The organism is Streptomyces caniscabiei (genome assembly GCF_014930365.1).
In the GTDB taxonomy this organism is placed as follows: domain Bacteria; phylum Actinomycetota; class Actinomycetes; order Streptomycetales; family Streptomycetaceae; genus Streptomyces; species Streptomyces caniscabiei.
This window is the reverse complement of the sequence record NZ_JABXWI010000010.1, coordinates 114,708-230,050: the sequence shown is the minus strand read 5'-3', so window position 1 is coordinate 230,050 and position 115,343 is coordinate 114,708. Positions and strand designations below refer to the sequence as shown.

97 protein-coding genes, 5 tRNA genes and 4 pseudogenes (2 of these 106 cut by a window edge) are annotated in these 115,343 nt (G+C 71.2%); 30 read left to right on the top strand and 76 right to left on the bottom strand.

Features of this window, described 5'->3' with window-relative positions; all coding sequences use genetic code 11:
- From HW837_RS27310 to proS, 17 genes and pseudogenes are all read right to left on the bottom strand, one after another.
- Positions 1-183, bottom strand: partial view of a helix-turn-helix domain-containing protein gene (locus tag HW837_RS27310; RefSeq protein WP_193382542.1) — the 5' portion only. Its footprint begins 51 nt before the window's first position; the window shows 183 of its 234 coding nt (coding positions 1-183); its start codon is at positions 181-183; its stop codon lies off the left edge, out of view.
- Positions 184-434: 251 nt separating this feature from the next.
- Positions 435-2,039, bottom strand: coding sequence for a recombinase family protein (locus HW837_RS49675; protein ID WP_193383461.1), 1,605 nt, complete (start codon positions 2,037-2,039; stop codon positions 435-437).
- Positions 2,040-2,079: 40 nt separating this feature from the next.
- Positions 2,080-2,331, bottom strand: a pseudogene (locus HW837_RS27300) (magnesium chelatase domain-containing protein); the annotation flags it as partial.
- The gene (locus HW837_RS27295; protein ID WP_045561453.1) at positions 2,331-2,726 is read right to left on the bottom strand and encodes a YraN family protein; all 396 of its coding nucleotides are present in this window, start codon (positions 2,724-2,726) and stop codon (positions 2,331-2,333) included. The pseudogene HW837_RS27300 and the gene HW837_RS27295, both read right to left, overlap by 1 nt.
- A 130-nt stretch (positions 2,727-2,856) precedes the next feature.
- Positions 2,857-3,165 carry a DUF2469 domain-containing protein gene (locus HW837_RS27290; RefSeq protein WP_005311352.1) on the bottom strand — a complete coding sequence of 103 codons (309 nt, stop codon included), beginning with the start codon at positions 3,163-3,165 and terminating at the stop codon, positions 2,857-2,859.
- Positions 3,166-3,221: 56 nt separating this feature from the next.
- Positions 3,222-3,773, bottom strand: coding sequence for an NUDIX hydrolase (locus tag HW837_RS27285; protein ID WP_093790213.1), 552 nt, complete (start codon positions 3,771-3,773; stop codon positions 3,222-3,224).
- On the bottom strand, positions 3,763-4,512 hold the full coding sequence (gene lepB, locus HW837_RS27280; RefSeq protein WP_045561455.1) for a signal peptidase I: 750 nt from the start codon (positions 4,510-4,512) through the stop codon (positions 3,763-3,765). The genes HW837_RS27285 and lepB (HW837_RS27280) overlap by 11 nt, the downstream gene beginning before the upstream one ends.
- An 80-nt stretch (positions 4,513-4,592) precedes the next feature.
- The gene (lepB, locus tag HW837_RS27275; protein ID WP_078853804.1) at positions 4,593-5,501 is read right to left on the bottom strand and encodes a signal peptidase I; all 909 of its coding nucleotides are present in this window, start codon (positions 5,499-5,501) and stop codon (positions 4,593-4,595) included.
- The gene (lepB, locus tag HW837_RS27270; RefSeq protein WP_045561520.1) at positions 5,467-6,606 is read right to left on the bottom strand and encodes a signal peptidase I; all 1,140 of its coding nucleotides are present in this window, start codon (positions 6,604-6,606) and stop codon (positions 5,467-5,469) included. Before lepB (HW837_RS27270) ends, lepB (HW837_RS27275) begins: the two co-directional genes overlap by 35 nt.
- A complete protein-coding gene (gene lepB / locus HW837_RS27265; protein WP_045561457.1) occupies positions 6,599-7,330 on the bottom strand; it encodes a signal peptidase I in 732 nt (243 codons plus the stop codon). Before lepB (HW837_RS27265) ends, lepB (HW837_RS27270) begins: the two co-directional genes overlap by 8 nt.
- A 57-nt stretch (positions 7,331-7,387) precedes the next feature.
- Positions 7,388-7,738: a 50S ribosomal protein L19 gene (gene rplS / locus HW837_RS27260; protein ID WP_033526928.1), complete on the bottom strand. Its 351-nt coding sequence runs from the start codon at positions 7,736-7,738 to the stop codon at positions 7,388-7,390.
- A 134-nt stretch (positions 7,739-7,872) separates the two neighbouring features.
- Positions 7,873-8,706, bottom strand: coding sequence for a tRNA (guanosine(37)-N1)-methyltransferase TrmD (gene trmD / locus HW837_RS27255; protein WP_045561458.1), 834 nt, complete (start codon positions 8,704-8,706; stop codon positions 7,873-7,875).
- Positions 8,706-9,248 carry a ribosome maturation factor RimM gene (gene rimM, locus HW837_RS27250; protein ID WP_045561459.1) on the bottom strand — a complete coding sequence of 181 codons (543 nt, stop codon included), beginning with the start codon at positions 9,246-9,248 and terminating at the stop codon, positions 8,706-8,708. The genes trmD and rimM overlap by 1 nt, the downstream gene beginning before the upstream one ends.
- Positions 9,249-9,416: 168 nt before the next feature.
- A complete protein-coding gene (locus tag HW837_RS27245) occupies positions 9,417-9,656 on the bottom strand; it encodes an RNA-binding protein (RefSeq protein WP_033526925.1) in 240 nt (79 codons plus the stop codon).
- Between the two features lie 2 nt (positions 9,657-9,658).
- Positions 9,659-10,078: a 30S ribosomal protein S16 gene (gene rpsP / locus HW837_RS27240; RefSeq protein ID WP_033526924.1), complete on the bottom strand. Its 420-nt coding sequence runs from the start codon at positions 10,076-10,078 to the stop codon at positions 9,659-9,661.
- Between the two features lie 406 nt (positions 10,079-10,484).
- Positions 10,485-11,081, bottom strand: coding sequence for a hypothetical protein (locus HW837_RS27235; protein ID WP_033526923.1), 597 nt, complete (start codon positions 11,079-11,081; stop codon positions 10,485-10,487).
- Positions 11,082-11,341: 260 nt separating this feature from the next.
- On the bottom strand, positions 11,342-12,757 hold the full coding sequence (gene proS, locus HW837_RS27230; protein ID WP_093790252.1) for a proline--tRNA ligase: 1,416 nt from the start codon (positions 12,755-12,757) through the stop codon (positions 11,342-11,344).
- A gap of 304 nt (positions 12,758-13,061) precedes the next feature.
- On the opposite strand from proS, the gene HW837_RS27225 reads away from it, so the two are divergent.
- A complete protein-coding gene (locus tag HW837_RS27225; protein ID WP_093790210.1) occupies positions 13,062-13,820 on the top strand; it encodes a class I SAM-dependent methyltransferase in 759 nt (252 codons plus the stop codon).
- Between the two features lie 278 nt (positions 13,821-14,098).
- Here HW837_RS27225 and ffh read toward each other — a convergent pair whose 3' ends face one another.
- The 5 genes from ffh to nsdA all read right to left on the bottom strand — a co-directional run bounded on the left by ffh (position 14,099) and on the right by nsdA (position 21,782).
- Positions 14,099-15,649: a signal recognition particle protein gene (gene ffh, locus HW837_RS27220; RefSeq protein WP_193381563.1), complete on the bottom strand. Its 1,551-nt coding sequence runs from the start codon at positions 15,647-15,649 to the stop codon at positions 14,099-14,101.
- 146 nt (positions 15,650-15,795) lie between these two features.
- On the bottom strand, positions 15,796-18,255 hold the full coding sequence (locus HW837_RS27215) for a [protein-PII] uridylyltransferase (RefSeq protein WP_045561462.1): 2,460 nt from the start codon (positions 18,253-18,255) through the stop codon (positions 15,796-15,798).
- A gap of 25 nt (positions 18,256-18,280) precedes the next feature.
- The gene (locus HW837_RS27210) at positions 18,281-18,619 is read right to left on the bottom strand and encodes a P-II family nitrogen regulator (protein ID WP_003997576.1); all 339 of its coding nucleotides are present in this window, start codon (positions 18,617-18,619) and stop codon (positions 18,281-18,283) included.
- Positions 18,616-19,908, bottom strand: a complete 1,293-nt coding sequence (locus tag HW837_RS27205; RefSeq protein WP_045561463.1) for an ammonium transporter — start codon at positions 19,906-19,908, stop codon at positions 18,616-18,618. The genes HW837_RS27210 and HW837_RS27205 overlap by 4 nt, the downstream gene beginning before the upstream one ends.
- A 398-nt stretch (positions 19,909-20,306) precedes the next feature.
- Complete coding sequence (gene nsdA / locus HW837_RS27200) at positions 20,307-21,782, bottom strand: transcriptional repressor NsdA (protein WP_045561464.1); 1,476 nt, start codon at positions 21,780-21,782, stop codon at positions 20,307-20,309.
- A 426-nt stretch (positions 21,783-22,208) separates the two neighbouring features.
- On the opposite strand from nsdA, the gene HW837_RS27195 reads away from it, so the two are divergent.
- Positions 22,209-22,865: a bifunctional DNA primase/polymerase gene (locus tag HW837_RS27195; protein ID WP_093790209.1), complete on the top strand. Its 657-nt coding sequence runs from the start codon at positions 22,209-22,211 to the stop codon at positions 22,863-22,865.
- A 102-nt stretch (positions 22,866-22,967) separates the two neighbouring features.
- On the opposite strand, the gene ftsY is transcribed toward HW837_RS27195, so the two are convergent.
- A complete protein-coding gene (gene ftsY, locus HW837_RS27190; RefSeq protein ID WP_045561466.1) occupies positions 22,968-24,167 on the bottom strand; it encodes a signal recognition particle-docking protein FtsY in 1,200 nt (399 codons plus the stop codon).
- 134 nt (positions 24,168-24,301) lie between these two features.
- On the opposite strand from ftsY, the gene HW837_RS27185 reads away from it, so the two are divergent.
- Positions 24,302-25,273 (top strand): LLM class flavin-dependent oxidoreductase, encoded by a 972-nt coding sequence (locus tag HW837_RS27185; RefSeq protein WP_045561467.1) that lies wholly within the window; start codon positions 24,302-24,304, stop codon positions 25,271-25,273.
- Positions 25,274-25,345: 72 nt separating this feature from the next.
- On the opposite strand, the gene HW837_RS27180 is transcribed toward HW837_RS27185, so the two are convergent.
- From HW837_RS27180 to HW837_RS27165, 4 genes are all read right to left on the bottom strand, one after another.
- Positions 25,346-26,761: a sugar porter family MFS transporter gene (locus HW837_RS27180; protein ID WP_045561468.1), complete on the bottom strand. Its 1,416-nt coding sequence runs from the start codon at positions 26,759-26,761 to the stop codon at positions 25,346-25,348.
- 92 nt (positions 26,762-26,853) lie between these two features.
- A complete protein-coding gene (smc, locus tag HW837_RS27175; RefSeq protein ID WP_193381562.1) occupies positions 26,854-30,474 on the bottom strand; it encodes a chromosome segregation protein SMC in 3,621 nt (1,206 codons plus the stop codon).
- A 273-nt stretch (positions 30,475-30,747) separates the two neighbouring features.
- Positions 30,748-30,948, bottom strand: coding sequence for a hypothetical protein (locus HW837_RS27170; protein ID WP_005479841.1), 201 nt, complete (start codon positions 30,946-30,948; stop codon positions 30,748-30,750).
- A 400-nt stretch (positions 30,949-31,348) separates the two neighbouring features.
- Positions 31,349-31,630, bottom strand: a complete 282-nt coding sequence (locus HW837_RS27165; protein WP_045561470.1) for an acylphosphatase — start codon at positions 31,628-31,630, stop codon at positions 31,349-31,351.
- Positions 31,631-31,820: 190 nt separating this feature from the next.
- On the opposite strand from HW837_RS27165, the gene HW837_RS27160 reads away from it, so the two are divergent.
- Complete coding sequence (locus HW837_RS27160) at positions 31,821-32,813, top strand: CAP domain-containing protein (RefSeq protein WP_045561471.1); 993 nt, start codon at positions 31,821-31,823, stop codon at positions 32,811-32,813.
- A 12-nt stretch (positions 32,814-32,825) separates the two neighbouring features.
- Here the strand turns inward: HW837_RS27160 and HW837_RS27155 are convergent, their stop codons facing one another.
- Positions 32,826-33,089: a DUF6188 family protein gene (locus tag HW837_RS27155; protein ID WP_234442734.1), complete on the bottom strand. Its 264-nt coding sequence runs from the start codon at positions 33,087-33,089 to the stop codon at positions 32,826-32,828.
- A gap of 116 nt (positions 33,090-33,205) precedes the next feature.
- Between HW837_RS27155 and HW837_RS27150 the strand changes: the two genes are divergently transcribed.
- Positions 33,206-33,646, top strand: a complete 441-nt coding sequence (locus HW837_RS27150) for a winged helix-turn-helix transcriptional regulator (RefSeq protein WP_093790207.1) — start codon at positions 33,206-33,208, stop codon at positions 33,644-33,646.
- On the opposite strand, the gene mutM is transcribed toward HW837_RS27150, so the two are convergent.
- The 8 genes from mutM to recG all read right to left on the bottom strand — a co-directional run bounded on the left by mutM (position 33,619) and on the right by recG (position 41,184).
- Positions 33,619-34,479 carry a bifunctional DNA-formamidopyrimidine glycosylase/DNA-(apurinic or apyrimidinic site) lyase gene (gene mutM, locus HW837_RS27145; protein WP_093790206.1) on the bottom strand — a complete coding sequence of 287 codons (861 nt, stop codon included), beginning with the start codon at positions 34,477-34,479 and terminating at the stop codon, positions 33,619-33,621. The two genes, HW837_RS27150 and mutM, sit on opposite strands and share 28 nt — an antisense overlap.
- A gap of 279 nt (positions 34,480-34,758) precedes the next feature.
- Positions 34,759-35,574: a ribonuclease III gene (rnc, locus tag HW837_RS27140; protein ID WP_045561473.1), complete on the bottom strand. Its 816-nt coding sequence runs from the start codon at positions 35,572-35,574 to the stop codon at positions 34,759-34,761.
- 19 nt (positions 35,575-35,593) lie between these two features.
- Positions 35,594-35,767 carry a 50S ribosomal protein L32 gene (gene rpmF, locus HW837_RS27135; protein ID WP_007493396.1) on the bottom strand — a complete coding sequence of 58 codons (174 nt, stop codon included), beginning with the start codon at positions 35,765-35,767 and terminating at the stop codon, positions 35,594-35,596.
- A gap of 2 nt (positions 35,768-35,769) precedes the next feature.
- On the bottom strand, positions 35,770-36,414 hold the full coding sequence (locus HW837_RS27130; protein WP_045561474.1) for a YceD family protein: 645 nt from the start codon (positions 36,412-36,414) through the stop codon (positions 35,770-35,772).
- A 153-nt stretch (positions 36,415-36,567) separates the two neighbouring features.
- The gene (locus tag HW837_RS27125; protein ID WP_193381594.1) at positions 36,568-37,650 is read right to left on the bottom strand and encodes a cell division initiation protein; all 1,083 of its coding nucleotides are present in this window, start codon (positions 37,648-37,650) and stop codon (positions 36,568-36,570) included.
- 89 nt (positions 37,651-37,739) lie between these two features.
- The gene (gene coaD / locus HW837_RS27120; RefSeq protein ID WP_060883151.1) at positions 37,740-38,219 is read right to left on the bottom strand and encodes a pantetheine-phosphate adenylyltransferase; all 480 of its coding nucleotides are present in this window, start codon (positions 38,217-38,219) and stop codon (positions 37,740-37,742) included.
- A 26-nt stretch (positions 38,220-38,245) separates the two neighbouring features.
- Positions 38,246-38,833, bottom strand: coding sequence for a 16S rRNA (guanine(966)-N(2))-methyltransferase RsmD (rsmD, locus tag HW837_RS27115; RefSeq protein WP_045561477.1), 588 nt, complete (start codon positions 38,831-38,833; stop codon positions 38,246-38,248).
- A gap of 137 nt (positions 38,834-38,970) precedes the next feature.
- On the bottom strand, positions 38,971-41,184 hold the full coding sequence (recG, locus tag HW837_RS27110; protein ID WP_093790203.1) for an ATP-dependent DNA helicase RecG: 2,214 nt from the start codon (positions 41,182-41,184) through the stop codon (positions 38,971-38,973).
- A gap of 192 nt (positions 41,185-41,376) precedes the next feature.
- On the opposite strand from recG, the gene HW837_RS27105 reads away from it, so the two are divergent.
- Complete coding sequence (locus HW837_RS27105) at positions 41,377-43,230, top strand: HSP90 family protein (protein ID WP_177261906.1); 1,854 nt, start codon at positions 41,377-41,379, stop codon at positions 43,228-43,230.
- Between the two features lie 8 nt (positions 43,231-43,238).
- Positions 43,239-46,181 carry a hypothetical protein gene (locus HW837_RS27100; RefSeq protein WP_093790251.1) on the top strand — a complete coding sequence of 981 codons (2,943 nt, stop codon included), beginning with the start codon at positions 43,239-43,241 and terminating at the stop codon, positions 46,179-46,181.
- A gap of 256 nt (positions 46,182-46,437) precedes the next feature.
- On the opposite strand, the gene HW837_RS27095 is transcribed toward HW837_RS27100, so the two are convergent.
- Positions 46,438-48,141, bottom strand: coding sequence for a DAK2 domain-containing protein (locus tag HW837_RS27095; protein ID WP_193381560.1), 1,704 nt, complete (start codon positions 48,139-48,141; stop codon positions 46,438-46,440).
- A gap of 256 nt (positions 48,142-48,397) precedes the next feature.
- On the opposite strand from HW837_RS27095, the gene rpmB reads away from it, so the two are divergent.
- Positions 48,398-48,583, top strand: a complete 186-nt coding sequence (rpmB, locus tag HW837_RS27090; protein ID WP_003993230.1) for a 50S ribosomal protein L28 — start codon at positions 48,398-48,400, stop codon at positions 48,581-48,583.
- Positions 48,584-48,687: 104 nt separating this feature from the next.
- Here rpmB and thiD read toward each other — a convergent pair whose 3' ends face one another.
- Together thiD and HW837_RS27080 are read right to left on the bottom strand one after the other, a co-directional pair.
- Positions 48,688-49,509 (bottom strand): bifunctional hydroxymethylpyrimidine kinase/phosphomethylpyrimidine kinase, encoded by an 822-nt coding sequence (gene thiD / locus HW837_RS27085; protein WP_177261905.1) that lies wholly within the window; start codon positions 49,507-49,509, stop codon positions 48,688-48,690.
- Positions 49,506-50,471 (bottom strand): thiamine-phosphate kinase, encoded by a 966-nt coding sequence (locus HW837_RS27080; RefSeq protein WP_045561482.1) that lies wholly within the window; start codon positions 50,469-50,471, stop codon positions 49,506-49,508. Before HW837_RS27080 ends, thiD begins: the two co-directional genes overlap by 4 nt.
- Positions 50,472-50,698: 227 nt before the next feature.
- Between HW837_RS27080 and HW837_RS27075 the strand changes: the two genes are divergently transcribed.
- Both HW837_RS27075 and HW837_RS27070 read left to right on the top strand, forming a co-directional pair.
- The gene (locus tag HW837_RS27075; RefSeq protein ID WP_033526900.1) at positions 50,699-50,932 is read left to right on the top strand and encodes an Lrp/AsnC family transcriptional regulator; all 234 of its coding nucleotides are present in this window, start codon (positions 50,699-50,701) and stop codon (positions 50,930-50,932) included.
- A gap of 20 nt (positions 50,933-50,952) precedes the next feature.
- On the top strand, positions 50,953-51,474 hold the full coding sequence (locus tag HW837_RS27070) for a DUF3515 domain-containing protein (RefSeq protein ID WP_045561483.1): 522 nt from the start codon (positions 50,953-50,955) through the stop codon (positions 51,472-51,474).
- Positions 51,475-51,558: 84 nt separating this feature from the next.
- Here HW837_RS27070 and HW837_RS27065 read toward each other — a convergent pair whose 3' ends face one another.
- From HW837_RS27065 to HW837_RS27055, 3 genes are read right to left on the bottom strand one after another with little or no spacing between them, the layout of a single operon-like run.
- A complete protein-coding gene (locus HW837_RS27065; protein WP_193381559.1) occupies positions 51,559-52,716 on the bottom strand; it encodes a D-alanine--D-alanine ligase family protein in 1,158 nt (385 codons plus the stop codon).
- Between the two features lie 59 nt (positions 52,717-52,775).
- Positions 52,776-53,786 carry an NAD(P)H-dependent glycerol-3-phosphate dehydrogenase gene (locus HW837_RS27060; protein ID WP_045561485.1) on the bottom strand — a complete coding sequence of 337 codons (1,011 nt, stop codon included), beginning with the start codon at positions 53,784-53,786 and terminating at the stop codon, positions 52,776-52,778.
- Positions 53,783-54,598 (bottom strand): lysophospholipid acyltransferase family protein, encoded by an 816-nt coding sequence (locus HW837_RS27055; protein WP_045561486.1) that lies wholly within the window; start codon positions 54,596-54,598, stop codon positions 53,783-53,785. The genes HW837_RS27060 and HW837_RS27055 overlap by 4 nt, the downstream gene beginning before the upstream one ends.
- A 165-nt stretch (positions 54,599-54,763) precedes the next feature.
- Here HW837_RS27055 and cofC point away from each other — a divergent pair, with 165 nt between their 5' ends.
- Positions 54,764-55,414: a 2-phospho-L-lactate guanylyltransferase gene (cofC, locus tag HW837_RS27050; RefSeq protein WP_045561487.1), complete on the top strand. Its 651-nt coding sequence runs from the start codon at positions 54,764-54,766 to the stop codon at positions 55,412-55,414.
- 9 nt (positions 55,415-55,423) lie between these two features.
- Positions 55,424-55,627: a hypothetical protein gene (locus tag HW837_RS27045; RefSeq protein WP_045561488.1), complete on the top strand. Its 204-nt coding sequence runs from the start codon at positions 55,424-55,426 to the stop codon at positions 55,625-55,627.
- Positions 55,628-55,837: 210 nt separating this feature from the next.
- Here the strand turns inward: HW837_RS27045 and HW837_RS27040 are convergent, their stop codons facing one another.
- The 4 genes from HW837_RS27040 to leuC form a co-directional block, all read right to left on the bottom strand.
- Positions 55,838-56,494 carry an HU family DNA-binding protein gene (locus tag HW837_RS27040; protein ID WP_045561489.1) on the bottom strand — a complete coding sequence of 219 codons (657 nt, stop codon included), beginning with the start codon at positions 56,492-56,494 and terminating at the stop codon, positions 55,838-55,840.
- A gap of 139 nt (positions 56,495-56,633) precedes the next feature.
- Entirely contained in the window at positions 56,634-56,864 is a 231-nt protein-coding gene (locus HW837_RS27035) for an SCO5555 family protein (RefSeq protein ID WP_045561490.1), read from the bottom strand.
- 287 nt (positions 56,865-57,151) lie between these two features.
- The gene (gene leuD, locus HW837_RS27030; RefSeq protein WP_193381558.1) at positions 57,152-57,745 is read right to left on the bottom strand and encodes a 3-isopropylmalate dehydratase small subunit; all 594 of its coding nucleotides are present in this window, start codon (positions 57,743-57,745) and stop codon (positions 57,152-57,154) included.
- 6 nt (positions 57,746-57,751) lie between these two features.
- Positions 57,752-59,176 (bottom strand): 3-isopropylmalate dehydratase large subunit, encoded by a 1,425-nt coding sequence (gene leuC, locus HW837_RS27025; RefSeq protein WP_045561492.1) that lies wholly within the window; start codon positions 59,174-59,176, stop codon positions 57,752-57,754.
- Between the two features lie 196 nt (positions 59,177-59,372).
- Here leuC and ndgR point away from each other — a divergent pair, with 196 nt between their 5' ends.
- Positions 59,373-60,089 (top strand): IclR family transcriptional regulator NdgR, encoded by a 717-nt coding sequence (ndgR, locus tag HW837_RS27020; RefSeq protein WP_020270051.1) that lies wholly within the window; start codon positions 59,373-59,375, stop codon positions 60,087-60,089.
- A 146-nt stretch (positions 60,090-60,235) separates the two neighbouring features.
- On the opposite strand, the gene HW837_RS27015 is transcribed toward ndgR, so the two are convergent.
- From HW837_RS27015 to HW837_RS26975, 9 genes are all read right to left on the bottom strand, one after another.
- A tRNA-Glu gene (locus HW837_RS27015) sits at positions 60,236-60,308 on the bottom strand.
- Between the two features lie 44 nt (positions 60,309-60,352).
- A tRNA-Gln gene (locus HW837_RS27010) sits at positions 60,353-60,424 on the bottom strand.
- Positions 60,425-60,444: 20 nt separating this feature from the next.
- Positions 60,445-60,517 (bottom strand) — tRNA-Glu (locus HW837_RS27005).
- A gap of 62 nt (positions 60,518-60,579) precedes the next feature.
- Positions 60,580-60,652: transfer RNA gene (locus tag HW837_RS27000), tRNA-Glu, on the bottom strand.
- Positions 60,653-60,692: 40 nt separating this feature from the next.
- Positions 60,693-60,764: transfer RNA gene (locus HW837_RS26995), tRNA-Gln, on the bottom strand.
- A 90-nt stretch (positions 60,765-60,854) separates the two neighbouring features.
- On the bottom strand, positions 60,855-61,586 hold the full coding sequence (locus HW837_RS26990) for an HAD family hydrolase (RefSeq protein ID WP_045561493.1): 732 nt from the start codon (positions 61,584-61,586) through the stop codon (positions 60,855-60,857).
- Between the two features lie 96 nt (positions 61,587-61,682).
- Entirely contained in the window at positions 61,683-63,158 is a 1,476-nt protein-coding gene (gltX, locus tag HW837_RS26985) for a glutamate--tRNA ligase (RefSeq protein WP_078853801.1), read from the bottom strand.
- Complete coding sequence (locus HW837_RS26980; RefSeq protein WP_045561495.1) at positions 63,151-63,927, bottom strand: fumarylacetoacetate hydrolase family protein; 777 nt, start codon at positions 63,925-63,927, stop codon at positions 63,151-63,153. Before HW837_RS26980 ends, gltX begins: the two co-directional genes overlap by 8 nt.
- Positions 63,928-64,144: 217 nt before the next feature.
- On the bottom strand, positions 64,145-64,324 hold the full coding sequence (locus HW837_RS26975) for a hypothetical protein (protein ID WP_060883163.1): 180 nt from the start codon (positions 64,322-64,324) through the stop codon (positions 64,145-64,147).
- Positions 64,325-64,929: 605 nt separating this feature from the next.
- Between HW837_RS26975 and HW837_RS26970 the strand changes: the two genes are divergently transcribed.
- The 8 genes from HW837_RS26970 to HW837_RS26935 all read left to right on the top strand — a co-directional run bounded on the left by HW837_RS26970 (position 64,930) and on the right by HW837_RS26935 (position 75,559).
- Positions 64,930-68,802: a sensor histidine kinase gene (locus HW837_RS26970; RefSeq protein WP_093790201.1), complete on the top strand. Its 3,873-nt coding sequence runs from the start codon at positions 64,930-64,932 to the stop codon at positions 68,800-68,802.
- Between the two features lie 9 nt (positions 68,803-68,811).
- Positions 68,812-69,225: a roadblock/LC7 domain-containing protein gene (locus HW837_RS26965; protein WP_005479910.1), complete on the top strand. Its 414-nt coding sequence runs from the start codon at positions 68,812-68,814 to the stop codon at positions 69,223-69,225.
- Between the two features lie 111 nt (positions 69,226-69,336).
- The gene (locus tag HW837_RS26960; protein WP_009314205.1) at positions 69,337-69,735 is read left to right on the top strand and encodes a DUF742 domain-containing protein; all 399 of its coding nucleotides are present in this window, start codon (positions 69,337-69,339) and stop codon (positions 69,733-69,735) included.
- Complete coding sequence (locus HW837_RS26955) at positions 69,716-70,291, top strand: GTP-binding protein (protein WP_045561498.1); 576 nt, start codon at positions 69,716-69,718, stop codon at positions 70,289-70,291. The genes HW837_RS26960 and HW837_RS26955 overlap by 20 nt, the downstream gene beginning before the upstream one ends.
- Before the next feature lie 398 nt (positions 70,292-70,689).
- Complete coding sequence (locus HW837_RS26950) at positions 70,690-73,905, top strand: sensor histidine kinase (RefSeq protein ID WP_193381729.1); 3,216 nt, start codon at positions 70,690-70,692, stop codon at positions 73,903-73,905.
- A 10-nt stretch (positions 73,906-73,915) separates the two neighbouring features.
- Positions 73,916-74,329 (top strand): roadblock/LC7 domain-containing protein, encoded by a 414-nt coding sequence (locus HW837_RS26945; protein ID WP_037781109.1) that lies wholly within the window; start codon positions 73,916-73,918, stop codon positions 74,327-74,329.
- A gap of 98 nt (positions 74,330-74,427) precedes the next feature.
- On the top strand, positions 74,428-74,997 hold the full coding sequence (locus HW837_RS26940) for a DUF742 domain-containing protein (RefSeq protein ID WP_045561500.1): 570 nt from the start codon (positions 74,428-74,430) through the stop codon (positions 74,995-74,997).
- Positions 74,978-75,559 carry a GTP-binding protein gene (locus HW837_RS26935; RefSeq protein ID WP_013000463.1) on the top strand — a complete coding sequence of 194 codons (582 nt, stop codon included), beginning with the start codon at positions 74,978-74,980 and terminating at the stop codon, positions 75,557-75,559. Before HW837_RS26940 ends, HW837_RS26935 begins: the two co-directional genes overlap by 20 nt.
- A gap of 285 nt (positions 75,560-75,844) precedes the next feature.
- Here HW837_RS26935 and HW837_RS26930 read toward each other — a convergent pair whose 3' ends face one another.
- The 3 genes from HW837_RS26930 to HW837_RS26920 all read right to left on the bottom strand — a co-directional run bounded on the left by HW837_RS26930 (position 75,845) and on the right by HW837_RS26920 (position 80,217).
- The gene (locus tag HW837_RS26930; RefSeq protein WP_045561501.1) at positions 75,845-76,039 is read right to left on the bottom strand and encodes an acyl-CoA carboxylase epsilon subunit; all 195 of its coding nucleotides are present in this window, start codon (positions 76,037-76,039) and stop codon (positions 75,845-75,847) included.
- Between the two features lie 57 nt (positions 76,040-76,096).
- A complete protein-coding gene (locus HW837_RS26925) occupies positions 76,097-77,680 on the bottom strand; it encodes an acyl-CoA carboxylase subunit beta (protein WP_193382697.1) in 1,584 nt (527 codons plus the stop codon).
- Positions 77,681-77,844: 164 nt separating this feature from the next.
- Complete coding sequence (locus HW837_RS26920; RefSeq protein WP_193382698.1) at positions 77,845-80,217, bottom strand: polysaccharide lyase 8 family protein; 2,373 nt, start codon at positions 80,215-80,217, stop codon at positions 77,845-77,847.
- Positions 80,218-80,364: 147 nt separating this feature from the next.
- Here HW837_RS26920 and HW837_RS26915 point away from each other — a divergent pair.
- Positions 80,365-80,981: pseudogene (locus tag HW837_RS26915) on the top strand (YceI family protein).
- A 148-nt stretch (positions 80,982-81,129) separates the two neighbouring features.
- On the opposite strand, the pseudogene HW837_RS26910 reads toward HW837_RS26915, so the two are convergent.
- Together HW837_RS26910 and HW837_RS26905 are read right to left on the bottom strand one after the other, a co-directional pair.
- Positions 81,130-81,693: pseudogene (locus HW837_RS26910) on the bottom strand (YdeI/OmpD-associated family protein); the annotation flags it as partial.
- 20 nt (positions 81,694-81,713) lie between these two features.
- The gene (locus HW837_RS26905; protein WP_193381730.1) at positions 81,714-82,658 is read right to left on the bottom strand and encodes an aminoglycoside phosphotransferase family protein; all 945 of its coding nucleotides are present in this window, start codon (positions 82,656-82,658) and stop codon (positions 81,714-81,716) included.
- A gap of 265 nt (positions 82,659-82,923) precedes the next feature.
- Between HW837_RS26905 and HW837_RS26900 the strand changes: the two genes are divergently transcribed.
- A complete protein-coding gene (locus HW837_RS26900; protein ID WP_045562436.1) occupies positions 82,924-83,706 on the top strand; it encodes a serine protease in 783 nt (260 codons plus the stop codon).
- A gap of 195 nt (positions 83,707-83,901) precedes the next feature.
- Here the strand turns inward: HW837_RS26900 and HW837_RS26895 are convergent, their stop codons facing one another.
- Entirely contained in the window at positions 83,902-85,281 is a 1,380-nt protein-coding gene (locus HW837_RS26895; protein ID WP_045562437.1) for a hypothetical protein, read from the bottom strand.
- 209 nt (positions 85,282-85,490) lie between these two features.
- Here HW837_RS26895 and HW837_RS26890 point away from each other — a divergent pair, with 209 nt between their 5' ends.
- On the top strand, positions 85,491-85,988 hold the full coding sequence (locus HW837_RS26890; protein ID WP_045562438.1) for a hypothetical protein: 498 nt from the start codon (positions 85,491-85,493) through the stop codon (positions 85,986-85,988).
- A 244-nt stretch (positions 85,989-86,232) separates the two neighbouring features.
- On the opposite strand, the gene cimA is transcribed toward HW837_RS26890, so the two are convergent.
- From cimA to HW837_RS26870, 5 genes and pseudogenes are all read right to left on the bottom strand, one after another.
- Entirely contained in the window at positions 86,233-87,837 is a 1,605-nt protein-coding gene (gene cimA, locus HW837_RS26885) for a citramalate synthase (protein WP_045562439.1), read from the bottom strand.
- A 328-nt stretch (positions 87,838-88,165) separates the two neighbouring features.
- Positions 88,166-89,347, bottom strand: a complete 1,182-nt coding sequence (locus tag HW837_RS26880) for a TolB-like translocation protein (protein WP_193381731.1) — start codon at positions 89,345-89,347, stop codon at positions 88,166-88,168.
- A 185-nt stretch (positions 89,348-89,532) separates the two neighbouring features.
- A pseudogene (locus HW837_RS48895) lies at positions 89,533-89,637 on the bottom strand (transcriptional regulator); the annotation flags it as partial.
- Between the two features lie 138 nt (positions 89,638-89,775).
- The gene (locus tag HW837_RS26875; protein ID WP_045562441.1) at positions 89,776-90,864 is read right to left on the bottom strand and encodes a branched-chain amino acid aminotransferase; all 1,089 of its coding nucleotides are present in this window, start codon (positions 90,862-90,864) and stop codon (positions 89,776-89,778) included.
- Positions 90,865-91,124: 260 nt separating this feature from the next.
- Entirely contained in the window at positions 91,125-92,168 is a 1,044-nt protein-coding gene (locus tag HW837_RS26870; RefSeq protein ID WP_045562442.1) for a 3-isopropylmalate dehydrogenase, read from the bottom strand.
- A 142-nt stretch (positions 92,169-92,310) separates the two neighbouring features.
- On the opposite strand from HW837_RS26870, the gene HW837_RS26865 reads away from it, so the two are divergent.
- Positions 92,311-93,918 carry a purple acid phosphatase family protein gene (locus HW837_RS26865; protein ID WP_045562443.1) on the top strand — a complete coding sequence of 536 codons (1,608 nt, stop codon included), beginning with the start codon at positions 92,311-92,313 and terminating at the stop codon, positions 93,916-93,918.
- A gap of 85 nt (positions 93,919-94,003) precedes the next feature.
- On the opposite strand, the gene HW837_RS49670 is transcribed toward HW837_RS26865, so the two are convergent.
- From HW837_RS49670 to HW837_RS26855, 3 genes are all read right to left on the bottom strand, one after another.
- The gene (locus tag HW837_RS49670) at positions 94,004-94,135 is read right to left on the bottom strand and encodes a hypothetical protein (protein ID WP_005479955.1); all 132 of its coding nucleotides are present in this window, start codon (positions 94,133-94,135) and stop codon (positions 94,004-94,006) included.
- A 327-nt stretch (positions 94,136-94,462) separates the two neighbouring features.
- Positions 94,463-96,094 carry an L-glutamate gamma-semialdehyde dehydrogenase gene (gene pruA, locus HW837_RS26860; RefSeq protein ID WP_045562444.1) on the bottom strand — a complete coding sequence of 544 codons (1,632 nt, stop codon included), beginning with the start codon at positions 96,092-96,094 and terminating at the stop codon, positions 94,463-94,465.
- A gap of 51 nt (positions 96,095-96,145) precedes the next feature.
- Complete coding sequence (locus HW837_RS26855) at positions 96,146-97,072, bottom strand: proline dehydrogenase family protein (RefSeq protein WP_045562445.1); 927 nt, start codon at positions 97,070-97,072, stop codon at positions 96,146-96,148.
- A 107-nt stretch (positions 97,073-97,179) separates the two neighbouring features.
- Between HW837_RS26855 and HW837_RS26850 the strand changes: the two genes are divergently transcribed.
- On the top strand, positions 97,180-98,400 hold the full coding sequence (locus tag HW837_RS26850; RefSeq protein WP_196789553.1) for a PucR family transcriptional regulator: 1,221 nt from the start codon (positions 97,180-97,182) through the stop codon (positions 98,398-98,400).
- A 91-nt stretch (positions 98,401-98,491) separates the two neighbouring features.
- On the opposite strand, the gene HW837_RS26845 is transcribed toward HW837_RS26850, so the two are convergent.
- Positions 98,492-99,073: a DUF4240 domain-containing protein gene (locus HW837_RS26845; RefSeq protein WP_193381733.1), complete on the bottom strand. Its 582-nt coding sequence runs from the start codon at positions 99,071-99,073 to the stop codon at positions 98,492-98,494.
- A gap of 163 nt (positions 99,074-99,236) precedes the next feature.
- Here HW837_RS26845 and HW837_RS26840 point away from each other — a divergent pair, with 163 nt between their 5' ends.
- The 4 genes from HW837_RS26840 (at position 99,237) to HW837_RS26825 (ending at position 104,413) form a co-directional block, all read left to right on the top strand.
- Positions 99,237-100,727, top strand: coding sequence for an ABC transporter substrate-binding protein (locus HW837_RS26840; RefSeq protein ID WP_045562448.1), 1,491 nt, complete (start codon positions 99,237-99,239; stop codon positions 100,725-100,727).
- Between the two features lie 131 nt (positions 100,728-100,858).
- Entirely contained in the window at positions 100,859-102,628 is a 1,770-nt protein-coding gene (locus tag HW837_RS26835) for an ABC transporter permease subunit (RefSeq protein WP_237270409.1), read from the top strand.
- 1 nt (position 102,629) lies between these two features.
- Positions 102,630-103,718: an ABC transporter ATP-binding protein gene (locus tag HW837_RS26830; protein WP_193382699.1), complete on the top strand. Its 1,089-nt coding sequence runs from the start codon at positions 102,630-102,632 to the stop codon at positions 103,716-103,718.
- Positions 103,715-104,413 (top strand): ATP-binding cassette domain-containing protein, encoded by a 699-nt coding sequence (locus HW837_RS26825; protein WP_193381735.1) that lies wholly within the window; start codon positions 103,715-103,717, stop codon positions 104,411-104,413. Before HW837_RS26830 ends, HW837_RS26825 begins: the two co-directional genes overlap by 4 nt.
- 54 nt (positions 104,414-104,467) lie before the next feature.
- Here HW837_RS26825 and HW837_RS26820 read toward each other — a convergent pair whose 3' ends face one another.
- From HW837_RS26820 to HW837_RS26795, 6 genes are all read right to left on the bottom strand, one after another.
- On the bottom strand, positions 104,468-107,401 hold the full coding sequence (locus HW837_RS26820; protein WP_193381736.1) for a helix-turn-helix transcriptional regulator: 2,934 nt from the start codon (positions 107,399-107,401) through the stop codon (positions 104,468-104,470).
- 217 nt (positions 107,402-107,618) lie between these two features.
- Positions 107,619-109,208, bottom strand: coding sequence for a phosphoglycerate dehydrogenase (gene serA / locus HW837_RS26815; protein ID WP_045562451.1), 1,590 nt, complete (start codon positions 109,206-109,208; stop codon positions 107,619-107,621).
- 256 nt (positions 109,209-109,464) lie between these two features.
- A complete protein-coding gene (ilvC, locus tag HW837_RS26810; RefSeq protein WP_045562452.1) occupies positions 109,465-110,466 on the bottom strand; it encodes a ketol-acid reductoisomerase in 1,002 nt (333 codons plus the stop codon).
- Between the two features lie 119 nt (positions 110,467-110,585).
- Positions 110,586-111,113 carry an acetolactate synthase small subunit gene (ilvN, locus tag HW837_RS26805; protein ID WP_045562453.1) on the bottom strand — a complete coding sequence of 176 codons (528 nt, stop codon included), beginning with the start codon at positions 111,111-111,113 and terminating at the stop codon, positions 110,586-110,588.
- 25 nt (positions 111,114-111,138) lie between these two features.
- Positions 111,139-112,986, bottom strand: a complete 1,848-nt coding sequence (locus HW837_RS26800) for an acetolactate synthase large subunit (protein WP_177261903.1) — start codon at positions 112,984-112,986, stop codon at positions 111,139-111,141.
- A 246-nt stretch (positions 112,987-113,232) separates the two neighbouring features.
- Positions 113,233-115,343 carry the 3' portion of a putative bifunctional diguanylate cyclase/phosphodiesterase gene (locus tag HW837_RS26795; RefSeq protein WP_045562455.1) on the bottom strand. 994 nt of this gene lie beyond the right edge of the window, so 2,111 of the gene's 3,105 nt are visible here — the last part of the coding sequence; its start codon lies beyond the right edge, outside the window; it ends in the stop codon at positions 113,233-113,235.

Genomic DNA, 115,343 nt, shown 5'->3' with positions numbered 1-115,343 from the left:
CAGGTTGTCGATGATGGCCGCCTGGTGCCCCTGCTCGATGCGGTTGATGGACTGCCGGTCCATGCCGGATAGGTCGGCAAGCTTCTCCTGGGTGAGGCCAGAGGCAAGGCGGGCGGCGCGGATGTGGTCGCCGATGGCCCGGCGTCGTTCGAGGACCCGGTCGGGCGGTGGGGCGGATGGCATCCTGCCCACGCTGGCGTGATCAACATCGGGTGTCTGTATCGTCGAACGTACATTTGTGGATCATGTGCAAGACGTGCACGCCATGAGGAGATGTGTCACCCGAACCGGTGAACGATGGTCACGATGCTTGTTCACGGTAAAGAGGAAACCAAGGGTGTGAATGCGCCCCCACCAGACGGCCGGCCGCTGATTGCCCCCCAGGCGTCGGCGGCCCGGCCCCAGCACCCCCAGCCGACGGGCTGGGGGTGCTGTCACTTCCAGTCGATCTGGATCGACTCCGTGTCGAAGTACACCCCACCGGGAAGTCGGCCCCGCCGGGCCGGGTGCACCGTGACCGTCATCGCAAAGTCGATCGCCGCCCGCTTGCGAGACAGGCTCAACGTCTCCCACACGGCATACGGATCCTCGGCGCCCACCAGCCCGGCCACAGGGTTGGCCTCGACCGCACGCGACAGGCTCTCCTCCGCGCGTTCCTTCCTGGCACGGGCAGCCGCCGACGCCACCCGCCACTCCTGAAGACCCATCTGCCCCGCACCCAGCTCCTGCGCCAACTGGTCGAGCATCAGCCGGGCCTCACGCAGGTCGCTCTGCACACCCCGCACGTCAACCGGATCCTCGCGGGCCGCCAGCAGATCAGCCGCGTCCGGCCGCGAGACCCGCTCCATGAGCAGGTACACCACATACTGGTCGAGAGGCTCAGCCTTCCGCACCACGTGCTTGCTCACCCGGCAGTTGTAGGCGGCGAAGTACTTCTTGTCGGCCCGCCGGTTGCTGGTGCCGCACCGCATCGTGGACGAACACACCCCACACACATAGAGGCCCGACCCGAGGTACTTCCGCTCGTTGCCGGGCGTCGTCCGCCTCGACGGATCATCGAGAAGCGCCACCAAGCTCCGCCAGGTCGCCTCGTCGAGCGGGGCGGGCCAGTTGCCCGGCCCGGCCTCCTGGCGCCGGTGTACGAGGATTCCAGCGTTACGGGGGCGCCGGAGCATCCCGCCGACCTCCGGGCCCTCCCAGCCCCCGCCTGTGCTCGTCAGGACGGGCGGCTCCATGGCGTTCCACTCGGCGGCGATCGACCGGAGCGACGCCCCGGCAAGGACGGATTCCGCTGCCTCGCGGATGCGATGGAACTCGCTGCCGTCGACCATGCTGGCCGGCGTAGAGCAGCGCTTGCACTCCGCCCACACGTGCCGGCCGTTCGATGCCTTGCAGCGGGTGCAGGCCCATCCCTGGATGCCGCCTGCCGTACCGCACTCCTGGCAGGTGATGACGATGGTGAAGTCGTCCGGGGCGTCGCGGGCGCAGCCGAGGCAGATGAGCGCGCGGGGAGTGACGCCGTCGGATTCGAACCCGAAGGGTCGGCGGCCGCCGAAGAACTTGCCGTGCTCGGCCATCTCGTCCCGCTTGCGTTTCTGCCGCTCGATCATCCGCTCGACCTCGTAGCGGGCCTGCACACCGAGTTGCCGGGCGATCATCCGGCCGGTGGCGGTGGTGAGGTCGAGATGCCCGGCCTTCACGGTGCGGGTCTGCACACGCCGCGGCTCGCACACGTCGATGTACTCCTCCAGCTCCGCGGGCGAGCGGTGGAGGCGGTCGGTGTGCCAGGCCAGGACGGTGTCTGCGCGACCCGCACGGAGGTCGTCAAGGAGTTGCAGGTAGCCGGGGCGCGGCTTGCCGCTGTAGGCGCTGAGATCGTTGTCTGTGTGGATGGCGACGACTTCGATGCCGAGCTGTTTGGCGAGGGCTTCGCAGTCTTCTCGTTGGCGGTCGACGCCGAGGCCGGCGCCTTCGCGGTCTCGGCTGATGCGGCAGTAGATGATGGCGCGGGTGGGGATGCCGGGCGGGTCGATGGGCATGGCTCAGCGTGACACGCTAGAACGGCTCTTGTCTCGGTTTCGCTAGGTCGAAACCACTGCCCGCCTTCGGCACCGACGCCGGGCTGAGCCCCACCGTCAACTTCTTCTGCGGCCACTCGGCGCCCGAATTGACCACCGCCGCCCTGACCCGGTCCTTGCTCTCCGTCAGGCTCTTGTCCGGCAGGCCCACCAGGGTGAACGCCGCCACGCCCGGCTCCAGGTCGGCCTGGACCTCGACGACGACTCCCTCGACTCCGACGAGGGCCACGGAGCATGTGCGGGCGAATCCCATCACGCCACCCCCCGCACGTGCTCCACGACGGGGGCGCCGCGGTCGGGGACGACGACCCCGACGACGTCGATGCGGACGCCGCCCGGCGGGCTGCCCCCGTGTTCCTGGAGCCAGCGTTCCGCGAGGCCGCGCAGTCGTTCGGCCTTGGTCGTCGTGACGGCCGCCATGGGATGTTCGAACGGGCCGGCCCGGCGGGTCTTCACCTCGCAGACGACCAGCGCGTCCCCGTCCCGGGCCACGATGTCGATCTCACCGGTCCTGCCGCCGCGCCAGTTGCGCTCCAGCACCGTCATCCCGGCCGCGACCAGCCGCCGCGCGGCCAGTTCCTCGCCGTATTTGCCGAGCGCGCCCCGGGCGTTGTTGCCGCGGTTGCCGCCGTCTCGTGCCTCGCTCATGTCGGCACCACCTCCGGCGCCAACACTGAGGGCAGCTCAGCCCGCTAGTGGATCTTGGTGGACAAGCAGCCGATTGTGGACAACTTCGTCACCCACACGAAGGACGGCCCGGCCCACCCGCGCGTCGGGCTCAGCTGCCCGGCAGCTCCAGATCGCTCTTGTTCAGCTCCTCGATGTTCACGTCCTTGAACGTGAGCACCCGTACCTGCTTCACGAAGCGGGCCGGCCGGTACATGTCCCACACCCAGGCGTCCGCCATCGACACCTCGAAGAACACCTCACCCTGGACCGAGTGCACCTGCATCTCGTAGTCGTTGGTGAGATAAAAACGCCGCTCGGTCTCGATCACGTATTTGAACAGACCGACGACATCGCGGTACTCCCGGTAGAGCTTCAGCTCCATCTCGGTCTCGTACTTCTCGAGGTCCTCGGCGCTCATGGCATGTTCCCCTTCAGCCGTGCGATCCCACCATTGTGCGCCAGTCCCGCGAGCCCCTAGACAATTTCGGTGTCGAGGACCACGGGTCTGGCGGGGGGACCCTCGTCGAGCAGTGTGCGAAGCAGTTCGGCGAGTCTGGTCGGATACACCGTCTCATGCGTCCGGGCCAGTTCCCCGCACGTCCACCAGCGTGCTCCGGCCACACTGCGCCGTTCCAGCTCCGTGAGACCCGCCGCGACGGGCGCCGCCCGGTGCGTATCGGGGGTCCGGGCCAGGTAGTACCACTCGTCCTGGTCCCAGCGGCGTCCGGCGAAGGGGAAGGAACACCTCCGCCGCCAGAGCACGGGGCCGAGTTCCACGTGCGTGATCCCGGTCTCCTCCTCCAGCTCCCGCAGGGCGGCCTCCTCGCGGGTCTCCGTGCCCTCCACACCGCCGCCGGGCGTGAACCACCAGTCGTCGGTCGGATCGTCCGGCTCGTGCCCGTGCAGCAGCAGGATGCGGTCCCGCGGATCCAGCAGGATCACCCGGGCCACCCTGCGCAGCCCACCCTCGTAGGTGTCCGCGTACGAGCCCCCGGACGTGCCCCCGTCCGCGTCCTCAGGCGACACCGGCCGGCTCCGACCGCGTCGTACGGCCGCCGCGTCCGCCGAGCCGCTTGGCGACGGGCCCGTAGGCCGCGCCGCCCAGCACGAGCACCATGCCCACGACGAGCGCGGCGGTGATCAGTCGCAGCGGGCCGGGAGAGGAGAGCGCGCCCAGCTTCTCGAAGCCCGTGGGGCGGGCCAGCATGCCGTCCATGGGCCAGACGACGGCGTCCACGCGCGCGTCCACGTGGCCGCGCGGCACCGTGCCGTTGCCGGCCTCCGTGAGGTGGGCGGTGGAGTCCAGGGAGCCGCTGCGCTCGTCACCGAGGAGGAACAGGCGGCCCTTGGGGACGGTGATCTCCGGGATGCCGGTCAGCTCGGCCTGCTGGCCCGCGGGGAGGTACCCCTCGTCGATCTGCTTGCCGTTGACGGTCAGCTTGCCGTCGGTGCAGCAGGCGACCGTGTCCCCGCCGACCGCGACGACCCGCTTGACCATGGGGGCGTTGCCCCAGGTCTCCTGCCGGAAGACCACGACGTCACCGCGCTTGATCTCGGAGCCGTCCACACGCTCGGCGAGTATGCGGTCGCCGGAGGTGATGGTGGGGGACATCGAGTCGGTCGGCACGGTGTAGGGCGCGTAGGCGACGGCGCCCCAGAGGAAACCGCCCAGGAAGAGCACACAGCCGAGGGCCACGGCCAGTCCCGACAGCTTGCTGCCGAGCCGTCCGTGGCCCTCGTCCGTACTACGCGTGGTCCCGCTCATCCCAGTGCTCCCCCAGGTCGGAGAATCGACCGTCCGGGCCCCGAGCGGGCCGCGGAAGATCGGCGATCTGGGACGGCACCCTACCCGGCGGTACCCGTGCCAGAAACCCTCGGGCTTTCGGTGGCCAGAAGGCGGCGCCTGCGCCACAGCACCAACGGCACCGCGCCCGCGAGGCCGAGCGCGCCGGGGGCGGCGGCGCTCAGGTTCTGGTCGAAGGTGTCCGGAATCGGCAGCGTGGACCAGCGGGTGGGAGGCCAGGCGACCACGATGGCGCGGCCCACGACCTGGCTCACCGGGACCATGCCCTTGTTGCTGTCGTTCTGGTGGTAGCGGGAGTCCAGCGAGTTCTGCCGGTGGTCACCCATGACCCAGATTTTGCCCTCGGGCACCTTCACCTTGAACTGACCGCCGGTGTCGTCGACGGTGCAGGGGGTGTTGCCCGGGTACACGTACGGCTCGTTCAGTGCCTTGCCGTTGACCTTGAGCGGGCCCGTGCCCTTGCACTCCACGGTGTCGCCGGCCACGCCGACGACCCGCTTGATGAGGTCCTTCTCCTCGGCGGACGGCATCAGGCCGATCCAGCCGAGGACGCGCTGCACGGCGTTGGGTTCCAGGGTGGGCTCGCCGTCCAGCCAGCCGTCCGGGTCGTGGAAGACGACGACCTCGCCGCGCTCGGGCTCCGAGCCGAACCACGGGGTGAGCTTGTCGACCAGGACCCGGTCGCCCTCCTGCAGCGTGTTCTGCATCGAGTCGGAGGGGATGGAGAACGCCTGCACCAGGAACGTCTTGATCAGCAGCGCGAGCACCAGCGCGATACCGATCAGGATCGGCAGTTCCTTCCAGAAGGAGCGCTGCTTCTTCCCGGGCCGCTCGTTCTGGTCGCCGTCACCGTCGCCTTCGTCGGCCGAGGTCTGGGCGCCGTTCTCGCCGTCCGTCGTGTCGCCGTCCGGGGAGTCACTCCCGGAGCCGACGGGACCCTCGGAACGCACGGCGTTCTCCACGTCCTCCATGTTCTCCGCGGCCGGGGAAGCCGCCTCGTCGGATCGCTCCGGCCGTTCTTCGGAACCACCGTGTCCGGACCGTGCGCCGACCGCCAAATCCCCCACATCCACTCCTCACTCCGTACCGCCGCCCGCGCCACAGCCGGTGCAGGCCCACCACTCCCATAACGAGCGGGAGTTCCGCAGGGGTCGGGAGGGGGATCAATCCATTTCGATCCGCGGGGGCCACCCTATGCGAAGCGCCGAGGGCGATGGTCGACCCGCTCGGCACGGCGGAGAACGTGTCAGGCTCCTCCAACTGCCCCCAGTGGCCCACCGGCCAGGCGATGACGACGGCCCGGCCCACCACGGATGCCTCCGGCACCGTACCGGCGAACTGAGCCGTCTTCGAATCGTCGGTCTGATGGGCGCGCGAGTCGGCGGAGTTCTCCCGGTGGTCGCCCATCACCCACAGACGGCCCTGCGGCACGGTGACCTCGAACCGCTGGGTCGAGGGCTGGTTGCCGGGGTGGATGTACGCCGCCTCGTCCAGGGGCATGCCGTTGACGGTGACGCGGCCCTGGGTGTCACAGCACTTGACGGTGTCCCCGCCGACCGCGACGACGCGCTTGATGAGGTCCTTCTCGTCGTCGGACGGCAGCAGACCGATGAACTGCAGGCCTTCCTTTATCTGCTTGATGACGATCGGGTCCTCGGTGGTGGTCGTCGTCTGCTCGTCCTCCAGCCAGCCGCCCGGGTCCTTGAAGACGACGACGTCCCCCCGGGTGGGCTTGGAGCCGAACCAGGGCGTGAGCTTGTCGACGAGGACCCGGTCGCCGATCTGGATCGTCTGCTCCATGGAGCCCGACGGGATCACGAACGCCTGGACGAGGAAGGTCTTCAGGACGAGGGCTATGAGGACGGCGACACCGACGAGGAGCGGGATCTCCTTGACCGCGGAACGACGTCTGCGCCGCTTGATCTTGCGGGCCAGCTTGCGCCGCTCGACCCGGCTCGGCCGGGCGGCCCCGCCGGACCGCCGGGAGCCGGTGGGCAGCAGGTTGGCGGCCGCGGTGGCGGGGGGCGCACCGCGGGGTTTGCCACGGTTACCCATGCGCACCGCCGACGGCGGCGGGCACGCGCGCGTAGGCGTCCGGACGGTCCAGCCGCGTCCAGTGGTCGGCGGGCCAGGCGATCCATTCGGCCCGGCCGATCACGGCGTCGAGAGGGACCATGCCGCCACCGGGGGACCCGAGGTGGTCACGGGAGTCACTGGAGTCACTGCGGTGGTCGCCGAGGAGGAACAGTCTGCCCTCGGGGACGACCACGTCGAAGGGTACGTTCGACGGGCTGTCTCCCGGGTGCAGAAACGACGACTCGTCGACCCACCGGCCGTTCACCTCAAGCCTCCCCTCCTGGTCGCAGCAGACCACCCGGTCTCCCCCCACGCCGACAACGCGCTTGACGTAGTCGGCGTTCCCGAAATAGCCGGTGCCGTCGAAGACGACGACGTCACCGCGCCGCGGCTCAGATCCGAAACGGTACGCCAACTTATTTACGAGAACGCGGTCCCCGATCCTCAATGAGTCGGCCATGGAGCTGCTGGGAATCTGGAACGGCTGCATCACGAAGTTGCTGAAGAGCGCCAGAAAAAGCAGGCAGATCAGCACGGTCAGGGTGTATCTCCCGCCCGGCACCCACGCGCCGGCGCGGTCCACCCATGCGAAACGCGACCGCTCCTCCGACCCTCCTGTGTCGGAGATCTCCTCGGAGACCTCGACGCCGGAAGGGCGGGGGGAGCGGTCGCGCTCCATGTGCTGCTGTGCTTCGGTGTCCATCGGGGCCAGATGGTATCCGGCCCCGATGTGACGACCTCTTGTGACTCGAACGCGCGATCAGTTGTCGCGCTTCTCCTTGATCTTCGCCGCCTTGCCGCGCAGCTCGCGCAGGTAGTACAGCTTGGCGCGACGGACGTCACCGCGGGTGACGAGCTCGATCTTCTCGACGATCGGGGTGTGCACCGGGAAGGTGCGCTCGACGCCGACGGAGAACGAGACCTTGCGGACCGTGAAGGTCTCGCGGACACCGGCGCCCTGGCGACGGATGACCACGCCCTTGAACTGCTGCACACGGGAGCGGTTGCCCTCGATGACGCGCACGTGGACGTTGACGGTGTCACCCGGGCGGAACGCCGGGATGTCGCTCCGCAGCGACGCGGAGTCGAGGGAGTCGAGCAGGTGAGACATTTCGTCTGCTTTCTTCGCCCATGCCACAGGTCATAGGCGGGAGCTAGGTGTTACGAGAGGATGCTGTCCGGGTCGGGGCGGGCGTCGTGTCCCCCTGTGGCAGGGGCGCGCGCCGGACGACGCACAACAGCGGCCTATTGTTCCACGCCCTCGGGCCGCCGCCAAAATCGGCCGAACGGCGCACCCTCCGGATCCGGGGCCCAGCCCAGGATGGAGAGCATCTCGCGGTCCTTCTTGTCGAAGGCCTTCGGGTCGCAGCGCTCGATGAGGTCGGGCCGGTTGGCGGCGGTACGCCTCAGCGCCTCGTCCCGCCGCCAGCGCGCGATCCTGCCGTGGTGGCCGCTGAGCAGCACCTCGGGGATGTCCCGGCCACGCCACTCGGGGGGCTTGGTGTAGACCGGCCCCTCCAGGAGGTTGGCCATGGCCCCGGGCGCGAAGGAGTCGTCGCGGTGGGACTCGGCGTTGCCGAGGACGCCGGGCAGCAGCCGGGCCACGGCCTCGGTGACGACGAGGACGGCCGCCTCGCCGCCGGCGAGGACGTAGTCGCCGATGGAGACCTCGTACACCGGCATGCGGGTGGCGTACTCGTCGATCACGCGCCGGTCGATGCCCTCGTAGCGCGCCGGCGTGAAGACCAGCCAGGGGCGCTCGGAGAGTTCGACGGCGAGCGCCTGGGTGAAGGGGCGGCCGCTGGGGGTGGGGACGACGAGGGCGGGGCCGGCGGATCCCGTCTCGTAGCCCTGGGCCAGCACATCGTCGAGGGCGTCGCCCCAGGGGGCGGTCTTCATGACCATGCCGGGGCCGCCGCCGTACGGGGTGTCGTCGACGGTGTTGTGCCGGTCGTACGTCCATTCCCGCAGGTCGTGGACGTGCACGTTCAGCTGTCCGCGCGCACGGGCCTTGCCGACGAGCGAGACGTTCAGGGGTTCGAGGTACTCGGGGAAGATCGTGACGACGTCGAGCCGCATCAGACCTCGTCCCGGGAGGACGCGATCTCCGCCTGGTCGTCGATGAGACCGGGCGGGGGGTCGATGACCGCCTTCTGCTCCTCCAGGTCGATCTCGGTGACGATCTCGCCGACGAACGGGATCATCACCTCGCTCCCGTCGGGCCGTTCGACGATGAACAGGTCCTGGGAGGGCAGGTGCGAGATCTCGGTGATCCGGCCGACCTCGACGCCGTCCTTGGTGACCACGTCCAGGTCCATCAGCTGGTGGTCGTAGTACTCGTCCTCTTCCTCCGGCAACTCCTCCGGGTCCACCTCGGCGATCAGCAGGGTGTTGCGGAGGGCCTCGGCGGCGTTGCGGTCCCGGACGCCCTCGAAGCGCAGGAGCAGCCGGCCGCTGTGGACCCGGCCGGACTCGATGGTGAGGGGGCCCGTCGAGGCGGGGTCCGTGAGCAGGACGGCGCCGGGGCCGAGCCGGAGTTCCGGTTCGTCGGTGCGGACCTCGACGGTGACCTCGCCCTTGATGCCATGGGCGCGGCCGATCCGTGCGACTACGAGCTGCACTGTGCTCGATCTCCTGTCATACGACTCATGCAACGCATACAACACGCATAAAACTCATGCACCGCATACGGGCTCACACAGCGCATACGGCTGATGCGACGGATACGACTACGGGCCGGGGACGGCCCAGTGGCCCTCCCCGGCCCGAGCCGGTGCTGCGGATGTTCGTCAGCGGACGTGGTCCACGTCGACGAGGTCGACACGGACGCCGCGGCCGCCGATGGCACCCACGACGGTACGCAGGGCGCGGGCGGTACGGCCGTTACGGCCGATCACCTTGCCGAGGTCGTCGGGGTGGACCCGGACCTCGAGTACGCGCCCGCGGCGCAGGTTGCGCGAGGCGACCTGCACGTCGTCGGGGTAGTCGACGATGCCCTTGACGAGGTGCTCGAGAGCCTCCTCGAGCATGCTCAGGCCTCGGTCGACTCGGACTCGGCGGCAGCCTCGTCCTTCTTCTCGGCCTTCTTCTTCTGGGTGATCGCCTCACCCTTGCCCTCGTCGTCGCCGCCCAGAGCCTCGAACGACGGGCGGGAGGACTTCGGCTGAGCCACGAGGAGCGGCGCCGGAGCGGGCTCGCCCTTGAACTTCTGCCAGTCGCCGGTCTTCTTCAGAATGGCGAGCACGGGCTCGGTCGGCTGCGCGCCGACACCCAGCCAGTACGCGACGCGCTCCTCGTCGACCTCGATGACCGACGGGTGGTACGTCGGGTGGTACTTGCCGATCTCCTCGATCGCACGGCCGTCACGACGGGTGCGGGAGTCGGCGACGACGATGCGGTAGTGAGGCGAACGGATCTTGCCCAGACGCTTCAGCTTGATCTTGACTGCCACGGGAGTGGGTTCTCCTGGATTTGACGTGGTTGGGCACGGCGAGAGAGCCGCGTGGGGTTGCGGTACCCGAGTGCCCGATGGACGCGTCAGCCGGAGGAGAGAGGGGTCCTGTGCGACTGTCGAGTACAGCTAGCCATTGTGCCACACGCTGCGGTTCACCTCTGACCGGGCTGCACGGAGCCATGCCGAAGCGGCACCCGGCGCCAGGGCTTTCGCTCACCGGCGCTCGCCGGGTGCCGCCTGCGTCCACCCTCCCCGCTCTCGGCCTCACTCGAGCGGGAGGGGTCCCGTCGCCCAGCGGCACGACTGCCCGCGGCAAGGACGGCCACCGACCGACCACGAGCCCGACACGGCTGCCACGAGCAGCCGTCTGTTCAGCTCGCCGTCTCCTCGGCTCGCCCTCGTCTCACGCCGCGCCCACGACCTCCGGGATCCGGAAGGGCTTGCCGCAGCCGCCGCAGACGATGGGGGCCTGGGCGAGTACGGACGGGACGACGCGGACGTTGCGGCCGCAGTCGCAGACGGCCTTGACGCGGACGCCGCCACCGGAGGAGCCGTGACGGGCGGCCGGGCCCCGGAAGCTGCGGGCCGTGTCCGCGGAGGTCGCCGCGGTGTGGGCCTTGAGGGCGCGCTGCAGTCTGTCGATGGTCGGGCGGTAGCGACGCTTGGCCTCGGGGTTGAGCGTGACCAGCGAGAAACCGCTGCTGGGATGCGGTTCCTCGGGGTGGTCGAGGCCGAGCTCCTCGGCGATCGCGAGGAATCTGCGGTTGTGGTACCGGCCGGCGCGGGAGGTGTCGCGGACCCCGCGCGCGGCGGCGATGCCATGGACTGCCTCATGGAGCAGTCGCTCGAAGGAGAGCTCGTGACCGCAAGCGGACGACGACTCTCCGATCAGGGACTCGGGAGCGGCAAGATCCGGCAGCTCGGGGTGGTGCCGTTGAATGTCGGCCCACGCCTGTGCCAGTTCTGCGGCGAGAACAGGTGGTGTCTGTGTCGTGCTCACGTAATGACAACGAGCCTGAGTGCCGCTGTGTTCCGATTCCGGGCCATCCCAAATAATTTGCACGTACCCGTCAGTTGCCACTAGTGCGTCCTGACGAGGGCGGGTGCGCTGATCTGCGGAGAAGCCTCACAGCTCGCCACAAGGCGGTACGTAGTAACACGTACGCCCCGGCGCGTAGACGAGGTCCGCGCGCCGGGGCACCTGGGTTCGGCAGATGCGCAAGGGACGTTTCGGTCGCTCTCCCTGCGGAACGGAGTGCTCTAGTAAGCGCGCGCCACGACGGCGACGTTACCGGGTGCGTCGTAGGAGTCGGGCACCGACCCGTCCTCGGCGACCAGACACCTTACGGTCACCGCGTGCTCCCCGAGCCTGTTCTCGCCGTCCTCGCCCAGCGTCGACCAGGGGATCCGCGCCCAGCCGCCGGCGGTGGCCGCCTCGATCGCCTCGTCGAGGGTGGACACCTCGGCCGTACGGGACTCGCGCCGCTCGCGCGACTGCTTCAGCAGGAGCGCCTGGTCCTCCTCCAGGACGGCGGGGAGCAGGTTCGCGAGCGAGTCGAGGGCGACCGGCTCCTTGCCGCCCGGGATGCGGCGGACGAGCATCGCGGTGCCGTTCTCCAGGTCACGGGGGCCGACCTCGATGCGTACCGGGACGCCCTTGAGCTCCCAGTCGACGGCGCGGCGGCCGAACGGGACGTCCGTACGGTCGTCCACCCGCACGCGGACGCCCGCCGCCTTGAGCCGGGCACCGAGTTCGCGGACCTTGGCCAGAACCGCGTCGTCCCCCTTGATCGCGACGACGACGGCCTGGACCTGGGCCAGCCGGGGCGGCACCCGGAGGCCGTGGTCGTCGCCGTGCATCATCACCAGGGCGCCGATCATGCGGGTCGTGGAGCCCCAGGAGGTCTGCCAGACCAGTTCCTGTGTGCCGTCCTTCGACAGGTACCGGGTGTTGAAGGCCTTGGCGAAGTTCTGGCCCAGTTCATGACTGGTGGCCATCTGCAGGGCCTTGCCGTCGCCCATCATGCCTTCGAGCGTGAGGGTGTTGATGGCTCCGGCGAAGCGCTCCTTGACGGTCTTGCGGCCGGGGACGACGTCCATCGCGAGGACGTTGACCATGAAGTCCTCGTAGACCTCCCGATGGATGTGCGCGGCGAAGTCGCGCGCCTCCTCGTACGTCGCGTGCGCCGTGTGGCCCTCCTGCCAGAGGAATTCGCTGGTGCGCAGGAAGAGCCGGGGGCGGAGTTCCCAACGGACGACGTTCGCCCATTGGTTGATCAGCAGCGGCAGGTCGCGGTAGCTCTGCACCCACTTCGAGAAGGAGGCGTTGATGATCATCTCGGAGGTGGGGCGGACCACCGCGGGCTCTTCGAGGTCCTTGCCGCCGCCGTGCGTCACGACGGCCAGCTCGGGCGCGAAGCCCTCGACGTGCTCGGCCTCCCGGGTGAGGTACGACTGCGGGATCAGGAGCGGGAAGTACGCGTTCTGCGTGCCCGTCTCCTTGATCCGGGCGTCCATCTCCTGCTGCATCCGCTCCCACAGGCCGTACCCGTACGGTCGGATGACCATGGTGCCGCGCACCGGGCCGTTGTCCGCCAGTTCGGCCTTGGTGATCAGATCCTGGTACCAGCGCGGGAAGTCGTCCGCGCGGGGCGTGAGTACGGGTGCCTTTGCCATGGCGGAATGGTACGGGGGCATATTGCGTCGATGTGAATTCTTTTTTCCTTCCCTGGACAGTTCGCAAACCGGTGTCCGCGACCCCTGGACGACTCGCCGAGTGCGGAGTTACCTGGCATACGGGGGGAGTGCGAGCGCGCACTGCCACGGGGGCCAGTAAATCCGGCAACGGCAACTCACGGCGGATTGGGGCGCTTTCGATATGACACCTACGCTCGTGCGGCAGCAACTGCCTCGCGCGGGGACCGCATCCCGCGTGGACCGGTGTGCACGCGCGCGTGACTGGGCGGAGATCCAGGAACGGATGCTGGTACCGCTGTACGAGGCCGTGTACCGGCGGCTGGACGTCGGCACCGGGACGCGGCTGCTCGGCCTCGGCTGCGGGTCGGGGCTCGCGCTGCTGATGGCGGCGGGGCGGGGAGCCGCGGTCACCGGCGTCGACTCGGCGGCGCCGGAGAGAGCGGCACTGGCCCGGGAGCGGCTGCGGCCGGAGTCCTGGGGCACGCGCGCGTGCGCCGGCGCCCGGGTCGTCGAGGGTGGCCCCGAGGACGTGGCCCGCGCGCCCGGTGAACCGCTCTACGACCTGGTGACCGCCTTCGAGCCGATCGGCTGTCTGGCCGGTGACTCCGAGGGTCTCGGTGAACTGCTCGCCGCGGCGACCCCGCTCGCGGAACGCGGCACCCCCGTGGTCCTCGCCGGCTGGGGCCCACCGGAGCGCTGCACCACGTCCGGCGTGCTCCGGGTGGCCACGAAGCTCGCCGATCCGCTGCGCAGCGCCGGCAGCTGGCGCCCGGCGCTGCGGGACGACCTGGAGGAGGTCGCCCAGCGGGCCGGCCTGAGGCCGGACGGCTCCGGGCGCGTGGCCTGCCCCTTCGGGTACGCCAACGTGGACAACGCCGTACGGGGGCTGCTGTCGACCGGCCTGTTCGACGCGGCGATCGGGGCCACCGACCAGGAGCAGGTGGACAAGGAACTCACCGAGGCACTGCATCCGCACCGCCGCCGGGACGGGACGGTCTGGATGCCGAACGTTTTCCGCTACCTGATCACGCGGACGCCCTGAGGAGGTCTTCGCATCTTCCGACGCGGGTGTGAACGGTGTTGTGAATGGCGTGAAGAAAGCGGGCGGGTAACGCTTTCTCATGGGCAAGCGCCGCGCCACGCGCCTAACCTGACGCATCGTCCAGGGGAACAACACATCCGCGTACGGGAGTTGCCAGCGGGAGCACCACGAGCGACACCACACCCTGCCGTCACGCACACGGCATCCGGCGCCGCGCGCCCGGCCACACCCCCCGGCCGGTCACGCGGCGTCCGCCGTAGGTCCCCGCGGAACCGCGGTCAGCCCATGAACTTCTTGAACTCGTCCGGCAGCTCGAAGTCCTGAGGGGTCTGCTGGCCCGGCAGTCCGAGGGCGCCGCCCTGGGCCGCGGCGGCCCGGCGCGCGGCCTCCTCCTGCTCCTGCTGCTTGCGCTTCATCGGGTTGCCCGAGCGCTGCTTGCCCTTGGCCTGCTTGGGCTGCTTCTTGCTCCGGCCGGGACCGCCACCCATGCCGGGCATACCCGGCATCCCGGGCATACCGCCGCCCTGGGCCATGCGGGACATCATCTTGCGGGCCTCGAAGAACCGCTCCACGAGGTTCTTCACCGCGCTGACCTCGACACCGGAGCCCTTGGCGATACGGGCGCGGCGCGAGCCGTTGATGATCGTCGGCTCCTGGCGCTCGGCCGGGGTCATCGACTTGATGATCGCTGCCGTGCGGTCGACGTCGCGCTCGTCGATGTTGTTGATCTGGTCCTTGATCTGCCCCATGCCGGGCAGCATGCCGAGCAGCTTGCTGATGCTGCCCATCTTCCTGACCTGCTCCATCTGGGCCAGGAAGTCGTCGAGCGTGAAGTCCTGCCCCTTCTTGGACGCCAGCTTGGAGGCCATCTTGGCGGCCTCTTCCTGGCTGAAGGTCTTCTCCGCCTGCTCGATCAGGGTGAGCAGGTCACCCATGTCGAGGATGCGGGAGGCCATCCGGTCGGGGTGGAACGCGTCGAACTCGTCGAGCTTCTCGCCGTTCGACGCGAACATGATCGGCTTGCCGGTGACCGAGGCGATCGACAGGGCGGCACCACCGCGGGCGTCGCCGTCGAGCTTGGAGAGGACGACGCCGTCGAAGCCGACGCCGTCGCGGAAGGCCTCCGCCGTGTTGACGGCGTCCTGACCGATCATCGCGTCGACGACGAAGAGGATCTCGTCCGGGGAGACCGCGTCCCGGATGTCGGCGGCCTGCTGCATCATCTCCTGGTCGATGCCCAGGCGGCCCGCGGTGTCGACGACCACGATGTCGTGGACCTTCGACTTCGCGAACTCGATGGAGTCCTTGGCGACCTTGACCGGGTCGCCCACGCCGTTGCCCGGCTCGGGGGCGTAGACCGCGACACCGGCGCGCTCGGCGACCACGCTGAGCTGGTTCACCGCGTTCGGGCGCTGGAGGTCACAGGCGACGAGGAGCGGCGAGTGGCCCTGCTCCTTGAGCCAGCGGCCCAGCTTGCCCGCCAGGGTCGTCTTACCCGCACCCTGGAGACCCGCGAGCATGATCACGGTCGGCGGCTGCTTGGCGAAGCGCAGACGGCGGGTCTCGCCGCCGAGGATGCCGACCAGTTCGTCGTTGACGATCTTGAGGACCTGCTGGGCGGGGTTGAGCGCCTTGGAGACGTCGCTGCCGAGTGCCCTTTCCTTGACGTTCTTGATGAACGCCCGGACGACGGGCAGCGCGACATCCGCTTCGAGGAGCGCGATTCGGATCTCCCGCGCCGTGGCGTCGATGTCCGCCTCGGACAGGCGCCCCTTGCCGCGCAGGTTCTTGAACGTCGCTGAGAGGCGATCGGAGAGCGTATCGAACACGGCGGTGTCGGTCCTCGGAGTCGGGGGCGGTGGGCTGCCCTCCAGGGTATCTGTCTGGGTGCGGTCGGGTCTCCACCCCTGTGGATAGTGGTGGCGGAGCCCGGCCGCGTCGGGTACGGCACCGGACGGCGCCGTACCCGACGTGCTCAGCCGCGCAGGGTCTCCTCCAGCTTCCGCGCCACCGAGACCGCCTCGTCGCCGGGCAGCGGTGTCCCCGCCGGTCCGGTGACGTAGAAGGCGTCCACGGCGTTGGCGCCCAGGGTGCTGACGTGCGCGCTGCGCACGCGGACGTGCGCGTCCTCCAGAGCCCGTCCGATCCGGTGCAGGAGCCCGGGGGCGTCCTGGGCGCGGACCTCGATGACCGTGGCGTGCCGGGACGCCGCCGCGGCCACCGTGACGCGCGGCGGGGGCGCGACCACGCCGCGCCGCCGGGGGTAGGCCGCGTCGCGCTCGGCCAGCCGTCCGGCGATGTCCAGGGAGCCGTCGAGCGCCCGTACGAGGTCCGCGCGGAGCCGGGCGGCCTGCGGCAGCGAACCGTACTCGGCGGCCACCCGCCAGTTCAGCAGCAGGACCGAGCCCTCGACGCCGTCCGGGAGGTCGAAGGTCCGCAGTTCGGCCGTGCGCACGGTGAGCCGGTGCATCGCGAGCACGCCGGCCACCGCGGGCAGGACGCCCGCCTGGTCGGGCACGGCGATGAGGAGTTCCACACCGAGCGGCTCGGGGTCGGCCTTCTCGTCCTTCTCCTCGGTGGCGACGACGGTCTCGTCCGGGCGCGCGCGCAGCGACAGCACCGGCCCGCCCGTGCGGAACGCCTCGATGGCGAGCCGCTCCTGCTCGGCGCTGGTCTCGCCGGGCTCCGGCTCCTCCGGCTCGTCGCCGGCGAACAGGGCGTCGACCCGCTGGACCAGTTCGGTCACGAGCGAGGCCCGCCACGACGACCAGGCGGCGGGCCCGGTGGCCAGCGCGTCCGCCTCGGTCAGCGCGTGCAGCAGTTCGAGCGTGCCCGGCGATCCGACGGCGTCGGCCACCGAACGGACGGTGGCCGGGTCCTCCAGATCGCGCCGGGTGGCGGTGTCGACGAGCAGCAGATGGTGCCGGACGAGGGTGGACAGGACGGCCACGTCGTCGCGGTCGAAGCCGATCCTGGCGGCCACATCCTTGACGATGATCTCGCCGGCGACTGAGTGGTCGCCGGGCCAGCCCTTGCCGATGTCGTGCAGCAGAGCGGCGACGAGCAGCAGGTCGGGCCGGTGCACCCGGCGGGTCATCTCGGAGGCCTGGACGGCGGTCTCGATGAGGTGCCGGTCGACGGTCCAGATGTGCACGGCGTTGCGCTGCGGCCGGCAGCGCACCCGCTCCCAGTCGGGCAGCAGGTGGGTGATGAGGCCTTCGGCCTCCAGCGCCTCCCACACGTCGACCGTCGGACGCCCGGAACCCAGCAGGGTGACGAGCTGTTCGCGCGCCTCCGCGGGCCAGGGCGTGGGCAGCGGCCGGGCGGTCGCCGCGAGACGGCGTACGGCGTGCAGGGACAGCGGCAGTCCGGCCTGGGCGGCAGCGGCGGCGGCGCGCAGGGGCAGTACGGGGTCCCGGTCGGGCTTGGCGGCCCGTGCGAGCACGACCTCGCCGTCCTGCTCGACCACGCCCTCGGCGAGCGGCGACCGCTCGGGGGCCGGCTTGCCCCCGCCGAGCATGGCGCGCAGCCGGGGCCGCACGGCACGCGACCGCAGCACGCGTCCCACTTCACGCCAGGTCACATCGCTGGCGTACGAGATGACCCGCGCCGCCTCGTACACCTGGCGCAGCAGGGTGTCGGCGTCCAGCAGCCCCAGCTCGGCGGCGACCTGGTCCTGCTCCTGGAGCGCGAGGCGGTCGGTCGCGCGCCCGGTGGTGAGATGGAGCGCGTCCCGTACGTCGAGGAGGCGGCGCCGTGCGTCGGCGAGCCCCTCGCGCGGGGCGTCCGCGAGCCAGGAGGCGGCGACGGCGCGCAGGGCGGTGGCGTCGCGCAACCCGCCGCGCGCCTCCTTGAGGTCGGGTTCCAGCAGGTACTGCAGCTCGCCCTGCCGCTCGGCCCGTTCGGCGCACAGCTCCTGGAGCTCCGGGAGGCGTTTGGGCGCCTGGTTGCGCCAGTCGGCGAGGACGGAGGTCCGCAGCCCGGCGGTCAGGCCCAGATCACCGGCGATGTGGCGGGCGTCCAGCAGCCCGAGGTGCACCTTGAGGTCCTCGCCGGCCGTCTTGCGGGCCTCGGCGGGGGTGCGCACGGAGTGGTCGAGGGCCAGCCCCAGGTCCCAGACGGGATACCAGATGCGGTCGGCCAGCGCGGCCACCGCCGCGTCGTCGGACCCGTCGTGCAGGAGCAGCAGATCCAGGTCGCTGCGGGGCGACAGCTCGCCGCGCCCGTATCCCCCGACGGCCACGAGGGAGACCCCGCGCGGCTCGGCGGTCCCCGCTCCGAAGAGGCCGGCCAGCCAGTCGTCGGTCAGCTCGGACAGGGCCGAACGGCGCGGCGGCCCGGACTGCGCCTCCTCCTGGAGGAGGCGCAGCCGGGCCGCCGCATAGCCGCTGGGTCCCGAGTCCTCTGCATCCGTACGTACGTCCGTACTCGTCACCCAGTGACTCCTGTTCTTCTCTTGGTCAGAGCGCGTCCGGGCCGCGCTCGCCGGTCCGGACCCGTACGGCCGTCTCGACCGGGAGGGACCAGACCTTGCCGTCACCGATCTTGCCGGTGCGGGCGGCCTTGACGATGACGTCGATCAGCTGCTCGGCGTCGTCGTCCTCGGCCAGAACCTCGATCCGGATCTTGGGAACCAGGTCGACCGTGTACTCGGCGCCGCGGTACACCTCGGTGTGTCCCCGCTGCCGACCGTACCCACTGGCCTCGGTCACCGTAAGTCCGTGCACCCCGAAGGCCTGCAGGGCTTCCTTGATCTCGTCGAGCCGGTGCGGCTTGACGACCGCGGTGATCAGCTTCATGCCTCGACCTTCTTGCTCTCGGTGGCGGCAGCGACGCTGCTCGTGGTGCTGGCGGAGATGTGCGAACCCGCGGCCGAGCTGAAGTCGTACGCGGTCTCGGCGTGCAGGGTCTGGTCGACACCGGTGACCTCGTCCTCCTCGGACGCCCGGAAGCCGATCGTCTTCTGGATGGCGAAGGCGATGAGCCAGGTCACCACGAAGGTGTAGCCGATGACGGAGAAGGCGCCGGTGGCCTGCTTGCCGAACTGGTCCCAGCCGCCTGCCTCGGTGGCGAGGAAGCCGACCATCAGGGTGCCGATGACACCGCCGACCAGGTGGACGCCGACGACGTCGAGGGAGTCGTCGTAGCCCAGCTTGTACTTGAGGCTGACGGCCCAGGAGCAGACCGCGCCGGCGACGACACCGATCAGGATGGCGCCGAAGGCGTTGACGTGACCGCCGGACGGCGTGATCGCGACGAGGCCCGCGACGGCGCCGGAGCAGGCACCGAGGGTGGTGAACGCACCGTGGCGGATGCGCTCGTAGATCAGCCAGCCGATGATGGCCGCGGCGGTGGCGATCTGCGTGTTGATGGCCATGCGGGCGGTGGTGCCGTCGACACCGAGCCAGGAGCCGGCGTTGAAGCCGAACCAGCCGAACCACAGCAGGGCGGTGCCGATCAGGACCAGCGGCAGGCTGTGCGGCCGCATCGGGTCCTTCTTGAAGCCGATCCGCTTGCCGACGACGAGGACCGCGGCGAGCGCGCCGATACCGGCGTTGATGTGGACCGCGGTACCACCGGCGAAGTCGATGACGCCCATGTCGAAGAGCCAGCCGCCCGGCGCCCAGACCCAGTGCGCGACCGGGAAGTACGCGAGGGTGACCCAGAGCGCGACGAAGATCATCCAGGCGCTGAACTTGACACGGTCGGCGAGCGCGCCGCTCATCAGGGCCGGGGTGATCACCGCGAACAGCATCTGGAAGAGGATGAACGAGAACGCGGCGATCTGGTGCGGCTCGCCCTTGGCGTTGGTGACGAAGCTGTCGACGGTGCTCGTGACGTCGATGCCCTGGAGACCGATGGCGTCGAGGTTGCCGATGAAGTGGCCGACGTCACCGCTGAAGGCGAGCGAGTAGCCGTAGAGCACCCACAGGATGCTGACGATGCCCAGCGAGATGAAGGACATCATCAGCATGTTCAGCACGCTCTTGGCACGGACCATGCCGCCGTAGAAGAGCGCCAGGCCCGGCGTCATCACCATGACGAGCGCCGCACTGATCAATACGAATCCGGTATCTGTGCCGTTCAATGCCGGTATCTCCTCGTGGTCGGAACGGCCCGTGCGGATGCTGAAGCTGGGGAGCTATCGGGGAGGGCCGACTGTGCTGAGGAGACTGACGCAGCACCGTTTCGCCGGGAGTTTGGAAATGTTTCCCGGAGGTGACGAAGGCACCCATCACGTTACAGACAGGTGAAACGTGAATCGCGGAGGACGCATCCCGTGTGGGGCCCAGCCTCTGCGGGGCCCTCGGCGGATAACGGTTTCGTATCCGATGGAACTTCCGAGGGAATCTCCGGTGCGATGCCCCGAACGGACCGACCGCGGCAGGCCATCCGATGACCTGGCATGGGGGAGCCGAGTCGGGCAGTTCGGGATGGCCGGCCGCGGGCGGCGTGGAGGGGGCCCGGCGATGTGCCGGAGCCGGGTCAGACCGCTTCGGCGGTCTCGGGGAGGTGGACGGCGAGCTGGTCCGTGAGGTCGACGACCTCCGCGAGACCACCGAAATCGCGTACGGCCGTGTCCACCGTCTTGCGGATGCGGGTGTTGACGCGCTCGGAGCGGACCTTGCGCGCGACGTCCATGGCTTCCTTGGCCATGGCGGCGCCCTGCTCGGGCTCGCGCTGGAGCAGATGCACGGTGGCCATGCCGATGAGGTTCAGCGCGTACGACCGCTGGTGTTCGGTGTCCGTGGCGAAGAGGTCGACGGCCCGGCGCATCACGGGCTCGGCGAGCGAGGCGTACGTGGGACTGCGGCCGGCGACATAGGCGAGGTCGCGGTAGGAGTGGCTGTTCTCGCCGTGCAGTTCGGCCTCGTTGAAGAAGCGGATCCAGTCGGGATCCGGGTCGTCCCACTCCTCGGCGTCCGCGAAGACGTCCTCGGCCATCCGCACGGCCCGCTTGCACTTTCCGGGCTGGCCCATGTTGGCGTAGGCGCGGGCCTCCATCGCATACAGCATCGACTGGGTGCGCGGACTCGCGCAGTCCCGGCTGCCGTACTGGGCGAGATGGATCAGTTCGAGGGCGTCGTCGGGGCGGCCGAGGTGGATCATCTGCCGGCTCATGCTGGACAGGACGTACGACCCGAGGGGCTTGTCGCCGGCCTCCTTGGCCGCGTGCAGGGCGAGGACGAAGTACTTCTGCGCCGTGGGCTGGAGGCCGATGTCGTAGCTCATCCAGCCGGCCAGCTCGGCCAGTTCGGCGGCGACCTTGAACAGCCTCCGGGTGGTGGCCTCGGGCTGCGGCTCCTGGAGGAGGTCGGTCACCTCGTGCAGCTGGCCGACGACCGCCTTGCGGCGCAGACCGCCGCCGCACTGGGCGTCCCACTGCCGGAACATCACGGTGGTGGATTCGAGGAGGTCCAGCTCCGGCTGGGAGAGCCGGCCGGCGCGGCGCGCGGCGGCCGACGGCTCGGGCTCCGCGCGCGGGGCGGCGGGCGCGGGGACCAGCCAGCGCTGCATCGGCTCGATGAGGGCCGGGCCCGCGGAGAGGGCGAGCGAGCTCCCGAGGAAGCCGCGCCGCGCCAGCATCAGGTCGCTGCGCGAGAACTCGCTGATCAGCGCCACGGTCTGCGGGCCCGTCCAGGGCAGGTCGACACCGGAGACGGACGGGGACTGGTGCGCCGCGCGCAGCCCCAGGTCCTCGACGGCGACGACACAGCCGAACCGCTCGGAGAACAGCTCGGACAGGATCCGCGGGATCGGCTCGCGCGGGTTCTCCCCGTCGAGCCACCGGCGTACGCGGGAGGTGTCGGTGGAGATGTGGTTGGCGCCGAGCTGGCGGGCCCGTCGGTTCACCTGCCGGGCGAGCTCGCCCTTGGACCAACCGCTGCGGACGAACCACGAACCGAGCAGTTCGTTCGGGCGTTTCTCAGCGTTCGTGCCGCTTCCGCCGTTGCCGCCCACTGGAACGCCCCCATCCCTGAAACCACCTGTGCGCTGTGTGCGCCAAGCCCTACCAGAATGCCGGTTACCGCGCCGTACGTCCGACCCTCGTCACCCATCGAACGGAAAGACGACTTGCCTCCGGCATACCCACGAGCGTGTTCGTCCCCAGGTCCCGTGCACTCAAAGTAATCCTACGATCACGCGTCCGGCCACGGCGATCCCGGAAACGCCACCATTCGCCACCCCTTCGAATGAACTAACGGTCGCCCGTCCGCGATTCACTTGACACATGACGGCCGGGAGCGGGCGGACGGATGCATTCAGGGGCGCGCATCGACACCCGCGCCACCCGGGGTGTCGCAGCGCGCCGCCCGCGCGGAAGCAGAGCGTCGCATTCCGACTCCGTCGCGTAACCACCCGCGCGCTGGACCCGTTGGAGGGGGCATGGGCTTCACGATCGGCGGCATCCGGGAGATGCGATCCGGCACGCGTCGACGCGGCCGTACCTCGGAGTGCACGGCCGTGGCCGAGTTCACCGGCCTCTGGGGATGGGATGTCGTCCCCGGCGCGCGGGCGGCTTCGGGCGCGTGCTCGTGCGGCAGGACCACCTGCCCCGCGCCCGGCGCGCATCCTCTCGGCTTCGCGCCTCCCGTGCGCGCCGGAGCGACGCTCGACGAGGTGACCGAGGCCTGGGCCGAGTTCCCCGGCGCCTCCGTGATGCTGCCGGTGGGCCGCTCGTTCGACGTCATCGAGGTCGCCGAGTCGGCCGGGCGGCACGCGCTGGTCCGTCTGGAACGCATGGGCCTCCCTCTCGGCCCCGTGACCGCCACCCCCGAGGGCCGCGCCCACTTCTTCGTCGCCCCCGGCGCCGCCGCCGAGCTGCCCTCCCTGCTCTACCGCATGGGCTGGGACGACCCCTCCGCCCTGGACCTGCGCGGCCTCGGCCCCGGCACCCATGTCACCGCCCCGCCCTCCGACCGCGGCGGCCTCGGCCCGGTCCGCTGGCTCCGCTCCCCCGCGCTCGACTCGGCGACCAGGCCACCGGCCGCGCGCCTGCTCCTCGGCACCCTGGCCTACGTGGCGCACCGGTCCCGGGCCTGACCCCGGCCGCCGCCCGCACAGCGAAGTGCCCGTCCCCGACTGCACCTCGGGGGCGGGCGCTTCTCCGATGCCACTTCCGAAATTTCGGAGGCTCTCGCGGCCTCAGTCGCCGATAAGCGCATCCACGAACGCCTCCGGCTCGAACGGCGCCAGGTCGTCCGCACCCTCTCCCAGGCCGACGAGCTTGACGGGCACACCCAGCTCGCGCTGCACGGCGATGACGATGCCGCCCTTGGCGGTGCCGTCGAGCTTGGTGAGGACGATGCCGGTGATGTCGACGACCTCGGCGAAGACGCGCGCCTGGACGAGGCCGTTCTGGCCGGTGGTGGCGTCGAGGACGAGCAGGATCTCGTCCAGCGGCGCGTGCTTCTCCACGACGCGCTTGACCTTGCCGAGCTCGTCCATGAGGCCGGTCTTGGTGTGCAGCCGGCCGGCGGTGTCGATGAGGACGACGTCGGCGCCCTCCTCGATGCCCTCCTTGACCGCGTCGAAGGCGATCGACGCCGGGTCGCCGCCCTCGGGACCGCGCACGGTACGGGCGCCGACGCGCTCACCCCAGGTCTGGAGCTGGTCGGCGGCCGCGGCGCGGAAGGTGTCGGCGGCGCCGAGGACGACGTTCTTGCCGTCGGCGACGAGGACGCGCGCGAGCTTGCCGGTGGTCGTGGTCTTGCCGGTGCCGTTGACGCCGACGACCATCACGATGCCCGGGGTGTCGAGCGGCGATTCGGTGTGGACCTCGCGGTCGAACTCGGGGACGAGGATCTTCAGCAGCTCCTCGCGCAGCAGCGTGCGCAGGTCCGCCGGGGTGCGGGTGCCGAGCACCTTCACCCGCTCGCGCAGCCGCTCGACCAGTTCCTGGGTGGGCTGGACGCCGACGTCGGCGGTGAGGAGGGTGTCCTCGATCTCCTCCCAGGTGTCGTCGTCGAGGTGCTCGCGCGAGAGCAGTGTGAGCAGTCCCTTGCCCAGCGCGTTCTGGGAGCGGGAGAGCCGGGCGCGCAGCCGTACCAGACGGCCGGCGGTCGGCTCGGGGATCTCGATCTCGGGGGCGGCGGGCGGTTCCTCGACGGCCACGGGCGCCGACGCCGAACCGTCCGGGAGATCCACCTCCTCGATCGTCCGGCGCGGTTCGTCGCGCGGTGTCTCGGCCTCGTCGCCGACATGCGGCTCGGCCGGGGGTGCGGTGATGTCGGGTGTCGTGGGGGGAGCCGGGGGCAGCGGCTTCTTCCTGCGGCTGCCTACGACGAGCCCGCCCAGCACGCCGAGCACGACCACGGCGATGACTACAGCAAGGATGAGTTCCATAACGGGACCAGTATGCGGGACCACCCCCCGACGCGTTCGATCGCCGTACGGGGGGACACGGCCCTTCCACGACCCTGGCCACCTGACGAGCCGTCAGCTAACGTCCCCCTCCACAGCCGCCCGAAGGGGGTCCCATGCCCGTCACGGTCGTCCGTTTCAATCTGGTCGAGCCCGGCGCCACGCCCGCCTCGCTCCGGGCCCGCTACCGGGCCGCCGTCGAGATGGCCGCGTACGCCGACGAGCAGGGCATCGGCACCGTGCAGACGGAGGAGCACCACGGGGTCGAGAACAACTGGCTGCCGTCGCCGTTCGTCTTCGCGGGGGCCGTGTTCGGGGCCACCCGGCGGATCGCGGTCACGGTGTCGGCGATGATCGGCCCGCTGCACGATCCGCTGCGGCTGGCGGAGGACATCGCCGTACTGGATCTGGTGAGCGGTGGCCGGCTGGTGACCGTCGCCGGGATCGGGTACCGGCCGGAGGAGTACGCGCAGTTCGACGTGGACTGGAAGGAGCGCGGCAGGCTCCAGGACGAGGTGCTGGAGACACTGCTCCAGGCGTGGACGGGTGAGCCGTTCAGCTACCGGGGGCGCACGGTCCGGGTCACCCCGCGTCCGGGCACCGAGCCGCATCCGCTGCTGCTGGTCGGCGGTTCCTCGAAGGCGGCGGCCCGCCGGGCGGCCCGTCTCGGGCTCCCCTTCTTCCCGAGCGCGCATCTGCCGGAGCTGGAGGCGTACTACAAGGAGCGGCTCGTCGAGTACGGCACCGAGGGCTGGACGATGATGCCGGCCGCCGAGACGCCGCTGCTGCACGTGGCGGAGGATCCGGACCGGGCGTGGGCCGAATACGGCGGGCACTTCCTGCACGAGGCCCGGACGTACGCCTCCTGGCAGTCGGCCGGCATCCGGTCGGCCGTGCGGTCGGGGGCGTCGACGGTGGCGGAGCTGCGCGCGGAGGGCGTGTACCGGATCGTCACGCCGGACGAGTGCGTGGCGCTGGGCCTGGACAACTACGTCCTGCATCCGCTGGCCGGCGGGATGCCGGTCGAGGAGGGGTGGCGGGGGCTGCGGCTGTTCGCCGAGCGGGTGCTGCCGCGCCTCGCGGGCTGACATTCGTCCACCCCGGCGAACCGCTGCCCCGGCCCGCTCGGCGGTCGGGCCGGGACGGCGGTGGGGTACCGGCTAGCCCATCTCCTCCAGCGCCTTGCCCTTCGTCTCCTTGACGAACTTCAGGACGAAGGGGATGGAGAGCGCGGCGAAGACCGTGTAGATCACGTACGTCACGGAGAGGTTCCAGTCGGCCAGGGACGGGAAGCTCGCGGTGATGGCCCAGTTGGCGATCCACTGGGCGGAGGCGGCGACGCCCAGGGCGGCGGCGCGGATCCGGTTGGGGAACATCTCGCCGAGCATGACCCAGACGACGACGCCCCAGGAGAGCGCGAAGAAGAGGACGAAGACGTGCGCGGCGATCAGGGCGATCCAGCCCTGGGTGGCGGGAAGCTTGCCGTCGACCAGGTCGTAGGAGAAGGCCCAGGCCTCCAGGGCGAGGCCGACGACCATGCCGACGGAGCCGATGAGGGCGAGCGGCTTGCGGCCGATCCGGTCGACGAAGATCATCGCGATGACGGTGCCGACGATGTTGATGATCGAGGTCGTGAAGGAGTAGAAGAACGACTCGCTCGGGTCGACGCCCACGGACTGCCACAGTGTCGCGGAGTAGTAGAAGGCGACGTTGATGCCGACGAACTGCTGGAAGACCGACAGTCCGATGCCGATCCAGACGATCGGCTTGAAGAGGAAACTGCCGCCGAGCAGGTCCTTGAAGGTCGACTTGTGCTCGCTGTGCATGGCCGACTCGATCTCGGCCACCCGGGCGTCCAGGTCGACGTCCTTGCCCTCGACCTCGGCGAGCACCTCGCGGGCGCGCTCGCGCCTGCCGACGGAGATCAGGAACCGCGGGGACTCGGGGATCGCGAAGGAGAGCAGGCCGTACAGCACGGCGGGGACGACCATGACGCCGAGCATGATCTGCCAGGCCTCCAGGCCGAGCAGCTCGCCGCGCTGGTCTCCGTCGGCGGCATTGAGGATGCCCCAGTTGACGAGCTGGGAGACGGCGATGCCGACGACGATCGCGGCCTGCTGGAAGGAGCCGAGCCGGCCGCGGTAGGCGGGCGGGGCGACCTCGGCGATGTAGGCGGGGCCGATGACGGACGCCATACCGATGGCGAAACCGCCGACGATCCGCCAGAAGGCGAGGTCCCAGAGCGCGAACGGGAGCGCGGAGCCGACGGCGCTGACCGTGAAGAGGGCGGCCGCGATCTGCATGCACCGGATGCGGCCGATGCGGTCGGCGATCCGGCCCGCGGTCGCCGCGCCGACGGCACAGCCGATCAGGGCGACGGCGATGACCTGTGCCAGGGCCGTGGATCCGATGTCGTAGCGGTGGCGGATGGCCTCGACGGCGCCGTTGATCACGGCGCTGTCGTAGCCGAAGAGGAAGCCGCCCATCGCGGCCGCCGCCGCGATGAAGATCACGTGGGAGAGATGGTCGGGCTGAGCGCCGACCGCTCCCGCCCTGGGCTGCGCTGTGCTGGTCACGTCTGTACTCCTCGGCGGGCACGTCGCCGATGTCGGGGAAACGGGCCTGATGATCTGCTGGACCAGCCCCGCCTACCCCCGCTCGGAAACACCTAACGCAGCCGCTGGCTGATCACCTTCGAGACGCCGTCGCCCTGCATGGACACGCCGTACAGCGCGTCGGCGACCTCCATGGTCCGCTTCTGGTGGGTGATCACGATCAGCTGCGACGCCTCCTGCAGCTCCTGCATGATCCGGATCAGCCGCTGGAGGTTGGTGTCGTCGAGCGCCGCCTCGACCTCGTCCATCACATAGAACGGGCTGGGCCGCGCCTTGAAGATCGACACCAGCATGGCGACGGCGGTCAGCGACCGCTCCCCGCCGGAGAGCAGCGACAGCCGCTTGACCTTCTTTCCGGGCGGCCGGGCCTCGACGTCGACGCCGGTGGTGAGCATGTTGTCCGGGTCGGTGAGGATCAGCCGTCCCTCCCCGCCCGGGAAGAGCCGGCCGAACACGCCCTCGAACTCCCGCGCGGTGTCCCAGTACGCCTCGGTGAAGACCTGCTCGACCCGCTCGTCGACCTCCTTCACCACCTGCAGCAGATCGGCTCGGGTCTTCTTCAGGTCCTCCAGCTGCTCACTGAGGAACTTGTGCCGCTCCTCCAGCGCCGCGAACTCCTCCAGCGCCAGCGGATTGACCTTGCCGAGCTGCTGGTACGCCCGCTCGGCCGCCCTGAGCCGCTTCTCCTGCTCGGCGCGGTGGAACGTCCTCGGCTGGTTGCGGGGGTGCTCCGGGTCCTCCGGCAGTTCCTCCCCCTCCGCCGGCGGTGACGGCGGTACGAGCTGGTCGGGCCCGTACTCCGCGATCAGCCCCTCCGGTTCGACGCCCAGCTCCTCCAGCGCCTTGGTCTCCAGCTGCTCGATCCGCATCCGCTTCTCGGCGCCGAGCACCTCGCCCCGGTGCACGGAGTCGGTCAGCTTGTCCAGCTCCGCCTTCAGGCCGCGCCCCTGGTCACGGGCCTGCGCGAGCTCCTGCTCACGGCGTGCCTTGGCCGCGTCGGCGGCGGTGCGTTCCCGCTCCGCGCGGGCGAGGGAGACCTCGACATGCCGGAGCAGCTGCCTGGCACCGGAGGCGACCGCCTCGGCCACGGCCGCCTCGTGCCGCAGCCGCGCCCTGCGCTGTTCGGCCCGCGCCCGCGCCTCGCGCTCGGCGCGCGCGGCCCGGTCGAGCGAATCCGCGCGCCCCGCGAGCCCCTTGACCCGCTCCTCGTGCGTGCGCACCTGGAGCCGGGCCTCCATCTCGGTCTGTCGCGCGTTGGCCCCGTCCGCCGCGAGCCGATCCCGTACGAAGGTGTCCGGCTCCTCCTCGACGGGCATCTCCTCGGCCACCGCGAGCCGTTCGGCCAGCTCCTCGGCGTCCTGTACGGCCTTGTCGAGCGCTTCCTGGGCGCGTGCGGCGGCGGCCGTGGACCGCTCGGCCTCCCCGGCGGCGCCCCGCGCCTGCCCGGCCAGGCGCCCGAGCTGCTGTGCGACCGCCGACTTCTCCCGCTCGCCCGCCCGGCGCCGCTCCCCCAGCTCCTCCACGATCCCGGCCCGCTCCCGGCGCAGCTCGACCGCGTTCTGCTGGGCCTCGGCCAACTCCTCGCACCGTACGGCCAGCTCCTCCAGCTCGGCTTCCGCCTCGTCGACGGCGGCCTGCACCTCCAGCAGGCTCGGTGCCCCTGCCGAGCCGCCGTGGGCGAAGTGGGCCCCGAGCAGGTCGCCCTCGGCGGTGACCGCGGTGAGGTCCGGGCGCGCGTAGACGAGGGCCTCGGCGTCTTCGAGGGTGTCCACGACGACGATGCGGTGAAGGAGGCGGCGGACGGCGGGGGTGAGGTCGGAGGGGGCTCGCACCAGGCGCTCCGCGGGAATCCCCGGGTGAGGTCGTTGTTCGTCCGCGGGTCCGTCGTGGCCGGTCGCGCCGTTCCCCGCGCCTCCCAGGGGCGCGGCCGTGGTCACCGGCGTCAGATCGTCCGGCCCTCCCGCCGTCAACAGCGCCGCTCGTCCGGCGTCCTGCTTGCGGAGCAGCCGGATCGCCTCCGCCGCGGCGGAGGGGGAGGTCACCGCGATCGCGTCCGCCGCAGCGCCGAAGGCGGCCGCGAGGGCGACCTCGTGTCCCGGGGCGACCGTCAGCAGTTCGGCGGCCGGGCCCAGTACCCCGCCGAGGCGGTCCTTCGCACCGAGAAGCGCGCCCGTGCCGTCCTTGCGGCGCAGGCCGAGGGCGAGGGCTTCGTGGCGGGCCTGGGTGGCGGCGCGGCGCCGTTCGGCGGTGGTCGTGGCCTCGCGGGCGGCGGCGAGGGCGGTCTCGGCCTCGGCCAGTGCCCGCTTGGCGGCGTCGTGCTGTTCGGCCAGGTCGGAGTCGTCGGCGTCGAGATGGTCGACCTCGGCCTTGAGTGCCTCGTACTCCTCCTGGGCGGCAGCGGCACGTTCCCGCGCCTCGTCGCGGGCGGCGGCGAGGCGGTCGATCTCGGACTGGGCGGAGGCCGCCCGGGAGCGGGCGGCGTTGACCTGGCCACCGAGGCGAGCGAGGCTCTCGCGGCGGTCGGCGATGGAACGGGCGACGTCCTTCAGCCGGCGTTCCTCGACCATCAGTTCGCGCTCCAGCTCGGCGCGGTGCTCGACCGTGTCCTCCAGGGCGCGCTCGGCCGCTTCGAGAGCCGCTTCGAGTTCGGCCTCCTGCTCGCGGATGCGGGCGGCCTCGCGTTCCATGTCCTCGGGGTCCCGGCCGCGCCGTTCCTCGGGCGGTGCGGAGGTGGCGCTCTTGATCCGGGCGTCGGCGAGCGAGATCGTGCCGCGCACCCGTTCGGCGAGCTGCGACAGCTCGTACCAGGTCTCCTGGGCGCGCTGGAGGCGCGGGGTCAGCCGGCGCACCTCGCCCTCCAGATGCGCCTCGCGCTGGAGCGCCTGCTTCAGCTCGGCCTCGGCGGACTCCTTGCGCTGCTTCAGTGCGGCCTCGTCGGCGACCTCCGTCCGAAGTGCCGCGTGCAGACGTACGAGGTCGTCGGCGAGCAGGCGCAGGCGGGCGTCGCGCAGGTCGGCCTGGATGACGGCGGCCCGGCGGGCGACGGCGGCCTGGCGGCCCAGCGGCTTGAGCTGGCGGCGGAGTTCGTCGGTGAGGTCCTGGACGCGGGCCAGGTTGGCCTGCATGGCGTCCAGTTTCCGGAGCGCCTTCTCCTTGCGCTTGCGGTGCTTGAGGACGCCGGCGGCCTCCTCGATGAAGGCGCGGCGGCCCATGGGGTCGGCGTGCAGGACGGAGTCGAGCTGGCCCTGGCCGACGATGACGTGCATCTCGCGGCCGATGCCGGAGTCGGAGAGCAGGTCCTGGATGTCGAGGAGGCGGCAGGTGTCGCCGTTGATCTGGTACTCGCTGCCGCCGTTGCGGAACATGATCCGCGTGATCGTGACCTCGGAGTACTCGATGGGGAGGGCCCCGTCGGAGTTGTCTATGGTCAGGGACACCTCGGCGCGGCCGAGCGGGGGACGCCCGGTGGTGCCGGCGAAGATGACGTCCTCCATCTTGCCGCCGCGCAGCGACTTGGCGCCCTGTTCGCCCATGACCCAGCTGAGCGCGTCCACGACGTTGGACTTGCCCGAACCGTTGGGCCCGACGACGCACGTGATCCCCGGTTCGAACCGGAGCGTGGTCGCCGATGCGAACGATTTGAACCCACGGAGGGTCAGGGCCTTGAGGTGCACGGCGCTGGACTCTACCTTCCGGCCTTGTCTCACTCCATGAACGCGCGGTTTCGCCCATGAACGTGCAGGGCACATCAGACGTTGAAGAGGGTGACAAAGGTCGGGGACCGAGACGGGGGCTCGGGGACACGGGACAGCTCGGGACCTACAGCCCGGTACACGGGGACAGAAAGAAGGGACGCCTCGTGAGAAGGCGTCCCTTGCAGATCTGACAACTTAGCGGTTGATACGGGCAGCCCAACCACTGCTGTCTGTCGTGGTGCGATGCAGTGATCAGGTGAGCGCAGGCTCCGCCTGGCGTGCGTCGAGCTCCATGAGCGAGTCGTGAGAAGCGGCAGCCGTCAGCGCGTCGTTCTCCGCCTGGATGCGTCCGAGCTCGGATTCCAGGTCCTGGACACGCTGCTGGAGCCGTCGCATCTCGGCGAGGAGTCGCGGGTCGGAGCCGCCGACGTAACCGAGAAGCGCCTTTGCCATGATGGATGGTCCTCCACAATGAGTGACCGACCGAAGCGGTGTGGGTCGTGAGGGAATCGCACCCGCCTTGCTTGGCACTGTTGAGTTTTTGCTGCCGTCCTCATGCCAAACAGCTAAGGTGCGCGGGGTTGCTTTTAGCGTCTCACCAAAAAGTTTGACGGTCAACACGATCACGCCGCGCTTTGGCGGGCATCCCTCTGCCGCGCGGCCCCGATCGGGCGACGCTGCGGCGACTGCGGGGCCTCTCCTGGCCGGCGGAGCGAGGGGATCATCCGTTCTTCGGAGCCTGCCATGACTGACTCGTCTTGGCAATCACCTGCACATTTCTGGTTTGTGCATGCTTCTGGCATATGCCGGTGGCGCTCCCCTCCGCTCTCGCGCGCTCGTCCCGCTGATGCGCTCAGCGGATGGCGAAGCCCTCGTAGCCCCCTCGGGGTGTGTCCCAGATCTCGGTCACACCCACCACGCGCCCGGGCGTGTCGTCTCCCTGGAGCCACTCCAGGAGCCCCTGACACGCCTCGCGCGGCCCCTCGGCGACCACCTGGACCCGTCCGTCGGCCAAATTGAGAGCAAAACCACTCAGGCCGCCGATCTCCAGGGCCCTGGCCCGGGTGAACCAGCGGAAACCCACACCTTGCACCCGTCCACGCACCCAGACGACCAGCCGTACATCCTCGCTCATGCCTGCACGCTAACGGGCCAATGTCTCCCGGGCCTCTCCCTCCCCTGGCGCCATGCTGTACCGTCCGGACCCAATGAATCTCATATGAAACTCACTCCTTCGTGTGAGATTCGTGAAGACGACGACCACAACGTTGACGAACTCCCCAACGTTGACCGCAGGACACCGCAAGGACGAGGAAGGCCAAGACATGGGACGCCACCGACGCTCCGCCGCCGGCCGCGCCGCCAGGGGGGGCCGCGCCGCCGGGGTCACTGACAGGGGCTTCGTCTCCGATGAGCCGCACTACGGTCCGGAGAACCTGTACGGATTCGCCGAGTTCCTGGAGGCCGACGCCAAGGCCTCCGCGCGGAGCGGTGGCTCGCGCCGCCGCAAGAAGAAGACCGTGACGCCTGTGAAGACCGGTCTCCTCGGTGTCTCGGCCGCCGTCGCCCTCGGCACCGTCGCGGTGGCCACCGGGGTGCTGCCGGGTGGCGACCAGTACACGATCAGCGGGGGCAACGCCAACGAGACGGTGGTGCCCGCCGGCTCGCCGACGGGTGCGGCGACCCAGCAGGGCGGGACTGACGGCGCCGCGCAGGGGCAGCAGCAGCGCGAGGACGAGTCCACCAGCCGTGACGCCGAGCGCGAGGCCACCCCGTCGAACACGCCGGCCCCCTCGACGCCCCCGTCCGAGGAGAAGCCCGCCGACGAGGCGGACAAGGGCTCCGGCTCCCAGAAGACCAGGACGCCGTCCGACAAGCCCATCAAGGAGAAGGAGAAGGGCAAGGAGAAGGACACCACTTCTCCGGCGGAGCTCTCCTCCGAGACCCAGGCCGAGGCCGCGGTCCTCCTGCTGGTCAACGAGGAGCGGGCCAAGGCGGGCTGCGAGCCGGTGGCCGCCAACAGCGATCTGGCGAAACTGGCCGAGGCGTTCAGCGAGGACATGGCCCTGCGCGGCTTCTTCGACCACACCGACCCCGACGGCTCCGACCCCTGGGACCGCGCGGCCGCCCTCGGCATCACCGGCCTCGGCGGCGAGAACATCGCCCGCGGCCAGGCGACCGCCGAGGCTGTCATGGAGGCCTGGATGAACAGTCCCGGCCACCGGGCGAACATCCTGAACTGCGACTTCAAGACCCTGGGTGTCGGCGTCGTCCTGGGCGACGGCGGCCCGTGGTGGACACAGGACTTCGGCTACTGAGCGGACCCCGACCTACGGTCGTCCAAGTTCCCGGTCGTCCTCGCCGCCGGGGCCGACCGTGACGGGGTCGACTCCGTGACCGGCGAGATGCCAGGACGCGAAGTACGGGTCGGGGCCGATCCAGAGTCCGGCACCGGCGTGGAAGTCGATCACCAACGTGCCGTGCTCACGAACATCGACCGCTGCGACGGACTGCCCGAACAGGGCGAGGACAGGGGTGGGGCTCACCCCCGTGCCCGGGTCGAGTTCGTGCCACTGACCTTCCGCGTCCCACAGCAGGAACGGTGTCTCCAGGATCAGCTCGGCATCCAGCCGGCAGCCCTCGTCGCTCCGCGCTAACCGACAGTTAGTGCAATCTTCTGGTCAGCGCTGTGCCGGAGTATCCTCGGGGTATGGAATCAGCCGCGCAGACCGGTGTGGCGCCCGTGCGGGAGGCCGCGGAGGCGGGTGTCGTGGACGTCGATGGGCTGGCCTTCGACGTGTTCGCCAGGAACTGTCCCTCGCGGGGCACCCTGGAGCACGTCACGGGTCGCTGGGGCGTGCTCACCATGGGCGCGCTGTACGACAGTTCGCTCCGCTTCAACGAGCTGCGCCGCCGTGTGGACGGCGTGAGCGAGAAGATGCTCTCCCAGACGCTGCACGCCCTGGAGCGCGACGGCCTCGTCCACCGCGACGCGCAGCCCACCAACCCGCCCCGCGTCGACTACAGCCTCACTCCGCTCGGCCGTGAGGTCTCCGCGCGTCTGATGTCCCTCATCAGCTGTGTGGAGGACCGCATGGAGGAGGTGCTCCGGTCCCGCGAGCGCTACGACACGGAGCGCGGCGCCCGCTGACACGTCGGGCAGAAATAGCTGGACCGGTTCATCCAGGGACGCCGCCGCATGGGCGTGGCACAGCGGCGACAGGGCAGGCCCTCACGGCCGTACGCGTCCAGGGAGCGGTCGAAGTACCCCGACTCACCGTTCACGTTGACGTAGAGGCTGTCGAAGCTCGTGCCGCCCACCGCGAGGGCCGCGTTCATCACGTCCCGTACGTGGCCCAGGAGTTCGGTGGTGCGGGGGCGCGTGAAACCGGCGGTGGGGCGCTCGAAGTGGATCCTCGCCCGCCAGAGCGCCTCGTCCGCGTAGATGTTGCCCACTCCGCTGATCAACGACTGGTCGAGCAGGGCCCGTTTGATCGTCGTACGCTTCCGCCGCAGTGCCTGGTGGAAGGCCTCGGCGTCGAACCGCGGGTCGAGCGGGTCGCGGGCGATGTGCGCGATGACGTCCGGCAGGCCGTCGGGGGTGGTGTCGTGCAACGACAGTCCACCGAAGGTGCGTTGGTCGACGAAGCGCAGTTCGGTGGCGAGGTCGTCCGCGAAGCGGACACGGATCCTGAGGTGCTTCTCGTCGGCCGCGTCGTGCGGCTGCACGAGCAGTTGGCCGCTCATGCCGAGGTGCGCGAGGACGGCGATCCCGGTGTCCTCCACGGGGAGCCACAGGTACTTCCCGCGTCGGCTGGGCGCGCCGATGCGGTGGCCCTTGAGCCGGTGCGCGAAGTCCTCCGGGCCGGCCAGGTGCCGGCGGATCGCCCGGGGGTGCAGCACCTCGACGTCGGCGACGGTCCGGTGCGCCACCCAGCGCTCCAGACCACGCCGGACGACCTCGACCTCGGGCAGTTCGGGCACGGGGTCCTCCGGAGGTTGAGCGGGGGGCATGAGGGGGTGAGGTTGGGGGGCGGGTGCGGGTCCGGTGGGGCTTCTCGGGCAGTTCCCCGCGCCCCTGAAAAGCAGGGGCTGCGCCCCGTGCTTCTCAGGCCCGCTGCCGGTCGCCTCACAGGCTGCGGGGCCTGGTCTTTCAGAGGCGCGGGGAACTGCACGAGAAGCCCCGACCGCCCGCACTCGGGAACGCACCGAAGCCGCCCCCTCACCCCCTCACGGGGGCTTCGGGGGCGGCAGCCCTCGGCGTCAGGCGGGGGCGGTGTCCGAAGGAGTCTCGGCGGTCGCTTCGGCGCGGGCCGCGGCCTCGGCCGCCGCCTTCGCCCGCTCGTCCGCCGCGGCGCGGATCGCACGCCAGGCGGACTCGGCCGCCTGCTGCTCCGCTTCCTTCTTGCTGCGGCCGGTGCCGGTGCCGTACGAGACGCCTCCGACGCGGGCGGCAGCGGTGAAGGTCTTCTCGTGGTCGGGGCCGGTCTCCGTGACCAGGTACTCGGGCACGCCGAGCCCCTCGGTCGCGGTGAGCTCCTGGAGGCTGGTCTTCCAGTCCAGGCCGGCTCCGAGGTTCGAGGACTTCTCGATCAGCGGGTCGAACAAGCGGTGCACCAGCTCCGCCGCCGAGTCGAGCCCCTGGTCGAGATAGACCGCACCGATCACCGCTTCGAGGGTGTCGGCGAGGATGGATGCCTTGTCCCGGCCACCTGTGCCCTCTTCACCGCGGCCGAGCCGGATGAAGGAGCCGAGGTCGAGCCCGCGGCCCACCTCCGCCAGCGCACGAGAGTTGACCACCGCGGCCCGCAGCTTGGCCAGTTGGCCTTCGGGCAGGTCGGGGTGGGTGCGATACAGCGTGTCCGTGACCACGAGGCCGAGGACGGAGTCCCCGAGGAACTCCAGGCGCTCGTTGGTCGGCAGACCGCCGTTCTCGTACGCGTACGAACGGTGGGTCAGCGCACGCACCAGAAGGGCGGACTCGAGCTGGTAGCCGAGCCGCCCTTCCAGAAGCGTGTGGGACGAGGCTGCGTTCTCCGCCTTTTTCTTGGCGTTGGTCTCCGCCTTGGCGTCAGACATAGAGCCTCTCACCAGCCGCTCAGACCTCGAGGACCTGGCGCTTGTTGTAGGTGCCGCAAGACGGGCACGCGATGTGCTGCAGCTTGGGCTCGTGGCAGCGCTCGCACGCAACCAGGGTGGGGACCGCAGCCTTCCACTGCGACCGGCGGTGGCGCGTGTTGCTGCGCGACATCTTCCGCTTCGGAACAGCCACGGCTACTTCTCCTGCTTCTCGTCGACACCGGGTTCGGCGCCGCTCATCTCGTCCTTCTCGCCGTCTTCGAGTGAACCGGCGAGTCCCTGCAGTGCCGCCCAACGGATGTCGACGGCTTCGTGGTGGTGGTCCGGGTCGTCCGCGAGCCGGGCTCCGCACTCGGAGCACAGGCCGGGGCAGTCGTCCTGGCACACCGGCTGCATCGGCAGTGCGAGCACCACCGCATCACGCAGCACGGGTTCGAGGTCGAACAGTCCGTCCTCGAGCAAGAGCCTGTCCTCGTCGTCCTCGGCGTCGCTGTCGGGTTCCGCGATCACGCGGCCCCGCTCATCGGCGTCGGGGTACGAGAACATCTCCTGGAAGTCCGCTTCGAGCTCCAGCTCGACCGGCTCCAGACACCTTACGCACTCCCCCTTGGCGTCGGCACGGGCGGTGCCTGTGACGAGCACCCCTTCCATGACCGACTCCAGACGGAGTTCGAGCTCCACCGGGGCACCTTCCGGCACTCCGACGACCCCCTTGATCCCGAGGTCCTTGGGAGCGTCGACCGAGCGCGTCAGGCGCTGCTGCGCACCGGGCCGCCGGCCCAGCTCGTGCGTGTCGAACACGAGGGGGTTGCGGTGGTCGAGGCGGGCGTTCAGAGCCATTTCTGCTTTCGATCTTCGGAACTCGTCAGGAGGGCGCCGCCCCCTGGTGTTCCGGGCAGCGCTCGATCGCGGGCGTCTGTTGCGGACAGCATGAACGCACGCGCGACCGAAGAACCAGGATACTGGACCTTTCGCTGTCGGCCCAATCCGCTGTCAGCGGCCCTGCTCGTAGCGGCGCAACTGCTCCGCCGTGATCATGGTGGTGTCGAAGAGGCTGGTCTCGTCGAGCGTGTTCGCCTGCGGCTGCGCGTACCCCTGGTGCCCCTGCTGGTCCTGCTGTCCCTGCGGGTCCACGTGCCCCTGGTTCGGCTCGTACGACGGCTGCTGCGGGTAGCCGGCCGCGTACGGGTCGGCCTGCTGGTAGCCGTAGGGGTCGGCGGACTGCTGGGGCTGGGCGTACTGCTGCTGGTAGCCGTACGGGTCCTGCTGGTACGCCGTCGCCGCGTAGGAGTCCTGCTGCTGCCCGTACGACTGCTGTCCCGGCAGGGACGGGGTCTGCTGGGCGGGGCTGTCGGCGAGTTCGGCGAGGCCGGCCAGGTAGTCGGCGTCGCTGGTGGGCTGCGGGGAGGTGCCGTCGTCGTTCAGGGCGAGGGCGCCGAGGTCGTCGGTGGCGATCCGGCCGTGGAGCTTCTGCCGGCCTCGGCCGACGGCCTCCAGCGTTTTGGCGAGGACGGCCTCGAAGGCGCCGAGCTTGGCGTCCACGTAGGCGTCGGCGTCGCGGCGCAGGGTCTCGGGGTCGTGGCTGCGCTCGGGGGCGTCGTCGTCCGCGTAGCCCTGCTCGTCGAGGCCGGGGCCCGTACCGAGCAGCTTCTCGCGGCCGCGGCCGACCGAGCCGAGGGTCTTGGTGAGGACGACCTCGAAGTTGGCGAGCTTGGAGTCGACGTAGTCGTCGGCCTCGGCGCGGACCTCCTCGGCCTCCTGGCGGGCCTCGCCGAGGATGCGGTCGGCCTCGTTCTGGGAGCGGCGGGCGACCTCGGTGTCGGAGATCAGGGAGCCGCGCTCGGCGTGCGCGTTCGCGACGATCCGCTCGGCTTCCTGGCGGGCCCGCTCGACCATGTGGTCGCGGTCGCCGATCAGCTCCTGCGCCTGGGCGAGGGAGTCGGGCAGGGCCGCGCGCAGTTCGTCGAGCAGGGAGAGCAGTTCGGCGCGGTTGAGCACGCACGAGGCCGACATGGGCATGGATCGGGCGCCGGAGACCACCGAGACGATCTCGTCGAGCTTCTTCTGCACGTCCACCGTGTGGTCCACCGTGTGCTCGCCACTCTCTACAGCTGTGTTGGAGACGGTCGGGTCGACTGTACGGCCAGCGGGGGACGTTCGTCCGCTCAGTCGCGCTTCAGTCGCTCGGCCAGCGCTTCGAGGACCAGCGGCGGTACCAGGTGGGAGACGTCGCCGCCCCAGGTCGCGACCTCCTTGACCAGGGAGGACGACAGGAAGCTGTAGGTGGGGTTGGTGGGGACGAAGAGGGTCTCCACGCCCGACAGGCCGATGTTCATCTGGGCCATCTGCAGCTCGTAGTCGAAGTCGCTGACCGCGCGCAGGCCCTTGACGATGGCCGGGATCTCGCGCTGCTTGCAGAAGTCGACGAGCAGTCCGTGGAAGGCCTCCACCCGTACGTTCGCGTACTCGGCGGTGACCCGGCGGATCAGCTCGATCCGCTCGTCGACCTCGAAGAGGCCCTTCTTGGACTTGTTGATCATCACCGCGACATAGACCTCGTCGTACAACTTGGAGGCGCGGCCAATGATGTCGAGATGTCCGTTGGTGATGGGGTCGAACGACCCGGGACAGACGGCACGGCGCACTTGGGATCCCTCGCTCTCCGGTCCGGTCATCGTGCGTCTTCGCACGTAGAGGCGGCGCGACCGTACCAAAACGTTCCCTCGCCGTAGCGACGGGCCCTGATGGCTTCGAAACCGGTCGGCCAGGCGAATTCACCGCCTCTGGTGCTGCGCTCCACGGTGACGAGGGCTTCGTCGCCGAGCCAGCCCCCGGTACGGAGTGTGAGCAGGATCTCCCGAAGATCGTCGTCCGAGACGGCGTACGGCGGGTCCAGGAAGACGAGGTCGTACGGCTCGTCCGGCGCCGGTCCCTGGATGATCTGCTCGGCTTTGCCCGATCTCACCTCGGCGCCGGGGAGGCCGAGCGTTCTGACGTTGTCCCGGACCGTTCTCGCGGCGCGGGCGTCGGCCTCCACCAGCAGGGTGTGGGCCGCGCCCCGGGAGAGTGCCTCCAGGCCTACGGCGCCGGAGCCGGCGTAGAGGTCGAGGACGCGTTCGCCGTCCAGGGGGCCGCCGAGGAGGGACTGCCAGGTGGAGAAGAGGCCCTCGCGCGCGCGGTCGGAGGTGGGGCGGGTGCCGTTGCCCGGCGGGACGGCGAGGCGGCGTCCGCCGGCGGCGCCGGCGATCACGCGGGTCATCTTGGGTCCTTGTTCGAGGGCGTGGTCACAGGTCCAGTCTGGCAGTCGGAGGAGTGGGGTGGTGAGGGCCATGGGCGACTGCGAGAGCGTCGTGGTCACTCGCGCAGTTCCCCGCGCCCCTGAAGGGCTCGCTGCCCTCAGCCCTTGTCCAGGTACTGCTCCCTCTCCTCGTCAAGCAGGGCGTCCAGGGCGGTCCGCAGCGCCGGGAGGTGCTCCAGGTCGGGGTCGGCCGCGACCACCGCCGCCGCTTCCTCCCTCGCCTCCGCGATGATCTCCTCGTCGTCGATGACGGTGAGCATGCGCAGGCTGGTGCGGGCGCCGGACTGGGCCTGGCCGAGGACATCGCCCTCGCGGCGCTGTTCCAGGTCGATGCGGGAGAGTTCGAAGCCGTCGAGGGTGGAGGCGACGGCGCCCAGGCGCTGGCGGGCGGGGCTCGCCTCGGGCATCTCGGTGACCAGGAGGCACAGGCCGGCGGCGGAACCCCGGCCCACCCGGCCGCGCAGCTGGTGGAGCTGGGAGACGCCGAAGCGGTCGGCATCCATGATCACCATCGCGGTGGCGTTCGGGACGTTCACACCGACCTCGATGACCGTGGTGGCGACCAGGACCTGGGTCTCGCCGGCGGCGAAGCGGCGCATGACCGCGTCCTTGTCGTCCGGGTGCATCCTGCCGTGCAGGACCTCGACCCTCAGGCCCTGAAGGGGACCCTTGGCGAGTTGGTCGGCGATGTCGAGGACGGCGAGGGGCGGGCGCTTCTCGGCCTCGTCCTCCGGGGACTTCCTGGCCTTCTTCGGGTCGCCGGGCTCGTCGATGTCATCGCCGATGCGCGGGCAGACGACGTACGCCTGGTGGCCGTTCGCCACTTCCTCGCGGACGCGTTCCCAGGCGCGGGCGAGGAAGTGGGGCTTGTCGGCGGCCGGGACCACATGGCTGGCGATGGGTGAACGGCCCGCCGGGAGCTGGTCCAGGACCGAGGTCTCCAGGTCGCCGAAGACGGTCATGGCGACCGTGCGCGGGATGGGGGTGGCCGTCATGACGAGGAGGTGCGGCGGCTGCTTGCCCTTGCCCCGCAGGGCGTCGCGCTGTTCCACGCCGAAGCGGTGCTGCTCGTCCACCACGACCAGGCCCAGGTCGTGGAACTGGACCTTGTCCTCGATCAGCGCGTGCGTGCCGATGACGATGCCGGCCTCGCCGGTGACCAGGTCCAGCAGTGCCTGCCGGCGGCCGGCGGCGCCCATCGAGCCGGTGAGCAGCACCACCTTGGTGGCGTGCTCGGCGCCGCCCAGCATCCCGCCCTCGGCCAGCTCCCCCATCATCTCCGTCACCGACCGGTGATGCTGCTGGGCCAGCACCTCGGTGGGCGCGAGCATGGCCGCCTGTCCGCCCGCGTCGACCACGGCGAGCATGGCGCGCAGGGCCACCATCGTCTTGCCGGAGCCCACTTCTCCCTGGAGCAGCCGGTGCATCGGGTGCTCGGTGGCCAGGTCGTCGAAGATCTCGCGGGAGACCTTCTGCTGGCCGTCGGTGAGGGTGAAGGGGAGGCGGGCGTCGAAGGCGGTGAGGAGGCCTTCGGGGGCGGGGCGGCGGGCCACGGCGGGGAGTTGGGCGTCGGCGTGGCGGCGGCGGGCGAGCGCGACCTGGAGGACGAAGGCCTCGTCCCACTTGAGGCGGTCGCGGGCGGACTCGATGTCGGCCTTGGTGTGCGGGCGGTGGATCTTCAGCAGGGCTTCGGGGAGGGTGGCCAGGCCCCGGCCCTCGCGCAGGGAGTCCGGGAGGGGGTCGACGGCCTCCTGGGCGCTCGGCAGGACCGTCTGGACCGCCTTGGCGATCTTCCAGGACTCCAGCTTGGCGGTGGCCGGGTAGATCGGGATGAGGGCACCGGCCCAGGTGTCCACGGCCTCCGTGTCGTCCTCGCCGCGCAGCAGTTCGTAGGCCGGGTGTGCCAGTTGGAGGCGGCGGTTGAAGAGGGAGACCTTGCCGGCGAAGAGGGCGCGGGTGCCGGGGAGGAGGTCCTTGTGGGGTTTGTGCACGCCGTTGCCGAAGAAGACGAGCTGGAGGCGGCCGCTGCCGTCGGTGATGGTGACTTCGAGGCGCTGGCCCTTGCCCCGGGGTGCCTTGGCGGAGGCGAAGGTGTGCAGGCGGGCGTCGGCGACCTGGGCGACCACCGTGACGTGCTCGTCCATCGGCAGGTCGGCGAGGTGGGTGAGCTGGCCGCGCTCCTCGTATCTGCGGGGGTAGTGGTGCAGCAGATCGCCGACGGTGTGCAGGCCGAGGTGCTCGGCCATCACCTTCGCGGTGGCGGCGCCGAGCGTGTTCTTGAGTGGTTCTTCGAGCGCGGGCACGAGATCCATTGCACACCACGCCACTGACAATCCCGTATACGTCCTTGAAATCCGCTGGTCAGGCGGGTCGTTCGCGCCTAGGATGACGCACTCCCGGGCCCAGCAGTCGGGCCCTGCCTCCTCCGTCCGCGGTCACCGTCCGACGGGACCGCCCGACCCCGCCGCCGTCGCCAGAATCCCCTCCCCACCGGCGCTGCGACGATGGATTCAATGACCTCACAGTCATCCCAGGCACCCCAGACTCCGCAGGCACCTCAGTCGCCTCACACGTTCCAGGTCGATCTGCGTGGCCTGGTGGATCTGCTCTCGCACCACCTGTACTCCAGTCCGAAGGTCTATCTGCGCGAGCTGCTGCAGAACGCGGTGGACGCGATCACCGCGCGCCGCGCCGAGCAGCCCGACGCGCCCGCCCGGGTGCGGCTGTTCGCCGAGGGCGGCACGCTGCGGGTGGAGGACTCGGGCATCGGGCTCACCGAGGCCGATGTGCACGATCTGCTCGCCACGATCGGCCGCAGCTCCAAGCGCGACGACGGGGGCATCCAGGAGGTCCGCTCGGACTTCCTGGGCCAGTTCGGCATCGGGCTGCTCGCCTGCTTCGTGGTCGCCGAGCGCATCCGGGTGGTCAGCCGCAGCGCCCGCCGGCCGGACGCGGCGCCCGTGGAGTGGACGGCTGCCGACGACGGCTCGTACACGGTGCGGACGCTGCCCGACGAGGCGCGCCCCGAGCCGGGCACGACCGTGCATCTGGTCGCGCGGCCCGGGGCGGCCGAATGGCTCTCCCCCGCGCGCGTGCTGACGCTGGCGCGGGACTTCGGGTCGCTGCTGCCGTACGACGTCCGGGTGGGCGAGGAGGCGGTCACCGAGCTGCCGGCGCCCTGGGACCGGCAGTACCCCTCCCCCGCCGGCCGGCGGGTGGCGCTGGCCCGGCACTGTCACGACCTGTTCGGGTTCACACCGCTGGACTCCATAGAGCTGGACGTGCCGCTGGCCGGGATCCGGGGCGTCGCGTACGTCCTGCCGACCGCCGTCAGCCCGGCGCAGCGGGCGAGCCACCGGGTGCATCTGAAGGGCATGCTGCTCACCGAGCGGGCCGAACAGCTGCTCCCCGACTGGGCGTTCTTCGTGCGCTGCGTCCTCGACACGGACAGCCTGCGGCCCACGGCGTCGCGGGAGTCGCTGTACGAGGACGAGACGCTGGCGGCCGTGCGGGAGGCGCTCGGCGAGCGGATCCGGAGCTGGCTCACGGGGCTCGCCGCGGGTGATCCGGAGCGGCTGGCGGCCTTCCTGTCCGTGCATTACCTGGGCGTGAAGTCGCTGGCGCGGCACGACCGGGAGATGCTGCGCACGATGCTGCCGTGGCTGCCCTTCGAGACCACCGACGGACGGCTGTCCCTGGAGGAGTTCGCGCAGCGGCACCCGGTGGTGCACTTCACGCGGACGGTCGAGGAGTACCGGCAGGTGGCGCCGATCGCGTCCGCGCAGGGCGTCGGGGTGATCAACGGCGGTTACACGTACGACAGCGAGCTGGTCGAGGCGCTGCCGTCGGTGCGTCCGGGGACGGTGGTGGCCGAGCTGGACGCCGACACGGTGACCGCGCACCTGGACGTGCTGGACCCGGACGACGAGCTGGCGCTGGCGGGCTTCCTGTCGGCCGCGCGGGCGAGGCTCGACCCCCTGGGCTGCGACGTGGTGCTGCGGGCCTTCCATCCGCTGTCGGTGCCCGCGCTGCACCTGGACGACCGGTCCGCCCGGCACGAGCAGGCCCGCGCGGAGGCGGAGGAGCAGGCCGACGACCTGTGGGCGGGCATCCTCGGTTCGCTGCGGGGCAGCGCCCCGCGCGCGCGGCTGGTGCTCAACCACCTCAACCCGCTGATCCGGCGGATCAGTTCCCTGACCGACCGGGAGCTGATCGGCACGGCCACGGAGTCCCTGTACGGGCAGGCGCTGCTGATGGCCCAGCGGCCGCTCAGGCCCGCGGACTCGGCGCTCCTGAACCGCGCCTTCATCGGCCTGCTGGAGTGGGCCACGCACACCGAGGGGAACGGCCGCACGTGACGGACGCCATGGACTTCGACGAGCTGCGCCGGGCCATGGCGGAGAACTACGAGCAGCCCGAGGGCCCGGCGCGCAACGCGCGCGCGGAGCGGCTGCTCGCCGAGGCCGAGAAGCTGAACGTGCCGCTCGCCGTGATCGAGGCGCTCGGGCACCAGCTGAAGGTCTACAACTACAGCTCGGAGAAAGCGAAGATGTTCGTCCCCTTCGCGCGTCTGCTGCGCATGTGGGACGAACGGCCGGAGGACTTCGACGAGTACGAGATCCACTCCCTGCACTGGGTGTTCAAGTGGATGACGGCCGGCATGCTCAACCAACCGCACATCCCGCTGGCCTCCATCGAGAAGTGGCTCGGCGAGATGGAGCACCGCTACCGGCTCGCCGGGCACTCGGAACGGGCCGTGCGCAGTGCCGAGTTCAGTGTGGCCGCGCACATCGGCGACCTGGAGCGCGCGGAGCGGGCGTACGGGGCGTGGCTGGTCGCCGACCGGGACACGATGGCCGACTGTCACGCGTGCGAGCTGCACGGGCAGGGCTGGTGGCGGGCGCGGCGGCGCGAGGACGCCGAGGCGCTGGAGCTGTGGGCGCCGGTCCTGGAGGGCGAGTACGTCTGCGCCCACGAGCCGCACACCGTGCTGGCGTCCTCGCTGGTGCCCCTGCTGCGCCTGGGGCGCCCGGACGAGGCCCGGGCCCACCACCTGCGGGGTTTCCGGTTGGTGCGGGCGATGGAGAGCATGCGGGGCGCGTACGCGGACCATGTGGAGTTCTGCGCCCTGACGGGCAACGAGGCGCGCGGCCTGGAACTGCTGGCCGAGCGCCCGGCGTACTTCACCGATTCCGGGGACCCGCGCAGCAAGCTGGACTTCCTGAGCGTGGTGGCCCTGCTCATGGACCGCCTCACGGCGCGCGGGGTGGGCGAGCAGGCCGTGCCCGGGCCCGCCGGCCGCGAGTGGACCGCCCGCGAACTGGCCGCCCACGCGCGCGAGGAGGCACTGTCGCTGGCCGCGCTCTTCGACGAGCGCAACGGCACGGCGTACGTCAGCACGCATGTCCGGGAGCGGATGGACCAGCGCCCCCTGCTGGACCGGCTGCCGCTGGGGGTGCGCGCGCAGCGGGCCACCGTGACGGTGCCCGCGCCCCGGCGGCCCGCCGCCGTGGAGACGACGGGGACCGCCGCGGCCCCGGAGGGCCTGCCCGCCCTCCTCGCCGAGGCGCGGCGGCTCTCCGCGTCCCTGCATCCCGGTTCCGTGGAGGCCTGGGCCGCCGTGGCGCGTGCCGCCGAGACGGAGGGCGCGGAGCTGGAGGCCTGGGACCGCGCGGAGATCGTCGACCACGAGGCGATCGGCCTCGGGCCGGAGGGCCTGCCCCTCTTCGAACGTGCGGCCGACATGTACGAGGCCGCCGGGGACCCCGGCGAAGCACTGGCGGCACGCGCGCGTGGGGCGCACGTGCACGCCCTCACGGGCCGCGTGGATGCCGCCCTGGAGCTGTTGGCCGAGCCGTACGAGCGGATACTCGCCCTCTGGTCGAACGGCGGGACGGGCGCGCGGCAGACGGCGTCCGTGCTGATCGGGCGGGCGCGGATACTCGTGCGGCGGATGCACGAGGCCGATGACGCCGACGCCGACGCGGTGGCCCTGGCCGAGGCCGCGGTGCGGGAGCTGGCGGACTTCGTCGAGCCGCGCCGCTCGGAGGACGTACGGCTGGCCTCGCGGGCCGCGGAGGCGCGGGCGATGCTCGGCGAGCTGGCCGCGCACAACGGCGACGCGGAGGCCGCCGCCGAGCTGTTCGCGGAGGCCGCGCGGCGGTATGTGGCGGCCGGGTTGCCGTGGTTCGCGGTGCAGTACGAGGCGCGGCTCGCCGGGCTGGCGCAGCACCTGGGAGACCTGGAGACCGCCGAGCGGGCGGCCCGTGCGGCGCTGGAGCACGGCGGGACGGAGCTGGAGTCGGTGGGCCACGCCCAGCTGCGCCTCCAGCTGGCGGAGCTGCTGGGCGCCGGGGAACGGGTCGAGGAGGCCGCCGGGCACGCCCTGGAGGCGGCGCACTGGGCCGACGAGGCGGGTGAGGGTCCGACGCTCGGCGCCTGGGCCCGGCATCTGCTGGGTGGGTTCCTGCTGCGGCTGGGGCGGTGGGCGGAGGCGGCCGAGGTGCTGGAGTCGGCGCTGCCGGATCTCACGGCCGAGACACACGGGGACGGGGCGGTCGCGCAGACCCTGTGGTGGCTCGGCGACTGCCACACCGAGCTGGGTGAGCACCGCGAGGCGGCGGAGCGGTGGCTGCGGGCCGCCGACATCGCCCGGCACTGGCCCGAGCAGCAGGACCACGCGATGCTCGCCCATCTCGCCGCGGAGGCGCTCGCGCGCGCGGGACTGCCCGCCGACGCCGACCGGGCGTACGCGCGCGCGGTCGACCTCTGGGGCGAACTGGGCAACGTCCACGGGTACGTCCGGGCGCTGCGGGCGCGGGCGTGGTACGCGGCGCGGGAGAGCCGCGCGGCTGCGGCGCCCGCCTCCCTGGACGGGGCCCGGGAGCTGATGGGGGACGCGGTCGCGGGCTGCGAGGCGGCGCTGTCGGACGTGGCCGGTGAGGAGCACCGGCGGCGGATCGTCGCGGAGCTCGGCGAGACGTACCGGCAGTTCGGCGATCTCCTCGCCCGGTCGGTGGCCGAGGACGCGGAACTCGACTCGTTCGGGCCGGTGTTCGAGGAGGCGCTGGGGTTCGTCGAGCGGGCGGTGTCGGTGTACACGTCCCTGGGGCCGGACTTCCTCGACGCGCGAACCGCCGCGGAGCTGGCCGCGGGCTGGTTGGAGGTGGATCTCCGGCGGGGTGGGGCGGCTGCCGGGCGGGCGCGGGGGGTGCTGACCGTGTACGCCGACGGGGGTGACGAGGACGAGACGGTGGTGGCTCGGCGAGTGGAGGCGGGACGGCTGCTGGAGGCGGCGGGGCTGAGCTGAGCGGCAGGGCGCATGCTCGGGGTTCCTCGCCCCCGCCGCCCCTGCCCGTCCCATCCTGAAGGGGCTGCGCGCCCCTGCGACCCCCGCGTCAAAGACTCGGGACTCCGCCCCGGACCCCGTTCGCGCAGTTCCCCGCGCCCCTTTAAGGGGCGCGGGGAACTGCACAAGAAGCCCCACCGGACGGACGCCCGGGGGGCGAAGGGGAGCAGCCCCTTCAGGATGGGACGGGCAGGGGCGGCGGGGGCGAGGAGAATCTCTACTCCACGCCGATCAGCAGCAACGCCCCCTGACGGCCCCCCCGGTACACCACCGTGTCCACCGCCAGATACGCCTCCCGCACCCGGGCCTCCACCCGCTCCACCACGTCCTCCGGCGCCTCGTCCCCCAGCACCAGCGTGACCATCTCCCCACCGGCCGCCAGCATCCGGTCCACCACCGCCGCCGCGGTCACCGTGACATCCGACCCGATCACGGCGACGTCCCCGTCGACGAGCCCCAGGACGTCCCCGGCCTGGCAGATGCCCGCCATGGTCCAGGACTGCCGCTCGGCGACGACGACCTCGGCGTAACGGGTGGCACCGGCGGCGGAGGTCATCGAGACGACGTCCTCGTCGAAACGGCGGCCGGGCTCATGGACGGCGAGGGCGGCGATGCCCTGGACGGCGGAGCGGGTGGGGATGAGGGCGACCCGGACCCCCTCGGCGCGGGCCTGCTCGGCCGCGGCGGCCGCCGTGTGCCGCAGGTCCGCGTCGTTGGGCAGCAGCACCACCTCGCGCGCGTGGGCCCGCCGTACGGCCTCCACCAGCTCCCCGCTGGCGGGCGGCTCCCCGGGCCGGGCCAGCACCGTGGTGGCGCCGGCCTCGGCGTAGAGCCCGGCCAGCCCCTCCCCCGGCACGACGGCCACCACGGCCCGCCCGGCGCGTTCACGCGGCTGCCGTCCGGCCTCGCCGGTCATATGGGCGTCCTCGGCCCCGAAGTGGGTGATCCGGATCCGGTAGGGCCGCCCGGCCTCGACCCCGGCCTCCACGGCGGCGCCCGCGTCGTCGACGTGCACATGGACGTTCCACAGCCCGTCCCCGCCGACCACGACGAGGGAGTCGCCCAGTTCGTCCAGGCGCCGCCGCAGACGGGACACCGCCGTGTCCCCGGCCTCCAGGAGGTAGATCACCTCGAAGGCCGGGCCGCCCGCGTCGGGCCGGTCGTCCCCGTCGCACACCTCCGCCGCGGCCCCGGCGGCGGCCTCGGCGACGGCCACGCGCGCGTGCACGGCGGGAACGGCCATCGCCCTCGGCGCCTCCCCCGTGAACGTCTCCACCAGCGCCGCCAGCACCGCCACCAGCCCCCGTCCGCCCGCGTCCACGACACCGGCCCGCGCCAGGGCGGCCAGCTGGGCGGGGGTCGCCGCCAGGGCCCTCCCGGCGCCCTCGTGGGCGGCACGGGCGACGCTCGCGCAGTCGTCCTCGGCGTCGCCGGCCGCGTCGGCGGCGGCGGAGGCGACGGTGAGAACGGTGCCCTCGACGGGATGCGCGACGGCGTCACGGGCGGAGTCGGCGGCGTGCCGCAGGGCGAGCCGCAGTCCCCGGCCGTCGGTGCGGGGCGTCCCCCCGTCGTCGGCGAGGACCTGGGCCATGCCCCGCAGGAGCTGCGCGAGGATCGTCCCGGAGTTCCCCCGGGCGCCGATCAGCGCGCCGTGCGCCATGGCCCGCGCGGCCTCGGCGAGCGTGGGCAGTCCCGCTCCGGCCGCCGGGCCCGCCGTCTCGTGGCCCGCGAAGACCGCCTCGACGGCCGCCGCGGCCGACTCCATCGTGAGATACAGGTTGGTGCCGGTGTCGCCGTCGGCCACCGGGTAGACGTTGATGGAGTCGATCTCCTCGCGCGCGCGTCCCAGCGCCGCCAGCGCGAGTCCGCACCAGGTGCGCACCGCGAGAGCATCGAAGAATGTCTGCGGCACCTGCGGCACCTGCGCCTCCTTGAGCTGCTGGGACTGGGACGCAGAGTAGACCTTGGAGGGGTGTCCGCCGGAAGGGGGCGGAGCAGGGCTCCTGAGCGGCCATGGTAGTTTCGTTGTGCTGGCGCAGTCGTTGTATGCTGCTCCGGTTGCCCGATCCACATCGGGCCATTCCCCTGGCAACGCCACTCAGATCTCTGATCCTGTGATCATGATCCCGGCCTGCCGGGATCATCCGTAAGTGCATCTGAAGTCTTTGGAGTGACCCGTGGCTGCCAACTGCGACGTCTGCGGCAAGGGGCCGGGCTTCGGCAACAACATCTCGCACTCGCACCGCCGTACGTCCCGTCGCTGGAACCCGAACATCCAGCGCGTCCGTACCGTGGTCGGCGGGACGCCGAAGCGCGTGAACGCCTGCACCTCGTGCATCAAGGCCGGCAAGGTCTCGCGCTGACGCACAGCTAAGCGCGCGGCCACTGCTGGTTCGCTGCATCGAGCCGGTCCACCTGGAGTGGACCGGCTTTTTGCTGTCCCCGGCTGTCCCCGGCGGCGTCCGTCTCAGGCCGCCGGGGTACCCGGGCCGAGCGCCCACCCGTGGTCCACCGGCCCGATGCCCCCGCCGAGCGCGAAGCCGGCGGCGATCGCGCCCGTGACGTACTCCTTGGCCGCCGCGACGGCCTCCGGCACGGTCCGGCCCCGGGCGAGGTGCGAGGCGATCGCGGAGGCGAGGGTGCAGCCCGTGCCGTGGGTGTGCCGGTTGTCGTACCTCGGGGCCCGCAGCCAGTGCTCCTCGGAGCCGTCGGTGAGCAGATCGACGGCCTCCCCGGGGAGATGACCGCCCTTGATCAACGCCCATCGCGGCCCGTACGCCAGCACGGCCTCGGCCGCCTCGCGCATCCCGGCCTCGGACTGGACCCTGACCCCGGTGAGTTGGGTCACCTCGTCGAGGTTCGGCGTCGCCACCGTGGCCACCGGCAGCAGCAGCGTGCGTACGGACTCCAGGGCGGAGGCCGCCAGCAGCGGGTCGCCGTGCTTGGAGACGCCGACCGGGTCGACGACCACCGGCACGTCCGTGGCGGCCAGCAATTCGGCGACGGCCTCGACGAGTTCGGCGGAGGCGAGCATGCCGGTCTTGACGGCCTGGACGCCGATGTCGTCGACGACGCTGCGGTACTGGGCGCGCACCGCCGCGACGGGCAGCTCCCAAGCGCCCTGCACACCGAGGGAGTTCTGCGCGGTGACGGCCGTGACGACGCTCATGCCGTGCACCCCGAGCGCCAGCATCGTCTTCAGGTCGGCCTGGACGCCGGCCCCGCCGCCCGAGTCGGACCCGGCCACGGTGAGGACCCGTGGCGGCGCCGCGCGCACGGCCGGGCTCATGACTCGATGTCCCCGAAGTGGTCCCAGCCGCCCTTGCTGGTCCAGGGCGCGCCGTCGACGGTCACCTGGGGCAGCGCGGACGGGTTCTGGACCTCGCCGATCACCTTCCACCGTGCGGGCAGCTTCACGTCCTGCGGGAAGGTGGCGACGATCGCGTGGTCCTCACCGCCGGTGAGCACCCACTGGAGCGGGTCGACGCCGACGGCCTGGCCGATGTCGTGCATCTGGGTGGGGATGTCGATCGCGCCGGAGCGGATGTCGATCCGGCACTTGCTCGCCTCGGCGATGTGCCCCAGGTCGGCGATCAGTCCGTCGCTGACGTCGCACATGGCGGTCGCGCCGAGCGAGGCCGCGGCCGGGCCCGCGTGGTACGGCGGCTCGGGGCGCCGGTGGGCCTCCACGAAGGCGCGCGGCGAGCGGAAGCCCCGGGAGAGCACGGCGTGCCCGGCGGCGGACCAGCCGAGCCAGCCGGTGACGGCCACGACGTCGCCGGGCTGGGCGCCCGCCCTGGTCACGGGCTCATGGTTGCGCAGATCACCGAGCGCGGTGATCGAGATCATGATGGTGTCGCCGCGGACGACATCACCGCCGACCACGGCCGCGCCGGCCACCTGGCACTCGTCGCGCAGCCCGTCCATCAGCTCGGTGGCCCAGGTCACCGGCAGGTCGACGGGCGCGACCAGGCCGAGCAGCAACGCGGTGGGCACGGCACCCATGGCGGCGATGTCCGCGAGGTTCTGCGCGGCGGCCTTGCGCCCCACGTCGTACGCCGTGGACCAGTCGCGCCGGAAGTGCCTCCCCTCCAGCAGGAGGTCGGTGCTCGCCACGACCCTGCGGTCCGGCGCCGCCACCACGGCGGCGTCGTCGCCGGGGCCGACCCGGACCGCCGGGGTGGTGGTGAGCCGGGAGGTGAGCTCCCTGATGAGCCCGAACTCCCCCAGCTCTCCCACGGTGCCCTTCATCGTCGTATCGCCCCTTCTCGTGCCGCTTCCAGTGTCACTCGCGCCCGGTCGCGGGCCGTTGTCGTCCTCGGTACGGTCGAGTGGACCGTCAACTTCCGTAGCCCCCGCACCCCGGTGCGTGCGGCGCGGCCTCCGGGGGTCTCCCCCTGGTGCTCGGCGACGCGATACCGTGGCGTTCCTTTTCCCGACATGATCCACATGATCCTCGTGGCCGCCCTGGAGGTTCCGTGGTACAGGCGTACATCCTGATCCAGACGGAGGTCGGCAAAGCGTCGACCGTCGCCGACACGATCAGCAAGCTCCCTGGGGTCATCCAGGCCGAGGACGTGACGGGCCCGTACGACGTCATCGTGCGCGCCCAGGCCGACACCGTCGACGACCTCGGCCGGCTGGTGGTCGCCAAGGTCCAGCAAGTGGACGGGATCACCCGCACCCTGACCTGCCCGGTCGTTCACCTGTAGCCCCCGTCTACCCTTGCCCGGTGAACCCGTTCCGTCACCGGCGCCCCGCTCGTCTCGGGCTGCCCGTCCTGGCCGTCTCGTTGATCGCCGTCGCGGGCTGCTCCTCAGCAGACGACAGCGGCTCGGTGGCGGTTCCCGGCCCGGGGGCCGCCGCCACGAAACTGTGCCGGAACCTGGACGAGGTGCTGCCGCGGAAGGTGGACGGTCTCGACCGCCGGGATCCTCAGCCCGCCTCGACGCTGACGGCGGGCTGGGGCGACGCGGTGATCATACTGCGCTGCGGGGTGCCCCAGCCGCCCAAGATGGTCGACCCCGGGGTGGCGGAGGGGCGGGACGCCGACGCGGTGGCCGGGGCCGTCGACGGGGTGGACTGGCTGATGGAGAAGCGGGACGGGGGCGCTTACCGCTTCACGACAGCCAATCGCTCCGTGTACGTGGAGGTGTCCGTGACGGCCGAGCGGGCCGCGGAGGATACGTCGCCGATCCTGGTCGGCCTGGCGCCCGCCATCAAGAAGGCGGTTCCTGAAGGGGTTGCCTCCTGAGGGGGTGCCTCAGGAGGCCGTCGGGAGGCTGCGACGCCTTCGTGGCTGGTCGCGCAGTTCCCCGCGCCCCTGACGGGGCACGTCTCAGCGCAGGCCCGTCGAGCGGTGCAGCGCCGCCTGGATCAGGCGGTCCACCAGCTCGCCGTACTCGACGCCGCTCGCCTTCCACATCGCCGGGTACATCGAGATCGGCGTGAAGCCGGGGAGCGTGTTGATCTCGTTGATCACGAAGTCGCCGTCCTCCGTGAGGAAGAAGTCGGCGCGGACCAGACCCTCGCAGGAGGCCGCGTCGAAGGCGTCGACCGCGAGCCGCTGGACCTCGGCCGTCTCCGCCGGCGTCAGCGGGGCCGGGACGATGCCGGGGGTCGAGTCGATGTACTTGGCCTCGAAGTCGTAGTACGCGTGAGCCTCGGGCGGCGGGATCTCGGCGGGGACGGAGGCGCGCGGACCGTCCTCGAACTCCAGGACGCCGCACTCGATCTCCCGGCCGCGCAGGGCCGCCTCGACCAGGATCTTCGGGTCGTGCCGCTGGGCCTCGGCGATCGCCTCGTCGAGGCCGTCGAGGTCGTCGACCTTGGTGATGCCGATGGAGGAGCCCGCGCGGGCGGGCTTCACGAAGAGGGGCCAGCCGTGCTCACCGGCGAGGTCGATGATCTTCTTGCGGGCGGCGGACTCGTCGAGCTGCCACTCGCGCGGCCGGATCACCACGTACGGGCCGACCTTGAGCCCGAACGAGGTGAACACCCGCTTCATGTACTCCTTGTCCTGGCCGACGGCCGAGGCGAGGACGCCCGAGCCGACGTACGGGACGCCGGAGAGCTCCAGGAGGCCCTGGAGGGTGCCGTCCTCGCCGTAGGGGCCGTGCAGGACGGGGAAGACGACGTCGACCTCGCCGAGGGCCTTGGGCACCGAACCGGGCTCGCTGTAGACGACTTCGCGGTTGGCGGGGTCGACGGGCAGGATCACGCCGCCCTCGCGGGACTCGGCGAGTTCCTCGACGCTCGGCGTACGGCGGTCGGTGATCGCCATCCGCTCCGGTTCGTCGGCGGTGAGCGCCCAACGGCCGTCCCGCGTGATGCCGATCGGCAGGACGTCGTACTTCGTCCGGTCGATGGCACGCAGTACGGCGCCGGCCGTGACCACGGAGATCCCGTGTTCCGAGCTGCGGCCGCCGAAGACGACGGCCACGCGCGGCTTGCGGGACTGCTGCTCAGGGCTCTGGGGGAGGTTCTCGCTGCTCATATCGCGACGAGAGTACCCGGTGGTAGGGCGCGCGTCAGTGCCCGAACGGTCGCTTTCGCTCAGCGTCGCTCCGGTTTGGCGCTGCGCGACATCATCTCCTTGAGGGCGACGACCGGCGGCTTGCCGTCGTGGACGATGTCGACGACCGTCTCGGTGATGGGCATGTCGACGCCGTGCCGGCGGGCCAAGTCCAGTACGGACTCACAGGACTTGACGCCCTCTGCGGTCTGCTTGGTGACCGCGATGGTCTCCTGGAGGGTCATGCCCCTGCCGAGGTTGGTGCCGAACGTGTGGTTGCGGGAGAGCGGCGAGGAACAGGTCGCCACCAGGTCGCCGAGGCCCGCGAGTCCGGAGAAGGTGAGCGGGTCGGCGCCCATCGCGAGACCGAGCCGGGTCGTCTCCGCGAGACCGCGGGTGATGAGCGATCCCTTGGCGTTGTCGCCGAGGCCCATGCCGTCCGCGATGCCGACGGCGAGACCGATGACGTTCTTCACCGCGCCGCCCAGCTCGCAGCCGACGACGTCGGTGTTGGTGTAGGGGCGGAAGTACGGCGTGTGGCAGGCGGTCTGGAGCTTCTGGGCGACCGCCTCGTCGGTGCAGGCGACCACGGAGGCGGCCGGCATGCGGGAGGCGATCTCACGCGCCAGGTTGGGGCCGGAGACGACGGCGACGCGGTCCTGTCCCACCTTGGCGACGTCCTCGATCACCTCGCTCATCCGCATGGCGGAACCGAGTTCGACGCCCTTCATCAGCGAGACGAGGACCGTGCCGGGCGCCAGCAGGGGCGCCCATTCGGCGAGGTTGGCGCGCAGGGTCTGGGAGGGGATGGACAGGATCGTGAAATCGGCGTCCGCGGCGGCCTCTGCCGCGTCCGTGGTGGCCCGCACGTTCCGCGGGAGTTCGAGGCCCGGCAGGTAGTCGGTGTTGGTCCGCGTGGAGTTGATCGCGTCCGCGACCTCCGGACGGCGCGCCCACAGGGTGACCTCGCACCCGGCGTCGGCGAGCACGGTGCCGAAGGCCGTACCCCATGAACCGGCGCTGAAGACGGCCGCCTTGACCGGCTTGCTCACTTGCCCTGCCCCTCTTCCTGATGTTCCTGGGCCCGCTGGACCGCGCTGTGCTCCTGCCGCTTCCCATTGTCGACGACCGCACGCGCGCTCCTGCGCCGCTGCTCGATCCGCTCCCGCTTGGGGTCGTACGGCGTCGCGGGGGCCTTCTCGCCGCGGATCTCCTCCAGCTGGTGGGTGACGGCGGCCATGATGACCTCCGTCGCGTCCTTCAGCAGGTCGGGGCTCATCTCCCGGCCGTAGAAACGCGAGAGGTCGACGGGCGGGCCGGCGAGCACGTGGTGGGTCTTGCGCGGCAGGAGGTGGGGCTTCTTGGCGTACGGGGGCAGCAGCTCGTTGGCGCCCCACTGGGCGACCGGGATCACCGGGCACCTGGTCTGCAGCGCGACCCGCGCGGCACCGGTCTTGCCGGTCATGGGCCAGCCGTCCGGGTCGCGGGTGAGGGTGCCCTCGGGGTAGAAGGCGACGCACTCTCCGCGCTCCACGGCGTCGATCGCGGCCCGGAAGGCGCTCAGCGCGTCGGTGCTCTCGCGGTAGACGGGGATCTGGCCGGTGCCGCGCATGACAGCGCCGATGAATCCCTTGCCGAAGAGGCCGCTCTTCGCGAGAAATCGCGGAACACGGCCGCTGTTGTACTGATAATGGGCGTACGCAAAGGGATCGACATGCGAATTGTGGTTCACGGCGGTGATAAATCCACCCTCGGCCGGAATGTTCTCCATTCCACGCCAGTCCCGCTTGATCAGCACCACCAGGGGTGGTTTGGCGATCACCGCGGCGAGGCGGTACCAGAAGCCGATTCTCCGGCGGGGCACGCGGACACCTTCCTCTAGGACTTCCCAGGGCCTGTTCCGGGGGCCCGGAGCCGCACAAGTGTCGCCCCGGGCTGCCGGTCTGTCGAGAACACCGTACGCCCCGCCCTGCGGCCGTCCTTTGCGCCCAGGTGACAATGGCCGCGACAAGAGAGGGACGGAACGCCCGTGCAGTGGACCCTGGTCGTACCCCTGAAGCCCCTGGCGCGGGCCAAGAGCAGGCTCTCGGACACCGCCGACGACCGGGTGCGCCCCGGTCTGGCCCTGGCCTTCGCGCAGGACACGGTGGCCGCGGCCCTGGCCGCCGCGGCCGTCCGGGGTGTGGTGGTGGTCACGGACGACCCGCTGGCCGCGCGCGAGCTGGCGGCCCTGGGCGCCCGCACCGTTCCCGAGAATCCCCACGAGGGCTCCCGGGACGGCCTGAACGCCGCTCTGCGGCACGCGGCGGGCGTCGTACGCGATATACGCCCGCAAAGCCCCGTGGCGGCCCTGAACGCCGATCTGCCCGCTCTGCGGCCCGGGGAATTGACCCGCGTCCTGGACGCGGCCGCCGAATTCCCCCGCTCTTTCCTCGCCGACGCGGCGGGCACCGGGACGACCCTGCTGGCCGCGACCGGCGGCCATGACCTCTCCCCCGTCTTCGGCCCGGACTCCCGGCGGCTCCACCGCCGCTCCGGCGCGGCCGAGCTCGCCCTGGCCGACGTCGTCTCCGTACGCCAGGACGTGGACACCGGGGACGACCTGCGCACCGCCCTCGGCCTCGGCGTCGGCCCCCGGACGGCCGCGGCGGCCGCGCGCCTGCTGATCCCCGGCCAGTAGGCTGCGGCCATGCAGGCCACCGCGTACACCTACGACCCCGCCACCCGCACCGGCCAGGTCCTCCTGGACGACGGCACCCCGCTCCCCTTCGACACCCCGGCGTTCGACGCGGGCGCCCTGCGGCTGCTGCGCCCGGGTCAGCGGGTGCGGATCGAGACGGAGGGCGAGGCGGAAGACCTGCGCATCACCCTGATCACCTTGCAGACGTTCTGAACAGACTCTCACCGAGGCCGCGCCCGTAAGGGGCGCGGGGCTGTGTCGATTTGCGGTTCCGCCGCGTGGGCGCGATCAGCCACGATCGGCCCGCACTCGCCCACGAACAGGATCCCCAACGGCGGGCAGGCACTGAGAAGTCCCGAAACACGCCGCGGGCCGGGCTCCCCATTCAGGAACCCGGCCCGGTGCGTGTGAGTACCCGGCGTTCTAAGCCTGACGCGCGGCCGTCTTCTTCGCGGTCGTCTTGCGAGCCGTCGACTTCTTGGCCGGCGCCTTCTTCGCGGTGGCCTTCTTGGCCGGGGCCTTCTTCGCCGCGGTCTTCTTCGCCGCCGCCGTCGTCTTCTTGGCGGTCGTCTTCTTCGCCGCCGCCGTCTTCGAGGTGGCCTTCTTGGCGGTCGTCTTCTTCGCCGTGGTCTTCTTCGCCGTGGCCGTCGTCTTCTTGGCGGCGGGCGAGGTCGTCTTGCGGGCGGTCGTCTTCTTGGCGGCCGTCTTCTTCGCCGCCGCCTTCTTGACCGTCGCCGAAGCGCCACCGCTCAGGCTGCCCTTGGGCGCCTTCTTGACCGCGACCTCACCACCACGGGGAAGCTTCTTCGAGCCGCTCACCAGGTCCTTGAAGCCCTGGCCCGCGCGGAATCGCGGCACGGAGGTCTTCTTGACCCGAACCCGCTCACCCGTCTGCGGGTTGCGGGCGTAACGGGCAGGCCGGTCGACCTTCTCGAACGAACCGAAGCCGGTGACCGACACCCGGTCCCCGCCGACGACCGCGCGGACGATGGCGTCCAGAACGGCGTCGACAGCGTCGGCGGCCTGCTGACGCCCGCCGACCTTGTCCGCAATCGCTTCTACGAGCTGCGCCTTGTTCACGTCTTCCCCTTCGGAGACATCGCCCGAACGATAGTGTTCAAGCTTTTTCGCACGTTAGGCAGATATATACCGCAAATCAAACACGAAACGGGCTTATCACCCTTGTGCCGCAACGAACTCGGACGGTCATGGAGTTCCTTCAGCGTTCCTCCGCGGGCATTCGCCCCTCGTCGAGGTCCGTCGTGAAGCTCTCCAGACGCCTTGCCGCGTCGGCGAGATCGTGCTTGGCCACGGCCGTAATGACCAGCAGCTTCCGGGTCAGCGCCATGCGTACGCCCTCCGGGACTTGCAGTGCGCGCACCTTTGCGTGCGCTTCCTTGAGTTGGCCCGCGACCGCCGCATAGAGCTCGAGTTGGCCGTCGTGTTCCATGCACAGATTGTGCCATCTGGGGCGAGTTGTCGCCTGCGCAGGGGGCAACTGCCGTCTCCCCGGGGCCCTCGGGGCACCCCGGGCAGATGCCACACCATGATGCGCGTACCCCGGCAATCACCTTTGTAACTAGGGGAGTTGAAACCTTTCTGCACATGACTTCGAAGGTGCCCGGACCCGGACATGGAGGTACCCCCAACCGTGCACGATTGGGGGTACCTGGGGGTGTCGCGGTGGCTGGAATCCGCCTTGCGCGGCCCGCCCGAGGGTGGGTCCGCGCCGACGGATCAGACCTTCAGCGTCCTCGGCTTGTACGACGGCCGCTTGGCCTCGTACGCGGAGATGTCGGCCTCGTTCTGGAGGGTGATGGAGATGTCGTCCAGCCCGTTCAGCAGCCGCCAGCGGGAGTTCTCGTCCAGCTCGAAGGAGGCGGTGATGCCCTCGGCGCGCACCTCGCGGGCCTGAAGGTCGACCGTGATCTCGGCCTGCGGGTCGTTCTCCGTGAGCTGCTGCAGCGCGTCCACGATCTTCTGCTCCAGGACGACCGTGAGCAGGCCGTTCTTGAGCGAGTTGCCGCGGAAGATGTCGGCGAAGCGCGAGGAGATGACGGCCTTGAAGCCGTAGTTCTGCAGCGCCCACACCGCGTGCTCACGGGAGGAGCCGGTGCCGAAGTCGGGGCCGGCGACCAGAACGGTGGCGCCCTCGCGCTCGGGCTGGTTGAGGACGAAGGTCTCGTCCTTGCGCCAGGCCTCGAACAGCCCGTCCTCGAAGCCGTCCCTGGTCACCTTCTTGAGCCAGTGGGCGGGGATGATCTGGTCGGTGTCGACGTTGCTGCGGCGCAGCGGGACGGCCCGGCCGGTGTGCGTGGTGAATGCTTCCATGGCTGTTCAGACTCCAGCGGGCGCGGGGGTGTCGGTCAGGTCGGCGGGGGACGCCAGGTGGCCCAGGACGGCCGTCGCGGCGGCGACCTGCGGCGAGACCAGGTGAGTACGCCCGCCCTTGCCCTGCCTGCCCTCGAAGTTGCGGTTGGAGGTGGAGGCGGAGCGCTCACCGGGGGCCAGCTGGTCGGGGTTCATGCCCAGACACATCGAGCAGCCCGCGTGCCGCCATTCGGCGCCGGCCTCCTTGAAGACGACGTCCAGACCCTCGGAGACGGCCTGCAGACCGACCCGCGCGGAGCCGGGGACGACCAGCATCCGTACGCCGTCGGCGACTTTGCGGCCCTTGACCAGCTCGGCGGCGGCGCGCAGGTCCTCGATGCGGCCGTTGGTGCACGAACCTACGAAGACGGTGTCCACGGTGATGGACTTCAGCGGCTGGCCGGCCTCCAACCCCATGTACTCCAGGGCCTTTTCTGCGGCGAGGCGCTCCGAAGCGTCCTCGTACGAAGCCGGGTCGGGGACCGAGGCCGAAAGCGGCGCGCCCTGGCCGGGGTTGGTGCCCCAGGTGACGAACGGCGACAGGGAGGCGCCGTCGATGATCACCTCGGCGTCGAACTCGGCGTCGTCGTCCGTCTTCAGCGTCTTCCAGTACGCGACGGCCGCGTCCCAGTCCTCGCCCTCGGGGGCGTGCGGGCGGCCCTTGAGGTAGTCGAAGGTGGTCTGGTCGGGGGCGATCATGCCCGCGCGGGCGCCGGCCTCGATCGACATGTTGCAGATGGTCATGCGGGCCTCCATCGAGAGCTTCTCGATGGCTTCGCCCCGGTACTCCAGGACATAGCCCTGGCCGCCGCCCGTGCCGATCCTGGCGATGATCGCCAGGATCAGGTCCTTGGCGGTGACGCCCTCGGCCAGCTCGCCCTCGACCGTGATCGCCATGGTCTTGGGGCGGACCAGCGGCAGCGTCTGGGTGGCCAGCACATGCTCCACCTGGGAGGTGCCGATGCCGAAGGCCAGACCGCCGAAGGCGCCGTGCGTCGAGGTGTGGGAGTCACCGCAGACGACCGTCATGCCGGGCTGGGTCAGGCCCAGCTGCGGGCCGACGACGTGCACGACACCCTGCTCGACGTCGCCCAGCGGGTGCAGACGCACACCGAACTCGGCGGCGTTCGCGCGCAGCGTCTCCAGCTGGACGCGGGAGACCGGGTCCGCGATGGGCTTGTCGATGTCGAGGGTGGGGGTGTTGTGGTCCTCGGTCGCGATGGTCAGGTCGAGCCGGCGAACCTTCCGCCCGCTCTTGCGGAGACCGTCGAAGGCCTGGGGGCTGGTCACCTCGTGCAGCAGGTGCAGATCGATGAAGAGGAGGTCGGGCTCGCCCTCGGCGCGCCGGACGACGTGGTCGTCCCAGACCTTCTCCGCGAGTGTCCTACCCATCGCTTTCCCTCCGGCCGACGCGACAGCGCGCCGACCCAACTAGAGATCTCGGAGGTGGCGAGCGCGCGAATCCCCTCGTGGCGCGCCGGCCGCCGGGCTCGTCGGTCCGCGAGCCGTTGTTGTTCTGCTTCCAGAGTGGCAAGGTCCACGCGAAATTGAACTTGCGTTTCACAGAGTGAGACGCGAGTATCGTTGCATGGACAACAGTAGCGGCGTCGGCGTTCTGGACAAGGCGGCCCTGGTCCTGAGCGCTCTGGAGTCCGGTCCGGCCACCCTCGCGGGTCTGGTCGGAGCCACCGGACTCGCACGACCCACGGCCCACCGCCTGGCCGTGGCTCTGGAACACCACCGCATGGTGGCACGCGACATGCAGGGCCGTTTCATCCTCGGCCCCAGGCTTGCCGAGCTGGCCGCGGCCGCCGGCGAGGACCGCCTCCTCGCGACGGCGGGCCCGGTGCTCACCCATCTACGGGACGTGACGGGCGAGAGCGCGCAGCTCTACCGCCGCCAGGGCGACATGCGCATCTGCGTCGCCGCGGCGGAGCGCCTGTCCGGCCTGCGGGACACGGTCCCGGTCGGTTCGACCCTGACGATGAAGGCCGGCTCCTCGGCGCAGATCCTGATGGCCTGGGAGGAGCCCGAGCGCCTGCACCGCGGCCTGCAGGGCGCCCGCTTCACCGCCACCGCCCTGTCGGGTGTACGGCGCCGGGGCTGGGCCCAGTCCATCGGCGAGCGGGAGCCGGGCGTGGCCTCGGTCTCCGCCCCCGTGCGCGGGCCGTCGAACCGTGTGGTCGCCGCGGTCTCCGTCTCCGGCCCCATCGAGCGGCTCACCCGCCATCCGGGCCGTATGCACGCCCAGGCGGTGATCGACGCCGCGGGCCGCCTCTCGGAGGCCCTGCGCCGCACCGGCTGACCCCTCGAAGCGTCCGTCCCACCACGAAGAAGGCCTGCCTCAACGCCGCGGCAGGCCTTTTCTCGTGTCGTCGAACTCATGGCCCGGCAGGCCGAGTTGGACATGACGAAGGCCCTCCACCAGAGGTGGAGGGCCTTCGTCGGACGTACCCCCGACCGGATTCGAACCGGCGCTACCGCCTTGAGAGGGCGGCGTGCTAGGCCGCTACACAACGGGGGCGTGGAGCCTGCGGGCGTTCAGTACTGCACCGCCGCAGGTCCGAGCTGGTCTACCTGGACTCGAACCAAGACTAACTGAACCAGAATCAGTCGTGCTGCCAATTACACCATAGACCAATGTGGTTTAGACCAGTCAGTACCCCCGACCGGATTCGAACCGGCGCTACCGCCTTGAGAGGGCGGCGTGCTAGGCCGCTACACAACGGGGGCCCTAGCGATCCTGCATCGAGGTGAGCGGGTGCGACCCGAACTCTCCCCGCGGGAAGGATCTGTACCCCCGACCGGATTCGAACCGGCGCTACTGCCTTGAGAGGGCAGCGTGCTAGGCCGCTACACAACGGGGGCTTCGCGGAGTTGATCTCCGCCTGCAGATGAGCTCTGCGAGCTGGCCTACCTGGACTCGAACCAAGACTAACTGAACCAGAATCAGTCGTGCTGCCAATTACACCATAGGCCACTGGAACGCAAGCCCCTGAAGGGATCTTGTTCTAGTGTGCCCCGTCGGTTCCGGCCTTTCGGCCCGCTCCCCGGCGGCGCAGAAAGAACATTACCCGAAGGTGGACGGCGCTCCAAAACGGGTATCCGAGCCGAGGATCGCGGGGAGTTCGGCGAGGGTGGCGATCCGGTGCGGGCCGACGGGCGGGTCGACCGTCGCGTGGAGATCGCCGCGGTCGATCCAGACGGAGAGCAGACCGGCCTCGGCGGCGCCCCGGCCGTCGATCTCCGGATGGTCGCCGACGTACGCGACCTCGTGCGGAGGCAGCTCCAGGGCCTCGCAGGCCACGTGGAACGCCTCCGCGGCCGGCTTGTGGACCCCCAGCTGCTCGGCGCACAGCACCGTCTCGAAGCGGTCCCACACGCCGAGGGTGCGCAGCTTGCGCTCCTGGACGGGGAGGCTGGAGTTGGAGAGCACCGCGTGCCGGTGGCTGGCGGCGAGGGCGTCCAGGACGGGCAGGACGTCCGGGAAGAGGGCCCAGGCACGCTCGTAGTGGGCGACGTACCGCTCGAACCAGGCGTCCGCCTCCGGGTCGGTCAGCGGTTCGCCGAGGAAGTCCCGGACGCGGTCGCGCCGGGTCGCCTCCCAGTCGCCCTCGCCGGCCGCGTAGCGCCGCCAGTGCAGGCTGGTGAGGTCCTTCCAGCGGGTGATCGCCTGATCGACGGAGGCGTATCCGTGGAGGAGTCCCTCGACGCCCAAGTGGGCGCGCATTCCGGCGCGGTCGGCCGCGGTGTAGTCGAAAAGGGTGTCGTCGACGTCCCAGAGCACGGCCTTGATGTTCATGGAACCGACCGTAACCCGAGGTCGCTCCCCGTGTCCGGGGGATGAGGAAGGGGCGGCACCCGGGGTCCCCGGGTGCCGCCCCTCACGCACCGTGCGTCACACCGCGAGCTTCGCCAGCGCCGCGTCGATCCGGGCCAGCGTCTTCTCCTTGCCCAGGATCTCCAGGGACTCGAAGAGGGGCAGGCCGACCGTGCGGCCGGTGACGGCGACGCGGACGGGGGCCTGGGCCTTGCCGAGCTTGAGGCCGTGCGCCTCGCCGGCGGCCAGGACGGCCTCCTTCAGGGACTCCGCCGAGGTCCAGTCGGCGGACTCCAGCTTCTCGCGGGCCGTGCGGAGCAGGGCGTCGGAGCCCTCCTTCATGGCCTTGGTCCAGCTGGCCTCGTCCTCGACCGGCTCCGGCAGGAACAGGAAGTCCACGTTCTCCGTGATCTCCGAGAGGACCTTCAGACGGGTCTGCGCGTGCGGGGCGATGGCCTCCCACTTGGCCTCGTCGAAGTCCTCCGGCGCCCAGGGGGCGAAGGGAGCCTTCAGCCACGGGGCGCAGCGCTCGGTGAACTCCTTCACATCCAGCAGGCGGATGTGGTCGGCGTTGATCGCCTCGGCCTTCTTCAGGTCGAAGCGGGCCGGGTTGGGGTTCACGTCGGCGATGTCGAAGGCGGCGACCATCTCCTCGATCGTGAAGATGTCCTTGTCGGCGGAGAGCGACCAGCCGAGCAGGGAGAGGTAGTTGAGCAGGCCCTCGGGGAGGAAGCCGCGCTCGCGGTAGAGGTTGAGCGAGGACTGCGGGTCGCGCTTGGACAGCTTCTTGTTGCCCTCGCCCATCACGTACGGCAGGTGCCCGAAGGACGGGACCTCCTTGGCGATGCCCAGCTCGATGAGCGCCTTGTAGAGGGCGATCTGGCGAGGGGTGGAGGAGAGCAGGTCCTCGCCGCGCAGGACGTGGGTGATCTCCATCAGGGCGTCGTCGACGGGGTTGACGAGCGTGTAGAGCGGGGCGCCGTTGGCGCGGACGATGCCGTAGTCCGGCACGTTCTCCGGGGTGAAGGTCAGTTCGCCGCGGACCAGGTCCGTGAAGGTGATCGTCTCGTCGGGCATCCGGAAGCGGACGATCGGCTCACGGCCCTCCGCCTCGTACTGCGCCTTCTGCTCCGGGGTGACCTCGCGGCACTTGCCGTCGTAGCCGGAGGGCTTGCCGGCAGCGCGGGCGGCGTCGCGGCGCTCCTCCAGCTCGGAGGCCGTGCAGTAGCAGGAGTAGGCGTGGCCGGCGTCCTTGAGCTTCTCGGCCACCTCCTGGTACGTCTCCATGCGCTGCGACTGGCGGTACGGCGCGTGCGGGCCGCCGACCTCGGGGCCCTCGTCCCAGGTGAAGCCCAGCCAACGCAGGGAGTCCAGGAGCTGCTCGTAGGACTCCTCGGAGTCGCGGGCCGCGTCGGTGTCCTCGATGCGGAAGACGAACGTGCCGCCGGTGTGGCGGGCGAACGCCCAGTTGAACAGGGCCGTGCGGACCAGGCCCACATGGGGGTTGCCGGTCGGGGACGGACAGAAACGTACGCGGACGGAGCCGTTAGCCACGCTTGATCACCTTGTTGGTGAGAGTGCCGATGCCTTCGATGGTGACGGCGACCTCGTCGCCGACGTTGAGGGGGCCGACCCCTGCCGGGGTGCCCGTGAGGATCACGTCGCCGGGGAGCAGCGTCATGGCCTCGGTGATGTTGACGATCAGGTCCTCGATGGAGTTGATCATCTCGCTCGTCCGGCCGAGCTGGCGCTGGTCGCCGTTGACGGTGAGCTGGATGGTCAGGTCGCCCGGGTCGAGGTCGGTCTCCACCCAGGGGCCCAGCGGGCAGGAGGTGTCGAAGCCCTTGGCCCGGGCCCACTGCTTCTCGCGCTTCTGGACGTCCCGGGCGGTGATGTCGTTGGCGCAGGTGTAGCCGAAGATCACGTCCTTGACGCGTTCGCGCGGGACCTCGCGGCACATCCGGCCGATGACGACGGCCAGCTCGGCCTCGTGGTGGAGGTCCTCGGAGAAGGACGGGTACTGGATCTCGTCGCCGGGCCCGATCACCGAGGTGGCCGGCTTGAAGAAGGCGAACGGGGCGTCCGGGACCTCGTTGCCCAGCTCGCGCGCGTGTTCGGCGTAGTTGCGGCCGAAGGCCACGACCTTGTTGGGGAGCACCGGCGGCAGCAGCCTGACCTTGTTGACCGGGACCTTCGTACCGGAGAGCTCGAAGTCCGTGAACGGGATGCCCTTGATGATGTCGAGGACGAGCTCGTCCGGCTTGTCGCCCTCGACCGCGCCGAAGGCTACGTTCCCGTCGATGGAGAACCTGGCGATGCGCACGGGTTGCCTGCGCCCCCTTGACTGAGCTGGCTGGAGTCTGACGGTCCAGGCTAACGCGGGGCGGGGTGCCCGCCTCGCGCATTGAAGCGGCGGGCATGGGGAAGGGCGCCCGGCTCGTGCCGGGCGCCCTTCCACCGAGTCCTCACGGAGATCCGCCGATTCCTCACCGGAACCGACTTGAGTGATCGACGGATTCCGCGCGTACTTGAGCGTGCAACTACTCCGCCGCCTGGACCGGGACCGTCATCAGGATCGTCCGGCGAGGGTTGGCGGTCACGGAGGGGAGGTCGACGGAGTGCTCCTGCTCCGGCGTACGCAGGTCCTCGGCGTCGGCGAGGTGAGCCAGCGTCGTGCGCCGGGGGTTGGCTATCGTGCGGAACATCGTCGTCGTCTTCACTGTTGTCCTGGACCTCGTCGTGTACGGGCGCCGGGCGGGCCGCAAGGGCCGTCCCACAAGCGCGGGTTGTCGGATTCGCCATCCCTGTAAAGCGTCAGGCTAAACATCCGATTCCCGGGTCAAGACGTGAAGAAGGCATGATCGGCGTGTGAGTTTGCTCACTCAGTCATGGGCAAAACGGGCAATCCGCGCCATCAAGTCGTGCCCACTAAACGGACATTAGCGACCTGAAGCCCGCATTCCGCTCCTGATCATGGCGACTGGGACACCCCCCTCACGCCCCTGTATCGCACGGGTATGTCCGTAATGAACGGAAACACCTTCCACGCCTGGTGACGTAGTCCTCACATGCTGTCACAGTGAACAGACCGTTACCCATTGGCCTTGTTGGAGATCCGGCACTGTGCTGGAATTCCACGGACCGCCGCAGGATCGTGCCGGCGCGCAGGGGCGCAGAGAAGAAGCGCCTGGCGGCGGTGGAAGGGGGAGCCAGCGCCGGTCACTCACGACCACCAATTGGGGACGTATTCAGGGCGCCCCCGAAGACGCCGACACCGTCCCGCCGTTCACGCGGTGGGGCGCCTGGTCCAGAGGTTGCGACGCTAGTGCAGGGACGTTTCAAGAGGGATGGCAGCGCTTCGGCGGAGCCGGAGCCACACATCGGAGCCGGCAACGGTTCCTCCCCCCAGCACGCCCAGAACCCGGGTCCGGCGGAGATCGGCGACGGCGGGGAGCGCTCCGGGCGCCCCGGCGCGTCAGTTCCTGCCGTGCCGTCCGGGAAGCCCAAGGGCGGCACCAAGGCGGGCAGCGGCAGCGGCTCGCGAATAGCCCTGCGCAACTGGCGCATCTCGACGCGTCTGGTGTCGCTGCTCGCGCTCCCCGTGGTGGCGGCGACCTCGCTCGGTGCCCTGCGTATCGGCGACAACGTCGACGACATCCAGCAGCTCGACAACATGCGGCTGCTGACCGACATGACGAAGCAGGCGACCGAGCTCGCCGCCGCGCTCCAGCAGGAGCGCGACCTGTCCGCCGGTCCCCTCGCCCACGGTCTGGACGCCACCGACTTCACCGTCAAGGGCACCCGCGAGAAGACGGACCAGGCCCGCGTCCAGTTCACGGACGCGACGCAGGCCGCCGAGACCGCGAACACCACCGCGAAGATGCCCGGCGTCCGCGACAGCCTCGTCCGCGTGGTGCGCGAGCTCTACAACCTCAGCAGCATCCGCAAGAACGCCTACGTGGACCCGAAGAACTCCACGCAGACGGTCGAGGCCTACCACCGCCTGATCTCCCAGCTGCTCGACCTGTCCACGGACATGGCCGAGGCCACCAGCAACCCGGACATGATCAAGCGGACCCGTGCCCTGGCGGCCTTCTCCTCCGCCAAGGAGTACGCCTCCATCCAGCGCGCGGTCATCGCGGCGGCCCTGCCCGCGACCGACGACAAGGCCGGCAAGCTCTCCGAGAACGACCGGCTCTACGCGAACTCGGCCCTCTCCAACGAGGAGTCCGACCGCAGCACCTTCTCCGACATCTACGGCACGGGTGCCGAGGAACTCACCAAGCCGATCGACGACGCGAGCCCCACCATCGAGGCCGCCGACGTCTACGCGGACCGGGTCCTCGCGAGCGCCGGCGGTCTGGGCGGTCAGGACAACCGCTCGTACAAGGACTGGACCGACGACTCCTCGGCCAAGATCGAGCAGATGAAGAAGATCGAGGGCTCGCTCCTCGAGCAGATGGAGCAGACCGCTCGCAACCTGCGCGCAGACGCCGAGCAAGAGGCGATCATCTCCGGTGCGCTGATCCTGCTCGTTCTCGGTGTCTCCCTGGTCGGCGCCTTCGTGGTGGCCCGGTCCATGATCCGCTCGCTGCGGCGCCTCCAGGACACCGCGACCAGGGTCGCCCAGGACCGGCTGCCCGAGCTGGTCAAGCAGCTCTCGGAGTCGGACCCGCAGGACGTCGACACCTCCGTCGAGTCGGTCGGTGTGCACTCCCGGGACGAGATCGGCCAGGTGGCCGCGGCCTTCGACGACGTGCACCGTGAGGCCGTCCGCCTCGCCGCCGAGCAGGCCCTGCTGCGGGGCAACGTCAACGCGATGTTCACCAACCTCTCGCGTCGCTCCCAGGGCCTCATCCAGCGTCAGCTCTCGCTCATCTCCGAACTCGAGTCCCGCGAGGCCGACCCGGACCAGCTGTCCTCCCTCTTCAAGCTCGACCACCTCGCCACCCGCATGCGGCGTAACGGTGAGAACCTCCTCGTCCTCGCCGGTGAGGAGCCCGGCCGCCGCTGGACCCGTCCGGTCCCGCTGGTCGACGTGCTCCGCGCCGCCGCCTCCGAGGTGGAGCAGTACGAGCGCATCGAGCTGGCCGCCGTGCCGACCACCGAAGTGGCCGGCCGTGTGGTCAACGACCTCGTGCACCTGCTCGCCGAGCTGCTGGAGAACGCCACCTCGTTCTCCTCGCCGCAGACCAAGGTCAAGGTCACCGGTCACGCGCTGCCCGACGGCCGCGTCCTGATCGAGATCCACGACACCGGTATCGGCCTCTCCCCCGAGGACCTCGCGGCGATCAACGAGCGGCTCGCCTCGCCGCCCACCGTGGACGTGTCGGTCTCCCGCCGCATGGGTCTGTTCGTGGTCGGTCGTCTGTCGCAGCGCCACGGCATCCGTATCCAGCTGCGTCCGTCCGACTCGGGCGGTACGACCGCCCTCGTCATGCTTCCCGTCGACGTGGCCCAGGGCAACAAGAAGCCCACCCCGGGCAAGCCCGGTCAGGGCGGCCCGTCCACCGGTGGCCCCGCCGCCGCGCAGGCCGCGGCCGGTGCCGCCGCCGCGCGCCGCCAGGCGGGCAACCAGTCGGGTCCGCCCCTCGGCGGCCCCTCCGCCGGTGGCGGACTGCTGGGCGGCGCCCCGCAGCGCGGGCAGGTCGGCGCGGGCCAGGGTCCGCGGGCCGCGCTCCCCGGCAACCCCAGTGGTCCGGGTGGCTTCGGTAACCCCGGCGGCGGCCCGCGTGGCCCGCAGGCCGGTCCGCCGGTGCCCCCGCAGGGCGGTCGTCCGGCTCCGGCCGGCGCCGGTGCCGGCGGGTTCGGCGGCGGTCAGGCGCCGGGTGCCCCGCAGGGGCTGCAGGCCGCCGGGACCGGTGGTCCGGGCGGGTTCGAGAGCTTCGACGACTCCGGACGCCAGGGCGGCTTCCCGACCGGCTCGGGCCTGCGCCCGGCCGGCGGTGCCGGTGACCCCGGTGCCGGACGGCAGGGCGGGGCCGACAACGGCCCGGGCGCCGTGCCGCCCAAGCAGGGCAAGGAACGTTCCGGCAGGCGTCGCCCGCAGCTGCCCGGCCGCGGTGGCCCGCGCGCCGAGCTGCCCGGCGGCAACGCCCCGGCACGGCCGAGCTGGAGCGACGACAACGCGCAGCCGCCGGTACCGCGCGCCTCGCTGGACGCCCCGCGCGGCCACGAGGAGCAGCCGGACGTCACCGCGCCGATGCCGCGTGTGGACCCCCACCAGGCTCCGGGTTCGCCCAACGACTTCTCGCGCGCCCCGCAGGGCGACTTCGACAGCCGGAACCCCGGCGCGGGCACCCCGCAGAACGGCACCGGGTCCTATGTCCGCTCCGACGTGTTCGGCGGGGCCGGTGCTCCGCCGGCGCCCACCGGCCCGTCCCGCGGCGCCCCGCAGGACCCGTCCTCGACCGGCCAGTTCGCCACGCAGGGTTACGACGGCTCCGGCACGGGCCAGTTCCCGGCGCCGGGTCGGCAGAACCCGCAGGACACCGGCCAGTACGGCTCGCCCGGTCGGCAGAACGGCCAGGGCACCGGGCAGTACGGTGCTCCGGGTCGGCAGAACCCGCAGGACACCGGCCAGTTCGAGCGGCCGCAGGTCAACGGTGAGAGCTACGGCGCGCCCCGCCCGCCGGTGCCGCCGCAGCGTCCGCCGGTGCCCCCGCAGCGTCCCGCGCGGCCGCAGGAGCCGGAGGCACTGCCCCCGGCGACCGGTCCGATGGACGGCCGTACCCCGCTGTACGACACGCTGGAGACCAACTGGTTCCACGGTCAGGGCGGCCAGAACGGCCAGCAGCAGGGCAACGGTTCCGCTCCGCAGCACACCACGCCGCAGCACACCGCTCCGGCACCCCAGACTCCGGCCGCCCCCCAGCGTCCGGCGGCTCCCGCAGCGCCTGCTTCCTCCACCTGGCGCAGCACTCCCAACGACGACCTGGTCCGCCAGGCCGAACGAGCCCGTCAGCCTTCGGCGGGCGGGGTCACCACCTCCGGCCTGCCGCGCCGGGTCCCGCGCGCGAACCTCGTGCCGGGCACGGCTCAGCAGCAACAGCACCAAACCGGTCCGCAGGTCTCGCGTTCGCCTGACGACGTACGCGGCCGGCTGACCAATCTCCGTCGGGGCATCGCGCAGGGTCGACAGGCCGGCAACGGCCAGACCGGCAGCTTCCCGAGCCCCACTCACCAGCAGGAGCGTTAGTTGAGCCAGATGAGCCAGGCGGCACAGAACCTCAACTGGTTGATCACCAACTTCGTGGACAACACCCCCGGGGTGTCCCACACCGTCGTCGTGTCCGCCGACGGTCTTCTTCTGGCGATGTCGGAAGGCTTTCCGCGCGACCGTGCCGATCAGCTCGCGGCCGTCGCCTCGGGACTCACCTCGCTCACGGCCGGGGCCTCCCGGATCTTCGAGGGCGGGGACGTGGCCCAGACGGTGGTCGAGATGGAGCGCGGTTTTCTCTTCCTGATGTCCGTCTCCGACGGATCGTCCCTGGCCGTCCTCGCCCACCCCGAGTGCGACATCGGCCTGGTCGGATACGAGATGGCGCTGCTCGTCGACCGCGCGGGCGCCGTGCTCACGCCCGACCTGCGCGCCGAACTCCAAGGCAGTCTGCTCCACTGACGCCTGCGGATCCACAGAATTCATCACATCACCGTCCGGCCGACACATTCCCCCCACCGGCCCCCGTCAGACGGCACGACTGACCGACTTGCTGTCCCGCTCGGAGGATCAATGACCCCGCCCACCGCTCCTCACGATCCGTACGCAGAGCCGTACGGAGATGAGGGCGACCAGCCGCTGGTACGGCCGTACGCCATGACCGGTGGCCGGACGCGGCCGCGTTACCAGCTCGCCCTCGAGGCGCTGATCAGCACGACGGCAGACCCCGCGCACCTGATGGGGCTGCTCCCCGAGCACCAGCGGATCTGCCACCTGTGCCACGAGGTGAAGTCGGTTGCCGAGGTGTCGGCCCTGCTGTCCATGCCGCTCGGTGTGGCCCGGATCCTGGTCGCGGACCTCGCCGAGGCCGGACTCGTCGCGATCCATCAGCCCGGTGGCGACGAGAACGCCGGTGGCGCGCCGGACGTGACACTGCTGGAAAGGGTGCTCAGTGGACTTCGGAAGCTCTGAAGCGGGACGGGCCACCACCTCCGCGAAGATCGTGGTGGCGGGCGGTTTCGGCGTGGGCAAGACCACGTTCGTCGGGGCCGTCTCGGAGATCAACCCGCTGCGTACCGAGGCCGTGATGACGTCCGCGTCCGCGGGCATCGACGACCTCACCCACACCGGGGACAAGACGACCACCACGGTCGCCATGGACTTCGGCCGCATCACCCTCGACCAGGACCTGATCCTGTACCTGTTCGGCACCCCCGGTCAGGACCGCTTCTGGTTCATGTGGGACGACCTGGTCCGCGGCGCCATCGGCGCGGTGGTGCTGGTCGACACCCGCCGGCTGGCCGACTGCTTCCCGGCCGTCGACTACTTCGAGAACAGCGGCCTGCCGTTCGTCATCGCCCTCAACGGCTTCGACGGGCACCAGCCCTACTCGCCCGACGAGGTGCGTGAGGCGTTGCAGATCGGGCCCGACACCCCGATCATCACGACGGACGCCCGCCACCGCTCGGACGCCAAGTCGGCGCTGATCACCCTGGTCGAGCACGCGCTCATGGCACGGCTGCGGTAGTTCCGCGGGTCGGAAGCACCACGACTGGGGCCAAAACAGGACCCAAGTCCACAACCGCATACGGCAGTTGTCGTAGTTACACCGGAGCCGGCTGTGTCCTTTGACACGGTCGGCCTCGGTGTTCATAACGTTTCGACAGAGAAATAGGGTGGTACGACCACGCGTCGCGGTCGATCGGTGCCGCTGCGCTCACAATGCCCCCGCTTTTTGCCGGGGCTCGCTCTTTATGACCGTTTTATCTGGGACTTACATCACGCGGAATCGTTGCCTCCCAGTGTTTGGAAGTCCTCAGCGTGACGTGCTGGAATGCCTGAACTGCCCATTAGTCAAAGACGTACTAGGGCGTGGAGTCACCCGCGGCACGACGTAGGTGCCGGCGCCGAGAGGTTGTTGGTCGAGTGAGGCGAAGCAAGAAAGGTCCCGAGCCGTCGGCGCGGGGCAACTTCACCCCGCCGCCGCGCGGAGCGGCACCCGCACAAGTGACCGGACCGGAGCCGACGGCAGCTCCCGCGCCCAGCGGTAGTCGTCTCTCCCCTCGGAACTGGCGCGTACCCACCCGCCTGAACGCGATCCTCCTCATACCCGTGCTGGTCGGCCTGATCATGGGCGGCTTCCAGGTGAAGGGCTCGATCGACACCTGGCAGGAAGCGAAGGACGCCGAGAAGGTCGCCAAGATCGTGGCCGCCGCCGGTATCTACGCGGAGGCCCTCCTCAACGAGCGTGACCTCTCCGCCCAGCCTCTGCTGGAGGGCGACCGCGACAGCGACGTCGTCAAGGACGCCCGCGCCTTCACCGACGAGAAGGCCGACGCCTTCCACGCCGAGGTCGTGGGGATGCCGGCCGGACAGGGCCTGGAGCGCCGGCTGCGCCTGGTGGAGGAGGCCGAACCGGCGCTGGAGAAGCTCCGGCAGACCGCCTTCACCCGCGCAGCCGACCCGGTGCAGACCGAAGAGGGCTACGTCACCGTCGAGCACCTCCTGGCGGAGTTCTCCAACGAACTCGGACTCGGTACCGGCAACATCACCGCGTACGGCCGTACGGTCTACGCGGTCACGCTCGCCAAGGGCGCCGCCTCTCTGCAACGCTCGATCGGCACCCACCTGCTGGTCCGGCCCAGCGAGGACGAGCGGGTCTTCCGCCAGCAGGTCACCGCGTTCACCTCGTACGCCTACCTGGAGAACATCGCCGTCCAGGAGTACATCTCCGGTGGCACCGAGGCCGACGCCGCGCGGCTCGAGTCGGTCATGGCGCAGAAGACCGAAGAGGGCAAGAAGCAGGCGGCCGAGGCCGCCGCGAAGGACCCGGACTACGTCGCGCCGCCGGACACGATGCTGAAGATGATCCAGGCGATCGGCAGCGGTGCCTCCCCCACGGATCTCGCGAAGCAGGGTGTCACCTACCAGAACTGGATGGCGGCCTCCACGCTGAAGTTCGAGGGCTACAGCGAGGTCGAGACTGAGCTGATCAACCGCGCGGTGTCCGAGGCCGGCACGATCGCCTCCGACGCCCAGCGCGACGCCTACATCAACGGCGCCATCGTCATCGTCGCCCTGCTCGCCGCGTTCATCATCGCCGGGATCATGGCCCGCCAGATGAGCCGCTCGATGCGCCAGCTGCGCAACGCCGCCTTCGGCATCGCCGAGCAGCGTCTGCCGATGCTGGTCGACCAGCTCTCGCGCACCGACCCCGGCCGGGTCGACACCCGGGTGGCACCGATCCCGATCACCTCCACGGACGAGATCGGCGAGGTCGCCCGCGCCTTCGACCAGGTCCACCGCGAGGCTGTCCGGCTCGCCGCCGAGCAGGCCCTGCTGCGGGGCAACATCAACGCGATCTTCACCAACCTCTCGCGCCGCAATCAGTCGCTGATCGAGGGCCAGCTGACCCTGATCACCGACCTGGAGAACAACGAGGCCGACCCGGACCAGCTGGAGAACCTCTTCAAGCTGGACCACCTGGCGACCCGTATGCGCCGCAACGGCGAGAACCTCCTGGTCCTCGCCGGCGAGGAGCCCGGCCGCCGCTGGGACCAGCCGGTCCCGCTGATCGACGTGCTGCGCGCCGCCTCCTCCGAGGTGGAGCAGTACGAGCGCATCGAGCTCTCCGGCGTCCCGGAGGCCGAGATCCACGGCCGCTCCGTGACCGACCTCGTGCACCTGCTGGCCGAGCTGCTCGAGAACGCCACCACGTTCTCCTCCCCGCAGACCAAGGTCCGCGTCACCGCGACGCGTCTCCCCGACGGCCGTGTGATGATCGAGATCCACGACAAGGGCATCGGCCTCACCGCCGAGGACTTCGCGGACATCAACCACAAGCTGGCCAACCCGCCGACCGTGGACGCCGCCATCTCGCAGCGCATGGGTCTGTTCGTCGTCGGCCGGCTGTCCGACCGGCACGGCATCCGCGTCCAGCTCCGCCCCTCGGGCGAGCAGGCCGGTACGACCTCGCTGGTCATGCTCCCCGACGTCATCACCCACGGTGGCGGTGGCGAGCAGCCGCAGGCGGACCAGTTCACGGTCTCGCAGATCATCCCGGAGCAGCAGCACTCCTTCCAGCAGCCGGGCCTCGCCCCGATGCGGACCGCCGCCGAGCTGGGCTTCGACGACAGCCGGTACGAGGTTCCGGACGACATCCGCGACCTGGACCCGGTCGGCCGCTCCCTGATGCGTGAGGAGCGCCGGGCGGCCCTGGAGTCGCAGGCGCACCAGAACCCGCAGCTGCCCGCGGGCGAGGTGCCGCGCTACGGCGACGACTTCCAGTCGCCCGAGCCGTCCTACGACAACGGCGCGACCGCGTACGCGGACCCGCAGCGGTCGTACGACCAGCAGACGGCGTACGAGGAGCCGCAGCAACCGTCGTACGACGAGGCGTACTTCGGCCAGGGCAACGGCCTGGCGAACGGCAACGGGCACCTGCCGGGCGGGAACGACGCGTTCACCGCTACCGGCGGTTACCCCGAGCCCGCCTATGCGGAGCCCGTCCAGGAGGACCACACGGCGGCCGCCGCGAACGCCCCGGAGACGTACACGGGCTTCGAAGAGCCGTCCTATCAGGACGACTGGCCGCAGCAGCAGGACTACCAGAGCTCGTACCGCTCCGAGTACGCTCCGGAACCGGAATCTGCGCAGGCCGCTGACGTGACGGAGCCGGACCGCGTAGGCTTCGACCGTCCGGGACCCACCCCTTCCGCCGGCCACGCGCTGACCGACGCCGGCCTGCCCCGCCGCGGCTCCACCGCGAGCGCGGGCGGCACGAGCGCGGGCGCCGTGAACGGACGGCAGGAGGTGGCCCAGGACCAGCCGACGGCCGGGGGACCGAACGGCGACTGGCGCTCGGCCAACGACGAGCGCTGGCAGCAGGCCTCCCAGCTCAAGAAGCCCAAGGCAGGCGGGGTCACCTCCTCCGGTCTGCCGCGGCGGGTGCCCAAGGCCAACCTGGTCGAGGGCGCTGCCACGACGACCCCGCAGGGAGGTCCACAGATCTCCCGCGCTCCCGAGGACGTCCGGGGCAGGCTGAGCAACCTGCGCCGTGGGGTCCAGCGGGGACGCAGCGCCAGCAGTGAAACGAACGGTCAGGGCTTCGGTTCTGACAGCACCTACAACCAGGAGCGTTAGTGTGAGCCCGATGAGCCAGGCGGCACAGAACCTGAACTGGTTGATCACCAATTTCGTGGACAACACCCCCGGGGTGTCGCACACGGTGGTGGTCTCCGCCGACGGACTCCTTCTGGCGATGTCCGAAGGGTTTCCCCGCGACCGTGCCGACCAGCTGGCGGCCGTCGCGTCGGGTCTGACCTCTCTGACCGCGGGTGCCTCCCGCATCTTCGAGGGTGGCAGCGTCAATCAGACAGTTGTGGAGATGGAGCGGGGATTCCTCTTCATCATGTCCGTTTCCGACGGTTCCTCGCTCGCCGTTCTCGCACACCCGGAAGCCGACATCGGTCTCATTGGGTACGAGATGGCCCTTCTGGTGGACCGTGCCGGGTCGGTCCTGACACCCGATCTTCGTGCGGAGCTCCAGGGCAGCCTGCTCAACTAACAGTCAGACGGTGCGTTTTGGCGTCCCGGGGCCGTAAGGTTTCGGGACGCGGCTTCCAATGAGCCATGGATGCCAGCACAGTCGGAGGAGGAGAGAACGTGGCAACACCCCCAGGCGGTTCATCGTCGGGCAACTGGTCCTACCCTGGCCAGGGGCCGGGCCAGGGTGACCAGAACCGGTACAACTTCCCCTCCGCACCGAGCCGCCAGCAGCCGTACGCACCGCAGGGCCCCGGCCCCTCGCCGTACGACCAGCCGCCGGCGCCGCGCATCCAGCCCGTGCAGCCGCAGCGCCGCACCCCGGAGCCGTCGCCCGCCGGCGCCGCGACCAACCCCCTGGTGCGCCCGTACGCCATGACGGGCGGCCGCACCAGGCCGCGCTACCAGCTCGCCATCGAGGCACTGGTGCACACCACCGCGCAGCCGCACCAGATGCAGGGCCAGTTGCCCGAGCATCAGCGGATCTGCAACCTCTGCCGAGAGATCAAGTCGGTCGCCGAGATCTCGGCGCTGCTGACCATCCCCCTCGGCGTGGCCAGGATCCTCGTCGCCGACTTGGCGGAGGCGGGCCTGGTCGCCATTCATCAGCCCGGCGGCGACGAGAGCGCCGGCGGCCAGCCAGACGTGACACTGCTCGAAAGGGTGCTCAGTGGACTTCGCAAGCTCTAGCGGCGGTCCTTCCCGCTCCACCACCTCAGCGAAGATCGTGGTGGCGGGTGGCTTCGGCGTGGGCAAGACCACGTTCGTCGGGGCCGTCTCGGAGATCAACCCGCTGCGTACCGAGGCCGTGATGACGTCCGCGTCCGCGGGCATCGACGACCTCACCCACACCGGGGACAAGACGACCACCACGGTCGCCATGGACTTCGGCCGTATCACCCTCGACCAGGACCTGATCCTGTACCTGTTCGGCACCCCCGGTCAGGACCGCTTCTGGTTCATGTGGGACGACCTCGTGCGGGGCGCGATCGGCGCGATCGTGCTGGTCGACACCCGCCGTCTCGCCGACTGCTTCCCGGCCGTCGACTACTTCGAGAACAGCGGCCTGCCGTTCGTGATCGCGCTGAACGGGTTCGACGGTCAGCAGCCGTACAACCCGGACGAGGTCCGGGAAGCTCTTCAGATCGGTCCGGACACCCCGATCATCACGACGGACGCGCGGCATCGGTCCGACGCGAAGTCGGCGCTGATCACCCTGGTCGAGCATGCGCTGATGGCCCGGCTTCGGTAGCCACGAGGTCATGAACAGGGACCCCTTCCTTTGTGGGAGGGGTCCCTGTTCGTTGTCGGGTGCGGGTGGTTCGTGGCTGGTCGCGCAGTTCCCCGCGCCCCTGAGAAGCAGGGGCTGCGCCCCGTGCTTCTCAGCCCCGCAGCCCCGTCGCTTTTCAGGCCCGCAGGGGCCTGATCTTTTAGGGGCGCGGGGAACTGCGCGACCAGCCCCCACCGGACCCGCGGCCGACGACGCACGCAAAGGGGCCCCCTCCCTGAAGGGAGGGGGCCCCTTTCAAGCCAGGGCTCAGCGCCAGCTGTGCGGCGCCCGGAAACCCGGCTCGCGCTCCAGGCGGCGCCAGCCCGCGCGGAGGCGGCCGCGGTGGGCCGGGAGGGTCTCGGTCGGCTGCGCGGCCGCCCGGGCGAGCAGCAGCGCGGTGATCGCGGCCACTTCCTCCGGCTCGGCGTGGCCCTTCTCGACGCGAATATCAGGCAGCTTCATGGGTGTCAGTCTCCGTGAGAGAGGTTTCCGCAGAGGAACCGCGGAGGAACTGTCGGGTTACTGCGGCGGGTTGCCGTGCTTGCGGGACGGCAGGTCCGCGTGCTTGGTGTGGAGCATCGCGAGGGAGCGGATGAGGACCGCGCGGGTGTCCGCGGGGTCGATCACGTCGTCCACGAGGCCACGCTCGGCCGCGTAGTACGGGTGCATCAGCTCGGCCTTGTACTCCTTCACCATCCGGACCCGCATGGCCTCGGGGTCCTCGGCCTCGGCGATCTGGCGGCGGAAGATGACGTTGGCGGCACCCTCGGCGCCCATGACGGCGATCTCGTTGGTCGGCCAGGCGTAGGTGAGGTCGGCCCCGATGGACTGGCTGTCCATGACGATGTAGGCACCTCCGTAGGCCTTGCGCAGGATCAGGGAGATCCGGGGCACTGTCGCGTTGCAGTAGGCGTACAGCAGCTTCGCGCCGTGGCGGATGATTCCACCGTGCTCCTGGTCGACGCCCGGGAGGAAGCCGGGTACGTCCAGGAGAGTGATGATCGGGATGTTGAAGGCGTCGCACATCTGCACGAACCGCGCGGCCTTCTCGCTGGCCTCGATGTCGAGCACGCCCGCGAGGGACTGCGGCTGGTTGGCGACGATGCCGACCACCTGGCCGTCGAGCCGGCCGAGGGCGCAGATGATGTTGCGGGCCCAGCGCTCGTGGACCTCCAGGTAGTCGCCGTCGTCGACGATCTCCTCGATGACCTTGGCCATGTCGTACGGCCGGTTGCCGTCGGCCGGGACCAGGTCGAGGAGACTGTCCGAGGTCCGGGTCTGCGGATCGGTGCACGCCACGCGCGGCGGGTTCTCGCGGTTGTTCTGGGGCAGCATCGACAGGAGGTAGCGCACCTCGGCGATGCAGGTCTCCTCGTCGTCGTACGCGAAGTGCGCGACGCCGCTCGTCTCGGCGTGCACGTCCGCGCCGCCGAGGCCGTTCTGGGTGATCTCCTCGCCGGTGACCGCCTTGACGACGTCCGGGCCGGTGATGAACATCTGCGAGGTCTCACGGACCATGAAGACGAAGTCGGTCAGGGCGGGGCTGTAGGCCGCGCCGCCCGCACACGGACCGAGCATCACCGAGATCTGCGGGATGACACCCGAGGCCCTGGTGTTGCGCTGGAAGATGCCGCCGTACCCGGCGAGGGCGGAGACGCCCTCCTGGATACGGGCGCCCGCGCCGTCGTTGAGCGAGACCAGCGGGGCACCGGCCGCGATGGCCATGTCCATGATCTTGTGGATCTTCGTGGCGTGGGCCTCGCCCAGCGCGCCGCCGAAGATGCGGAAGTCGTGGGCGTAGACGAAGACCGTACGGCCCTCCACCGTGCCCCAGCCGGTGACGACACCGTCGGTGTACGGCTTCTTGGCCTCCAGACCGAATCCGGTGGCCCGGTGCCGGCGCAGCTGCTCGACCTCGTTGAACGAACCCGGGTCCAGCAGCAGCTCGATGCGCTCCCGGGAGGTCAGCTTGCCCTTGGCGTGCTGCGCCTCGGTCGCCTTCTCGCTGGGGCCGGCCAACGCCTGGGCACGGATCTCGTGCAGTTCGGCCACTCGCCCGCGCGCGTCCGTCGGCTCACCCGGTGCCTCATCCAAAACGGTCATGTAGTGACCTTACGAAGCCGAGCGAGGAAAGCGGTCCGTCGACTCCGTACAGTCTCCGGCGTGTTTTCCTGGTACCCCTGAACAGAACCTGGTCGGCATGCAGTCGAACCGACTGCTCAGGGGGTGCGCGGCTTGTAGGGGTCACACAAAAGCGCCGCTCTCCCTCAGGGGAGAGTCAGGTCACAGGTGTGGGTGGCGCAGGCCGTGCCGGGCGTGACGCGGAGCCGTAGGCGTCCCGGTGCCGACTCCAGCACCTCGACCGTGTCGTCCGCCCGGCCCACCCCGCGGAACGGGCCGTTCCAGGTGATCTCCATCGGCTCGCCCGTGCGCGGCGGTTCGCTCACGCAGAGGGTAGCGGTCCTCCCCCGCCGGCGGACCAGCACGCTCGTCCCGGCGGAGGCCGTCAGCGGGCCCGCCGTACCGGGCTGCCAGAAGTTCGCGCCGAACAGCCCCAGCGAGGGGACGTGGACGGCCTGACACGTGCTGTCGTTGGCGTAGATCGACAACCAGCGCCGGTCGGCGGCACGGGCCTCGACGGCGTGGCGGGAGGCTCCGGGCATGAGCAGATAGGCGTAGCCGGCGTTCACCGGATCGGTGCCGTGGTCCAGCCAGAGGGTCTGCCAGCGCCGGGTGCGGCGTTCGGTCGTACTGCCCGTGTTGACGTCGGACCAGGCGCCGGTGCGGTCCTCGCGCAGGGTGCGCAGGGCGCCGTCCGTCCGTGCCTCGGGGAAGACCCAGCCGCCGTGGCCCGCGAGGTGCGCCCAGCGTCGGCCCCGCAGCAGGGCCCGGGGGGCCGTGGCGGTGGTCTCCCCCAGGTTCCGGTTGTCGACCACCGTCTCCACCGGCACCCCGTCCGCGCAGCTGATCCCCGCCCCGAGGCAGATGACGGCGTCCGCGACGCAGAACCACGACTTGTGGGCCCGGAGGGTGGAGCCGAGCCCGGCGAGGTGCTGGCCGACGGCCGCGTACTCGCCGTCGGTCGTCCCGCCGACCCAGCGGACCGCGGGCTTCGGCGCGCCCCATTCGCCGCCCTCCCGGTCGGCGAGCCGCCTGGTGGAGACGGTGGTGCCGGGGAGGCGGTACCAGTCGACGGTGGGCCAGAACCAGTTCGTGTACTGGTCGCCGTGTCCGTCGGCCCACCACAGGGTCGTCCCCGAACCGGTGTGCCAGCCGCGTGGGTTCTCGCCGTTGCCGCACTCGTAGTGGGCGATGCGGTCGGAGGCCATGGCGATGTTCACCGTGAAGGCGGGCCGGCGGTGGACGGCTCTGTCCATGGCCGGGAAGAGGCGGTGGCCGACCGGTTCGGGCGCGGCGGCGACCGGGGAGGCGGCGACGGCGTGCAGCCGGGCCAGGTCCGCGACGCCGAACTGGCGCGCCGTGAGGATCGGTGTCACCGTGTCGCGTTCGATCCACCCCTTGATCCGCCCGTGCCACCGCCCGTGCCACCGCTCGCGCTCGGCGGCGGACGCGCCGAGCGCGAGGAGCGCGATCGCGGCGATGAGGCCGTGTCCGTGGAAGTGGTCGCTCCGCATGATGTGCCGGTCGTCGCCCTTGAGGTAACCCCGGCTGATGGCACGGCCGTTGACGCTGTCCATCACCAATCCGTCGTGGATGAGCGGGGCGTAGGCCCGCTCCACGCCGTCGAGCACGAGCTGCCGGTTCGGATCGGTGACCGCCCAGCTCGACCCGGTCAGCAGGGCGAAGAGCCGGCCCAGTCCGTCGAGCATGACCTGCCCGTACGTTCCCGAGTAGGCGACCCAGGTGTGCTGGACGAACGAGCCGTCGGCGTAAAGGCCGTCGCCCCGGGTGACGTACGGGAAGACGGGCGAGAGGGCGTCACGGGCGAGGGCGATCTTCTCGGGGGCGCGGCCGAGGATGCCGCGCAGGGCCACGGAGCGGCAGAGGTCGACGCGGTTGGCGCCGGTGGAGGTGCCGGTGTAGTCGCGGAGCATCGCGTCGGGAATGAAGTGGTCGATCGCCGCGCAGGCGGCGGCCCGGCGGGCGGGGGTCAGCTCGTCGTACAGGGCGGCGACGATGTCCAGCAGGAGGCGGGGGCTGCCGATCTGCCACTCCCACCAGTTGCCGTAGCGGGTGGTGCCGGGGTGGTAGACGGTCGTGGTGAGGTGGTCCAGGCCGCGCAGGACGTCGGCGAGGAGGGTGCCGTCGCCGGTGCGGCCGGTGCCGGGCTGGGCGTACGCCTGGGCCATCGTCCACAGACGGCTGTAGCTCTGGGTGATGCCGGCCGGCGGGTCGAAGCGGTGGCCCGGCCAGAGGGAGTTCGGGGTGGGCGCCATCGCCGCGCGGAAGGCGTGGGCGAGGTCGCCGGTCTCGCGCAGACGGGTGGCGTAGGGCTCGGCGGCCGGGTCGTAGCCCTCGCCGAGCGCGATGGTGAGCCAGCGGTGGCGGAGGCTGTCGTACTCGTCGTCGGCGTGCGCGGCGGCGCGCGTTCCGGGGCGTGCGGAGGGGCTGGGGGCGTTCGCCGCCGCCAGGGTCGCGGCGGCGAGCAGGAGGGTGCGGCGCGTGGGGGTCATGCCCATGCCGTCTATCACTCGGGCGCGGCGGGATCAACAACGCGTGACACGACGATCACCGAACCGACACGGTTGAAAATTGAACGGAATAGGTCTACGGTGGGCCGTGTTCAGTTCGTTGAACATTGAACGACATCACTCAAGGAGCACGTCATGGGCATCTTCGGCCGCACCAACTCGACCACCGAGACCGCCACCACCCCGGCGACCGTCTCCGCGGTGAACCCCGACCTCGCCGCGCTGACCGGTGACTACGCGATCGACGCGTCCCACACCACGATCGGCTTCACGGCCCGCCACGCCATGGTCACCAACGTCAAGGGCTCCTTCCTCGACTTCTCCGGCAGCCTGCACCTGGACGGCACGGACCCGTCCCGGTCCACCGCCTCCATCGACGTCAAGATGGAGAGCATCGACACCGGCAACGCCGACCGTGACGGTCACCTGAAGAGCGCGGACTTCTTCAAGACGGAGGAGTTCCCGACGATGACGTTCCGCTCCACCGAGGCGGAGGCCCTCGGCGGCGACGACTACCGCATCACCGGCGATCTCTCCATCCTCGGCACGACCAAGCCCCTCACCATCGATCTGGAGTTCAACGGCGCCGCCAAGGACCCTTCGGCAACGAGCGCGTGGGCTTCGAGGGCAAGGCGGAGATCCTGCGCTCCGAGTGGGGCCTGACCTGGAACGCGGCGCTGGAGACCGGCGGCGTCCTGGTGTCGGACAAGATCAAGCTCACCTTCGACATCTCGGCGATCCGCAACGCGTGACGGCTTCGCCGGCGACGCCACGCGTCTCCGACGCACCGCTGAGCACCCCCGCTCTTCGACTGCCCGATGGGCAGGAGGGCGGGGGTGCGGCGCGTCCGGGGCCCGCCTCCTCCGGTGCCGCCGTCGCCATAGCTGTCGCCGTCACCGTCGCCTCCAGCCTCTCCACCGCCGCGGCCGACCGAGCCTCGCGCTGATCCGGGGTGCGCGCCCGCAGCACGCCGAGCATGGCGAGGTACCGCTCCGTCCTGCCGAGTCCGTCGAAGGCGGCCTTCGCGCGGGGGTTCCGCGCCAACGCGGCCACGAGGGCGTCGGGGACGACGGCGTTCTTCTGCGACTCGTACGCCACCGCCCACCGGCCGTCCGCCCGTGCGGCGGCCACCTCCGCGAGACCACCGGACCGCATCCGCCCGGCGGCGGTCAGCTCCGCCACCCGCCGCACGTTCACCATCGACCAGTCGGCGCCCGGCCGGCGCGGGGTGATCCGCTGGAGGAAGTACAAAGCGTCGAGACGGCGGCGGCTCCCGGTGATCCACCCGTGGCAGAGGGCGACGTCATTGACCTCCCCGGCGCCGACGGAACGGATCCCGGCCCCCTTCCTGGCGACCTTGACCCAGAGGCCGCCGGAGGACGGGGCGGGGTGCGCGGCCAGCCAGGCGTCGAGGTGGTCGGCGTCGGGGAAGGCGTGGACTTCCAGGGCTTCGGGAGCGGTCATACCCGCACGGTAGACAGCATCTAGGACGGCTTCGGTCCTAGATGTCCCTCGTGGCGCTGGATGGTCCTCGCGGTCCTGGAGGGCTCCCGGTGCTGGACGACCGCGTCCTCCATCACCTGGTCGAGCACTCGGCGCTGTCGTCCCTCCGGGTCCGGGCTGGACAGGCCCGCCGTGCTCACCAGGGCCTTCCACAGTGCCCAGCCCCGGGCCCGTCGCCAGGCGTCGTCGGGGAGGCCGACGGCCTCGCGGAAGACCTTCCGTTCCTCGGCGGTGAAGTGGTTCCAGGCGATCACGAGGTCGCAGGCGGGGTCACCGACGCCGGAGGAGCCGAAATCGATGACGGCGGAGAGGACCCCGTCCGTGGTGAGCAGGTTGCCGACCGAGACGTCACCGTGGAACCACGTCGGCGGGGAGGGCCAGGCGGACGTCAGGGCCTGCGCCCACACGGCCCGGCAGGCGGCCACGTCGACGGAGTCCGCCAGCCGCTCCAGGGCCGCCTCGACCTCGTCGCCGTAGACGCTGGGATGACAGCCGCGGAAGTACGAGTGCCGTCCGGCGGCCGGGCCGCGTCCGACCGGCGCCTCGCGCAGCCGGGTGAGGAAGTCGCCGAGATCACGGGCGAGCCGCGTCCGGTCGACGCCCGTCGCGACCTCGACCGTCTCCCCCGGCAGCCACCGCCGCACCGACCACGCGAACGGGTACCCCGCCCCGGGCGCCCCGACGGCGACCGGCTCCGGCACGGGCAGCGGCACATGCCGGGCCAGCTCGGGCAGACAGCGGTCCTCCTTGGCCACGGCGGCCACGTACCCCTCCGCGCTCGGCAGCCGAACCGTCAGTTCGCCCCCGAGCCGGAAGGTCCGGTTGTCCCATCCCTGCCGGTCGACGGCTCTGACGGGAAGATCCCCCCACTGCGGAAACTGGCTGGAGACCAGGGCGCGTACGAGTTCCGGTGAGATGTCGATCACCGGGTCAGTGTGCGCACTCCTCCAGCGCGGCCGCACTCCCTTTTCCCCGGGACGATTCCTCGGTCGGCAATGAAGCTGGCTGGTTCGCGCCTCTTGTGCGGGGGGTTTCGGCGTTCTCATAATCCTGCAACAGAAATTGACCTGGGCATGCCATCCAAGGTGATTTCCTGGCGCCTTATTGGCATGCCTGCGTCATGTTTGCGGTTCGGCAGTACGCGTCATCGAACGACTCATCGCATGTCAACCCCCCACGGAAGGCATCACGTTGAAGCGACTCATCACCGCCCTGAAGAGATGTGCGGCTGTCGGCGCCGCCGCGCTCGCGATCGCCAGCCTGCAGCCCCTGTCGACGGCGACGGCCGCGCCGGCGCCCGTGGTCGGCGGCACGCGGGCCGCGCAGGGCGAGTTCCCGTTCATGGTCCGGTTGTCGATGGGCTGCGGCGGCGCGCTGTACACGCAGCAGATCGTGCTCACGGCCGCGCACTGTGTCGGCGCGACCGGCAACAACACCGGCATCACGGCCACGGCCGGCGTCGTGGACCTGCAGAGCACCAGCGGCCGGGTCCAGGTCCGCTCGACCAAGGTGTACCGGGCCCCCGGCTACAACGGCGACGGCAAGGACTGGGCGCTCATCAAGCTCGCCTCGCCCATCAACCTCCCGACGCTGAAGATCGCCACGACCACCGCGTACAACTCCGGCACCTTCACGGTCGCCGGCTGGGGCGCGGCGACCCAGGGCGGCGCCCAGCAGCGGTACATGCTGAAGGCGACCGTGCCGTTCGTGAGCGACGCGACCTGCCGTTCCTACAGCGGCTACAGCGGGCTCATCGCCGGTGAGGAGATCTGCGCCGGTTACGCGGCGGGTGGCGTCGACACCTGTCAGGGCGACTCGGGCGGTCCGATGTTCCGCCGGGACAACGCCAACCAGTGGATCCAGGTCGGCATCGTCAGCTGGGGCATAGGCTGCGCCCAGCCCAACGCCCCCGGTGTCTACACCGAGGTGTCCACCTTCGCGTCCCAGATCGCGTCGGCCGCGGCCACCCTCTGAGCGAGGCACCGCTCCGCTTCCGTACGACGAGCACGGGCCCGGCGGCTCCCAGCGCCGGGCCCGTGCTCGTGTACCTGCTCACCGGCCGTTGTCCGCGGCTTGCGGCTCACGGACCGTTGTTCGCGCCGTGCGGCCGGTCCGCGTCGGGGCGGGGTCACACAAGCCGGCCGGGGTCTCAGAAGCCGACCCGCGGTCTCAGAAACCTCCGCCGAAGTCGCCGCCTCCCCCGAAGTCGCCGCCTCCGCCGAAGTCCCCACCGCCGAAACCGCCGCTGAAGTCGTTCGTGTCGAAGTCGCCGCCCGAGACGTCCCCGCCGCCGTAGCCGGAGGCCGCGCCGAAGTCGCCGTAGCCGGAGCCGTACATGGCGGCGTACGAGGGGGTGGCCATCATGCTGCCGAGCATGGTGCCGACGAGGAGGCCGGGGAGGAGGCCGCCGCCGAAGTAGCCGCCCGCCCAGGGGCCGTAGGCCGGGCCGGCGTCCCAGTAGGGGCGGCGGGCGCCGGACACCGTCTCCACCTCGCGGACCATGGGGTCCTGGCCGTCGGCGAGGCGGGCCCGGTCGGCGGCGCAGACCGGCACCTCGCGTGCGGTGCCGACACCTGGGGCCCACAGGACGTCCGCGACCGACGGACCGTGGCGGGGGTCGAAGAAGCAGGGGGAGCGGCGCTCCGGCAGGGGGCGGCCCTCCCTGCGGGCGGCGAGCTGGGCCAGGCAGAAGCGGCCGTCCTCCAGGGTCTGGGTGACCGTGCGGACCTCCTCGGGGCGGGTGGTCGCCGCCATGAGGGACTTGGCCTTCTCGTAGGCGTCCAGAGCCCGTTCGTAGTCGGCGCGCATCGCGTCGTCGGCGCCCGCCTCGGCGGGGTGGAAGTCGAGGCGCTCCAGTTCCTCGCCGAAGGCCGTGATGTCCTCGTCCACCACCACGGCGAGCTTGGCCAGCGCCTCGCGGCGTTCCTCCTCCTTGCGGCGACGGTTGCGGCGGACCAGCGCGTACGCGCCGACGCCGCCCGCCGCCAGGACCACGCCCGTCGCGGCCAGGGTCCCCACGTCCACGCCCGCGCCCGCGCCGTCGCTCCAGCTCGACGGGGCCGAGCCGCCCGGGTTGCTGCGCAGGGCGTCGTCCACGAAGTCGTTGAGCTGGGCCTTCGGGTCGCCGGCCCCCTGGACGGCCGTGACCAGGTTGGCGACGGTCTCCTGGCTCAGGACACTGCTGTCGGCCCGGGCGTCGAAGCGGTCGCCGAGGCGGACGCCGTAGAGGCCGGTCACGCCCGTCTCGGTGCGGAGGTTCTGGAAGAGGTCCTCGGTCGGGTAGCCGGCCGGGAGGACCGCCACGAAGATCGGCTCGTCCGCGTCCTCGATCTTGTCGGCGAGGGCCTCGGCGTCCGCCTCGGAGAGGAGGTCGGTGGCGGCCGGGTCGACATAGACGGGGGCCTCGCGCAGGGCCGCGGCCACCGTGGACAGGTCGGTGGCCGCGTGGGCGCTCGGCGCACCGACCGACAACACCGCCAGGGCCGCCGCGGCGAGCGGCGCGATCAGCAGGCGGAGGAGGAGAGGACGTCGACCCGGTACGCCTTTCATACTTCGAAGCTACCTCGATCGTCACGAAAACGGACGATCCGATCAATGCGGGTACGGAGAACCGGTACCGCTCCGGTGACGGCCCTCCCTTATCCGCTTTGTGACTTGATGGGAGTCGTCCGTCGACTTGGGTGGGCGTCGAGGTGGCTGTACAACCGTTCGGGAGGGGCGGGTCACGCAGGGCGACAGGGAGACGGGGGGCGAGCGGGATGTTGCGGAGAGTTCTCGGTGCGGCCGGTGTGCTGGCGGCGTCGGTGGTGCTGAGCGGTTGCAGTCCGGAAATCCTGCCGTTGGCCGCCGTGGCGGTGGACGGCGACGGGACGCCGCGTGTGCTGGTGCGGCCGTGCGGCGACGACACCTATGCGCAGCCGATGGTCGAGGGCTGGGCCGGCTCCTACGAGGAGAAGCCCGCCGCGGACGACGCGGACACCACCGTCTGGGAGACGGACGGCGCGTGGTCGGGGGACGTGGAGTTCCCGCTCTTCTCGCCGCCGGCCGCGTGGAAGGCCGAGGCGAGGGGGGAGCAGCGGTTGCTGCCGGGGCACACGTACGCGTTCGTCTTCTACGGGCACACCGACGACCAGGCCAACGGTGAGGTCAGCTTCACGGCGGCGGATCTGGGGCGGCTGGAGCGGGGTGAGGTGTGGGCCGACGATCGGGTCATGGGGGCGGACGAGTTCGAGGAGCTGGCCGAGGGGGCGTGCTGACGGCTCCGCCGTAGGGGCGGGAGGCCGGGTGCGTTGTCGGGTGCGTTGTCGGGTGCGGGTGGGTGGGGGCTTCTCGCGCAGTTCCCCGCGCCCCTGAAAGACCAGGCCCCTGCGGGCCTGAAAGACTACGGCCCCGCGGGCCTGAAAAGCACGGGGCGCAGCCCGTGCTTTTCAGGGGCGCGGGGAACTGCGTGGGCAACCCCCACTCACCCGCACCCGGCGGTGCACCTGGCCACCCCCGGACCTACTCCGCCGGCTCGACCCCCGCACGCAGCAACCCGTACGTGTACGCGTCCTCCAGCGCCTGCCACGACGCGGCGATCACGTTCTCGGCCACGCCCACCGTGGACCACTCGCCCGTGCCGTCGGTCGTGGAGATCAGCACCCGGGTCGTGGAGTTGGTGCCGTGCTTGCCCTCCAGGATGCGGACCTTGTAGTCGACCAGCTCCAGCTTCGCGAGCTGCGGGTAGATCTTCTCCAGGGCGACGCGCAGAGCGCGGTCGAGCGCGTTCACGGGGCCGTTGCCCTCGGCCGTGGCGACGATGCGCTCGCTCTTGGCCCACAGCTTGACCGTGGCCTCGTTGGCGTGGCTGCCGTCGGGGCGGTCCTCGACGATGGCCCGCCAGGACTCCGTGCGGAAGTACCGCTGCGGCTTGCCGGCGACCTCGTCGCGCAGCAGGATCTCGAAGCTGGCGTCGGCGGCCTCGTAGGTGTAGCCGCGCAGTTCGCGCTCCTTGACGCGCTCGACGACCCGGCCGACCAGTTCGCGGTCGTCGCCGAGATCGACGCCCAGTTCCTTGCCCTTGAGCTCGATGGAGGCGCGGCCGGCCATGTCGGAGACCAGCATCCGCATGGTGTTGCCGACCTGCTCGGGGTCGATGTGCTGGTACAGGTCCGGGTCGACCTTGATCGCGGAGGCGTGCAGGCCGGCCTTGTGCGCGAAGGCGGAGACACCGACGTACGGCTGGTGCGTGGAGGGCGTGAGGTTGACGACCTCGGCGATGGCGTGGGAGATCCGGGTCATCTCGCGCAGGGCGCCCTCGGGGAGGACCTTCTTGCCGTACTTCAGCTCCAGGGCGGCGACGACCGGGAAGAGGTTGGAGTTGCCGACGCGCTCGCCGTAGCCGTTGGCGGTGCACTGGACGTGGGTGGCGCCGGCGTCGACGGCGGCCAGGGTGTTGGCGACCGCGCAGCCGGTGTCGTCCTGGGCGTGGATGCCGAGACGGGCGCCGGTGTCGGCGAGGACGGTCGCCACGACGGCCTGGACCTGGGCGGGGAGCATGCCGCCGTTGGTGTCGCAGAGGATCACCACGTCGGCGCCGGCCTCGGCGGCGGCGCGGACGACGGCCTTGGCGTACGTGGGGTTGGCCCGGTAGCCGTCGAAGAAATGTTCGCAGTCGACGAAGACCCGGCGGCCCTGCTCGCGCAGGTGGGAGACGGTGTCGCGGATCATCTCCAGGTTCTCGTCGAGGGTGGTGCGCAGGGCGAGTTCCACATGACGGTCGTGGGACTTCGCGACCAGGGTGATCACCGGGGCGCCGGAGTCCAGCAGCGCCTTGACCTGCGGGTCCTCGCTCGCCTTGCCGCCCGCGCGGCGGGTGGCGCCGAACGCGACCAGCTGGGCGTGCTTGAAGGCGATCTCCTGCTGCGCGCGGGCGAAGAACTCGGTGTCGCGCGGGTTCGCGCCGGGCCAGCCGCCCTCGATGAAGCCGACGCCGAAGTCGTCCAGGTGCCGTGCGATGGCCAGCTTGTCCGCGACGGTGAGGTTGATGCCCTCGCGCTGGGCACCGTCGCGCAGGGTGGTGTCGAAGACGTGGAACGAGTCGTCGAGTTCGCTGGTTTCCGTCATGGTGTCAAGGCTCCTGCTGTTGGATCCCGCTGGATCTCGGTCTGTACCGGAATGACCGGCTCCACCGCCCCCAATGGTCCCTCGCGCTGCGCTCCCGGCTGAAGGTGGGCCAGAAAAGCGAAAAACCCCTCGCGGGTGCGAGAGGTCTGCGCGCGGGTCGAGGACGACGGTGTCCGCCCGTACCTGGTCGTACGTGGCGGTCACTGCGGACCGGCGCGCCTGCTGCCAATAATCATGGCGAACGAGAGCACGGGGGCAGTCTGGCACAGACCGTCCCCGTGCTCACCGTCCGTCTCAGGATGCGAACAGCGCGCTGATCACCTCGTGGTCACCGTGTGTGGCGTACGAAGACGTCCAGGGCGTCGTTGGTGTCGCCGCCCGGGATCAGGGCGGGGTCCCCGGACGTGAAGGCGACCCGGCCGGCGCCGTCGGCGATCGCGCCCGGTTCGACGGACGCGGTGGCCGTGCCGCCGGTGGGGTCCGGGGTGAGCAGGACGGTGGTGCCCCGCTTCAGGTCCCGCAGGTGGACCGGGTGCCGCGAACCGCCGCCCGGCTCCTCCACCCATGACGTGAAGGTGACGTGGCGCCCGTCGGCGCTGACCGCGGGGTTACGGGTGTGGGCGTTGCGCGGTCCGCCGTGGGCGGCGTGCAGCCGCCGGTTCTTGCCGGTGGCGACGGTGTGCACGAACACGTTCCAGCTGCCGTCGCGGTCGTTCGGGACGAGACGGGTGTCCCGGGACTCGAAGACGACCGTGCGTCCGTCGCCGCTGATCGACGGTTCCAGGGACTCCCGCTCGGTCGGGGAGCCGTCGTGGGAGCGGTCGATCCGGGTGCGCTCGCCCGTGGCGCGGTCGAGCATCCAGATGTCGGCCCAGTCGTCGCCGCGCGGCCCGTTCGCGTAGGTGTACTGGTAGACGACCCGTTCGCCGTCGTCGCTGACGGTCGGGGCGAAGGCGTCGCGCGGCTCCCAGGTCGGCCTCGGGTGGCTGATCCGCTCGGTGGTGCCCCGGTCCCGGTCGCGCAGGAAGACGACGTGGCCCTCGTCGGCCGAGGCGACGAAGACGGCGTAGCGGGCGTCGGCGCTGAGGGAGAGTTCCCCGGAAGGGGTGAACCCGTCCGGGAGGCCGGTGTCGAGGCGTTCGATGCGGCCGGTGCGGCGGTCGTGCAGTCGGAAGGTGCTGCCGACGGCGACGTACCGTCCGTCGGCGCTGATCGCCGGGGCGGCGCCGGCCGCGACGCGCTCCAGCCTCCCCGTGCGCAGGTCGCGGACGAAGACGCCGCCCGGCTTGCCCGGGACGAGGTCCGTGGCGGTGGAGGAGAAGGCCACGTGGCGGCCGTCGCGGCTGATGACCACGTGCTCCGAGGCGCTGTCCCCCGCCTTCCCTCCGGGCGTGACGCTGATCGGTTCGGTGCGCGGAGCGCCGGGCGCGGCGGTCGAGGCCGGCCCGGTCAGGGCGACGGCCGCCGCGACGAGGGCGGCGGCGAGCGCGGTGCGTGTGCGGGCGTACAAGGTCTGGTCCCCCTGTGCACTGGTCCGTGGGACCGGCGGTCAGCGGCCCCGTCGGGTGAACACGGCCGCGACGGGGTTGGTGGCGTGGGCGACCCCGCCGCCACCCAGGGGGGTGAACACCACGGCGTGGCCGTGACGGGGCACCGCGAGGACGCGGGGGCCGACCGGAGGTTCGCGTGTCGCCCTCACCCCAGTGATTCGTCGAGGAACTCCCGTACGGGGGACAGGATCTGGTCGCGGTCCGTGCCCCGCAGTCCGATGGCCACATGGATGGAGAACCCGTCGAGCAGGCGCGATTGAGCGGCACTCTGAATGTCGCTGCCCGAGGACGCGGCAGGGCCGCCGCGGACGCGGTGTCCGCGGCGGCCCTGGTGGACTTCGGGCGGCCTCGAAGAGTTCCGGCGGCCCCCGGAAAACTACGGGCGGTGTCAGCCCAGCTCGTGCATCCAGCCGTGCTTGTCCTCGACCGTGCCGCGCTGGATGTTCAGCAGCGCCTCGCGGAGCTTGAGGGTGACGGGGCCGGGCTCGCCGCCGGACTGCTGCCAGGAGGCGCCGGTGCGCTTGACCGTGCCGACGGGGGTGATGACGGCGGCCGTACCGCAGGCGAAGACCTCGGTGAGGGCACCGCTCTCGGAGTCGGCCTGCCACTGGTCGATGGAGATCCGGCCCTCCTCGGCGGCGTAGCCGAGGTCGGCGGCGACCGTCAGCAGGGAGTCACGGGTGACGCCCTCCAGGATCGAGCCGGTGAGGGAGGGGGTGACGATGCGGTCGCCGTACACGAAGTACAGGTTCATGCCGCCGAGTTCCTCGACCCACTTGCGCTCGACCGCGTCGAGGTAGCAGACCTGGGCGCAGCCCTCGGCCGCCGCCTCGGCCTGGGCGAGGAGGGAGGCGGCGTAGTTGCCGCCGGTCTTGGCGTCACCCATGCCACCGGGCACCGCGCGGACGTGGTCCTCGGAGACCCAGATGGAGACGGGCTTCACGCCGCCGGGGAAGTAGGCGCCGGCCGGGGAGGCGATCACCAGGAAGAGGTACTCGTTCGCCGGCTTGACGCCCAGGCCGACCTCGGTGGCGATCATGAAGGGGCGCAGGTAGAGGGACTCCTCGCCGCCGTGGGCCGGGACCCAGGCCTGGTCCTGCCGCACCAGTGCGTCACAGGCCTCGATGAAGGTCTCGACGGGCAGCTCCGGCATGCCGAGCCGGCGGGCGGAGGCCTGGAAGCGCCTGGCGTTCTTCTCCGGGCGGAAGGTGGCGACGGAGCCGTCCGGCTGCCGGTAGGCCTTCAGGCCCTCGAAGATCTCCTGCGCGTAGTGCAGGACCATGGTGGCCGGGTCCAGGGAGAGCGGCGCGTACGGAACGAGCTGGCCGTCGTGCCAGCCACGGCCCTCGGTCCACTTGATGACCACCATGTGGTCGGTGAAGTGGCGGCCGAACCCGGGGTCGGCCAGGACCGCCTCGCGCTGTGCGTCGGTAAGTGGCGAGGCCGAGGGCTTGAGCTCGATCGTGGGCGTCGTCATGAGTGGTTGTCCTTCACCGGTTGTGTGTGACGGGCCGCGCTCACGCCCGCACTGCCGGTGGCGAGTGCTAGGACGTCCGAGCATTGCCTCATTCGGCGGCTCCGCGTTCGATTATCGCAAGCGGAGTCGGCGGACGAAAACGGCGTGAATGCGACCCAGGGATGATGGTGACACCCGGCGGGACCATGGGGAAGCCATGCGGAAGCCGCCGGGTGCTGGTGCGACCCGGCGGCTTCGAAGGATTCGAGTGGCGCGGCGGGTCAGCCGGCTACTCGTACGGCGAGGGCGTCGCCGATCTCGGCCGTCGAACGGGCCGGCTTTCCGACGCGCTCCGCGAGGTCGGCGGAGACGGCCTCCTCGATGCGGGCGGCCTCGGCCTCATAGCCGAGGTGGCGCAGGAGCAGGGCGACGGAGAGGACCGTGGCGGAGGGGTCGGCCTTGCCCTGGCCGGCGATGTCCGGGGCCGAGCCGTGCACGGGCTCGAACATGGACGGGAACTCGCCGGAGGGGTTGATGTTGCCGGAGGCCGCGACGCCGATGCCGCCGGAGACGGCCGCGGCGAGGTCGGTGATGATGTCGCCGAAGAGGTTGTCGGTGACGATCACGTCGAACCGGGCCGGGTCGGTGACCAGGTAGATCGTGGCCGCGTCGACGTGGATGTAGTCGGTGGTGACCTCGGGGAACTCCTCGGCCACCTTGTTGAAGATGTTCGTCCACAGGTGACCGGCGAAGGTCAGCACGTTGTTCTTGTGGACGAGGGTGAGCTTCTTGCGCGGGCGGGCCTGGGCGCGGGCGAACGCGTCCCGCACGACTCGCTCGACGCCGAAGGCCGTGTTGACGGAGACCTCGGTGGCGACCTCGTGCTCGGTGCCCTTGCGGATGGTGCCGCCGTTGCCGGTGTACGGGCCCTCGGTGCCCTCGCGGACCACGACGAAGTCGATCTCGGGCTCACCGGCGAGCGGGGTGGCGACACCGGGGAGCAGCTTCGACGGGCGCAGGTTCACGTGGTGGTCGAAGGCGAAGCGGAGCTTGAGCAGGAAGCCGCGCTCCAGGACCCCGGAGGGGACGCTCGGGTCGCCGATCGCGCCGAGCAGGATCGCGTCGTGCCGCTTCAGTGCGTCGAGGTCGGCGTCGGTGAGGGTCTCACCGGTGGCGTGGTAACGCTTGGCGCCGAAGTCGTACTCCTGGGTCTCCAGCTTCACATCCTGCGGAAGGACGGCGGAGAGGACCTTGAGCCCCTGGGCCACGACTTCCTGACCGATGCCGTCACCGGGGATCACTGCGAGATTGAGGCTGCGAGACATGACGGCACCGTACTCCTTGTCCCACGGGATGACACGGGCTGTCCGCGATACGGACGCCCGGTCGGGTGACGCTGCCCACACGTCACCACGCGTTCACCCGTACGGGGGGCGGGTGTTGGGATTCGCTGGGAAGTTCGACAGCATGACCCACCCTTCCAGGGGGACACCCCCCGGACCCCCCGTCCTCGACTTCGGCATCCCGCCGCAGCTCGCGCGCCGGATGAGCATGGCCGAGCAGCACGAGTACCTGCGCACGAAGCTGTCGCGGCGCCGCACCCTGGTGACGGCGGGCTCCCTTGCCGCAGGCGGGGTGCTGACCGGCTGCGGCGGCTCCGACTCGTCGGCCTCGCCGAACGCGACGACGTCAGCCCCCTCCCCCGCCACCTCCAAGGCGCCCGGCTCCGCCGTCACCCCCTTCGGCCGTCATCTGGCGTTCGGCGCCGACCCGAAGACACAGATGCGGGTCTCCTGGCAGGTGCCGCTCGCGGTGAAGAAGCCGTATCTGCGGGTGGGCCTGAAGCCCGAGGAGCTGACCCGGAAGGTCGAGGCGGAGGTCCGCGACCTGCACACACCGGGGGTGAAGGGCGTGCGGCTGGAGCTGGAGCAGTACTACCTGCACGCGGCCCTGGACGGCCTGCGTCCCGGCACGACGTACTACTACGGCGTCGGCCACGAGGGCTTCGACCCGGCCGCCCCGGCCCACCGCTCCACGATCGGCACCTTCCGCACGGCGCCCGCCGCACCGGAGACGTTCGTGTTCACCGCGTTCGGCGACCAGGGCGTCGGCAAGGCCGCGGCGGCGAACGACAACCTGATCGTCCGCCAGAAGCCCGCCTTCCACCTGCACGCCGGCGACATCTGCTACGCCGACGGCAACGGCAAGGGGGTGGAGTCGGACGGCTACGACCCCGGGTTCTGGGACCTGTTCCTGAAGCAGAACGAGCCGGTGGCCAGGTCCGTGCCGTGGATGGTGACGACCGGCAACCACGACATGGAGGCCTGGTACTCACCGGACGGCTACGGCGGTCAGCTCGCCCGCTGGTCCCTCCCGGACAACGGCTTCGACCCCCGCTCGGCGCCGGGGGTGTACGCCTTCACCTACGGCAACGTCGGCTTCGTGGCGCTGGACGCGAACGACGTCTCGTACGAGATCCCGGCCAACCTCGGCTACTCGGGCGGCCGGCAGACCGAGTGGCTGGACGCGAAGCTGAAGGAGCTGCGGGCCGCGAAGGGCGTCGACTTCGTCGTCGTCTTCTTCCACCACTGCGTCTACTCGACTTCCTCGCACGCCTCCGACGGCGGTGTCCGCGACGCGTGGCTGCCGCTGTTCGCGAAGCACCAGGTGGATCTGGTGATCAACGGCCACAACCACGTCTACGAGCGGACCGACGCCGTCAAGGACGGCGAGGTCGGCAGGCCGGTGCCCGTGGGCGCGTCCACCGACCCGACCCGGGACGGGACGGTGTACGTCACGGCGGGCGGCGGCGGACGGGATCTGTACGGCTTCCCGTCCGGCGTGAAGGAGAGCTACGAGGGACATGTGACCCGTCACGACGCCGTCGAGACGTTCGCGTGGACGAAGTCCCGCAGGGCGAAGACGGAGACGGTGGAGTGGTCGCGGGTGCGTTACCGGGGGTTCTCGCTGCTCTCGGTGGAGGCGGTCGGCGGCGCGCGGCCGGCCCTGAAGGTGTCGGCGCTGGCGCAGAACGGCGACCGGGTCGACCACTTCGAGGTGCGGCGCGGCGCGTGAGACGTCCGCTCACGGCCGCACCGCACCCCGAACGGGTGCGGCTCCCGGCTGGAGGGGGCACCGAAGTGCCCGGCGCGCGGGCGGCTCAGTGCCCGGTGGAGCCGCCGTTGTCCCGGCGGTCGAGGGCGCGCTGCAGAGCGGCTGCGGCGTTCTTGCGGTCGGACTCGGTGGTCCGGGAAACGTGACGGACTCGGCGGCGGACGGTCGTCTCGGCCATGGGGAATCGACTCCTTCGAGGCAATCCGGAGTACGGAAACGGGAGGGTTACGAGACGCCGGAAGGGGCGGGGAGCGGGGCCGCAGGGGTTGCCTGCCTAGGGCTCCGGCTCACGACCGCCATTCGCTGGATCGAGCGAGACGTTCGGCTCCTACAAAGCTAGGTGAGCGGAGCGCATCTGTCTCCACAATTAGTCGGACTTCCTACTATCTGAGACGGTGGAATGGGTCACACCCCACTGACCTGCGGTTTCCTCGATCTCCCCGAACGCGGCGGCGCCCGGCCCCTCCATGACGGGAGGGGCCGGGCGCCGCGACGGTGGCCGGTGTCAGCCCATGTGCGGGTACGTGTAGTCGGTCGGCGGGACCAGCGTCTCCTTGATGGCGCGGGTCAGGGTCCAGCGCATCAGGTTCTGCGGGGCGCCGGCCTTGTCGTTGGTGCCGGAGGCACGGCCGCCGCCGAAGGGCTGCTGACCGACGACGGCGCCGGTGGACTTGTCGTTGACGTAGAAGTTGCCGGCCGCGTAGCGGAGCTTGTCCATCGTGTACGCGGTGGCCGCGCGGTCGCCCGAGACGACCGAACCCGTCAGGGCGTAGGCCGACACCGACTCCATCTGGGTCAGCATCTCCTCGTAGCGGTCGTCCTCGTAGACGTGCACGGCGAGGAACGGGCCGAAGTACTCGGTGGTGAAGACCTCGTTGGCCGGGTCGGCGCACTCGACGACGGTCGGGCGGACGAAGTAGCCGACCGAGTCGTCGTAGGAGCCGCCGGCGACGATCGTGCAGGTCGGGTCGGACTTGGCGCGGTCGATGGCGGCCTTGTTCTTGGCGAAGGAGCGTTCGTCGATGACCGCGCCGATGAAGTTGGACAGGTCGGTGACGTCACCCATGGTCAGGTACTCGACCTCGGCGGCGAACTCCTCCTTGAACCCGGAGTTCCAGATCGACGCCGGGATGTAGGCCCGGGAGGTCGCGCTGCACTTCTGGCCCTGGTACTCGAAGGCGCCGCGGGTGAGGGCGGTCTTGAGCACGGCACGGTCGGCGCTCGGGTGCGCGACCACGAAGTCCTTGCCGCCGGTCTCGCCGACGAGGCGCGGGTACGACCGGTACTTCTCGATGTTCGCGCCGACCGTCTTCCACAGGTACTGGAAGGTCTTGGTCGAACCGGTGAAGTGGATCCCGGCGAGGTCGCGGTGCTCCAGGGCGACGTTCGACACCTCGATGCCGTCGCCGGTGACGAGGTTGATGACGCCCTTGGGCAGGCCCGCCTCCTCCAGCAGTTGCATGAGCAGCACGGCGGCGTGGGTCTGGGTGGGGCTCGGCTTCCAGACCACGACGTTGCCCATGAGGGCCGGGGCGGTCGGCAGGTTGCCCGCGATGGCCGTGAAGTTGAACGGCGTGATCGCGTAGACGAAGCCCTCCAGCGGACGGTGGTCGAGGCGGTTCCACACACCGGGCGAGTTGGCCGGGGGCTGCTCGGCGAGCAGGTCACGGGCGTACTTGACGTTGAAGCGCCAGAAGTCGACCAGTTCGCAGGGACAGTCGATCTCGGCCTGCTGGGCGGTCTTGGACTGGCCGAGCATGGTGGAGGCGGCCAGCGTCTCGCGCCAGGGGCCGGCGAGGAGGTCGGCGGCGCGCAGGATGATCGCGGCGCGGTCGTCGAAGGACATCGCCCGCCAGGCGGGCGCGGCGGCGAGGGCCGCGTCGATGGCGTCCTGCGCGTCCTGCCGGGTCGCGTCGGCGTAGGTGCCGAGGCGGGCCTTGTGGTTGTGCGGCTGCACCACGTCGAAGCGGTCGCCGCCGCCCATCCGCTTCTCGCCGCCGATGGTCATCGGCAGGTCGATCGGGTTCTCGGCCAGCTCCTTCAGCTTGACCTCCAGCCGGGCACGCTCGGGCGAGCCGGGGGCGTAGCCGTGCACCGGCTCGTTGACGGGGGTGGGGACCTGGGTCACAGCGTCCATGGGTTCCGTAACTCCTAACTGAGCGGTGTGTGGCGAGCCGTTGTGTGGGGCTCAGCCCTTGCTGACCATGGCGCGGAGGAAGAACCGCAGGTTGGCGGGCTTCTCCGCGAGGCGGCGCATGAAATAGCCGTACCAGTCGGTGCCGTACGCGGTGTAGACCCGCATCCGGTGCCCTTCGGCTGCCAGCCGCAGGTGCTCGTCGCCGCGGATGCCGTACAGCATCTGGAACTCGTACTCGTCGAGCTTGCGTCCGGCGCGGTGGGCGAGTTCCTGGGTGATGGAGATCAGGCGCGGGTCGTGGGACCCGATCATCGGGTACCCCTCGCCGTCCATGAGGATCTTCAGGACGCGGACGTACGCGTGGTCGATCTCGGCCTTCTGCTGGAAGGCCACGTCGGCGGGCTCCTTGTAGGCGCCCTTCACCAGCCGCACCCGGCTGCCGGCGGCGGCCAGGCGGCGGGCGTCGGCCTCGGTGCGGAAGAGATAGGCCTGGATGACGCAGCCGGTCTGCGGGAAGTCCCGGCGCAGCTCGTCGTGGATGGCGAACATCGAGTCGAGGGTGGTGTGGTCCTCGGCGTCGAGCGTGACGGTCGTGCCGATCGCGGCGGCGGCCTCGACGACCGGGCGGACGTTGGCCAGGGCCAGCTCGTGGCCGCCGGCGAGCGCCTGGCCGAAGAGGGAGAGCTTCACGGACATCTCGGCGCGCTCGCCGAGCTCCAGCTCCTTCAGCCGGTCGATCAGCTCCAGATAGGCGTCGCGGGCGGCGGCGGCCTGCTCCGGACGGGTGATGTCCTCGCCGACGACGTCCATCGTGACCTCGAGACCGCGGCCGGTGAGCTCACGGATGACGGGGACGATGTCGTCGACGCGTTCACCGGGGATGAAGCGGTCGACGACCTGCTTGGTCACGGGCGCCGCCGAGATCAGACGTCGCATCCGGTCGCTGCGCGACGCGGCGAGAATCACGGGACCCAGCACGGGGCACCTCCACAGACCAGCAGATAGAACCACCGTGAAACCTAAGGATCCCTCCGTTCGCCGACCATCGACAGCTGTCACGTATCCGTGCCGCAGATCTCAGACAGATGTATGAAGGCCGGTCCGTGCGGAAGAATGCCCGCGTGACGCCGGAATCCGCATCGCCCCGCCCCCTGGGTGGTTACCAGGACCTCGTCGACGAGATCTCCGCGCTGCTCGGCGCCCCGGCGACGCTGGAGAACCGCGACTTCGAGCTGATCGCCTTCGGCGCCTACGACAGCGAGGGCGAGCTGGATCCCTCGGCCCTGGACCCGGTCCGCACCCGCTCGATCCTGACCCGCCGCTCGACGACGGCGGTACGGGAGTGGTTCGAGGGCTTCGGCATCACCCGCGCGACGGGCCCGGTCCGGATCCCCCCGACGCCGGAGGCCGGGGTGCTCCGGGGGCGGGTCTGTCTCCCGGTACGCCATCGGGGGGTCGTCCTCGGTTACGTCTGGCTCCTGGACGGCGACCCGGGCCCGACCGACGCCCAGCTGTCCGCCGCCATGGCGGTGGCCTCCCGCATCGGCGCCCTCCTCGCGGACGAGGCCCAGGCCGGCGCCGACCTCACCCGGGAGCTGCGCGCGGTGCTCACCGCCGGGCCTGACTGGGAGCGCGACATGGCCGTGGCGGAGCTGCGCGCGGCCCTCGGCCCCCGCGGCGACGGCGTCCACACGCTCGTGTGCGTGGCGCCCTGGCCGTCCGCCGACCCCGACGACGCCCCCTCCTTCCGTACGGTGCCGGGGGCGACCGCCCTGTGCACGGTGCCGTGGGACGAGGCGGACCAGGGCCTCGCCCTGCTCGTGCGGCTGCGCTCGGCGGACGTGCCGGCCCCGGCGCTCACGGCGGCCGCCCGGCTGCTGGAGCGCGCGGGCGCGCACGCGGCGGCGGGGGTCTCGGGGGCCCGCGCGGGCCTCGCCGAACTGGGCACCGACTGGCGGGAGGCCTCGGCGGCGGCCCGGGCGGCGCTGGCTGAGCCGCGGCTGGGTCCGATCGCCGAGTGGCGCTCCATCGGCCCGTACCGGCTGCTGACCTCGCTGCCTCCCGGCCTCCCCCAGGACCCGGCCGTCCGCACCCTCCTCACCCCCGCCCACCGTGAACTCGCCCGCACCGCCGAGGCCTTCCTCGACCACGCGGGCCAAGCCGGGCGGACGGCGGCCGAGTTGGGCATCCACCGTCAGACCCTCTACTACCGCCTCTCCCGCGTCGAGCAGCTCACGGGCCTGCGCCTGACCGACGGCGAGGACCGCCTGCTGCTGCACATGGCGCTGAAGGGCGCCCGGCTCTAAGGCCTTTGGGGAGCGTCCATGAGGCCTTCGGCAGGCGTCGGCTCGACGGGAGAGCCGGTAAGCGTCGGCTCGACGGGAGAGCCGGCGGGCGTCAACTCGCCGCGGGGAGCGGGAACAGCGCGCTGAGGCGGGGCAGACGGCGGTGCGACTCGGCGTCCTCGCGGGCGTCCCAGCGTGCGCCGGCCGGGTCCGCGAGTTCGTCGTCGTCACCGCCGAGGCTCTCCATGGCGGCGTAGAAGTCGTCCGCCGCGCGGCCGGTGACTCGTGCGTAGGCTCCCTCGGCGACGTAGTCCAACTCCTCCCACTCCAGCCATTCGTCCTCGTCCCAGACGTCCGGCGAGCGGCCCACGAGCCGCCGCACGGCGGGCACGTCGGCCAGGGCGTCCGGGTCGCGGACGACGCTGTCGAACCCCTCCCGGCCCAGGCCGACCAGCCAGAGCCGGAAGTAGAAGAAGCTGTCGTCGGAGCACCAGCCCATGATCCGGTCGGCGGCGCCCCACAGGTCCCAGGTGAGGGTGGGGGTCAACACCCGGTCCAGGCCCGCCTGGAACCCCAGGATCTCGGGCTCGGTGCGGCCCGCCAGCCGCTCGCGCAGCCACTCCAGCCGCTCGTCGGGGCCGGCCGCCGCCCGGCGGCAGCCCTCGATCAGGTCCCAGAAGGTCTCGTCGTCCACGGCCCCACCATGACAGGGGGCACTGACAACACCCTCCGGCCTGTGTGTTCGGGGTCGCGTGGCGGCATCGTGGTGGCGCAAAACCACGCTTCTGAAAATGATTGTCATCGTGCTACGGTCAGGCACGTTGAATCTTTGACCACGCCTTTACTCGGAGTGTCCCGTGCGCGTCCCGGCCCGTTTCGTCCCGCTCACCGCGGTCACCACCGCGACCTCGGCCCTGCTCACGGGCTGTTTCTCGGCAGCGGGCCCCGAGGAGGCGGGCGGCGAGGGCAAGCGGATACGGATCGCGATGATGCAGCCGCCCCGCTCGGGCCTGTCCCCGCTCTCCGACGACGCGTTCAAGCTGTCGCGCTGGTCGACCGCCGAGACCCTGGTGAAGCTGAACGCGGAGGGCGACGCACAGCCCGCGCTCGCCACCGAGTGGAAGCGCTCGGGCAAGAAGTGGACCTTCACCATCCGGGAGGGCGTGACCTTCCACGACGGTACGAAGCTGACGGGTGAGGCCGTCGTCAACTCCCTCACCGAGGCGGCCACCGCCTCCCCCAAGCCCCGCATCCTCGACGGCGTGGACCTCACGGCGAAGGCCGACGGCGACACCGTCACCGTCACCACGGCGGTCGAGGACCCGCTGGTCCCGCAGCGCCTCAGCTCACCGCAGCTGTCGATCCTCGCGGCGAAGGCGTACAAGGGGAAGACGGTGAACCCGCTGGGCGCCGGCACCGGTCCCTTCGAGCTGACCGAGGTCAACGGCACCGCATCCGCCGCCCTCGACCGCTACGACGGCTACTGGGGCGACAAGGCCAAGGCCCCCGGCATCGACGTGCGGTTCGTGCCGGACGGCACCGCCCGCGCGGCCTCCCTGCGCAGCGGCGAGGCCGACATCGTCGAGGCGGTCCCGGTGTCGCAGGCCGCCGTGCTCGACCAGGACCTGATCACCGAGGTCCCGATGCCGCGCACCAACACCCTCTATCTGAACACCGAGAAGGGCGTGTTCAAGGACGCCTCGCTGCGCGCCGCCGCCCGCGAGGCCGTCGACGCCGAGTCGATCGTCGAGGGCGTGTACGAGGGGCGCGCCGACGTGGCGAAGGGACTGCTGGGGCCGGCGCTGCCCTGGGCCGCCGACCTGCGCTCGACGGTCGAGCGCGCCAAGGCCGGTGACCCGTCCGGAAAGTCGATCACCATCGGCACCTTCACCGACCGCGCCGAGCTGCCCGAGGTCGCCGCGACGCTGCAACAGCAGCTGCAGAAGGCCGGGTTCAAGGTGAAGCTCGACGTGCGCGAGTACGCCAACATCGAGTCCGACGCGCTCGCGGGCGAGTTCGACGCCTTCATCCTCTCCCGGGCGACCGTCCTCGACTCCGGCGACCCGGCCGCGTACCTCTACAGCGACTTCGCCTCCGACGGCTCCTTCAACATCTCCCAGCTCGCCGACAAGACCGTCGACACGGCCCTCGACCGGGCCGCCGACGCCGCCGCCGGTGACGCCCGCCGCCGGGCCGTCATCGACGCGGAGGCCGCCGTCCTCACCACCGACGCGGCCGTGCCGATGCTGCACGAGCGCGTCATCCAGGGCGACGCGTCCGGAGTCGTGGACGCGGCCCACGACCCGCGCGAGCGGGAACTGGTCACGGCGGACACGTACATCAAATGAGCACGTCCGCAGGCGAACCGACCGCCGGAACACGCGACGTCCGAAGCGCCGCCGAGGCGGTCGGGGCCGTTCGGTGGGCTCGAGGGGCCGGAGTGAGCGGGACCGGGCGGGCGCGGCGGTTCGCCAGGGCGCTGGTCGGGGCCGCCGGGCTGACCCGTCTCTGCTGTCTTCTCGGTGTGCTGGCCGTCGTCGGTCTGTTGCCGTGGCTGTCCGGCCGTGATCCCGCGCTGACCGTGCTGCGAGCCCGGTCGGCCGAGCAGGAGGCGACCCCCGAGGCGCTGGCCGCGATACGCGAGGACCTGGGCCTGGGCTCGGGTCCCCTGTCCCTGCTGGGCAGTTGGGCCTCCGGGCTGGTGCGCGGCAACCTCGGCACCTCATGGGTGTCCGGCACGGACGTCCTGCCCTCGGTGGTCTCCGGCCTCCAGGTCTCCCTCGCCCTGATGGGCACCGCCTTCGCCGTCGCGCTCGTGCTGGCCGGAGCACTGATCGCCCCGGTCCTCGTCCGGGGCCGGGGGTCGGCCGGCGCGTTCGCCGCGATGCTCGCCGCCGTCCCCGAGTTCCTGCTGGCCACGGTGGCGCTGCTGGTCTGCGGGGTCTGGCTGGGCTGGCTGCCCACGTCCGGCTGGGCGGGCCCGGAGTATCTGGTGCTGCCCGCGATCGCCCTCGGTGTCCCGGCCGGCGGTCTGCTGGGCCGCCTGGTCGCGGACGCGCTGCCCGCCGTGCTCGACGAACGCTGGGTCGAGCTGTGGCGGGGCGCGGGCGTCGGCCGGGCCCGGGTCTCGGCGGCCGCGCTGCGCCGTGTACTGCCGCCCCTGGTACCGCAGTTCGGCATGGCCGCCGTGGGCCTGACCGGCGGCGCCGTCGCCGTGGAGACGGTCTTCGCGGTGCCCGGCATCGGCCGTACCGCACTGGGCGCGGCCAAGTCCCAGGACCTCCCCCTCCTCCAGGGCGCGGTCCTCGCCCTCCTCGCCCTGGGCCTGGTCGCGGGCGCCCTGGCCGCCCTCGTCCGGCGCCGGCTCCTCGGCCCGGCGCTGCGCGACGCGGGCCTCACCCTGCCGCCGGCCCGGCCGGTCCGCGCCCACCCCGCGATACCGCTGACCCTCGCGGCCGTCCTCCTCGTCACCATCGGCTGGGGTCTGCTGCGCGACCCGTACGCCGTGGACACCACCGCTCGTCTCCTCCGGCCGTCCTGGGTGCACCCGCTCGGCACGGACGGGCTCGGCCGTGACGTCCTGGCCCGCCTCGGCCACGGCGCGGCCGCCACGGTCGGCACGGCGGCGGCGGTCTGCGCGCTGAGCCTGCTCGTCTCCCTGGCACTCGGCTTCCTGCCCCGGGTCGCGGCGGGCGCGGCGGACATCGCCAACGCGCTGCCCCCGGTGATCGTCGGCATCCTCGTCGCCGCGGCGGCCGGCCCCGGCACGGGCGGCGCGGCCCTCGCCGTGGCCCTGATCTCCTGGCCCGCCCTGTCCGCCCACGCGGCGGCGCTGGTGCAGGAGGTCCGTGCGTCCGCGTTCCTGACCGCCCAACGGGCCATCGGCGCGAGCCCGTGGTGGATCCTCACCCGGCATGTCCTCCCGTCGGTCGCCGCCCCCGTCGCCCGCCACGCCGTCCTGCGTCTGCCGGGCATCGCCCTGGCCCTCGCCTCACTGGGCTTCCTGGGCCTCGGGGCCCAACCGCCCACGCCGGAGTGGGGGTTGCTCCTCGACGAGTCCCGCGCGTACGTGGAACGCGCCCCGTGGGCGGCCCTGGCACCGGCGGTCGCCCTCGCCCTGCTGGCCGCTCTCGCCGTGTCGGGCGCGGCGTACGCACGGTCGAGGACGGGCGCGCGGCGCACGCGCACTCCCGGCCGAACGCACCGTACGAAGGGAAAGGCATCCGTTGAAGCCGCAACCGAGGTCTGACGTGCCGCCCACGGACGCGCCGCCTGGGGACGCGCCGCCCGCCTCCGACGTCCTGCTCTCGGTCCGCGGGCTGCGGGTCGCGTTCGGCGGGGTCGAGGCCGTGCGCGGGCTGTCCTTCGACGTGCGGCCGCGCGAAGTGCTCGCCCTGGTCGGCGAGTCGGGCGCGGGCAAGTCCCTCACGGCCCGGGCGCTGCTCGGGATGCTGCCCGAGGGCGCGACGAGCAGCGGCACCGTACGGCTGCGCGGGGAGACCGACCTCGCCGCCCAGCGCGGCCGGCGTATCGCCCTGGTCCCCCAGGACGCCTTGTCGGCGCTTTCCCCCGTGCACCCCGTGGGCGACCAACTCGCCGCGGCCGTACGGTCGGTGGCGCGCGTCTCGCGCAAGGAGGCCCGTGCCCGGGCGGTCGACGCGCTCGATCGGGTGGGCATCCCCGACGCCGGGCGCAGGGCGCGGGCGTATCCGCACGAGTACTCCGGCGGGATGCGCCAGCGGGCCGTGATCGCCATGGCGACGATCAACGAACCGGACGTGGTGGTCGCCGACGAGCCGACGACCGCGCTCGACGCGGAACTCCAGGAACAGGTGCTGCGGGTCCTCGCCGCACAGCGGGAGGCCGTCGGTGCCGCGCTCGTGCTGGTCACCCACGACCTGGAAGTGGTCCGGGAGCACGCCGACCGCGTGCTGGTCATGTACGCCGGACGCCAGGTCGAACAGGGCCCGGCGGCGACCGTGTGGTGCCGCCCCCGCGCGCCGTACACGGCGGGCCTGCTGGCGTCGCTGCCACCGGACGACGCCGACGACCACGGCAACGACGACGACAGCGGCAGCGGCAGCGGCAGCGGCAGCGGCCACCGTCCGCGCCCCGCCGGTCGTCGTCGCCGGCGGCTGCCCTCCATCCCCGGGTCCCCTCCCGCCCCCGACGCCCGCCCGCCGGGCTGCGCGTTCGCCCCGCGCTGTCCGCTCGTCGAGGACCGCTGCCGCCGCGAGGAACCGCGGCCGTGGGCGGCCGGGGACGGCCATGAGGTCTCCTGCCACCGCTGGGACGAAGTCCCGCACCCCGCGACCGAGTTGTTCCTGGAGCGCGTGTGAACCCGCAGACCCCCCTGCTCGACGTGCGCGACCTGGTCGTCCGCTACGGCCCGGTCACCGCCGTCGACCGGGTGTCCTTCACGGTGGCCGCGGGCGAGACCGTGGCGCTGAACGGCCCGTCCGGCTGCGGAAAGTCCTCCACGGTCGCCGCCGTGCTCCGGCTGCGCCGCCCGGACGGCGGCGAGGTCCGCTTCGAGGGACGGGAGCTGACGTCGCTCTCCGAACGCGAGCTGCGCCCGCTCCGGCCCCGTATGCAGCCGGTCTTCCAGGACCCGTACGGCTCGCTCAGCCCCCGCCACCGCGTCCGCGAGGCGGTCGCGGAACCCCTGCGCGTGCAGGGCCGCTGGGACGCCACCGGCCCCGACCGGGTCGCCGGGCTCCTGGACCGGGTCGGTCTGGACCCGGCCCTCGGCGACCGCTTCCCGCACGAGCTGTCCGGCGGTCAGTGCCAACGGGTCGGCATCGCACGGGCGTTGGCGTCCGAGCCGCGTCTGCTGGTCCTCGACGAGCCGGTGTCCGCCCTGGACCCCTCCGTCCGGGCCGGCGTCCTCAACCTGCTCGCCGACCTCCAGGACGAGCTGAACCTCGGGTACCTCTTCATCTGCCACGACCGCGCGGTCGTACGCCACTTCGCGGACCGCTCGATCGAGATGCGCGCCGGGCGGCTCGTACCGGACGGGTCCACCGCGGTCTAGGCGACGCCGCCCCGGTCCCGCGCGGGCAACGCGTCCTCGGAGCCGAGCCGTGGGTCAGGTCGGCGAGCCGGTGGTGATCAGCCCCTGCCGGTAGGCGATGGCCACCGCCTCCGTACGGCTCGCCGCCCCCAACTTGGCCAGGATGTTGGACACATGGACGCTCGCCGTCTTCCCGGTGATGAACAGCTCCTCGCCGATCTGCCGGTTGGTGCGGCCGAGCGCGAGCAGCCGCAGGACATCGCTCTCCCGCGCGGTGAGGGCGGGCACGTCCCCGTTGCCCTGCGCCTCGCCCAACCGCCCCCGCCGCACCAGCGCGTCCAGGGCGGCCCGCAGCGGCACGGCGCCCAGCCGGTCGGCGGTCTCCGCGACCACGCGGGCCTCGGCCGCCGCCTCCTCCCGCGCCCCCGCCGCCAGCAGCGCCTCCGCCAGCCGCAGCCGGCCCCGGGCCGACTCGTACGGATCGCCGAACGCGAACGCGTCCACCGCCCGGCGCCAGACCTCCACCTCGGGACCGGTCCGCACCCGCGTCCACTCCGCCTCGGCCCGCGCCAGCCAGGCCAGCCCCTCCGGCCCCTGCCCAGCGCCGTCCTCCCCCACGGCTGCTGTGTCCCGCGCGGCCCGCACCAGCTCCTCCCCCGTGGCGGCCCAGCGCCGCACCTCCTCCTCGTCCCCGGCCGACCGCCGCTCGGCCACCGCGTCCGCGACCGCCCCGAGCGCCAGGGCGGCGAGCCGGACGGTCGCGTCGGGCCGGGCCCCGACCTGCTCGGTGAGGAGGGAGACACTCTTGCGGAACTGCGCGACGGCGCCGTGGGGATCGCGCCGCAGGAGCGCCGCCTCGGCGAGGGTGATGCCCGCGACCAGGGCCGCCATGAAGTCGTAGCGCCCCTCCAGGAGCGCCCGTGCCCGGTCGACCGCGCTCTCGTCGCCCCGGGCGAGGGCGACGTACAGGGCGGGACCGACCGCGTATCCGGCGTCGGCGGGCAGCCGGTCGGCGTCGGCGGCCGAGCGGACGCACTCGTCCCAGCGGCCCAGGGTGTAGAGGCACAGGGAGTGGAGGTAGCGCATCTCCACCGGATACGGGGAGGAGAGCAGGCCCGCGCGGCCCGCCCGCTCCAGCCCCTCGGCGAGCCAGGCCCGGCACGCGTCGAGGTCGCCGGATTCGAAACAGCCGACGGCGAGGTTGAACAGGGCCCGCATCTCCACCGGGACGTTCCCCGCGCCACGGGCCAGGTCACGGGCGTCACACAGCCGCGCCCGGCCCGGCGCCGTACGCCGGTTGGTCCGGGGGTCGAGGCCCACCACGGAGATGATCAGGTCGGCCCGCGCGTCGGCCAGCCCGAGCCGCTCGGCCACGTCCAGCGCCTCCCCGGCCACCCGCCCGGCCTCCTCGTCCTGCCCCACGTACCGCGCCGCCATCACATGCGTGGCCGCCGCCCACACCCAGGTACGGGACGGCGGCTCGACCGGGATCATCGCCAGCGCCTCGCTGCTGTACCGGAACGCGGCCTCCAGATGGTCCACGCGCATCAGGTCACCGGCGAGCGTGTAGCGCACCCGGGCGGCCAGCTCGGAGTCGGCGTCCGGGCCCGCTCCGGCGAGTGCCGAGCGGGAGAGGGAGACCGCGCGGTGGTTCTCCCCGGCGCGCGCGGCGGCGGCCGAGGCGCGCAGGGTCAGGGTCACCGTGTCCAGGTCCCGGGGCCGGGCCCCGGCGTCCACGGACGACCACAGCTCCAGTGCGCCCTCCAGCTGCCGCAGTTCCTCGGCGGGCGCCCCGACGCCGTGCGCGTGGTCGGCGGCCTCGACGGACGCCGTCAGCGCGTCGGCGAGGTCGTGGCTCTCGCGTGAGTGGTGGGCGCGCTCGGCGCTCTCCCCCGCCCTCCCCCTGCGGGCCAGCAGCTTGGCGAACACCCCGTGCAGCCGGACCCGTTCGCCCGGCAGCAGATCCGCGTAGACGGCCTCCCGGGTGAGCGCGTGCCGGAACTCGTACGTCGATCCCTCGCCCGGCAGCAGCAGTTGGCGGCCGACCGCCTCGCGCAGCGCCGACTCCAGCTCGTCGTCGGGGAGTTGCACGGCGTCACGCAGCAGGTCGTGCTCGCCCCTGCGGCCCGCGACCGCCGCCGTGCGCAGCACCTGCTGGGCCGCGCCGGGCAGTTGCTCGATCCGGATCAGCAGCACATCGGCCAGCCCGCTCGGCAGCACCGCGCCCGGCTCGTCCGCCGTCGCGGCCAGCAACTCCTCGGCGTAGAAGGCGTTGCCCTCCGCCCGCTCGACGATCCGGCCCACCGTGGCCTCGGGCAGCGGCTCGGCGCGCAGCGAGCGCACCAGCCGGGCCACCTCCGTGTCCGGCATCGGCCTCAGCTCCAGCCGTTCCACGGCGGGCAGCCGCACCAGCTCGGCGAGCAGGGGGCGCAGCGGGTGGCGACGGTGCAGATCGTCCGCGCGGTACGAGGCGAAGACGGCGAGCCGGTGGACCGGGGCGCCGGGGGTGGGCCGCTGGAGCACGGCCCGGCTGAGCAGGAAGCGCAGCAGGTCCCGCGAGGACTGGTCGGCCCAGTGCAGGTCCTCCAGCACGAGCAGGACGGGCGTCGTGCTCGTGAGGTCCGTCAGCAGCGCGGCGACGCCCTCGAAGAGCTGGAGCCGGTCCCCGCCGTCCGCTCCGCCGCCGAGGAGGCGGCCGGTCGCCGGGTGCGCCTGAAGGAGCGGAGCGAACCGCTCGTCCGCGGCCAGTGCGCCGAGAATCTCGGTGAACGGCAGATAGGGCAGACCGACGTCGCCGAGGTCCACGCAGTGGCCGGTGAACACGACGGTGCCGTTGCGCGTCGCGTAGGCCGCCGCCTCCGCGAGGGTCCGGCTCTTCCCGACCCCCGCGTCCCCCGCGACCAGCACGGCCCGGGGCTCACCCCCGCCGGCCCGGTCCAGCACGTCCCGCAGCCGGGCCATCTCTGTGTCCCGCCCGACGAACGGCGCGTGAACGATGCTCTGAGCCACGCCGCCATCCTGGCACGCCCACGCACGCCCTCCGGGGTGCGGTGCGTTGTCGGGTGCGGGTGGGTGGGGCTTCTCGCGCAGTTCCCACCGGAGGGACGTATGGGGGTCGAAGGGGCGCAGCCCCTTCAGGATGGGACGGGTAGGGGCGGCGGGGGCGCCAAAGGCGGGGCCCAGCCACCCACAGGTGACCAGGCCCCGCCCCGGCGGAACAGTGACCTCAGACCAGGTTGACCGACCGCGCCGACGTCGCGCCGATCTCCTCCGCGACCTCGGCAAGCACCGCCGGGGGCACGGTGTCGTCCACCGTGAGCACCGCCAGCGCCTCCCCACCGGCCGCGGACCGCGCGACCTGCATACCGGCGATGTTGATCCCGGCCTCACCGAACACGCGACCCACGGTGCCGACGACACCGGGCCGGTCGACGTAGCTGAGGACGACCATGTGGTCGGCGAGCGCGAGGTCCACGTCGTACTCACCGACGGCCACGATCTTCTGGTGGTGCTTCGGCCCGGCCAGCGTGCCGGAGACCGACACCTCCTCGCCGCTGCCGAGCGTCCCGCGCACGGTGACGACATTGCGGTGGTCCGGCGACTCGGACGAGGTCGTCAGCCGCACCTCGACGCCGCGCTCCTGCGCGAACAGCGGAGCGTTGACGTACGACACCGTCTCGTCGACGACGTCCTCGAAGACGCCCTTGAGCGCGGACAGCTCCAGCACCTTCACGTCGTGCTGGGTGATCTCGCCGTACACCTCGACGTCGAGGCGGACCGCGACCTCACCGGCCAGCGCGGTGAAGATCCGGCCGAGGCGCTCGGCGAGCGGCAGGCCCGGCTTGACGTCCTCGGCGATGACCCCGCCCTGGACGTTCACCGCGTCCGGGACCAGCTCGCCGGCGAGGGCGAGGCGCACGGAGCGCGCCACCGCGATGCCCGCCTTCTCCTGGGCCTCGTCGGTGGAGGCGCCGAGGTGCGGGGTGCAGACGACCTCGTCCAGCTCGAACAGCGGCGAGTCGGTGCAGGGCTCCTTGGCGTACACGTCGAGGCCCGCTCCGGCGACGCGGCCCTCCTTGAGCGCCGAGTAGAGCGCGGCCTCGTCGACGATCCCGCCGCGCGCGGCGTTGACGATGCGCACCGAGGGCTTGACCTTCTGGAGCGCCTCGGCGCCGATCAGGCCGACCGTCTCGGGGGTCTTCGGCAGGTGGACGGTGATGAAGTCGGAGACCTCGAGCAGCTCGTCCAGCGACAGGACCTTGACGCCCATCTGCGCGGCGCGCGCGGGCTGCACGTAGGGGTCGTAGGCGACGACCTTCATGCCGAAGGCGGACATGCGCTGCGCCACCAGGGCGCCGATGCGGCCGAGGCCGACGACGCCGAGGGTCTTCTCGGCCAGCTCCACGCCCGTGTACTTGCTGCGCTTCCACTCGCCGTTCTTCAGCGCCGTGTTCGCCTGCGGGATGTGGCGGGCGGTGGCGAGGAGCAGACCGCAGGCCAGCTCGGCGGCGGTCACGATGTTCGAGGTGGGGGCGTTGACGACCATCACGCCGGCCTTGGTGGCGGCGGAGACGTCCACGTTGTCCAGGCCGACGCCGGCGCGCGCGACGACCTTCAGCTTCTTCGCGGCGGCGATCGCCTCGGCGTCGACCTTGGTGGCCGAGCGGATCAGGATCGCGTCGACATCGGCGATGGCGGGGAGCAGTTCGGCTCGGTCCGCTCCGTTGACGTTCCGGATCTCGAAGTCCGGGCCCAGCGCGTCGACGGTGGCGGGCGACAGCTCTTCAGCGATCAGTACGACTGGTTTCGAGCTCACGTGAGTCCTCACAAGTCCAATGCTGCGGACGGCCGTCCCGACGGCCGCAGGCGGTGGAGGGGAGTGACACCCGGAATTCCCCGGTGTCGCTTGGCCGCGTGGAAGACGCACGACGCTGTGGGCCTGACGCGTATGTAGTGCAGCAGTGTAGTGGCGCCGGGGGCGTCGTCCCACGCCACCACGGAAAGGTCACCCGGACGTGAGAACGAGGCCGGTCGCGGCACCGGGTGAACCCCGCCGCGACCGGCCCCTCGGATCACGCCTCTTCGTCGTTGACCCAGCTCATGAGCTTGCGCAGCTCCTTGCCCGTGGTCTCCAGCAGGTGCTCGGAGTCCTGGGTCTTGTACTCGTTGTACTTCTTCAGACCGCCGTGGTACTCGTCCATCCACTGCTGGGCGAAGGTGCCGTCCTGGATCTCGGCGAGGACCTTCTTCATCTCGGCCTTGGTGGCGTCCGTGATGATGCGGGGGCCGGTGACGTAGTCGCCCCACTCGGCGGTCTCGGAGATCGACCAGCGCATCTTCTCCAGGCCGCCCTCGTACATGAGGTCGACGATCAGCTTCAGCTCGTGCAGGCACTCGAAGTACGCGATCTCCGGCTGGTAGCCGGCCTCGGTCAGCGTCTCGAAACCGGCCTTGACCAGGGCGGCCGTACCACCGCAGAGAACGGCCTGCTCACCGAACAGGTCGGTCTCGGTCTCCTCGGTGAAGGTCGTCTTGATGACACCCGCGCGGGTGCCGCCGATGCCCTTGGCGTACGACAGGGCCAGCGCGAAGGCGTTGCCCGTGGCGTCCTGCTCGACGGCGGCGATGCACGGAACGCCGCGGCCCTCCTCGTACTGGCGGCGGACCAGGTGGCCGGGGCCCTTGGGGGCGACCATGCAGACGTCGACGCCGGCCGGGGGCTTGATGAAGCCGAAGCGGATGTTCAGACCGTGGCCGAAGAACAGCGCGTCGCCGTCGTTCAGGTTGTCCTTGATGTGGTCCTCGTAGACCTGTGCCTGGATCGGGTCCGGGACGAGGATCATGATGACGTCGGCCTCGGCGGCGGCCTCCGCCGGAGTCACCACGCGCAGGCCCTGCTCCTCGGCCTTCGCCTTGGACTTGGAGCCCTCGTGCAGACCGACGCGGACGTCCGCACCCGAGTCGCGCAGGGACAGCGCGTGGGCGTGGCCCTGGCTGCCGTAACCGATGACCGCGACCTTGCGGCCCTGGATGATGGACAGGTCGGCGTCGGCGTCGTAGAACAGCTCGGCCACTTTGGGTTCTCTCCTTGAGTGCAGGTGTTGCGTCCCACCGTATGACGGCGGGCGGGATGAAGGTCCGCGGGTCTCGGCATACGGGCGGCCGCGCGTCGTCGGCCGCCCGTGTCGTCGTGTCAGGCCGAACGGTCCAGGGCGCGCAGCGAGCGATCCGTGATCGAACGGGAGCCGCGGCCGATCGCGATCGTGCCGGACTGGACCAGTTCCTTGATGCCGAACGGCTCCAGCATCTTGAGCATGGCGGCCAGCTTGTCGCTGGAGCCGGTGGCCTCGATGGTGACGGCCTCCGGGGAGACGTCGACGGTCTTGGCACGGAACAGCTGGACGATCTCGACGATCTGGGAGCGCGTCTCGTTGTCGGCGCGCACCTTCACCAGAACGAGTTCCCGCTGAACGGCGGAGGCCGGCTCCAGTTCGACGATCTTCAGGACGTTGACGAGCTTGTTGAGCTGCTTCGTCACCTGCTCCAGCGGCAGTTCGTCGACCACCGTCACCACGATGGTGATACGGGAGATCTCGGGGTGCTCGGTGACGCCGACCGCGAGCGAGTCGATGTTGAAGCCGCGGCGGGAGAACAGGGCGGCGATCCGGGCCAGGATGCCGGGGGTGTTCTCCACCAGGACGGAGAGCGTGTGCTTGGACATGGTGGGGTTCCTTTACCTACGGCTCTCAGTCGTCTTCGTTGTCGCCGAAGTCGGGGCGGACGTCCCGGGCGGCCATGATCGTGTCGTTGGATGTGCCGGCGGCGACCATGGGCCACACCATCGCGTCCTCGTGGACGACGAAGTCGACGACGACCGGGCGGTCGTTGATCGAGTTCGCCTCCTCGATGACCTTGTCGAGGTCGTCCGGGGACTCGCAGCGGATGGCGTAACAGCCCATGGCCTCCGACAGCTTCACGAAGTCGGGGACGCGGGTGCCGCGGGCGTTGGGGTTGACGTCGTCCGGGCCGCTGTGCAGGACGGTGTTGGAGTAGCGCTGGTTGTAGAACAGCGTCTGCCACTGGCGGACCATGCCGAGGGCGCCGTTGTTGATGATGGCGACCTTGATCGGGATGTTGTTCAGGGCGCAGGTGGTCAGTTCCTGGTTGGTCATCTGGAAGCAGCCGTCGCCGTCGATCGCCCAGACGGGCCGGTCCGGGGCGCCGGCCTTGGCGCCCATGGCGGCCGGGACCGCGTACCCCATCGTTCCGGCGCCGCCGGAGTTCAGCCAGGTGGCGGGCTTCTCGTACTGGATGAAGTGGGCGGCCCACATCTGGTGCTGGCCGACGCCCGCCGTGAAGATCGTGCCCTCGGGGGCGAGCTGTCCGATGCGCTCGATGACCGCCTGCGGGGAGAGCGAGCCGTCGCCCGGCTGGTCGTAGCCGAGGGGGTAGGTCTCGCGCCAGCGGTTGAGGTCCTTCCACCAGGCGCTGTAGTCGCCCTGTCCGCCCTCGCTGTGCTCCTTCTGCACCGCCTGGATCAGGTCGGCGATGACCTCGCGGGCGTCCCCCACGATCGGCACGTCGGCGGCGCGGTTCTTGCCGATCTCCGCCGGGTCGATGTCCGCGTGGACGATCTTGGCGAACGGCGCGAAGCTGTCCAGCTTGCCGGTGACACGGTCGTCGAAGCGGGCGCCGAGGGCGACGATCAGGTCGGCCTTCTGCAGGCCGGTGACGGCGGCCACCGAGCCGTGCATACCGGGCATGCCCAGGTGCTGCGGGTGGCTGTCGGGGAACGCGCCGAGCGCCATCAGGGTGGTGGTGACGGGGGCGCCGGTCAGCTCGGCCAGCACCTTCAGTTCGGCCGTGGCCTGCGCCTTGAGGACGCCGCCGCCGACGTACAGCACGGGCCGCTTGGCGGCGGTGATCAGCTTGGCGGCCTCGCGGATCTGCTTGGCGTGCGGCTTGGTGACGGGCCGGTAGCCGGGCAGGTCCATGGCGGGCGGCCAGCTGAAGGTGGTCTTCGCCTGGAGGACGTCCTTGGGGATGTCGACCAGGACCGGTCCCGGGCGGCCGGTGGAGGCGATGTGGAACGCCTGCGCGATCGCCCGCGGGATGTCCTCCGCCTTGGTCACCAGGAAGCTGTGCTTGGTGATCGGCATGGTGATGCCGACGATGTCCGCCTCCTGGAAGGCGTCCGTGCCGATCGCCTTGACCGCGACCTGCCCGGTGATCGCGACGAGCGGCACGGAGTCCATGTGCGCGTCCGCGATCGGGGTGACCAGGTTGGTGGCGCCCGGTCCGGAGGTCGCCATGCACACCCCGACCTTGCCGGTGGCCTGCGCGTAACCGGTGGCCGCGTGGCCGGCGCCCTGCTCGTGGCGGACCAGCACGTGGCGCACCCGCTTGGAGTCCATCATCGGGTCGTACGCCGGCAGGATGGTGCCGCCGGGGATGCCGAACACCGTGTCGGCCCCGACCTCCTCGAGAGAACGGATGAGGGACTGCGCACCCGTGACGTGCTCGACGGGGGTGGTCGGTCCTCCGGATCGGGGCCGCGGCTGCGGATGGTGGGCCCCGGTGGCCTGCTCGGTCATCGGCATTCTCTTCTCGATGCTGAGGGTGTTTTGCGAGGTTCGTGCGGTGTGCGGCTAACGCCGACTGGTGCCCGTGCAACAAAAAACCCCTCCTTGCCACGAGGCAAGCGAGGGGAGCGCGCCGGGTACGGTCGCTGGGGATTCCGGATCATGGCCCGGTGGGTCCCAGCTTCAGCCGACGCGCTTTCCAAGTACGAGGATTCGGGTGCGCATGGCACTGACCCTCCCCCTCGCGCGCACCACGTGTCAAGCGGGTGGGACGGGAGTCTCATTATGTGAGCGAAGGGCACTTCCGCCTCCGTAGACAGCGGGTACACCACTTGTGTACACCCCCGCGCCTCGCCACGCCCGCTCACCCCCGACGCGTCCCTCGGGCTCTCGCGCGCCACCCGCGAACGCGGGTTCAGCGGCGCCTCCGGGCACCGGGTAGTGCCCGAGGGAGAGGGCCCGGCGGAGCCGGTACTCGTCCAGCGGTCCGGAGAAGGCCGCGCCCTGGCCGTGGGTGCAGCCCATCGCGCGCAGGACGATCACCTGCTCGGGCAGATCCACGCCGTCGGCGACGGACTGGAGCCCGAGGTCGTCGGCGATGCGCAGCAGCCCCCGGGTGATCTTGTGCAGCCGGGTGGACTCCACGATGCCCTCGACGAGGCTCCGGTCCAGCTTCAGCACGTCGACGGGGAGACGGCGCAGCGCCGTGATGGCCGCGTGGCCGCTGCCGAGGCCGTCCAAAGCGATCCGGACACCGAGGCGCCGCAGATGGTGCAACCGGCGCTCCAGCTCGTCGAGCGGGCACTTCAGCTCGGTGTCGGAGAGCTCGACGACCAGGGAGCCGGACGGCAGCCCGTGACGGCTCAGGAGCGCCTCCAGCGAGCCCGGGGGCAGTGAGCGGTCCAGCAGGCGCCGGGCGCTCATCCGGACGGAGACCGGTACGTTCAGCCCGTTGCTGACACGGTCGGCGGCCTGCTCGACGGCCTGCTCCAGCATCCAGCGGCCCAGCTCGGCGGTCTTGTCACTGTCCTCGGAGACCCGCAGGAACTCGGCGGGTGTGAACAGCACCCCCTGGGAGGAGCGCCAGCGAGCCGCCGTGGCGACCGACGAGATCCGGCCGGTCTCCAGCTCCACCACGGGCTGGTTCAGCAGCATGAACTCGCCGTCGTGCAGCGCGGCCCGCAGCCGGGTGGCCAGCTCGGCCTTGCGTACGACGTCCTGCTGCATCTGTGGCTTGTACAGCTCGACGCGGCCCTTACCGGACGCCTTGGCGCGGTACATGGCGAGGTCGGCGTTGCGCAGCAGCTCGCCCGCGCCGAGGCCGGGCTCGGCGAAGGAGACCCCGATGGAGGCGGCCACCCGGACGTCGTTGCCGTCGATGGTGTACGGCTGCGAGAGGGCGATCCTGAGGCGGTCGGCGAGCTCCACGATGTGCTGTTCCCGGGCGGCGCGGTCCCGGGAGCCGTCGCCGACGATGAGGGCCGCGAACTCGTCGCCGCCGAGACGGGAGGCGGTGTCCCCCTGCCGGACGGCGTCCTGGAGTCTGCGGGCGGCCTGGACGAGCAGTTCGTCCCCGGCCTGGTGGCCGATGGTGTCGTTGACGGCCTTGAAGCCGTCGAGGTCGATGAAGAGGACCGCCGTGTTGCGCAGGGCGACGCCCCGGTCGGAGGAGCGGCGGCCGGAGAGCGCCTGCTGGACACGCTTGGTGAACAGGGCGCGGTTGGGCAGGTCCGTGAGCGGGTCGTGCTCGGCGTTGTGCTGGAGCTGGGCCTGCAACCGCACTCTTTCGGTCACGTCCCGGCTGTTGAAGATGAGGCCGCCGTGGTGGCGGTTGACCGTGGACTCCACGTTCAGCCAGCCTCCGTCGCCGGACTTGAAGCGGCACTCGATGCGGGTGGTGGGCTCCTCGGCGGGGCTGGCGGCGAGGAAGCGGCGCACCTCGTGGACGACGCAGCCGAGGTCCTCGGGGTGGATGATCGAGGCCAGCTCCTTGCCGACGAGGTCCTCCGCGGGGCGTCCGTAGACCCCGGCGGCGGCCGGGCTGACGTAGCGCAGGATGCCGTTCGGCGCGGCGATCATGATGACGTCGCTGGAGCCCTGGACCAGGGAGCGGAAGTGATTCTCCTTCTGGGCCAGCTCCTGGGTGAGCGTGATGTTGTCCAGGAGCATGATCCCCTGACGCACGACGAGCGCGAGCACGACCGTGCAGGCGGTGATCAGTACCACGCGGTCGACGCTGCGGCCGTTGAGGACGTTGTAGAGGATGCCCAGGGTGCAGACGGCGGCGGCCAGGTACGGGGTGAGCGCGGCCAGGGATCCGGCGATGGGGCGGGTGGCCGGATACCGACTGTGACCTCCTCCCTGGAGGA

Coding starts and splice junctions, on each gene's coding strand:
- HW837_RS27210 (WP_003997576.1), bottom strand. CDS start 18,619: ATGAAGCTGATCACCGCGGTCGTCAAGCCGCACCGGCTCGACGAGATC.
- HW837_RS49675 (WP_193383461.1), bottom strand. CDS start 2,039: ATGCCCATCGACCCGCCCGGCATCCCCACCCGCGCCATCATCTACTGC.
- rsmD (WP_045561477.1), bottom strand. CDS start 38,833: ATGACCCGCGTGATCGCCGGCGCCGCCGGCGGACGCCGCCTCGCCGTC.
- lepB (WP_045561455.1), bottom strand. CDS start 4,512: ATGAGCGGGACCACGCGTAGTACGGACGAGGGCCACGGACGGCTCGGC.
- HW837_RS26865 (WP_045562443.1), top strand. CDS start 92,311: ATGACCCACCCTTCCAGGGGGACACCCCCCGGACCCCCCGTCCTCGAC.
- HW837_RS26895 (WP_045562437.1), bottom strand. CDS start 85,281: ATGAAAGGCGTACCGGGTCGACGTCCTCTCCTCCTCCGCCTGCTGATC.
- cimA (WP_045562439.1), bottom strand. CDS start 87,837: ATGACGGAAACCAGCGAACTCGACGACTCGTTCCACGTCTTCGACACC.
- HW837_RS27150 (WP_093790207.1), top strand. CDS start 33,206: ATGGAATCAGCCGCGCAGACCGGTGTGGCGCCCGTGCGGGAGGCCGCG.
- pruA (WP_045562444.1), bottom strand. CDS start 96,094: ATGGACGCTGTGACCCAGGTCCCCACCCCCGTCAACGAGCCGGTGCAC.
- HW837_RS26990 (WP_045561493.1), bottom strand. CDS start 61,586: ATGAACATCAAGGCCGTGCTCTGGGACGTCGACGACACCCTTTTCGAC.
- leuC (WP_045561492.1), bottom strand. CDS start 59,176: ATGGGTAGGACACTCGCGGAGAAGGTCTGGGACGACCACGTCGTCCGG.
- HW837_RS27290 (WP_005311352.1), bottom strand. CDS start 3,165: ATGAGCGCCGAGGACCTCGAGAAGTACGAGACCGAGATGGAGCTGAAG.
- HW837_RS26850 (WP_196789553.1), top strand. CDS start 97,180: ATGTATGAAGGCCGGTCCGTGCGGAAGAATGCCCGCGTGACGCCGGAA.
- HW837_RS26965 (WP_005479910.1), top strand. CDS start 68,812: ATGAGCCAGGCGGCACAGAACCTCAACTGGTTGATCACCAACTTCGTG.
- HW837_RS27035 (WP_045561490.1), bottom strand. CDS start 56,864: ATGGAACACGACGGCCAACTCGAGCTCTATGCGGCGGTCGCGGGCCAA.
- lepB (WP_045561457.1), bottom strand. CDS start 7,330: ATGGACACCGAAGCACAGCAGCACATGGAGCGCGACCGCTCCCCCCGC.
- thiD (WP_177261905.1), bottom strand. CDS start 49,509: ATGAGCCCGGCCGTGCGCGCGGCGCCGCCACGGGTCCTCACCGTGGCC.
- HW837_RS27295 (WP_045561453.1), bottom strand. CDS start 2,726: ATGAGCGAGGCACGAGACGGCGGCAACCGCGGCAACAACGCCCGGGGC.
- HW837_RS27165 (WP_045561470.1), bottom strand. CDS start 31,630: ATGAGCGAGGATGTACGGCTGGTCGTCTGGGTGCGTGGACGGGTGCAA.
- ilvN (WP_045562453.1), bottom strand. CDS start 111,113: ATGTCCAAGCACACGCTCTCCGTCCTGGTGGAGAACACCCCCGGCATC.
- HW837_RS27080 (WP_045561482.1), bottom strand. CDS start 50,471: ATGAAGGGCACCGTGGGAGAGCTGGGGGAGTTCGGGCTCATCAGGGAG.
- HW837_RS27100 (WP_093790251.1), top strand. CDS start 43,239: ATGGACTTCGACGAGCTGCGCCGGGCCATGGCGGAGAACTACGAGCAG.
- HW837_RS27105 (WP_177261906.1), top strand. CDS start 41,377: ATGGATTCAATGACCTCACAGTCATCCCAGGCACCCCAGACTCCGCAG.
- HW837_RS26945 (WP_037781109.1), top strand. CDS start 73,916: ATGAGCCAGGCGGCACAGAACCTGAACTGGTTGATCACCAATTTCGTG.
- ndgR (WP_020270051.1), top strand. CDS start 59,373: ATGGACAACAGTAGCGGCGTCGGCGTTCTGGACAAGGCGGCCCTGGTC.
- rnc (WP_045561473.1), bottom strand. CDS start 35,574: ATGTCTGACGCCAAGGCGGAGACCAACGCCAAGAAAAAGGCGGAGAAC.
- HW837_RS27065 (WP_193381559.1), bottom strand. CDS start 52,716: ATGAGCAGCGAGAACCTCCCCCAGAGCCCTGAGCAGCAGTCCCGCAAG.
- lepB (WP_045561520.1), bottom strand. CDS start 6,606: ATGGGTAACCGTGGCAAACCCCGCGGTGCGCCCCCCGCCACCGCGGCC.
- proS (WP_093790252.1), bottom strand. CDS start 12,757: ATGGCAAAGGCACCCGTACTCACGCCCCGCGCGGACGACTTCCCGCGC.
- ftsY (WP_045561466.1), bottom strand. CDS start 24,167: ATGGAACTCATCCTTGCTGTAGTCATCGCCGTGGTCGTGCTCGGCGTG.
- HW837_RS26920 (WP_193382698.1), bottom strand. CDS start 80,217: ATGGGCATGACCCCCACGCGCCGCACCCTCCTGCTCGCCGCCGCGACC.
- HW837_RS27130 (WP_045561474.1), bottom strand. CDS start 36,414: ATGGCTCTGAACGCCCGCCTCGACCACCGCAACCCCCTCGTGTTCGAC.
- HW837_RS26960 (WP_009314205.1), top strand. CDS start 69,337: ATGACCCCGCCCACCGCTCCTCACGATCCGTACGCAGAGCCGTACGGA.
- HW837_RS27195 (WP_093790209.1), top strand. CDS start 22,209: ATGGGCTTCACGATCGGCGGCATCCGGGAGATGCGATCCGGCACGCGT.
- HW837_RS27045 (WP_045561488.1), top strand. CDS start 55,424: ATGCAGGCCACCGCGTACACCTACGACCCCGCCACCCGCACCGGCCAG.
- HW837_RS27225 (WP_093790210.1), top strand. CDS start 13,062: ATGCTGGTACCGCTGTACGAGGCCGTGTACCGGCGGCTGGACGTCGGC.
- HW837_RS26890 (WP_045562438.1), top strand. CDS start 85,491: ATGTTGCGGAGAGTTCTCGGTGCGGCCGGTGTGCTGGCGGCGTCGGTG.
- recG (WP_093790203.1), bottom strand. CDS start 41,184: ATGGATCTCGTGCCCGCGCTCGAAGAACCACTCAAGAACACGCTCGGC.
- HW837_RS27245 (WP_033526925.1), bottom strand. CDS start 9,656: ATGCTCGAGGAGGCTCTCGAGCACCTCGTCAAGGGCATCGTCGACTAC.
- HW837_RS26800 (WP_177261903.1), bottom strand. CDS start 112,986: ATGACCGAGCAGGCCACCGGGGCCCACCATCCGCAGCCGCGGCCCCGA.
- rplS (WP_033526928.1), bottom strand. CDS start 7,738: ATGTCTCACCTGCTCGACTCCCTCGACTCCGCGTCGCTGCGGAGCGAC.
- HW837_RS27160 (WP_045561471.1), top strand. CDS start 31,821: ATGGGACGCCACCGACGCTCCGCCGCCGGCCGCGCCGCCAGGGGGGGC.
- HW837_RS26875 (WP_045562441.1), bottom strand. CDS start 90,864: ATGACGACGCCCACGATCGAGCTCAAGCCCTCGGCCTCGCCACTTACC.
- leuD (WP_193381558.1), bottom strand. CDS start 57,745: ATGGAAGCATTCACCACGCACACCGGCCGGGCCGTCCCGCTGCGCCGC.
- HW837_RS27185 (WP_045561467.1), top strand. CDS start 24,302: ATGCCCGTCACGGTCGTCCGTTTCAATCTGGTCGAGCCCGGCGCCACG.
- HW837_RS49670 (WP_005479955.1), bottom strand. CDS start 94,135: ATGGCCGAGACGACCGTCCGCCGCCGAGTCCGTCACGTTTCCCGGACC.
- HW837_RS26930 (WP_045561501.1), bottom strand. CDS start 76,039: ATGAAGCTGCCTGATATTCGCGTCGAGAAGGGCCACGCCGAGCCGGAG.
- HW837_RS27170 (WP_005479841.1), bottom strand. CDS start 30,948: ATGGCAAAGGCGCTTCTCGGTTACGTCGGCGGCTCCGACCCGCGACTC.
- HW837_RS26925 (WP_193382697.1), bottom strand. CDS start 77,680: ATGACCGTTTTGGATGAGGCACCGGGTGAGCCGACGGACGCGCGCGGG.
- trmD (WP_045561458.1), bottom strand. CDS start 8,706: ATGCGGCTCGACGTCGTCACGATCTTCCCCGAGTACCTCGAACCCCTG.
- HW837_RS26870 (WP_045562442.1), bottom strand. CDS start 92,168: ATGTCTCGCAGCCTCAATCTCGCAGTGATCCCCGGTGACGGCATCGGT.